Below are 83,811 nucleotides of genomic sequence, written 5' to 3'. Positions count from 1 at the left end.
TACAATTGAAATGCAAAAAGTAAGTGAAAAAATAATTGAAAAAATTTTAAGTGAAAATAATTTCAATTATTTTTTCACTTACTTTTTGCATTTCAATTGTATTTTGATACAAATATAGTAAATAATTTATATCAAAATACAATTGAAATGCAAAAAGTAAGTGAAAAAATAATTGAAAAAATTTTAAGTGAAAATAATTTCAGTATTGAATTGGCTAAAAGACTTGATATTCAGCAACAATCAGTCTTGGGTTTAGCGAAAAGAAATAGCAATAAACTAACATTATTCATCGCTGTTAAATTTTATATAGAAAAAGGATTTACTGAAGAAGAAATTTTTTACCATAACCAACTCAAAACGTTTTAGAATGGAAGACTTTAATAAACCAATATGGCAATTGACAATAGGGGAATTGGTAGATATATTAGATTCCAGAGCACCTAAAGTTGAGCGGGAGACCATTGAGCTCACTGATAATAAAGCAAAATATGTTTACGGCTTATCTGGACTAGCTACTATTTTAGGTTGTTCTAAAAATCATGCTGGTAAACTTAAAAGTACCGGAATGTTCGACGAAGCCATTATACAAAATGGTCGGAAAATAATAATTGATTCTGAAAAAGCATTGGAACTTTTTAAAAATAGGACTTGATGAAAAATATCGATTTAAAAACACCTATTTGGCAATTAACTGTAGAAGAATTTCTGGAAGTTTCAAAAAAAATTAATGCTGAAAAAAAATATGAATACGGACTAAAAGGACTGGCAAAAATTTTTGGCTGTTCACTTTCCAAAGCATCGGAAATCAAATCCTCTGGAGTTTTAAAGGATGCGATAATTCAGAATGGACAAATTATCATCATTGACATAGAAAAAGCACTTCAACTATTCGGAAAAGATGCAGGAAAATTATCATAATCTTATTGAAAAATTTTGGGATTACAATGAAGAACACCAATTGGGTTCTTCTGCTTTGTTAATTTATTTCTATTTATTAAAAGAGGGTTTTAACAAAAATAATTTACGGTTTAGTGTTTCAGATGTACAAATTTCGAAAGATTTAAGTTTGACAAGAAAGACTGTGAAAGTAAATAAAAATGTACTTTTAAATAAAGGACTTATTCATTTTGAAACAAAAAATGGCGTTCCATGTCAATATCGGATAATTACTGATTATTCAATTGAAATACATGAATTAGAACAAAATTTAGAAAAGAAAATATTTAAAAAACCAGATGACATAAATCAAAATGTTATTGCAAAGCAAAGTAAAAATACTGAGGAAAACTCTGAAGCTGGTGCAGAGAAACTACCCAATGATTCACAGAAAACTAGATTACAAAATGTGATAAAAAGAGGTATTCCAACATTTGAAGAGTTTCTGGAATTTGCCCAAACTTTAATTTCCTATGAAGATTCGTTAGATGAAAATCTAAAATTAAAATATGATGAATGGTCAGAAAAAGGATGGAAAAATAATTTTGATCGACCAATTACCGACTGGAAATCTACCATAAAAAATACGATGCCCTATTTAAAAAATAGACCAAGTGAGAACATAAATTCTATCCAATCTATTCCAAATATTAGAAGATTTGATATTGAAAAATTATAATGTTGAATCATCTGAAAACAATAAAATAAACTGAAAGCAATATGAAAATAAGTGATTTGAAAATAGGACAAAAAGTTACCATTAAAGGATTACTCGCAGAATACCAGGGGATTCAAAAAGTAAAAGTTTGCGGTTTCGGTAAAGTGGAAAAACAGGTTTTCAAAGGTGTAGGAATCGAAATTTACAAGTATTTTAGTTTACAAGATGGAACTAAAACTTTGCAACAAGAAGGAATTACGCTGTCCTAATATTATGAATTTTATCCGCTTATAGCACTTACGAGCAACAGTGTTTATTTTAAAGTATGTCACATCTCAATAAAGATCTACGGATAATCCGGAAGGAATTTGAAAATGCTAGCGAAAAACTGCCTGATAAAATTCGATTAGGAAATAATTTCGTGGACGATTTTATTTTTGAAAATAGCGAAGCAGCTGACATTCCAATCAACGCCCTTCGGGTGATCTTTAATATCATTTCTATCATTGGGAATAGTCAATTTCGTCCAAATGATCGTCCGCACCAACTTTCCTTATTTGAAGAAGAATTTGAAACAGACAATAATACATTTGCTTCCATAAAAATTAGAAACAGTAAAATTTCTCCAAGCGGCTCTACCCAACAAGTAGTTGCTGCTTATGAATTTCTCACAAAATTTAAAATGGGTTGGTATAAATCTGAAAACTCCAAAGGCAAGGAAATTAAAACTTTTGGTGGACTTATTTCAATACCGAGTTATGATGTTAGAGGATATACCACATTTTTAATAAGCAGTTTTTGGCTGAAGAAACTGATGGTAATTCCCGAATATAATTACGTTTTGTACAATTTGGTTTATAATATTCGAAATAATAAACACGTCATCTTTGCAATATGGCTCTCTAAAATACCTGAAATGGGAACGTCAGTAAAACTTTCTACACTCAATAAAAAATTTGGACTGAATTATAAAACAGCCAATGATTTTTGTTTTAAATTTCTAAAACCCGTAAGAGTAAATTTAAATAAATACAACAATTTGACTTTCAATTTTAAATGCGACAAAGATTTAATTACAATTTATCCATACGACATCAGCAAGTTAGTTATTAGGGAAACTTCAAAGGTTTCAAAAGAGCATTTAAAAATTAATAGAAGGTTGAATTATTTTAAAGAGAGATATGGTTTAGAGGAAGGTGAAATGGTTCAGTTTTTTTACCACTACAGAAATATTGCACAAACGAGAGATTTAATTGAAAAAGCCATTGTTGAATTTGTGAAAGCAAACAGAATACTGAAAAAAAAATCAACCGATTATCAAGGTTTTGCATTTTTAAATGAAATTCAAAACATCATCAAAATGAATTATGCAGATACAAAAATGGGTGAATTGTTTCCAAAAGGTTATCCAGTCATTATTTGAATTCGGATTTGGACTCATTCATTTTCGGAATTGGACTCATTCGCGTTTCGGAATTGGACTCACTGAAGTTAATGAAGTGTTAAATTTTAAAATTTTGAGTGTTGTTTTTCGGATTTGGACTCATTCATTGTAATTGAAAAATGAAAATGTGGATAAGTATATAGACAATTATCTATGCTTTCGGAATTGTACTCATTTGAGGTAGGGCTTCTTTTCGGAATCGGACTCATTTCTTATTCGGAATTGGACTCTTTCCGCTTTCGGAATTGGACTCATTCAGTAAATGGCGTAAACTCTTTTCTATAAGGTTATACATGGTTTTAGTAAAAGAGATTTAAAAGTAAAGAAAAGTTTTTTTTATCTAAAAAGGGTTTCGATCATAAAAATTTGCTTTAAAAAAGAAAAAAAATGAATTGCGAACAAATAAAAGAAAAAGTAAGCATTAGGAGTGTCTTAGAATCATTTAATCTATTTCCTGAGAGACAAAATTCTAAGACTGCTTTCTATTTCGCGATTGATCGGGAAGAGAAAACGCCAAGTCTTTGTGTAGATTTTGCAAAAAACAAAGCCTTTGATTTCGGAACCGGAAAAAATTTTGACGTAATTTCAATCGTTCAGCAGATGAATCAATGTTCTATTTCCAATGCTTTGCAGTATCTACAACAATTTGACACTTCTGTGCAGTTGCTAAAAATGGATAATTGCGCCAAAAATAAAAAATATGAAATTTTAAAAGTAAAAGAAATTGAACATTTGGCATTGATTGAATATTTAAAGTCGAGAAAAGTATATGATCAACGACATTTGGTTAAAGAAGTTCATTATCAAATGAGCGGAAAGAATTACTTTGGTATCGGCTTTTACAATAATTCCGGAGGAATTGAAATCCGAAATAAATATTCTAAAATATGTTTGGGCAAAAAGGATGTTACTCTTATCAAAAATCCCCAAAACGAGAAAAAGGAAATTTGCATTTTCGAAGGTTTTTTTGATTTTCTTACCTATCTCAATTTACCCAACGTTCAAAATTCAAATTCAAATTATTTAATTTTAAATTCGACTGCAATGTTTTTTAAAGTTGAAAAACAATTGAAGGAATATGAAAAAATTGTGCTTTTTCTAGATAATGATCTTAATGGAAGAAATTTGACTGAAAACATAATCGGTAAATATGAAAATGTGGAAGATTGTTCGCTTTTATATTATAAATTTAAGGATCTGAATGAGTGGTTTTGTAATCGAAGTGTTTTGAAGATATAAACTTCTTTATTTCTTAAAAATTTGCACGATTGTCATAAAAAAAATCTAAAACTTTTAATTAACTTTTACTAATAAAAATATTCAAAAAAGCATATATTTGGAATGAATAAAGTGGCAATTTTTTGGACTAATTTTCAAACGAATTTTTTTGATTGCTATAGTTAAATTATTTTTAACCATTATTTTATTAAAATGACTTCCACAACAAAAAAAATTACTACGAATACTAGAGTAATTAAAGATTTATTAACCAAGTATAGAGATACCTTTCAGGCTTTTAGGGAGTTAATAAATAATTCTTTACAAGCAGAAAGTAAAAATATTTTAATAGATATTGAATACGTAAATGAAATCAGCACGAAATCACCAATAAAAAAAATAACAATTGAAGATGATGGAATGGGTGTTCCCTACGAAGAATTTGATAAAAGAATATTGGAAATAGGAACCACAGCAAAGGTTAGAGGGCAAGGTATTGGAAGATTTAGTTCTTTGCAAATAGGCGAGATAATGAGTATTGAAACAGTAGGTTTTGATGATCAGAAAAACTTATATTCCCGAACAAAATTTGTGGTTAATACGACTGATTTGGATGATGCGCAACTAGAACAAACTGCATTTAATGTAGATTACGAATATCTTAATAAAAAATGCAATCCTTATTATAAGGTGGTTATTGAGCAATTGTACCACAATAAACAAATAAAGCCAGCAAAACGAAATAGAATTCACGAGAATTTTCTATCGCAAAATATTTATCAAGCAATTTTTGAACATTATCCGTTCGAGATTTTTCATAGTACCACAAATTTCATTGTTAATAGGAAACAATTAAAAAGAGAGGACTTTGTATTAGATAAACCTTCAAAAAAAAATGTTGAATACATTGATAAAAAGGGTAAAACCAACAATCTTCACTTCTATTTTTACAATATTAATTCTCAATTAAATAAAGTTAAAGTTTTTTTCCAGACTGATAATGCAGGATTGAAAACTGTTGCGCATGAATACACTTATTCTTCTGATTGGTATACGCCTGATCTCGGAACGTGGTTTATTTACATTGAATCTTCAATGCTTAATACCGATTTATTCCGAAATTTAGATTTAGAAAGTTTGGGAGAAGCCGAAATTACAAATCTTAAAAATAAAATAAAAGAAACAATAAATGATTTCTTCAAAGCCAAGAACAAAAGATTTGAAAAATTTTTAAATAGTTTAGAAAAAGATCGCTATTATCCTTATCAAAACAATGAACATCCAGCATCAGCAACTCAAGAAATATTATTTAAAAAAGTCGCTTATTTACTTGAAGATGAGCATAGGTTAATACAAAAAGACGATAAAATAAGGAATTTTTTATACCCATTATTAGACAAAGCAATTGAAAATGGAGATATAGAATATGTTTTTAAAAAAGTGTTAAAACTTTCTGATGAAAGCCTAGAGAAGTTTCATAATCTACTAGAAAAGACTGATTTGGAAGATGTTGTTCATTTTGCCTCTGTTGTAGCAGATAAAACAGAATTCTTGGAATTTCTGTCCGAATTAACTTATGGTGAGATTTCAAAAAATCTAAAAGAAAGAAGTCAACTTCACAAAATAATTGAAAACGAATTATGGATATTTGGTGAAAATTATAACGGAACGCCAAAATTATGGTCCGACAAAAAAATTGGAAACATTTTAAATGAATTGCGAAAGAAATATCATATTTACGAGCCAACGAAAGAAGATGATAATTTAATAGAGTTAGATGGAGATGGTTTAAACGATATTACAGATTTATTTTTTTACAATGAGAAAATTACTGATTCTGATTCGAAGGAAATAATGGTTGTGGAACTGAAATCACCTAAATGTGCAATAAGTAAGAAGGAATTGAGTCAAATTGATGAATATGCTTTTACAATCGAACAGTATTCTGCTTTACCGAACGATAAAGTAAAATATAAACTAGTTTTAATTTCATCAAAACTAACTAAATACGCAAAATCGCAGGTAAAAACTAGAAGGTTGCTTTATCCTGACAATCCTTTTTTATATGATAAGAAAGTGGATAAAAACATTGAGGTATACGTTATGGAATGGGCAGAACTTATAGAGCAAAATAAAAGGAAATTAAGTTATTTAGCAAATAAATTAAATATTAAGGATAAATCTGTAAAATCAAAGTTCGAAGAAGAATATGCGGAATTAGTTGATGAAAAAATTTCAGCGCAATTGAGACTTGTGAAATGATACTGATTCTTAAAAGGTATGTTTAATATTATGATTAAAATAAATCACTTTAACAAATCGCTTCAATAAAAAGAATTAAACCCGTGTTATGCTTTAGATTAAAAAATAATTCTTCCTGTGACAATTATTGGAATTATAGAGATAGACAATATTTCTTTATCCAAAACCCTTTTTCTAATAACTGAATTTACTAAATTAGCCTTAAAGAATATTTTTGTTTTAACCTAGTTCTTTCATAAACCATTTGAAGGGTAAACTTTATCCTGTCTTTTTAAATTGCCATTTTTATCTAACGTAATTTCCCCCATACTTTAAATACTATTCTAAAATAATCAACTTTTTCTGGACTTAAATTCGTTGAAAATTCTTTTTTTTGATTAAACAATAACATATAATATGGTACAAATTAATTTAAGCGTGGCACTTTATAAAAGCAAAATGACAAAAAAATTATTAGATAATTTTTTTGTATTAATTCCAAAATTCTTTTCTCACCTTCACTACCTGTATCAATATAGGTGTGCGGAATCATTTTAGCCATCTATTATTTATTATTTTTGGGTAATGTGGTCAAAAATAGAGAATTATGAAAACAATAGCAATTCTTTATATTCTATTTACATTTCACTATTGTAATCTCAAAATTAAATGATAAAAAGAATTTTTATAATTGAAAGTTTACCAGATAATGAAAGATTTACTGGAAAGGAACTTTATGATGATATAATCGTAAGATATAGTAAGTTTTACAATAGTGACATTCTTTCGGAATACTATTTTGTTAAAACAAAAGGAGAATTTTTAAAAATCTTGAAAAAATTTGAGGAAAGTATTTCTAATGAATATGAAACTATTTTACATATTGAAGCCCATGGAGGAAACGGAGAATTACACTTTGCTAATTCCGGAATTTTAAAATGGACCGAATTTGAAAATTATTTGATTGAAATCAATAAATTAAGTAAAAATAATTTACATCTTAATTTAGCGACCTGCTTCGGGATGCATGTTGCCGAAAAAATTTCACTTCGGAATACAGCGCCTTACAAAACTTTTAGTTCTGCATTGAAAGAATTATCGCCATCAGAAATAATAGATGATAACTCAATTTTTTACGAAGAAATAATTAAAACTCAACACATCTTTAAAGGCTATTTCAGTTTATTTTTAAATAATAATTCCACGCAATTAAGAATAAAAGACACTAAAACTGCTTTGGAATATATACTAACATCACAATTAAATCTTTTTTTAAATACTGTGCCTAATTTTGATTTAAAATCTTTTTTTGATAATTATTTGAAAATAAATATAGATGACAAAGTATTGTTGAAAATAGCAGAACCAGACAAAAAAATAGAATACATATTTAAATTATTTTTTGACAGATATTTTCCTGTGTAATTGTATTATTTTTGTCAAATATGTAGAATTATGAAAACATTAGCAATTGTGATCGGAAACAATAATTATCACGAAAACAGTAAATTGGATAATGCAGAAAACGATGCCAATGCAATCGCTGATGCATTGTTAAAATTGGGATATCATGTGAAAAAAAAGCTAAATACCAATACGCAAGATATTCAGGAGATTTTAGATTACTATTCCAAAGAAATTAAAAATTATGACGCTTCAATATTTTATTTTGCTGGTCATGGTTTTGAATTGGATGGAGAAAATTTTTTAACAGGCATAGATTGTCAAATACCACCTTCAGATCAGTATAGTGCCGGACGTAATAGTATTAGGTTGAATGAAATATTTGAGATTTACAAAAAAAATCCTACAAAATTAAATATAGTAATACTTGATGCTTGTAGAAGAAGTTTCGGAAGAGGTGATATTTTAGGATTTTCGCCAATTAAAGCACCAAAAGGAAATTTAATAGCATTTTCTACTTCCCCGGATAGTGGTTCAGATGACGTTGCTTATGGTGATCATAGTATTTACACCGGTTCATTATTAAAATATATCGGTGAAGAAAGAATTTCCGTTGAAGAACTTTTTAAAAATGTCCGGAAAACTGTTTTTGCTCAAACTAAAGGCAAACAGACAACATGGGAGCATACCTCTTTAATTGATGATTTTTATTTTTATAAAAGCCCAGATTTTGATATTCTTTCGCTAAATTATGATGATGATACAATTAAAGATATCAATTATTTCGAAGATTCTAACTTTGGGAAACTTATTTTAGGAATGAAAAGCAGAACCTGGGATACACAAAACAGTGCGATCAATAGTATTGTATTAATTGACGCAAACAGCCTTTCTAATAGTCAAAAATTTATACTGGGTAGAAATATGCTGCAGTGTGCAGTTGGTGGTTCAAGATCAGCGGAAAATTTCTTTCAAAACTTAAAATTTAGCATTCAAAAATATCAAGATGGAAAGGAAAACCACGTATTGAATGGGATTTTATTTGAAATGTATTTTGATTCCAAAGCGGAATTTAGATTTGCTAAAACTAAAAGTATTTACAAAGAAAATTTATTTTCTCTAATAGACAATGCCGCTTTCAAACTTTCATTTGATTTTATTAGCAAATTGTTGCAACTTCAAGAATATGAATTAATTTTTATTCCGAATTCAAGTCCTAAAGTTTTCAATGTTGAAGTCATTGCCGTTAATAAAGTTAATACAGATGCCACTTTTGGAAATTCTACATTTCAAAAAATTGAAAAAATAATTTATAACAATACCGATATAACAAAGGAAATTCAGGCATTTCACATATATGGAAAAAATGAAAACGCACTCAAAAAGGAGTTAGCGAATTTCTTCTGTGCAACAGTTGATCAAATTAAAGTTAATTCTACAGTGGAATTAGAAAAGATTTCATTCGATTACGAATGGAATTGATTTCTTTACCAAGACCAATTTAATTTTTATTCCCACTTGAAAATGATAAATTTGTAAACAATGATTTACAAATTATGGAATTAAGCGATTTATGAAGACCGAAAAAATAAAACTATCCCAGTTAGAAAGTTTTCTAATGAAAGCAGCAGACATTCTACGTGGGAAAATGGATGCGTCAGAATACAAAGAATTTATTTTCGGAATGCTTTTCCTAAAAAGAATGTCCGATGTATTTGATCAGAAAAAAAGCGATTTACAGAAAAAAGATTACAAACATTTAGATCCGGAAACTTTAGCAGATGTTTTAGAGGATAAAATGACTTACGGCGACACTTTTTTTGTGCCAAATAGAGCCAGATGGAATGAAGGTTTCACTGATGAAAATGGTGTAGAGCAACCACCGATAAAACATTTACAAGCCAATATTGCACAGATGCTAAATAAAGCATTAGATGCAATAGAAGATGCAAATCCGGATACATTAGCAGGTATTTTCAAGGGCAGAATAAACTTTAATAAAGAGGTCGATGGAAAGCAGATTGTAAAAAATACAGATCTGAAAAAGATGATCGATCATTTTAATGAATTTCCAAAACTCGTAAATGAAAACTTTGAGTTTCCTGATCTATTAGGTGCTGCTTATGAATATCTTCTGAAACATTTTGCGGACGAAAGTGGAAAAAAAGGAGGTCAGTTTTATACACCAAACCAAGTTGTTCGGCTTTTAGTGCAGTTGATGAAACCTGAAGCAGGAATGTCTGTTTATGATCCTACTGCAGGTTCAGGTGGAATGTTGATACAATCTCATCAATATATTGAAGAGCAAGGTCAAAATGCTAATGATTTACAATTATTTGGACAAGAAAATGATCCAACGGTTGTGGCAATCTGCAAGATGAATATCATCCTTCATAATATTACAAAATACAATATCGAATATGGCGATACTTTAGATGAACCTTTGAACGAAAAAAATGGGCAGATCGTTCAGTTTGACAGGGTGATTGCAAATCCTCCCTTTTCTCAAAATTACACTAAAGCAACAATGCAATACCAAAGTAGATTTAGTTATGGTTTTGCGCCGGAAAATGGAAAGAAAGGGGATCTTATGTTTGTGCAGCACATGCTTGCAAGTTGTAAAAGAACCGGTAAAGTAGTAGTTGTAATGCCTCACGGAGTTCTATTTCGAGGTGGCCAAGAAAAAGAAATTAGAAGAAAAATGCTCGATGCAGATGTGCTGGAAGGAATTATAAGTTTGCCGCCACAATTATTTTATGGGACAGGGATTCCTGCCTGCATCATGATTTTTAATAAAAGCAAAGAAGACAATCTAAAAAATAAAGTTTTCATCATCAATGCAGATAAAGATTATGCGGAAGGCAAAAATCAGAACTCATTAAGACCAGAAGATGTAGAAAAAATAGATTACGTTTTTACCAATAAAATTGAAGATGATGGCTATTCCAAGAGTATAGATTTAGCAACTATAATAGAAAATGATTATACACTAAATATCCGAAGATATGTAGATAATACACCACCACCTGAAGAGGAAGATGTGAAAGCACATTTAATTGGTGGCGTTCCTGTAAATGAAATAAATGCTGTTCAAGAAAGTTTAGCACCAAAATTTGATTTTGATGGTTTTCAATTTTTTGTAGATAAAAATGATATTTATAAAGATTTTAGAATTTCTACGAAATCAGAAATTAAAGAAATTGTTGAAGAGGATAATAATGTAAATAAAACTCTCACAGAATTAGGACTTCATTTAGCCGATTGGTGGCAACTCGCAAAAGAAGATTTCTCAAGTCTTGCTTTGAAGATTGAAGAACCGGAAAGTATGGCAGTAAAAGAATCTGCTGGAATTTATCTTTCAATGGGCGGAAGCGTTTTTCCGAAAGTGCGCCGGGAACTTTTAGATTCTATGAAAGAGAAATTTGTACCGGTTGGCGTTTTAGATAAATTTCAGGTTGCGGGTGTGTTTGTAAATTGGTGGGATAATATTAAATATGATCTTAAAACCATTATGCAAAATGGTTGGGATGCAGGCCTTATTGCTGATGATTATTTAATTCAGGAATTTTTTCAATCTGAAAATGATGCGATTGACAAACTGGAAGTGAAGAAATCTGACTTGGAAACGCAGTTGGAAGAGTTGGTAGAAGAAACTTTAAATCTGGTAGAATTTGAACAGGATGAAGAAGAAGGTGAAGTAAAACAAACACCAAAATTAGCAAAAGACGAACTTTCTAAATGGATCACTTTCTACACCCTTGAAAATGATACGCCAGAATCTGCAAAAGAACTCATTGAGCAGGAAGCGAAATTACTTGCAATTGAAAATTTCATCAAAGAGTCAAAAGCAGTTCTTAAAGAAAAAAGAGCAGAATTGGATTTGAAGATAGAACTAAAGCGGTACGGAAGTGAAGATGTAAAGAAATACGGCAAATATCTTTTGCAAACTACAAACAGCGAAATTGAAACTTTTAATACTACAATTGAAAATTTAATAAAACCATTCAGTTCTGATTTAAAAGACATTTCTACTTTTGATAAAATAAAATCATCTATCACAAGTTTTGAAAAATTATTAAAGGGTAAATACGAAGAATCTCAAAGGCTAAAATTAGCAGCAGTTTTAGAAGCAAAAAAACAATTTAAAGAAATTACCAAACCTTATAATGCCCGGCTTAAAGATCAAATTATTTTGGAAAATAATTTAAATAAGTATGATAAACTTTTAACAGACATAGGTGGAGTTATCACTTTAGAGGAAAGCCAAAAATTAATTTTAAAAAAGCATTTTGATATTATTAATGATCAATTGCAACGTTATTTAAATGCAGAAAAAAGAGGTTTAATAAATGCCTTCGAAAATATTTTTAGCAAATATTATGCTTCCGCACAAAGCATTGAACTAAAGCGTGAAAAAACATTGCAGGAATTAAATGGTTTTCTAACACAATTAAAATACTTAAATTGATGGTTAAAGAAAATTTAATATTGCCTGATGGTTGGGTAAGTAAAGAAATTGGTAACTTATATAATGAAAAAAGAAAATCAAAACTTAAGGTGTCTGATGCAGCCAAATTTGGCGGAATACCATTCTACACAAGTGGTGAATCGATTCTAGAACACAATGAGATTTTAACTCAAGGAGAAAATATATTTTTGACTACAGGAGGGGCAGCAAATGTAAAATATTTTAGAGGTAATGTTGCGTATTCTACTGATACTTATGTTATAAATGCAAATGAAAACGTAAATGCTGAATTTTTATATTATAAAATTCTTGATCAAATTTATTTCATAAATGCAAATTTATTTCAAGGTAGTGGTTTGAAACACTTGCAAAAAAAGAATTTTAGAAAGCAACAGTTATTTTATCCTAAATCCGTAGAAGAACAAAGCAAGATTGCCGAAGTATTATCTAGAATTGATAAACTTATTGAAATTAATGAAAATCTAATATCCAAGTTTAAAAGAATAAAAGTTGGTTTGATGCAAGATTTAATATCAAATGGTATTGATAAGAAAGGTAATATTCGGACTGAAATATCACATAAATTTAAAGACAGTCAACTAGGTAGAATTCCAGAAGAATGGGAATGCACAAATATTGGAAGTTATAAAAACCTTTTAACAAGCGGATCTCGTGGCTGGGCTAAATATTATAATGTAGAAGGATCTAAATTTATTAGAATCACTAATTTAAAAAGAAATCAAATCGAAATTGATGTTTCAGATATGGAATATGTTAATTTGCCATTGAACGTGGAAGGATCAAGATCAAAACTGAAATTGGGGGATATCCTAATTTCAATTACTGCTGATTTAGGAATTATAGGTATAGTTTCCCAAAATTTAGTTGATGCTTACGTTAATCAGCATATTGCTTTAGTAAGATTAGATACTTCAGAAATTAATACCAGATTTTTAGCATATTATTTAACCTCTACAATAGGACAAAAAATGTTTACCATTTATAATGACGGTGGAGCAAAATCCGGTTTAAATTTAACTACTATCAATAATTTAATGTTTACCAAGCCATCTTTAGAGGAGCAAAAAAAAATAGTTGAAAAGTTAGATTTGATTGATAGAAATATTGATAAGTATAAATCTTCTCAAGACAAGTATAAAAATATAAAAACTGGTCTAATGCAAGATCTGCTAACAGGGAAAGTGAGAGTTATTGATCTAAAAATAGAAGAAACAGATGCAGCGTAAAGAGATGAAAAAGAGAAACGCTTCCCGAAGGAAGCGTCAGACCAAGGATGCTATCCTTGGTGCTGTTCTTGACTGCAAATGTAATTATTAAAAACGAATGATGCAAGAAAATAATCAAAAAAAAGAAAGAGTAACTGTTTACATAGATGGTTTTAACTTGTACTTTGGTATGAGAGAATCCAAACTTGATAATTGCAGATGGCTGGATATAAAAAAACTGGTAAACAATCTACTGAAACCCCATCAGGTTTTAGGAGATATTAAATACTATACAAGCAGAGTCAGCAATAATCCTGATAAACAAAAACGCCAATCTACTTATTTAGATGCTTTGGAAAGTACCGGGGTTAAACTTTTTTATGGTAATTATCAGGATGGTTCTATAGAATGCAAAAGATGCCACCACAAATGGAGAACGGCTAAAGAAAAAATGACCGATGTAAATATTGCAACGGCCATGATCGTAGATGCTTTCAAAGATGAGTACGATATGGCAATGCTCATTTCCGGCGATAGTGATCTCACACCACCAATTCGGGAAGTTCACAAAAATTTTAAAGATAAAAGAGTATTCATCGCATTTCCGCCCAAAAGAAGCAATAGTTCTATGTCTTTGGAAGCAAAAGGTTCGCAAATAATTGGTAGAAAAAAACTGGTAGATTCCCAATTTGATGATGAAGTCATCAGCAAAACAGGTTACAAACTAAAAATCCCGACAGAGTGGAAATAAATTTTACTACATGATTTTAAATAACGACAATAAAAACAGCCGAAATCTGACGGACAGTTTAAAACTGGATGAATACAGCCATGTAGAAAAACCACTTTTAGAACAATTGGCGGCTTTGGAATGGGAGGTTTTAGAATTGCAAATGCAGCAGGTTCCGTCGCAAAGTTTTAGAACATCTTTCGCAGAAGTTATTTTAAAACCAAAATTTCGGGAAGCACTTTTAAACATCAATCCTTTTCTTAATGATTCACAATTAGATGAATTGGAAAGAAAAATAATTACTTTTTCCAAAAATAGTTTGCTGGAAAATAATCAGCAAATCTTACAATATTTATTAGAAAATACTACGGTTTCAAAAAATGAAGAAACTGGCGAATTAAGTCCAACAGTTCGTTTCATAGATTTTGAAAATTTGGAGAAAAATAATTTTGTTGCTATTTCTCAATTTAAAGTAAATATTCCGGGGACGGATCACCACATTATTCCAGATATTGTACTTTTTGTAAATGGTTTGCCATTGGTAGTTATTGAAGCAAAATCTTCAAAAGTAAAAGAACCAATTCCCGAAGCGATAGATCAATTAATGAGATATTCTGAACAGCGCGGCGATACAGGTGAAGGCAATAAAGAATTATTTTTTTATAATCAATTTTTAATTACGACTTGCAGAACCGAAGCCAAGTTTGGAACCATCACTACTAAAATTGAAAAGCATTTCTACCGATGGACAGATCCTTATCCAAGAACGCTGAATGATTTGGTGCATGGACAATCATCCCCAAATGATCAGCAAAGGTTAGTTGCAGGAATGTTGGATCAAAGAAATTTATTAGATATAATAAGAGTTTTTACAGTTTTTAAAACGGATGATAAAGGAAAAAAAATAAAAGTTGTAGGTAGATATCAGCAATTCCGTGCCGTAAAAATTGCGACCAAAAGATTGATAGAAGGCAAAAGTCCTATCGAAAGAGGTGGTATAATTTGGCACACACAAGGTTCAGGGAAATCGTTAACGATGATGTTTTTGGTGCGAGAGATGAAATTGAAGCCAGAATTAATGTCGTGGAAAATTATTTTCGTAACCGATAGAACGCAGTTGGAAGAGCAATTGGCAGAAACAGGTCAAAATATTGGGTTCACGATCAAACCTGCAAATTTCATTAATCCTAGAAGCACACCCAATGGAAAAAGTCTAAAAGAATTATTGAGCAATGATAATTCTGATCTTGTAATGGCGATGATCCATAAATTTCAGGAAAGCGATGATCTTTCAAACGTTGAGATTTTTCCAGAATTAAATGCAAGCAGCAATATCCTGGTGATGACGGATGAAGCGCATAGATCTCAATATTCTTTATTAGCCGCAAATTTAGATCGAGCCTTACCAAATGCCACTTCCATAGGATTTACAGGAACGCCTACTTCAAAAACTGAAAAGAAATACAAAGATTATATTGATAAATACTCAATGCGACAGGCAATTGATGATGGTGTGACATTAGAAATCGTTTATGAAGGATTTACCCACAACGCAGAAATAGAAGATCAGCAAGGAATGGATGATAAATTTGCAGATGTTTTTAGCGATTATCAACTTACCGAGCGTCTTCAAATTTTAGGTTTTGGTTCTAAAGATGCCTATCTCGATAGTATGGGGACAATAATGGATAAAGCCAAAAGTATGGTAGATCATTATGTAGAACACATATTCTCTGGAGGATTTAAGGCTCAAATTGTCGCCAATAGTAGAGAAGCCGCAGTGAGATATAAGGCAGCAATAGATGAAGCATTGGAAAATAAAGTGATCGAATTGGAAAGTAATAATGTCATGATGTTAAAACCAGAACAGATCGTTCAATTGAAAATTTTAGAAACTGCAGTTGTAATTTCTGGTACTCATAATGATAAACTGCATATAAAAGCCTTCACAAATACGGAATATCACAAGAAAAGTATAAAGCGTTTTAAAATTCCATTTGGTAAAACAGACGAAGAAAATAAAGATCTCAATGGAAATTTAGGAATTATCATTGTTACTAATATGCTACTTACTGGTTTTGATGCACCAATAGAACAGGTTTTGTATCTGGATAGAGTGATAGTTGCACACAATCTTTTACAAACTATTGCGAGAGTAAACAGAGTTGGTCCAGAAGGAAAAGACAAAGGTTTCGTGGTAGATTATGTAGGAGTAGGTCATCATTTAAAAAGAGCATTAGATACTTACGCTGAAAAGGAATTGCAGGAAATTGTGGATTGTCTATCAGATGATGATGCAGAATTGAATGAATTGATCAAATGTCATAAAGATATTTGGAATTTTCTAAAAGTTTATGGTTTAGAAGATCTCACAGATTCTGATGCCTTTTTCGATGTTTTTTATGATGAAGATATTCGATTTGAATATATTAAATTATACAAACTACTAACGACTGCCTTCAACACAGTTTTGCCACGGAAAGAAGCCTTGGAATTTTTTCAGGATTGGAAGTCTTTTACAGAAATAAATGCATTGGCCAACAAGCATTTTAGGGATGAAAGATTTAGCATGAAAGGCATACCGCCAAAATTAAGAAATATTGCAGATGAATTTTTAATCTCAAAAGGTATTGAACAATCTATCGCGCCAATATCTATAATCGCAGACGATTTTTTTGATAAAGTTGTAAATAATAAGAAGAGAGAAAAGACCAAAGCAGCAGAAGTAGAACATGCAATACGCCATTTTATAGATTTAAACATAGATGAAGATCCGGAATTATTTGCCTCATTTGCCAAAGCATTGGAAGAAATATTAAAAGATTTTAAAGGGAATTGGAAAGCAATTTATGAAGAATTAGAAAAACTTCGTAATAAAATTAAATCTCGTGAAAAAGAAGAAACCTATGGTTTAGACCGTAAAAAACAAATGCCCTTCTTCCGGATTTTTGTTGCAGAAATATTTGAAAACCGTAAACTTACAGAAAATGAAATTTCAAGTAATGTAAGTCTTACACAACATATTTATAATTTGGTTTCAAATGAAATTAAATTGTCCGGATTTTGGGATAGTCCGCCTGCACAATTAAAATTAAAGTCAGAATTGCAAAAAATATTACTGTCGCCAGAATTTAAAGATCTGCCAAACATAATTTTAAAAAGAGCCGAAATTGTATCAAGAATAATGGAATTATCAAAAACCAATCACTTTAAAATATTTAATTAATACGCTTGTGATTATTGATTATCAAATAAAATATTCGAAACGTAAAACGTTAAATATCTCGGTAGAAAGAGATAGAAGCATTATTGTACGAGCACCAGATTTTCTTTCTGCCGAAAGAATTGAAGCGATTGTACAATCTAAAAAACAATGGATTAAAGAGAAATTAAATCATGCACAAAAATATCCTCTGGAATCAGAAAACAAAGAATTTGTTTCTGGTGAAACTTTGATGTATTTAGGTAGAAATTACGAATTAATGGTTGTTGATGAAGATATAAAAGGGATTCAATTTAATCAAAAATTTATCATAGGTAAAAATAATCAGGCAAAAGCAAATAAACTTTTCAAAGAGTGGTATTTAGCGCAAGCCTTAAAGAAGATAGAACCATTAGCGATTAAATATGCTAAAAATTTAGGTGTTAAATACAACGCATTCAAAACTTCAGAAATGAAATATAGATGGGGTTCTTGTACGCCTGCAAATAACATAATTTTCAATTGGAGGATTATAAAAGCACCAATGTATGTCTTGGAGTATTTAGTAGCGCACGAATTAGTTCATCTCATGGAAGGAAATCACACACCAAGATTTTGGAATATTTTATCAATTCAAGTTCCAAATTATGAGCGTGCAAAAACTTGGTTAAAGAAAAATGGACAATTGCTTGAGGTGGATTTTTAATTTTTGAATCAATGCAATTTTCACAACTTTTCTTCTGCATTTCTTCAAATTACCGACTTAAAGAATGAAATGGAAAATCGATTAAACCTTAATATTACCTATTTATATTATATATTAATTACACTTTAAAGTTTAAAAAATAAATTTTATACGATATAAGGCTACTTTATAGTTTAATTTATATATCTTTGCATAAATAAAATGGTTTGGCAACGAAAGATGAAGTTTCCCAATTTTTGCGACAATTAAAATCTGTACGAAGTGTTGGGCAATTGTTTTTCGCTGACAGATCCGTCAACAAGCAGACGATATTAGATTTAGAAATCACAGCAAAACAGAGAGAAATCTGTATTAATGAACTGGTTTTTGAGGATTATTCCGAAGGTCCTTTAGATAACGACCAGTATGGTACAAATCCCATGTGGGTTTTTGGTAAAACCATCAAAAAAAAGGAAATATACATCAAAATTACTATTTCAGATTTGAATGTAATTTGTATCTCTTTCCATACCTCACAGTATCCTATGAATTATCCCTTTAAGTGAGAACATTATGAAAAGCCCTTACACAGGAAAAGACATGAAACTGAAAAAAGAAAATCGGACAGTTAGTTTCAGAAAACAAGAGATTGAATATACAAACCTCAATTATTACTGCGAAGATAGCAAGGAGAGTTTTGTAACAACAGAATTGGATGAATTAAATTTAAAAATAATTCAAAATAAATACCGGGAGATAAACAATGTTCCTTTCCCGGAAGAGATTATAAAACTTCGTAAGAAATATGGATTGTCTGCAGCCAAGATGGGAGAACTTTTTGGTTTTGGACCTAATCAATATGCGTTGTATGAAAGTGGGGAAATTCCGAGTCTTTCTAATTCAAAGTCTATCAGTTTAGCATTAAATCCAACAATTTTCAAAACGATGATAATTGATAGTCAAGAACTATTAAAAGACAAAGATTACAAGGCAATTTTGTCTAAAATAAATAATGAAATTTTAGACGGATTTGATTCTTCAGTTCAAAATTATTTATTAGGAGATCATGATCCAGATTCATTTACAGGGTATAAAACTCCTGATTATGATAAATTGGCAAATATGGTGGTTTACTTTGCACAACATCTTAAACCACAAAAAACAGTATTAAATAAATTATTATTTTATTCAGACTTTGGCTATTATAAAAACCATGCATCATCAATCACAGGTTGTAGATATGCAGCAATTGCAAGAGGTCCTGTTCCAGATAAATTTAGAAGTTTATTTGAGAAAATGGAAAATGATTCTTATATTGATATAAAATATGTAGAATATCCCAATGGAATGGTAGGAGAAAAATTTTCACCAAATGAAAATTGTACGTTTAAAAGTTATTTATTCAATGCAACGGAAATGAATATGATGGAAAAGGTGAAAGACTGTTTTAAAGGAAAAACTACGAAAGATGTTGTTGAAGTAAGTCACGAAGAATCTGCTTGGTTAGATAATCAAGAGAATAAATCTTTGATTGACTACAATTATGCTTTTGATTTAAAGATGTTTTAATAAGAATATTTTGTAACCTATATTTTAAAAACTGTTATTGTCATATTTATGAAAAGTTTTATTGGTAAAAATGATTATTATCCCGAAAATTTAGGCAGTATTTCATATTCAGATAATTCCAATGAAGATTGGCAAAATTACAGAAAATCTATAATAGAATCTCGGACAAAAAGCCAAGATGATTTTGAAAAATATTTAAATATTTTTAGTAGTGGTGGTCTTTTGATTGGATTAACTATTTTGGGCAAATTGGTTGAAACTGCAAACGATTATGAATTTGAATATTTTGTAACTACAGGTAGTTTACTCTTTGTAGTAAGTATTTTGTCAAATGTGTTTTCGCACTACAAAGCAATTGCAAATGATGATAAAACAATTAGTGAAATAGATATCAAAGATGTTGGAATCTTAAACAAAATTGATAAGAGGAACATAACAATAAACCGATTGAATATTGTTTCATTAACAGCGATACTTTTAGGGACTTCACTATTGATCTTTTTTTTAATTTTAAATATTTAATAATGAGCAAGAAAATAATAATTCCGCAGGCAAAGCCAACTAATACGCCAGATAAACCTAAACCAATTAATGAAGAAAAAGGTAGAACTTCTCAAAAACCTTCCTTTTTAATAAAACCGAAAAAGTAGTTATAAGCAAAAAAGAAACACCAAAACCTGCAATTGTTAAGACTATAGTTCCAAGCGTGAAAATAGGATTAGGAAGAGCATCCTTGCCAACAACCAACTTGAAGCCGCCGAAAAAGGGTTAATTGATTTTGTTGTTAGAGTACATCTTGATCACGGAATTTAGAGAAAACTATTCTGTAATTTGAGGAGCAGTTATTAATTTTTTATGAAAAGAGAAATTTATTTAAAGGAGATAATTGAGGAGTTAAGTATTTTGAAAAGTAAAATTGAACTTTCGTCTAAAGTGAATCTTTTAGATATTAATTTAATTTCCGAATATCATATACAGGAAATTTTAAATGTTGTTTTTGATTTGAAATTAATAAATTCAAATCTGCAAAATAAAAATGCAAAAGCGATTGATCTTCAAGATGAAATAAATTGTTTAGCAGTTCAGGTTACTTCAAATTATAGAAAGATTAAAGTTCAAGATACTTTGAATAAATTTTTTGAGGAAACACTTGAAAATAAATTTTCTACATTACTTATATTTATTTTAGGCAAAAAACAATTAAAATATCAAAACCTTGTTATCAAAGAAGGTTTTAATTTTAACCCAGATGAACATATTTTTGATTTTTCAAAACTAATTTCGAAGTTGAAAACACTTCCAATTAATAAAATAGAAAAGATTAGGAATATATTGAAGAGGGATAGAATTCACGTACAGTCAAGAATAGGCACTAAATCAATTTTTAAATCCAAACAGATTATAAGGAAAAAGATCATTACGAATTTGATAAATGTTCAAGATGTCAATATTGCAACCATCAGTTATTATGATCCGTCGTACAAGTTTATTTACGAAGATTTGATTATAAGATCCATTGTTGACAAATCCTACCCAAATTTTGATGATGAAAAAACCGGTGAAAGAGGTGATTGGTATAAAGTTTTTTCGCATGATTTGAACGAACATTATTTGGAAGTTGAAACTTTTTATAATGTTGAAATTGTATATGACAATAAAGGTATTTGGAATTATTTGAACGAAAGAAATAAAGAGAATTTGCCTAAAGACCTTAATATTGGTAATTTCAGAGTTTTGCAGCGCATTGCGTTGGAAGATATTGTTGAGATAGATATGAATTATGAAGATCCGATGATATTCGTGCAGTTCAAAAATCACCAAGCATATTTTGAAGAAATACCTTTTATAAGAGGATATTTCAATAATACAAAAGATTGTAGAACGGTTGCATATTTTGAATTAAAAAATCAAAATATCAATTTGTAATCAGATTTACATGGCTTTTCAACGGAACCCTCGAATAAATTTCTGCCACAATTTATAGCAACTAAAACTTAATATTTGCTATAATTCCTATCTATATTTGCAGCATGAAACTTCATGCTAAAATTATCGAATCTGCATTACCTAAAAAGGCGAAACTACACTTTCAATCATTATCCAATTTGTTGATGGCAAAGAAGGTCAAAACTTTGAAGTGCTCTATCAAGATTTCGATCCATATTATACAAAAATTAGAAAGTGGGGCATCTGGGAACTATCAATTAAATGGAAAAGTGAAATCTTCACTGATCCGAAAACGGAAGTGAAATCCTATTTTACACATTTGATCTGCACAAAGGCATCTCCAGTTTTTCAGATGGACAAGTCGTAAATTATTACAAATGTCTTTCGCACTTTATAAGTGTAAACCTGCGTAAAATAAACGCAGGATCAGAAAAAGTATTGAGCCAATAATTATATTTTTCATTGGCTTTTTCTTCGGATGCGAAATGTTCGTCTGCAATTTTCGCTTTTTTAAATTTCACACCTGCGTAAAATAGAGGCAGGTTAATTCTTTGACCTGCGTAAACAGATTACAGGTTTATAACAACACCTGCGTAAAAAAGATGCAGCAACCTGCGTAAAATGAATGCACGTTATTTTCTGTACCTGCGTATAATAAATACACCACCTGCGTAAATTAAATACAGGTTTAAGTATCACCTGCGTAAATAAATACCAAGTACAATTCTTTTCTTTTTCAAAAGCAATATCATCGTATTCAACTACAATTCAGTCTTTTACTTATTCTAAAACTTTCTTTTCAGACTTCCCTTAAATTATGTCGCTTGTGGATAGCAAGATGTGTCTTTGTACCCACAACTTTTCAAGTTGGGACACAAAGACGAATCTTGTCTTTTTGCAAAAGGGGAAAAAACTTCGGAACTCGTTTTTTTATTTTTAATGAAATCTGTAGAAATCATCCAGATGAAACCAGATCATTCTTTTTCACACTTTTTTTATTCATTTACCATCCAGACGCATAGTTTATAGCCCAAACCCTTTGCTAGCTATTGTTTTGAAGCATTTGTATTCTCAATTTTGTCCCGAAATATTTATTCAATTTTATGGCAAGATTACTTTACATACTTTTTCTTTTTGCAACACTAACGCTAAAAGCACAGGTTGGAATAAATACAGAAACTCCTGAAACAACACTTGATGTTGTTGGAAAACCAAATGATACAAATCACTATGATGGCATCATTCCACCGAGAATTACTGGTAATCAATTAGCAGCAAAATTTTATACTTCCCAAAAAAAAGGGGCAATTGTATTTGTAATTGCACCAGCAAGTAATCTGGTTGGTCAGGTAATCAATGTTCTGGAAGCAGGTCTTTATTATTTTGATGGAAATTTATGGCAAACATTTTCAAAAGTGTTAGAACCGATCGAATATAGAATTACTCTCGCATTTAATTCTGAAAGTTCTGATCCTTTAACCGTAACTTCAACTTGGGGCGCGCCGGTAGATTACTACGGGAATGATAACAGAGAATATTTGGTGTCTCAAAAATCATACAGCATTGGAACAAAGAACTATGCCGGTCTTAAGGGTAATGTTGTATTTAGTAAAATGAATGGTTTCACCAACGTAAATTTTCAAATTTACAGATCAAATGATTCTACTCCAATATCGGAAAAAGTTTTTATCGACATCACGAAAATATTTAATGATTTCGGCTATGTTCCAAATCAAATTATTTTACTGCACACTGAAAATTCAACTGATTTTTTTCCTGCATTATTAGAAAATAATACAATTCAAATTCCTCAAACTTCTTTAAGTAAAATGTCCACGGACTATTACACTCGCGGAGAAGCGCAGGGAATTTCGCGCATTAAAAAGCCAAGTTTTCCATAGAATTTTAAAATTTAGATTCATTTATATTTTAGTTAAAAATCAGAATTTAAAACTTTGGAAAAGGAGGCCATCATTAAGTTAAGAATTGAAAAATCTAAAAAGGAGGAATGGAAACGATACTGTACAACGAGAAATATCTCTATAACAAGCCTTATTATAAATTCGGTTGAAGGACGATTATTAGATAATGAGAGAAGTATAGTATTAAAGTTCATTGAAAAGCAAGACAACCTATTTGTGAAAATAGAAACCAATATCAACCAAGTGGCAAGAATTGCAAACGGTCAAAAATTAATCAACGCAAATGAATTGGAAAAGTTTTCAGAAAAAGTATCAGAAATAGTTCAATTGAAAAAGGAACAAAATAAAATTTTTTCAAAAATATATTCAATGCTTGCGAAATGATTGTCAAAATTATGAAACCCGCAGGAAACAGTTTTCCGGTAGTCAATTATAACGATAAGAAAATTAAAAAAGAGGAGGGCGAATTAACATTAATGAAAAACTTTCCCTCTTTCATTGATAAAGAAAGTAACAAGCATCAAGTAAGAAATTATTTTCGTGCAATATCGATCGGCAATAAAAAAGTTTTGAAACCACAATTTCATGCGATGATTTCAACAAAGTTTCGGGAACACAGCAAAAAAGAATTGACAAAGATTGCAGAAAATTTTATGGATGAAATGGGCTACGGGAACCAACCATTTACGGTCGTTTTTCACGCAGATTCCCACAATAACCATGTCCATATTGTCAGCACAAGGGTTGATAAAACAACAGGAAGAAAGATAAATGACAGTTTTGAAAAACTCAAATCGCAGGAAGCATTAAATAAAGCATTAGCGAAAATTAACAATCTGAAACCAGATGAAGAACTTGAAAAACTATTGAATTATAAAATGAGCAATTTTTCTCAACTGGAAATTTTATTGGAAAGAAGCGGTTTTGTGATGATTGAAAATAAGAAGAGCGAAAATGATTTTGACATTTTAAAAAACGGAGTTAGGCAAAAAACGATCAATGGCAATAACCTAAAATTTGAAAAAATAAAGAATGATATTAGGAAAAACCAGATCAAAGCAATTTTAATAAAATACAAAGAACTGCATTCCAACAAAGTTTTTAAAGTAGAAGATGTAAGAAAATTAAAATCAGTATTTGGGGATGAAAGAGCAAATAATCTTCAAGATTTAAAAAAGAAAATTGAATTTGAATGCGAGCTGCAAAACACTATGAGAAAGCAATTTGGGATTGATATAGTTTTTCATCACAATGATCCTCATCAACCATTTGAATATACTTTGATAGACCATAAAAGTGGGAAGGTTTATAAAGGCAGTGAAATTTTAGCAATGCATCATTTATTTGAATTTACTACTGAAACGATTGATAAAAAACTTTTTGGAGTTTTGAAAGATTATAACATCAATAATCAGGAAGCAAAAACAAGTTTGCTCAATTTTTTCAATTCAAAGACAACAAAAGTAAAACTTTCTGACTTTATGCTTTTTGAAAACAGAAATAGAAAAGATTTAGAAACATATAGAATTATTCAAAATGAGGTCAGAGATTTTATAAAAAATACAAAAGATGCAGAGGAACGAAAAGAGAGCATTTCGATCATAAAAAATGAGGGTGGGAAATTTTATGCAGTACATGAGAAGCAACATTTTATTGGTGAATTATCAACATTAATCGGTGAAAAAGAAACTCAAATATATGCTGATTTGCAGAAAAAAGGAAATAAAAATAGTGAGATTTTGGAAGCAGTAGATGAATTGATATTTGAATTAATGAAATCTTCTGGAACTGCAAAAAATCCAGCTGAAAACGAACTGAAACGAAGAAAGAAAAAACGGAAATAAAATTAAAAATGATCATCACGTTTGCAACTCAAAAAGGCGGAACAGGCAAAACAACACTTGCTATTGCCTTCGCCAATTACATTTCGAGTATTTCAGATAGAAAAATCAACGTGTTCGATTTTGATTATCAAAGATCATTTTTTCAAAAATGGAAAGAAGATGAATTATTGGATCTGCCAAAATTGTATGCTGTAGAAATCATTGGACAAGAGGAAGAACAACCGTTTTCAGATTTTGAAACTATTCTTGAGTTGAAAAAAAGTGAAGAAATTTATTTGTTTGATCTAGCCGGAACTCTTGATGTAAAATACAGCGATCTATTGATTTACAGCGACTTCATCATCATTCCATTTGAGTATTCAGATGTTTCTGCAAAATCAACTTTAGTGTTTGTGAACTTCTTGGGATTGCTGGAAAGTCAGGCTAATAGGATTTTTATCCGTTCAAAATATGAAATGAATTATAAATATTTAAATCAGGAAGGAATGGATGAAGAATTAAGCAAGTATGGAAATTTATTAGAAAGTCCAGTTTACAAAAGAAACTGTTTGCAAATAATTCATACCAGAGGACTGACTTACTGGCAAAAATATGCAGTGAAAAATCCTTTTAATGAACTTATAACTTACATCAATGAAACTTTGGCAATTACTCTATAACCCGATTATTTATCCAATTCTATCAATAGAAAAAACAATTTTTATGGCAAAATTCTCAATCATTCTTCTTGTATTGTATGTGATTTATTACGCAGGAAATATCATTTATGATCTTTTTATCAAGAAAGGTAATTCTATAATCACAGAAGAAAGTGATGTCTTTTCAATTACGGAGTTTGAAGAACAAAATCGAGGCGATGTAACGACGGTTGGAATTGAAGATGTTGAAAATTTAAACACCCCAAGATCATTCAACAAAAAAGAGTTTTCCATAAACATAGAACCTTCAAAAGAAAGACAGAATATTGATGTTTTGCGAGAAAGATTTGAGTCAGAGCAAAATATTGATTCATATGATCTTACAGCATTAAATCAAAATAATGCAGAAGAGGATAATCATTCTGAAACTCCCAACAAAGAAGAAAATGAAAGTCCAAAAGAAGATAAAAATAGGGTAGAAAAAGCAAACAGAGAAAGATTTTATGATTTTCTCAATCTTGCTGCAACGACCGTTCAATTAGTTTCAAATAATAACGGGCACAAAGTTTACAACGCGTCATAAAAATAATTTAATTCTTAAAATAACTTAAACACAATGAATCAAAATTCAAAAAAACACAAAATGATGAAAAAATCTTTAACAGCATTTGCAGTACTTTTTTCTATAAGTATGGCATTTGCACAATCCGGAGGTAGTGCCGCATTAGGTGCAGCAGCAACTACAATTTCAGGATATATCACTGATTTGGGATTGCTCATTTATGCAATCGGAGCAATTGTGGGAACAGTCGGCGGCATCCGGATTTACAACAAATGGACAAACGGTGACCAAGACATCAACAAAGAAATCGTTGGTTGGGGTGGTGCCTGTATTTTTCTATTGTTGGTTCCAACATTTATTGCTGCCATATTCTAATGGGATATTTTTTATATAAGGGGCTCAAAAAACCCCTTATATTTTTCGGACTTAAGGATAAATACATTTATTATGCAATGGGATCCGCAGTTGGTGGTCTTGTGCTGGTCGCAATTCTTTCTTCAATAATAGGATTTTTCGGGACAATTATCGGAGGTGCAATTGGTGGAGCAGGAGTGCTTTTCAGTTATAAAACTCAAGACTCCAAAGGTTTGTATAACAAAACAAAAAATGAAGACGAGTTGCACATTATCCCAACAAAATTCAGGAACCTTAAAGTCTAACATCTCACGTCTAATATCTAAAATCTATACATGAAACTAAAGAAAAAAACATTCGAAATTCCTTTTATCGGTTATGATTACGGAAAAGACAACAAATGGAATTTTGATGTTTTAATTGGTCAGTTTGGTAATCCAATCATCGGAATTCAGATAAAAAATAATGTCGAACAATATTCCGCTGATCCAGATGCTTATTTGCATTTTCATACTATTTTAAACCAAGTTGTAGCGATTATTGGAGAAAATCACATCGTACAAAAGATTGATATTTTCAGTAAACAAAAGTATGTGGCAGAAAAATCCACCGAATTTTTACAGGAAAAATACTCTGAACATTTTGACGGTCGATTATTTAAAACGATTGATACCCTTTTACTTTTCACTGATATTGTAGATCAAAATAGTAAGAAAAACACTTACAAATATTCAGCAAAAAGCTATAAAGTTTTACGAGATAAATGTTTGAAAATTTTTATGCTTTTATCGCAGAATGAGTGTGAGCCAAGATTTTTAAAAGAAAAAGATTTAGACTATTACATTGGCGGAGTTGTTTCAATGAATTTTGGTCAAACACCTTCATTTACGAATATCAAAGCGACCAACGAACATTTGGTCATCGGAAATAAGTTTGTAAAAACCATCAGTTTTGTGGATGTTGAAAGGATAGAATTGCCGTCTGAGATCGAAACCTATTCTTTTTTAGGTGGAAATGGTTCGGCTTCGGAAACTGCCGTGGACAATTTTTCTTTCATCAATGAATTAGAAGATTATAAAACCATTATTTACAATCAAATCATTTCAATTCCGCAACAAGCACCCAAACAACGGGAATTAGAAAAGAAGAAAAAGAAACATGAAGGCGTTGCTAAAAACTCACCTTCCAACGCCATTGTTGCGGAAGAAATAGATGAACTGCTGCACAATATTGCAATGGATGGGCAACTCATTGTAGATGCGCATTTTTCAATTTCCTATTCCGCAAGTTCATTGGAAAAAATGGAGGAAACCCAGTCTTTAATAGAAAACAAACTCTTTATGAAAGGCATTATCGTTTCCCAAAATTCTTACAACCAACTGGAACTTTTCCGCTGTTGTCTTCCCGGAAATGCGGTGGAACTAAAGACCTATGATTTATTTACAACGACAAGCGAAGCGGCCTTGTGTTTTTTTTTTAAAGAAAGTTACCCCGTGAACGAAGAATCCAATTTTTTCCTGCGATTTACCGACCGACAAGGCGTTCCATTAAAAATAGACCCTTCTGATTTACCCATGAAAACAGGTAGAATAAATAATCGAAACAAGTTCGTTCTCGGTCCGTCCGGATCGGGAAAATCCTTTCTGATGAATAATATTGTGGAGCAATACCTGACCTACAATTATGATGTCATCATTGTAGATACAGGAGATTCCTATTCTGGTTTGTGTGCGTATAAAGGTGGAAGATACATTCAATATACCGAAGAAAAGCCGATTACGATGAATCCTTTTTTAATGGATAAGGAAGAATTTAATATTGAAAAAATTGAATTTCTTACCAATCTTATTTTTTTGATTTGGCAAGGAGCAGATGCAACGATGAGTTCAACTCAAAAATCCATTTTAGATAATGTTTTGATGTCTTATTATCATCAATTTTTTAATGGAGGAAGTGATTGGTACCAAGATAAAAATTCTGAAGAACTATTTCAATATTTAAGAAAATACAATATTCATGAAGAAGATATTCAGGCGGAATATGAAAATGATATTAAGGAAAATCAAACTTATTACGACATTCTGGAAATAACCTTTGATGCAAGTTCTAAAGAAGTTAGAGAGAAAGGAAGAAAATTGATCCAATTGTATCATCCAGACAAAAATTCTAATAACCCTGATTATGATGCTACAAAATTCTACAAAGTTTTTGAAGCTTATGAAACTTTAAATGATGAAGAGCGAAGAAAAGTTTACGATGAAACACAACTGATTGTTACGAAAGCAAAATCTATCATCAAAAGACCAGTTGGTTCAGAAGAATATGAAGAAGCAATAAAAGGAGCATTAATAAAAAGAATTGTAGAACTGGAAGAAAAATTGAGTGTTCCAGAATTATCATTCAATAGTTTCTATGATTATTGCGATCAGTTTTTACCAATTTATCTTAATAATAAAAAGCATAAGATTGATGAAAGTGAATTTAAACTTCGCACATTTCTTTTTGTTCTAAAAGATTTTTATAAAGGCGGAAGATATGGGACAACGCTTAATAATAAAGCAGACGAAAGTCTGTTTGATGAGCCATTTATTGTTTTTGAGATTGATAATGTAAAAGACAATCCGAAGTTGTTTCCCATCGTCACGCTTATCATAATGGACACCTTCATCCAAAAAATGCGTTTGCGAAAAGACCGCAGAAAAGCCTTAATCATTGAAGAAGCGTGGAAAGCAATTGCTTCTAAATTAATGGGTGGATACATTTTGTACATGTACAAAACGGTGAGAAAATTTTGGGGAGAAGCCGTTGTAGTGACGCAAGAGTTGGATGATATTATCGGAAATACGGTGGTGAAAGATTCTATTATCAATAATTCCGACACTTTTATACTTCTGGATCAAACAAAATTCAAAGATAATTTCGACAAAATTGCCTCACTATTATCACTGAATAAAGTAGAACAAAATAAAATTTTCACCATTAATAATTTGAATAACAAATTCGGGAGAAGTCGTTTTAAAGAATTTTATTTAAAAAGAGGTTCAAAAGGCGAAGTGTATGGGAATGAAGTTTCACTGGAACAATACCTAACCTACACCACAGAAAAACCAGAAAAAATTGCCATAGAATATTACGTAAATCATCGTGATAATTACGACGAAGCACTGCAATTATTCGTAAAAGATTTCCAAAACCTGGATGATAAAATGGAAAATATGGTTGGTTTAGTCAACCTGTACAAACAACCTTTAGACGAAGATGTTATCAATTATTATCAAAAAATGCGAAACAAAAATACAGACCAGAACGTCTTAAAAATTATAGGTCAGGAGATTTTGAATCGTGGATTAACATTGAGAGAATTAATTAATTCTAAAAATTTTGAATATGAAAAAGTTTAGCATAACAATTTTGGTTTTTGTGGGAAGTTTTGCTTTAGCACAAAATACCTACATCGATGTAACCACAACATTGGCTTTGAAATTATACTCCGACAATCTGGAAAATCAACAGGAGAAAACCATTGAGCAACAGACAAAACTTCAACAAGCCCAAACCTGGGTTGCAACGCAAATGACGGTTGCCAATGACATTCAGAATAAAGTCTTGAAAGGATTAAATGAAGTTTCTGGCACTTTAAAAAATGGCGTACAGGTCGTAAATATTTATAATGAATTGGATCGTTGCCTTAAGTATTCAAGTGAGATTTTAACCTTGACAAGTAACAAACCACAATATTCTGTTTTTGGCGTTAAAGCAACTCAAAAGGCTTATGAGCAAGTCATAAAATTGACAACTGATGTAACAGATTTATTAAAACCAGGCGAATTAAATCTTGCGACAGCAGGAGATCGCTACAAACTACTTTTTTCGGTTTCGCAGAATGTGACGATGCTAAAAATCTGGTTACTCGCTACAAAATTAAATATTGAACGTGCAATTAGACTGGGTTGGTTTCAATCTATCAATCCATTTCAAGGTTACATCAATACGGATATGAGCATTGTGGAAAATATAATGTGGACTTATAAAAATAGATTTTAGATTAAAATAATCAAAATGAAAAAACTGTTTTTATCAATTTTTCTTCTTTCAGTTTATTTTGTGATTACATCTTCAGGTGGAAGTCCAACGCCGCCTTGGGAAAAAGAGAACGTGTCTTTTCCAATGATGAATCAGGAAATCCGTCATACAATGGAAGAAAATGAAAGGCAGAAAAGTATGAAGAATTGGCAAGATCAAAATTTAGCAACAGAAGTGGTAAATAAAAAGCAATGGGAAAAATTTAAAGAAACCACTATCAAAATTCAGGATAGATTAAGAATTGTAGATTTTGCAATGCAGGCTATTCCTACTGGCTATGCTATTTTTCTGGAAAGTCAAAAAATTCAAGATATCCAAACGAAGATTATTAATGAAATTCAAACCGCGCCTTATTCATTAGTTGTTTTACTTCCCTCGCAAATCAGATTTGTAGATGATATGCAAATGGTGGTGAGATTGTTATCCGGCATTGTCATCTCTTACGGAGCGATTAATCAAATGGAAAAAGCCGAACGTAAAATACTTTTAGAATATGCTTTAGGAGAAGTAACCAATTTAAGGAGAGATTCCCTTTTTATGTTGATGAAAGTACGTGATATAAAGAGAAAAGTAGAGTGGACAAAGTTTGTAGTTCTCAATTATATCAATAAAGATAAGCAGATTGTAAATCAGATTTTAAATCAATTTTAAATTTTAAAAATGAGAAAAATTTTTCTTCTATCATCTATTTTTTATGGTGGGTTACTTTCGATTTCAGCGCAAACTGTGGTGTTTAATGATAAACTATTAATACAGATTTCAAAAAATCAGGCGGTAAGATTGGCAAGCAATGAATCCTTTTTAAACTCATACGAAAAACAGAAAAAATTATATGATGATGTAAATCAAAAAATCACACAAGTTGTGGCTATTCAACAGTTCATCTATGATAAATTGACCAATGTAAATGCAGCCATCAAACAAGGAAAACAATTGTATTACCTCTCTCACACTTTTGTTCAAATTGGGCAAAATGCCAATGAAGTACTTTCTCTTACAACGCAAAATCCTCAATATGCAATTCTTTTGAACAGGTATTACATCGCAGCAACGCAAGAACTCATCAAAATGCAAACTGAATTGGTGAATGATATTTTACGTGAAGATGCGGATTTTTTAATGGATCCTTTTGACAGACAAGCAGTAATTCAAAAACTTTCTACCAGAGCCAATATGATCAATGGTTATTTGGTTTGCATCCGAATTAGACTGAAAAACGCTAGGAAAATACCATACATCTATCAAATTCCTACCATAAGTACTTATGTCAATTTAGATAGAGCAATAGTAAAAAATATTATGCAGAATTACAATTTCATTTTTAATTAATACGCTCATGAGAAAACATTTTTTCAAAATAATATTTCTATTGCCTGTAATCTTTTGTACAGGATTCAGTTTCGGACAGGTAAAAAAATTGAATGATCCTTCAATCGTTGCGCACAACAAAAGAATGGTATTTGAATCTTGGGGAGATTTTCGTCCTTACCCAAAATATACGTTCGGAATACAAACCAATTTCGCTTACGCTACTGTTTGGGGTTGGTTGTCGCCCAGCAAAAATAGAGATTATAAAGACGGTGCCGATATTCGTCCATTAAAACCAACAGGATTAGAAGTGCAAAGATTGGTAGAACTAGAATTTCAACGAGCAGAAGCAGAAAAAATTAAAGTACAAGTAGATATGCTTTACACCAGAAATGTTCAGGATTTAGCACATTGGACTTCAGCAACAGTCGCAGCAGATCCACTTTGGTTGCTTTATTATAAAAAAATGCTGAAACCTTTAAATGAATTTGCAGAAAATCCTCAAAATTATTTAGAGTGGCAATTGAAGGATGATAAAACCTATCAAAACATGCTTACCAACGGAGGAATCGCACATTTAAAAAAGGAATTAGACTTATTAAAAGATAAATACAAAAACTCACGAACATTGGATATGCCACGTGGAAAAAGATTTTTGATGTACCACGAAACTTTGATTGGTTGGAGAAAGTTTAATCAACAAATTAGAGCATTTGACCAAAAAAATACCCTTTTTCTGGATTACAAAAAACTACTCTCAAAATCAAAAATTAATATAGGGCCTTATTGGGAACCAAATGATGTTACCATCGTTCAGGAAGTAATGATTGCTTATAAAAATAAATTTTAAAAGATGAATAAATATCTAAAGCTCACAATTTGTCTATTGTTGATTTTTCTGCCCACAATTGTTTTTGGACAAACCAATGATACAGCAAGTTATAATAAACTTTTGCAGTTTCTGAAAGGAGACGGCGCATTTGAAAAATGGTTCATGGAAGCATTTACAAAATTAGACACAACAATGGCAGCACAATCTGTGGGAGCAGTAATGTTGGGACAAGCAATTGGAGGTTTTGGTGCTTTGTGCTATATGGGATATTTAGGTTGGCAAATGCAGGAAGGAGCAAGACCTTGGGAAGTTACCCCAATGATTCGACCAACAATTATTGCATTTATTTTAATGTATTGGGGCGCATTTACCTCTATGATTCAATATCCATTGCAATCTCTGGCGGAACCTGGAATTGCACTTTTTCAGGCAATCGAGCAAGACGCAAATGATTTGAGAGTTGAACGCTTTAAAAAACAAAACCAGATTTTAGAAATTCTTATAAAACAGCAAGCGGAAGAAGAAGCGAAACAGGAAACTTTGGATAAGTTGGAAGGCAAAGCGGATGATAGTTGGTATGATATCGATGTAGATAAATTATTAGCGCCCGCCAAAGAATGGTACATGAAAATGGAATTTAAAATTCAAAAAACATTATCAGAAATCATCGAGGGAGTTTCTTTAACCATTCTGCGAGTTTGCACCTATCTCATATTTTTTATTCAGAAAATTTGGAGTTACATACTGATCATTTTGGGACCGATAGCCATTGGAATTTCATTAATACCCGGTTTTGAAAATTCATTTAGCAATTGGGTTTCGAAATTCATCAATATTAATCTATACACTTTTATAACCTATACCATCATCAATATCGGACAGCAATTAATTATGTCTGGTTATCAAATGGAATTGGATAGATATGCTCTAATAATAGATTCAGGAGGTGTTGCAGATATGGAAACACTTCGGGTGTATGTTCAAAATAGTGGCATGATGTACACCGCTTTATTTCCGGCAGTTGCTTACATAGTTACAGGAATTGGAATTTTAATGGTTCCCTCTATTGCAGATTCCATTGTTTCTGCAGGTGGAGCAGGAATTATGAGTAAAGGAAAAGCAGCAGGTGGGAAAGTGGCAAGTGCGGGTAAAGCGGCAGTGAAAATAATAACCAAAATTTAAGAAATAACCTTAACATTAACTTTAAAATGCTTGTTAAAAACATAGAACAAAAAATAAAAATCAATAAAACGATTTCTTTAGCATCCATTCTTTTTGCAGTAATTATTGTAATTGTAGGATTTATGTTTGCCTACAAATTAATAGAAGATTCTCGAAAATCTTTATATGTAATTGATAATGGCGTGCCGATTTTGGTAAAACAAACAGATGAACTTTTGAACAGACCAGTAGAATACAAATCTCAAGTAGAATTATTCCATCGCCTATTTTTTACGCTTGCTCCAGATGATCGATACATCAAAGAAAATGTGGAAAAATCACTGTATTTGATTGATGATAGTGGAAAAAAGGAGTACACCAATTTAAGAGAAAAAGGTTTTTACAATCAAATAATTTCTGGAAACTCTTTGGTGACGGTGCGTAATGATTCAATCAAATTGGATTTGCCCAATAAAAAATTCATCTATTACGGAACGCAAATGATCAATAGAAAAAACTCTCTCATCATCAGAAAATTAATAACTGAAGGAGATTTTGAGGATATGATTAGAAGTCCAAATAACCCTCACGGTGTACTTCTTCGGAACTGGAGAATTTTAGATAATAGCGAAATTTCTAACAAAGCAAAATCGAATTACTAATGTTAATCAACAAATACAACTTTCTCAAAGAGCAGTTTTATTCATCAAAACAATGGATGATAAAGCACCCGAAAAAGGTTTATGGCTATGTGATGTTACTATTAACCCTATCATTTGGATTAATTTTTATTCAATATTTCTATTTCACACCAAAAATTTCTACCAAAAACAATATTCCAAATATATACTCGGAAAGTGATCAGGTAAAAGCGAAAATGGATGAAACTGAAAAGAAAATGGAAAGTGTGGTAAAAGAACTTCAACTACTAAAAACAAAAAGAGAGAAAGGTCCACTTACAAAAAACGACAGTCTGCGAATAGAATATTTGTTCAACCAATACCAAACATTTAAAAATGGACATTAAAAAAATAAAATTTAAACAGCCCAAGTATATTTTTCCATTAATTCTTTTGCCAATTATTCTTTTTTTAGGATTTCAGGCTACAAAATTTTTGGATAAAGAAAATAAAATGGAAGAAAAATCGCAGGATTTATCACTCAATTTAGGAGAAACGCAAGATTCTATTCTTTCAAAAAATGCAGCATACGATGATTTATTTGAAAGAGGAGACGGTAGATCCATGTTGGATGGTATTGAAAGCGACGAAGATAGTTTGCAAAATTATTCCGACAATTTGGATGATAAACAAAAACGCTACATCGATTCATTGAAAGTAATGAGAGGTTTGAATAATGGTTTAGGCAAAAATCCTGCAAATGATTCTTACTACAAACAAGGTCCTCAAAGAAATTCTGATGAAAAAGATTTTCAACGTTCATCCGAAATGATAAGAATGCTCAATAATCAAGGCGGTGGAAATCCTAGTAGCAATACTTCTATGTCAGAAAATCAATTTGCATCAAATAAAAAGCATGAAGAAACTGATCCAGTGAAAATGTTGAAAAAGCAATTTTTGATGATGGATTCTTTGGAAAAAGCGAAAGATCCGGAATATCAGGCAGCACTGGCTTCTGAAAATAAATTGAAAAAGAATAAAGAAAAGTTAGAAGCATTTTTGAACACGACCTTAAAAGTTGATAAATCATCTCTCAATCCAAGTTTCAATTCAATAGCAAAAACAAACAATGACAATTTTATAAAAGCAGTAATTGATGAAAATAACAAAGGGAATTTGGGAAGCAGAATCCGCTTTCGATTATTGGAAGACATCAATGTTGGTAAGCATAAAATCAATAAAGGAACTATTTTGTATGGTCAGATTTCAGGATTTGCAATGCAAAGAGTCAATCTCAAGGTAATTTCAATTTTAAAAGACGGCAATATTTTACCAGTAAATCTATCGGTTTTCGATATGGACGGAATGCAAGGATTGTATGTGCCACAAAGCGATTTTCGGGAAATGTTGCGCGAGATGGGAAGCAATTCTGTACAAGGAACTCAAATGGATAGCAGTGGAGAAAGTTTTTTCACGAGTTTATTTTCCAGTTTGTTTAGTTCCACTTCCAAAACGATTTCCAATATGATTCGGCAGAATAAAGCGAAATTAAAATACAATTCCTACATCTATTTAATCAACGATAAAGAACTAAATAAAACTAAAAATGACAAATAAATCAATAAAAAATATTTTGAGTGGACTATCACTTTTCTGCTCCATTTTCATTTTTTCACAAACTGAAACTACCGAAAAGAGAGTAGAAGATTTAAAAACATTAGAAATTTCCAAAGGCGTAAGTCTGCATATTATTTCTCCAGAACCTATTCAATTTGTGGATTTGTCCACCAATAATTTAACCGGAGATTTACCAGCAGAAAACATTGCAAGAATTAAAATTACTGATGATTCAACATCTGATTCCACCAAAATTGGCATAATGACAAATAGGAATGATCTGGGAGTAATCACTATTGTCTGTCAGTCTTTTATGGCTCAATATAAAGTAAGTTATCTGAATTATAAAAGAGAATCGGTTACAAACATTCAGATTCAGCCAGAAGATATGCAACCTTTGGAATATCCAAAAATGTCTTTCTCAAACACAGAATTACAAAAATTCTCTCTCGATATTTTGCGTAAAAAGGAATTAAAAAATCCAATACGAGAAGTGAAAAGTTTAAAACTCACGATGCAGATTAACAATGTGTATGTCGTGAACGATTATATTTTTTTGGATATGACTTTTCTAAACACTTCCAATTTAGGTTATGATATAGACGCACTAAAATTTTCCGTAGAAGATAAAAAGATTTACAAAGCAACCAATAATCAAAGCATTGCATTAAATCCAGTTTATCAGTTGTACAATCAGAAGCAGTTTAAGAAAAGTTACCGGAATATTTATGTTTTCAAAAAATTTACTTACCCAAACAGTAAGGTTATGAAAATTAGATTGATAGAAGAACAATTGTCTGGAAGAGCAATAGAAATGAAAGTCAAATATTCAGATATTTTAAACGCAGATACATTTTAAATACTAATAAAATGGAAAATTTATCACCCACAGTGTACATAGTAATCTTGCTATTAATAATTACCTACTATTCTGTTTCTATATTCATTTTTGATAGAAAGCGAAAAGGACTTATAAATGACTATGAAAAATTATTAAACCTTAAAGATTGGTATGAGAAAATATCTGATGAGGCAAGTCGCTCATACATTGTCGAGAGCGTCGAAAAAAGAGGACAAGAATTAATTAATCAATTCAAAGTGTTGAATGCCGATCTTGTTGAAATACAAGAACAGCATAAAAATTTGCAGGAACAGCAAAAAAAACTACACCACAGTTTACTAGAAGAACATAAATTACTGAATGAATATTTCGAAAATTATTCTTAATGCAAGAGCAACAAAACCAAATAAAGATTTACAGTTTTTTCCAAAAGATGGTCTATTTTATCGTCTTATTGGATTGTTCGTCTTTGTTTTTCATCACTGCGAAAATTCCTTTCGTAACGGAATTATTGACCAAATTTTCAAAGATGGGATTGTTTTACCCACCTTTGAATGCGAAAATTTGCACTATAATTTTAATCACATTAGTTGCAATAGGAACCAGAGCAAAAAAGAAAATTGATCTCAACATCGGTAAACAAATCATTACACCAATTTTGATTGGTTTGGGATTGATGTTAGGTTCACTCGTTTTCACTTCGCAAGCAGGAAACAACACACTTCCGAAACTGATTCCACCTTTAAACTTTTATCAAATCATCTATACTTTCTTATCTTTTTTAGGAGCGTTAATCGCACAAGTTGGTGCAGATAATATTTCAAAACTGATGCAACAAAAAATGGGAAAAGACCGATGGAATATAGAAGAAGAGAGTTTTGCGCAAAATCAAAAATTGGTAAGAACAGATACTTCCGTAAACATTCCCTATTTATTTCGCTTCAACAAACGAACAAATAAAGGTTGGATTAATATTAATCCATTTCGGGGAACAATGGTTATTGGAACGCCAGGATCTGGGAAATCTTTTGGGGTAATCAATCCTGCAATACGACAGATGATAAACAATGGTTTTTCATTATGTATTTATGATTTCAAATTTCCCGATTTGTCAAAAATCGCTTACTACCATTATTTATTGAAGAAAAATAAAGATGAAAATTATCAGCATCAGTTTCACGTGATTAATTTGAATGAGGTTGAAAAGTCTAAAAGAGTAAATCCTTTCAAAAAAGAATACATCCAAACTTTAGCAGAAGCACAAGAAATGGCAGAATCTATGGTTTCCTCTCTGCAAAAGGGAGGGTCAAGTTCTGGCGGTGGATCTGAAGCGTTTTTCACGCAATCTGCTATAAATTTTCTCTCTTCGTGTATTTACTTTTTTGCAAAATTTGAAAACGGAAAATATTCCGATTTGCCACATATTCTTTCATTTATGAACCGTAGTTATCAGGATATTTTTGACACACTATTTACAAACGAAGAAATTTATTCTTTGCTCTCACCATTTAAAACAGCATACGACAATAGAGCATTTGATCAGTTGGAAGGGCAAGTAGGAACTTTAAAAATATTCTTGTCGAGATTGGCAACCAAAGAAAGTTTTTGGGTTTTTTCTGGTGATGAAGTAGAGTTAAAAATAACAGATAAAGAAAATCCCTCAATCATCATTTTAGCATCTGATCCAAGTACTCAAGATATTAATTCGGCATTGTATTCTTCAGTTTTGAATAGAACTTTGAGATTAATCAATTCAAAAAATAATTTACCAGGAGGAATTATCGCCGATGAATTTCCCACCATTTACATTCATAAAATTGATAATGTAGTGGCAACTGCAAGAAGCAATAAAATCGCCGTTTTGCTTGGACTTCAAGAGATTCCACAATTACGACAATTCTATAAAAAAGAAGTAGCAGATACCATTTCAGCAATTGTCGGAAATATCATTTCTGGTTCTGCAAGAGATAAAAACACTTTGGATTGGATGGAAAAAATGTTCGGTAAAATCAAACAAAAAAGTTATTCCCAATCTATTTCGCAACAAGGAACTTCCACCAGTATCAACGAGAAAATGGATTTTATGATACCTGCAGGAAAAATTGCAGCGTTGAAAACGGGGGAAATGGTTGGAATGATTGCACAAGGCGAAGAAAATAATACCGAAGAATATAAAACATCGGCAATTAGCGGAAAAATAAATCTAGATATGAAAGCACTGAAAATTGAGGAAGAAAACTATGTTCCAATGCCAAATTATTACTCATTTATCGACAAACGAGGTGTTGATATAAAAGAAGAAGTTCTAATGACCAATTTTAGAAAAATAAACAAGGAAGTAGAACTGATTGTAAATGATACCGTCAAAAATCAGGATGATGAATATTAAAGTAAAATTTACACTGATTCTCACAGTTGTTTTTTCATATTCAATTGCAAAAGGACAGTTCAATACACTATCAAGAACCATTAGCCAAAAAGAAACTAATACAGTTTTTCACAGTGATAAGGAAAACATAAAAAGTGATTTTAAAAGTAAGAAAAATAAGAATACTTCCTTCAAAAAACTATTCAATATTACCACCAAAGGAGATTTAAAAAAGGAAATTGATTCTTTAAAGTCAGTTTTAAATGAAAGTAAAAATCCCAAAAATAAAGAGGTGAAATTCAATTTTAAAAAAGTTGAAGATTCTTTGATTCAACTACTTAAAAGTAAAATTGAATTTCAGAGCAAAATTTTGTCGTCTAAAAATATAAAAACATTTGAATACCTGGAAGACAAACCTACAAACGCAATATCTAAAATATTTATGCCTTTGAAAAGCGGTATTTCGGTTACATCACCTTTTGGCAATCGCAAACATCCCATTTTTGGTGTACAAAAACTTCATAATGGTGCTGATTTAAAAGCAAATTATGAAAAAGTGTATGCTGTTCTGGATGGAAAAGTAGTTGATGCAGGTTATGATTCGAAAGGCGGAGGAAATTACATCAAAATAAAACATTCTAATTCCTTCATCACTTCCTATCTCCACTTATCCGAAATCTACTATAAAGTTGGCGAATGGGTAAATGCTGGATTTGTAATTGCAAAAAGTGGCAATTCTGGAAATTCTACTGGTCCACATTTACATTTTTCTGTGAGTGAAAACGGTAATTATATCAATCCAATACGATTTCTAAACGACTTAATAAAAGCAAATAATTTAATAGCAATACATTATGCAAACTAACAATTTACCAACCGACGATTTAAAAAAATACGGAATTGTAGAACCAGATAATTCCTTCTCAAAAAAACTTTCTGCGGAAGATATTCAGAAATTTCTTCAAGGATATACAATCGTTGCAGACAATGAGAAGAATAGAGCAACCTTTCAATTGGTGGAAAACAATAGCCGATTGAATGTGGTTTTTCTTGAACGAGATAAAAATATTTCAGCAATAATTGAAGCAAGTAAAAACAGAATTGAGTTTTCTGAAATTAAAGATATTTCCAAATCTGAAAATCAAATCAATGTTGAAAAGAAGGCGTTTGTCTTTGACACGGAAACCAATAAAATCGTTGAATTTGATTTGATTAAAAATTCAACTGCATTGACCGCGATTATTGCAGACAAAAAAGATGCAGTAGAAACAAACCGATATAAAACAGAACTTCTAAAATTGAAAGGATTTTTGCAAGACAAAATAGACCAATTTCCTGAAATAGGTAAAGATATTTTGAATGATTTAAATATTGTTTCGAAAGAATTGAGCATTGTAAATACCATTTCCTCAACACAAAATCAAAAGCAAGAAAGTTCAAAAATAGAACTCAATGTCAATGATCCCGATATGTTTCAGGATGCAAATAGACAACGTGAAGAAGATTTTGAACAAGAAGAGGAAAAGAAAAAATCAAGAGGTTTTAGAAGATAAAATATTTTAAGATGAGTATCACACTGGAAATTAGTAAATACAATGAAAATCAGGAATCCGCAGGTCTCCAAAAGATGGATTTTTCTACAATTGTAGAAGCAATCGCTACTCTTGAATTCATGAAAATGGGATATGATCATTTCAAAACTGGAGATTCTTTATTGGTAAGATTAAAAGAAGGTGAAAAAGTTCATCTCATAGATTACCATTCCGTAGTACCAATTGATGAAATCAGGAAAGAACTTGAAATTAAATTTCCGCAAATTTTAACAGATTATGAAAAATCAGATAATAAATCTCAAGAAAAGAAAACGAAACTATCTGCAAACTCGAATTTTGCGTTTGAGGAAGATGAAAGCACAAGGTATGCTTCAACATCGGCAGGTGAAAAATTACCCTTTAAATTGTTTAAGCCTGGCGATTTTGCTTCCGGATCCAATATTTTACGGGAACCGCAAGATTCTCTTCAATCCACAGATTTTGCATTAATTGAAAGGAGATTTGCAGAAAATAATACTTTGCAATTATTTGGAAATGAAAAAATTACGAGTGTTGATGATGTCGCTTGGCTTTTTAAATCTTTGGAAGATGAAGCTGTAGAACACGCTTTTTTAGTGTACGATTTTAAAGATAAAGGTTATTTCGTGCAGCATATTTCAACAGGAACTTTTGATGCAGCATTTGTAGATAACCGATTAATGATCGGAAATGTGCTAGAAGTAAATCCTTCCTCAATTACGTTAGTTCACAATCATCCGAGTGGAAATTTAAAAGTTTCTAATGCAGATATTGACTGTATCAGAAAATTAAGAGCAGCATTAGATGATTCAGATATTATCGTAAACGATGGTGTTATAATCAATTTGAGAAGCGGACAGTATGTAGTTTTCAATGAAATTTTTGAAGATAAAATGGCAATGAAATCCAATCCAAATGCTTTTCAGGAAATTCAGCCCTATTCATTTAGTAAGCAAGTATTAGTTGAAAATTATCAGCCAGAAAAAATCACAAGTTCGGCAGATATTGCAAAATTTATCACGTCTCAAAAATTTGGAATTTCTGATAAAACCGAAATGCTGATCATCAATAATCAATTAAATATTGTTGGGAAATTTATAATGCCACCAGAAAATCAAGTTGGTTTTATAATAGGTAAAGTGGCAAAGTTTGGTGGAAACAAATGCATTCTTTATGGTAATAATATCACTCCCGAACAAATCAATTCCTACAACCAAAAGTTGAATCATTCTGGAATTGAAATTATTGATGCACTGCTTTTTAAAAGCGCAAATGGAAGAAAAATATATGATTCATTTGCTGACCAAGGTTTGCTAAAAGATATGTCAAAGGGAAGCAATATCAGTAATGAAGCAATCTCACAATATGGCAACAAATTAAATAATTCAAAATCCTATTCTCAGGTAAAACCCAATCAACAATACAAAGAACTTAACAATTTAAACCCAAAAATTATGGAAAAGAAAGAATTCAATCAAGAAGAGTATCTACAAAATCAACTAAAATATCTTGGTTTTGGTGAAAGTGAAAAACTTCACAAAAATTTAGAAACAAGAATAAATTCTGTGGAACAACAATTTGAAATCAAAACGAAATCGGATAAAGCGATGCCTGGAAATGAAGTGGATTTTACTTTAAAATTTAATAAAACAGAAAGTGGTGGTGTATTTTTTAATTCTTATCAAGCAGTTTTGAAGGAAGAAAAAGGAGATGAAATATCACATAATTTCCCTGTCAATAGAGATAATACATTTACCGCGAAAGAAGCAGTTAATCTTTTGGAAGGTCGCACTGTGAAAATTGAATTCCACAATCCAAAGTCAGATCAGTTAGAACCTGCCTTTTTAAAACTAAACTTTGACGAACCAAAAACAGAGAAGGGTAATTATATCTTCCAGAATTTCTACAAGAATTATGGAGTAGATACCGACCAAATTGTAGAAAAATCTAATCTGATTTTTGACAAACCGGAATATCGAGAAAATGCCATAAAATCTTTAGAAAAAGGAAACATAGTAAAGGTAAAATACGAAATGGATGATCAAATTTTAGAAGGAAAAGCCGTGCTAAATCCGCAATACAAAAACTTGAATATTTATGATCAGGATATGAACAGAATCAATACCAACAAACCACTTGAAGGTTTGGAGAATGACAATAAGCACGACAAAAGCAATGTGAAGGAACAAAGTATAAAACGATAGAAATTTATCAATAACAAAAAGAACAGCGGTAAATTTTTTGAAAGATTTACCGCTTTTTATTTAATCCAGAAAATTATGTTTAAAAATTTCCAAAATAAATTGCAGTCACAGATTAGATTCAAGTCGGTTTTTACCATTATAGCGCTATCTTTTTTTCTTTTGGCAGCAAACTCTTGTAATAAAGAATTTAAACCAGAAAAAGGTGGGATAGATCTCATCTCCAATGTTTATGTAGATGCTTCAAAAGGTTTGAATAAAGTGCAAAATTTTCATATTTCTCGATTGAATTATCTGCACGATGATTTAATTGAAGTTATACCCGATCTAACTTTTCCAGAAATAACTGACCAAATTTTTTATATAAAAGATTCGCTTTGCTTCAAAATTAATTCAGAACAAAGTAAAAGCACGATTCTTTCTGAAATATATAAAACGGAGAAGCCAATTTTAACTTTGAAAAAACAAGCAGGCGCAATTTTTTCTGATGAATGGATTCCAAACTACTTACATCGAAAAAACATCAGCGATACGGTTTTATTCAAGAAGAATTATAAAAGGTTTGAGATCAATTCCAAAGAAAGTTTCTCTAGATTTTACATTTATCCTACCGATACCATTTTGCCTTATTCAATCTATCGCCACGCTGAAAAAGACTATGGTGGAAGATTGGAACGCATAGATTCTTACAACAAAAAGAAAGATGTTTTTGTTACGCTCCAATTGATAACAAGAAAGAATTGGGACAATGAGGCCAAGGAGATTTTTGATTTTAATGCTTTTGTAAAGAAGAAAAAGTAATGGCTGTAGATTCTCGATATTACTCTGAAGATGAAGTTCAACAGATTTCCAACAGTGTTTCTTTAGTGGGTTATTTTCAGCATTTACAAGATCAGAATGTTGTGAAATTTGACCGCAAAATTGGGGACGAATATTATTTTTTGACAGATGATAATAAATATTCTGTATCTACAAATGGCTATTATGATTTCAAGTCAGATGAAGGCGGACAGATATTAAAAGCAGTAATGAATTTTGAAAAATTAGACTGGAAAGATTCTCTGGAATTCGTAAAAAAATTTAATCAAAACTTTATGCAATACGACAATAGCGGGGGGAATGTGCAATCAAATTTATTGAAAGATGAAAGTAAATCTGTAGAAATACGCGTTACAAATTTATTCGCTCCAAATAATGAGAGGTTAATCGCCTACTTTGAAGGTAGGGGAATTTCAAAGCAGACTTTGGTAGATCATACAATTCAAGTTCACTACGAAGTCGGAGACAAAAATTATTTTGGAATTGGAATTGAAAATATTTCCGGTGGTTTTGAAATTCGTAATGCTCTGATGAAATCCAAAATTGGGAAAAACGATATTTCAGAAATAAAAGGCACAAAAGATGAAGTGGTAGTTTTTGAAGGAATGACGGATATGCTATCCTTTGCGCAACTTTTGAAAGCCAATAATCAAAAAAATAACAGAACGCTCGTAAGTCTTAATTCCATAACAAATCTTGACAAGTTTTTAGAAAGATACAAGAATTACAAGGGCAAGATATTTCTTTGTTTGGATGGTGATAAAGCCGGAAACGACGCCACAGAAAAGATTTTAAATTTTTTTACTGATAAAGATGTTAAAGACATTCGAACATTATACAATATAATAGAAAATGGAAATAATGATCTAAATGAGTATTTGCAAAATAAACTTAAGATTCAGAATAAAAATATTAATTTAGTAGAACAAAATACCGGAGAAAATGAAAACCTCAAAATCCAATCAAGAACAATTAATAGAAAATCTGGCGAAAATCTCAAATCCGAACAAGAAGCAGATAAAACAAGCGGACAAAGATTGGGCATCGAAGATGTTGGAAATGGATATGCAGAATCAAAGCGGATCGATTTACAAGGAAGAAGAGTTGGAAAATCCATTAGAAATTCACAACAAGAAAATGCTTCAAAAAATGAAAGCGGAGAAATTAGGCTGGACGGAAAATTAGAAGAAAATATAAATAATTCGTCAGAATTAGAAATCCTAATTCAAAAATATAGAGGTCAAAAACTGACCAATGAGCAAGTCGCAGAAGTAGTTTCTGTGGCTTGTTTTGTTTCTGAAAATGGTAAGATTTTAATCAATGAAAATATTATAATTTCAGATGACCTGAAAGATATTTGCAATCAATATAAACCTGGTGGAATTGTAAAAAATGGACGTGGTATTTTAGATGAATATTACACCGATACCAGAATTGTAGATGCTGTTCAAAATTTAATTAAATTTCATTTTAAAAATAAGGATGAAATTTCAGTTTTAGAACCGAGTGTTGGTACTGGACAATTCATAAATGCAGCCGAAGGATTAGCCATAAAAACGAATGTTACTGCATTTGAAATTAATAAAATTACAGCCAAAATCGCAAAGATATTTCATCCGGAAGTAGAAATTAATCTTCGGTCTTTCGAAACAGAATTCATTGATGAAAAGGGGATTAAAAAAGATGTAACTAAATTTTCTGAAAAGTATGATCTGGTAATTGGTAATCCACCATATGGCGAACATAGAGGTCTTTACAAAGGTTTAGGAGAAGAAAGTAAAATATTAAAGTACGAAGATTACTTTATAAAGCGTGGTGTAGATTCTTTAAAAGAAGGTGGCATCTTGGCAATGGTTGTTCCCTCTGGCTGGATAAACCGACAAAAAAACATGAATAACGCTGAAGTATTGAATGCTTATCGTCTGCCAAGTGGTGCTTTTGCGGGAACACAAATCGGGACAGACATTATAATTCTTAAAAAGGATAATAAATCTATCAATCAAAATCTTTCTGATTATTTTCAAAGCAATCCTCAAAATATTCTAGGTGAAATTAGAGAAAAAACAAATAGGTTCGGTCGTTTGGAATTCTATATTCATGGAAATTTAGAAGAAGCACTAGGACTTTTAAATAATCTTGGGAATAAAAAAGAGACTGTCCGCATTGGAAATCTTTTTGAGGATTTAGATATAAATGAAAATATTACTGAAAAGAAGAAGAAAGCAGAAGATGTTGTTCCAGAAATACCGATGATTATTGTAAATAAAACATTGAATGAAAATGAAAAACTCAAACAAGAAGTTTTAGAAAAATTAGAGATAGTACTGTTAAATCTGAATGCTTTAAAATTCAAGTCACCTTCTGTACTTTCGCAAATAAATCAATTTTCAAAATTAAAAGTTCAAATTTCCGGCGACGTAGATAATTTATCAGTCACAAATTTAACGGATACAATTGACAAAGCAGATAAAATAATTCAATTCCAAAAAAGTAAAAATCCTGAATATGAAATTCAGTCTCAACCACTAATAAAGAAAGGAATTCTGAAATATCACTTTGTAAAAAGTGATAAAATTGTTGATGCGTCTTTACAAAACAGTTCAGATATTACAGATGCTCAAATTGCAGCATTCAAGGCTACTTCTTATGATGGAACAATTGAAAATCACACCCGACATTTGGCGTATGCTAACTTTCAAGATGGAAAGTATGTTCATGACTTCTATTACGCTGAAGGAAATATTTATGCGAAATTAGATCAACTGGAAAAGGATTTTAAAGAAGATTGGGGAATTGCAGGTCTGGAAAAGAAATATTATGAAAAGCAAAAGGCACTTTTATTAAATGTATTACCTAAACTAAAAACATTAGTCGAAATTTCAATTAATCCAAATCATGAGTTTGTCCATAAATTTAATTTAGGTCAAATTGAGAAAGAACAATACAACCATGAAAAAAGAGAAACTGAAATGGTTATTGTCGATTATAATTTGTCAGAAAAATTTAAGGACTTCGTAGGTAATTTACCAAATGATGCTTTTGCAGGCTCATCATCTTGGGAAGTGAAAAGTTTTGTAGACAACGAAACTGTAACGGGCAGTGATAAAGAGCGAAATGCATTGATTAGAGACCGTAGAAAAATTGCAGCAAAAGATCTGTTTTCAAAATTCATTTCAGAGGAATTATCAGATGATTTGAGAGAGCGATTTGTAAAGGAATTCAACAAAAACTATAATCATATTCACGTTCCGGACTATTCTAAATTCCCTTTATTTTCAAAAATCTATCAAAATTTTAAAGGAACAGAATTAAGATTGACAGAGGTTCAGAAATCTGGAATAGGAAGGCAAACTACTAAAGGCGTTGGACTTTTAGCGCATGAAGTTGGTTTCGGAAAGACATTATCTGGCATACTTTCTTTACATGAAGCGATGCAACGCGGAAATTCTAAAAAACCACTGATTGTTGTTCCTAATGATAGTATTTTAAAACAGTGGGTAGAAACTATTTTTGAAACAATTCCAGATGCTAAAGTTAATGTATTGGGCAATTTGGGGAATGATTATGATCTTTCTAAATTTGATAATAAAGACGGAGAAATAACCATAGTAACTTATGCTGGGTTTAATAATATTGGATTTTCAAATGAAATTACCGAAGAACTGTCCTCAAAATTCAAATATATTTCCGCAAGCGAACTGAAGGGTGTTACAAATACCGAACGAGAGGAACAGATTGAATTGCAGAAAGAAAAAGAGATTGAAGGGAAAATGAAACGTGGTAAGATATATGATTGGGAAGATTTTGGTTTTGATCATTTAACCTACGATGAAATTCATAATGCAAATCACATTGTGGAGAAAGTGAAAATTGAAGACCGACGGTTTTCTTCAGATTTTAGAAATCAAAATCAACAAACTTCTAAATTGGGAATCAATACTTGGATGGCTTGTCAATACATTCAGGACAGACAAAATGGAAGAAATGTAACGCTACTTTCTGCAACTCCGTTCACGAATAAGCCACTAGAGTACTATTCCATTCTTTCTTTGATCGCCAATAAAAGATTGGAAGAATCCGGATATTTTAATGTGAATACATTCTTCGAAACTTTTATGGAGGCAGACAATGATATGGAAATTGACGCAAAAGGAGATATTAAATTTAAAGCAAATGTTAGGAGGTTTAAAAATAATCAGTTATTTCAGCAATTACTTTCAGAATTTATAGATATTAAAGGCGAGGAGGATAATCTGGAATTAATTCGTCCTAATAAAATCAATAAAGAATATAAAATTGAACAGAATGACTTGACGAAAGAGCAATACGATTTACTGAATGATAATCTTGATTCAGAACTGGCTGGAGCAATCTTAACCCACATTTTGAATGCTCGCTTAATAGCTTTCTCGCCTTATCTATCAATTTATTATAATGGTGAGGAACCAACTTTAAGTGAATTTATAGAAAATTCGCCAAAATTATTTGAGATGATGAATCTGATCAGACAAAATAAAAAAGATATTCCTAATTCTGGGCAGATCATATATTCTGAATTGGCTGTGGCAGAATTTCCGAAATTGAAAGAATATCTAATACAAGATCTAGGATATAAATCCCAAGAAGTAGGTGTTATTACTGGTGGGACGAGTAAAAAACAACGAGTATCAATTCAAGATGATTTTAATGCTGGCAAAATTAAAATTGTAATTGGGAGTGAAGCCATTCAAGAAGGTATGAATCTTCAAGAAAACACAACAGATGTTTACATGCTCACTTTACCATATAATTTTACATCTCTTCGACAGGTTGAAGGTCGAGCGTGGCGACAAGGCAACAAAAATGAAAATGTGCGAATTAACTTTATGCTGACCAACGACAGTATCGATGTATTCATGTTGCAAAAATTGCAGGCAAAACAGGCGCGATATATAGAAGCAATGAAAAAAGGCGCAAATGTTTTAGATATTTCGGACATCAGCACTCAAGAATTGAAAACTTCAATCATTACAAATCCTGAAACCAGAGCAAAAATTGAAATAGAATTACTGAAGAAAAAGTTAGAAAGTGAGAAGAATAAATATCTTGCCGATATTGCATTTGTTTTAAGAAAATATGAAGATTATACAAAAGTTCAATCCGAAGTTTACAAAGCGGAAAATGCTTATAACAGAATTTTAGAATATTCAAAAAATAGCGAAGACGTGAATGCGAATTATTGGGAAACGCAATTAGTATCTTATCAAAAAAATAAAGATTTAGCCAAAGCCGAAGTGCATAATACCATTTTGAAATTATCTGAAAAAGGCGTGAATGTGACGGAGATAGAAATGCAATCTCAAACAACTGCAGATAATATTGCTAAAATTGATGAACAACTTGATGAGTTGCCTTTTATTGAAATGGATTTAATTAAACAATATGATGATGAGAAAAAAACGAGACTGGAATTAAGCGGGAATACAGATTTTGTAAAGGAAAGAGAACGTGAAAATGAACGCCTATTTAAAAGTGAGATTTCTGCACTGAAAATTGATCAAGTATTAAAAAGAAATGAAAGTGTGCAAAACCCACTTCTAATTCCAAATGAAAATTATTCTCGACAATCAGCAAGATAGTTCAAAATTAAAATGAAACTATGTAAAAACAAAAATCAGGAACATTAGTCCCTGATTTAGTCCCTAAAACCTATAAGTTATTGATTTACAGACTTGTTTGTGGAGTTGGAGGGATTCGAACCCTCGTCCAAACAAGCAATACATAAGATTTCTACATGCTTATTCTGCAGTTAATTTTCGATTGCAAACAGAGCACAGACACCCAATTTACAACTTATCTTCTTTGTTTTTCGATTCTGAACCGAAGTCTTTCAGAACTTATTTCCGCATTGCTATGCCTCAAAATCAAACGCCGCAGAACGAAGCATTTGGGAGACATCTTGCTTCCTTACTATACTTCGGGAAAGCGCAAAATCCTACTATAATTCAGATTATGCTGCAAGAGCAAACTCTTGGTCGCCAGTTAAAGTTTTGTGACAAGGGATTAAAGAGATCGCGTCACGGTTCTCTGCATGCTTACTTACACATCGATCTTGCTGTCGAAACCAGTCAACCCCAGTTTGTAAGACCACAAAGTTAAGCAAATTTTTATTATTGCTTTCGTCAAATGTTATTAAAGGAAATTCTAAAATGTAAATTTCAATTGTGTTTTGATAGGATAGACTTGTTGAAAAGATAAAAAAACTCAAAATGTTCTGTAAAAGATTTCACTTCTGAATCGATTATTTTTAAATATTAAGTTTAATTTAAAGAAATATAACAGATTCTTCACTTCACTTTGTTCCACTCTGAAGGACAGAAAATAGAACAGTTTCTTCGCTTCACTTTGGTCCTCTCTGGATGTTAGGAAAAATACACATTCTTTTCGCTTCAATTTGAATGACGAATAAAAAAGGCGAACAAAAGTCCGCCTAATTATATTTAAATAAGAAATTTAAGATTTACCTTCCTTCGCTTTTAAAGCTTCTTTATCTTTATCCGAAGGATTCCAAACTTTTATTTCATCGTTTTTATCAATTCCAGAAAGTATTTGAACATTAATTCCATCAGAAGCGCCCAATTTTACATACACTTTTTTGAAGCTTCCATCTTTTTGTTTTACTTCCACATAAGGTTTGTCTTCACCTTTTACTTTTTCATATTGAATTAAAGCTTCATCTAAAAGCAAAGCATTTTTTACAGAACTTAAAATAATTTCACCATTTGCGGAATATCCTGCTCGAATATAATCTCCGGAATCATTATAAACATCACCTTCAATGTTGAATTTTATAGTTCCATTAGAATCTGTTCCTTTCGGTGCAATCATCGTTACTTTTCCTTTAAAAGTTTTATTTTGAAGCGCGCCAATTACGATATTCATTTCCATTCCTTCTTTCAATTTTCCGGCTTGTGCCTCATCAATTGTTCCTTTAAATTGTAACGAATTTAAATCTGCAACAGAACAAATTGTAGTTCCCGCGTTGAACGAATTGGCTTCAATTACTTGACTCCCTACTTTTACAGGAACTTCTAAAACCGTTCCTGAAACTTTAGAACGAACTTGTGTACTTGCCAAACTTTGTAATTCTGGAGTTGCGCCAGTTCTTACAATTTGCAATTGCTTTTGAGCTGTATTTAATTGTTGTACTGCGTTTTTATATGCTTGTTGTGTAGAAACCAATTGTTGTTGCGCTGTAATAAATTCTTGTTTAGAAATCACACCCTGCGAATATAATTTTTGTTGCATTGCAAATTGTTTTTGTTGGTTATCAACATTCATTTTTGCGTTACTAATTTGCAATTGTGAATTTCTAATTTGTTGTTGCGCATCATTCACTTGGGAAAGATTTGGTATGATTTTAATGGTTGCAATCAATTGTCCTTGAGAAACTTTATCTCCTTCTTTTACCAATATTTTATCAATAATTCCGGCAACGTTTGGTTTAATTTCTATTTCTTCACGGGGAACAATATCACCTGTTGCCAAAACTTTATCATCCATATTTTGAACGACGGCTTTTTTGGTGAGAAATTGCTCACTTTTTTTAGAATTAGAATTTACGAGATATCTAATTCCCATTATTAAAAGCAGTAAAAAGAACACACCTAAAATAGTGTAAATGACTTTTTTTGCAGTGAATTTTTTCTTTTTCATATGTTTAGTTCTATAGTTTTATTTAAAATTTATTCTGTTCTTAAAGCTTCTATTGGTCTTATTTTTACGGCTCTTTGCGCAGGAATCATTCCGATGATTAATCCGAGAAAAACCATCACAGCCATTGCAGCGAAAACTTCACCGTAATTTACAGTTGGATTATAAAATGGAAATTTATCTTGACCTGCTGTTAAATTATTTAAAAGCATCAAAAGAAAAATCCCAAAAATAAATCCTAAAAGTCCGGAAGTAATTGTAATAACGACACTTTCTAATAAAATTTGATTTCGAACTTCAGCTGGTTTTGCACCAAGAGCGCGCCGAATTCCAATTTCTTTGGTTCTCTCTTTTACTGTAATTAATAAAATATTTGAAATTGCAATGACGCCTGCTAAAATTGTGAGTGTTCCAACTACGATTGTTAATAATTGCATTCCTGTCAGAAAACCTGTTAATTTTCCAAACATTGTTCCAAAATTAAAACTTCCAAATGCATTAGAATCGTCTGGTGAAACATTGTATTTGGCTTTCAATTCGTCTTTTACATTATCTTCCAAAACTTTAAGATCTGTATTTCCTTTTCCTACAATGGCGAAATAACCTACTTTATCGCCGTCATTATACATTTTTGTAAAGGTTGTAAAAGGAATATAAGCAGAATTATCATTTCCAATTGCTCCGCCCTGTCTTTTAACTCGAAAAACTCCAATAACATTGAAAAATAATCCTTTTACAGTAATGGTTTTGCCAATTGGATCTTCATTTTTTTTGGCATCAAAAAAGTTTTTATAAATTTCTTCGCCAATTACAATTACTCTTTTATTTCCGGCGATATCTGCATCGTTAATGTAACGCCCAAAAGTTAAAGTTTTTTCTGAAATTTTATTTCCTATAGGATAATCTCCATTTAAAGTATAAGTGGCGTTTTTGCCATTTTTTGAAAATAGTTCTCCTGCACTTCCAAAATTTCCACGTGAAGTTTGTGGTGAAATATAATCAATTGTTGGGATTTTTTTCTCTAAAACAGCGATGTCTGGTAAATGCAAATCCATTTTTCTGCCTTTCGGGAAACCATCATAAGGAATGGTTGTGTTTTGTGCCCAAAGAAAAATTGAATTTGTTGCAAAACCTGCGAATGCTTTATCAAAACCATTTTCCATTCCTTTTGCTGCACCCAAAAGTGAAACAAATAAAAACATACCCCATCCAACTCCAATCATGGTGAGAAAAGTACGGAGTTTATTATTCCGTAAAGAATGATAAATTTCCTGCCACGTATCAATTTTGAAAATAATGTTCATATTTTAGTTTTCAGTTGATGGTTTTCTTTTGATAGTTATTTTTTGAAATCTTTAATTTTAATCTTTAAATCTTTATCTAAAATTATTATTCAGTTCGCAAAGCTTCAATTGGTTTTATTCTACTTGCTCTAAAAGCGGGAACGAAACCAGAAATTAATCCTGCAATAACCAAACAAACGAAGGCAACCATTATTAAACCCCATCCAACAGAAGGATCTTTTATAAAATATTTTTCTAAACTATCGCCGACTAAAGCCAAAGTTAAAACACCTAAAGCTACACCTACAATTCCGGAAATAACAGTAATTACAACACTTTCTTGAATAATTAATCCTACAATTGAACTTGGTTTTGCACCGATTGCTTTCCGAACACCAATTTCTTTGGTTCTTTCTTTTACGATATAAACCATTATGTTACTAATGCCAATAATTCCAGCTAATAAAGTTCCCAAACCAATAAAACCAACAATTAAAGTAATAATTAATAAAAACTGAAAGGTGTTTTTCATATTACTTGCATTATTTCTAACAATAACTGCATTTTCATCGTCTGGTGAAACTTTCAATCTTTTCTTTAAATCTTTCTGTAGTTTATCGCTATAGTTTATGGCTTCTTCTGGTGAAAGTTTTGGATTATAAGTTAAAGAAATTTGATTTATGGTATCTGATCCTTTTTTTAATTGTTGAAGTGTAGAAATAGGAATGGTAATTTTTCGTTCTGCAAAATCTCCTGCGTCGTCTGAAAAAACGCCAATCACTTTAAAAAATGTTCCATTTAAATTTAAATCTTTACCAATTGGACTTCCATTTTTTATCAAATCACGCTGCACCATTCTACCAATTACAGCTACTTTTTGTTGATTATCAACATCTCCATTACTTATAAAACGACCATCTAAAACTTTTTGGTCTTTTACAAATTTATCTTCTGGACCTGCGCCGTTAATTTGGTAAGAACCACTTTCTTTACCATATTTTACAAGCATATTTGCATTGTAATTTGGTGTGGAATATTCCACATTTTCAGGAGTGTCATTAATAACACTTTCATAATCTTTGTTCTGTAAAACCACTTCTCGGTCCGATTGTAAACCGTCAAAAGCAATACTTGTTTTCCCTGTAAAAACAGAAATTAAATTGGTTGCGCCACGTGTAAATCCTTCGGAAAAAGCATTTTTTAAACCATTTCCAATTCCAAATAAAACAATAAAAATAAATAATCCCAAAGCTACTGTAAAGCCAGAAAGTACCGTCCGCAAAACATTACTGCGGATAGATTCAAAAATTTCTCTCCATCTATCAATATCAAACATATTTACAAAATTCTTTGGGTAATATATTCATCACTTTCTATAACGCCATCTTTTAAAATGACATTTCTTTTAGTTTCTGCAGCTACGTCTGGTTCGTGAGTTACCACAATGATTGTTTTTCCGCCATTATTAATTTCCTGCAACAATTTCATAATATCAAAAGTAGTTTGAGAATCCAATGCTCCGGTGGGTTCATCTGCTAAAATTACTTTTGGATCGGTTATTAAAGCGCGCGCAATGGCAACTCTTTGTTTTTGTCCACCAGACATTTCATTCGGTAAATGACTTGCCCAATCCGCTAAACCTACTTTTTCTAAATATTCTAAAGCACGTTGGTTGCGTTCTTTTCGTGGTACATTTTGATAATAGAGTGGAAGTGCTACATTTTCTAAAGCGGTTTTGTAGCCAATTAAATTAAAAGATTGGAAAATAAATCCCAAAAATTTACTTCTATATTCTGCCGCTTTTACTTCTGATAAATCTTCAATGGGAAATCCATCAAGTTCATAAGTTCCAGAATCTTTTTCATCTAAAATCCCAATAATATTTAAAAGTGTAGATTTTCCGCTACCGGAAGAGCCCATGATTGAAACAAATTCACCTTCATTAATGGTTAAATCAATCCCTTTTAAAACAAGCAATTTGTTTTTACCGATGTCATAAGATTTGCGAAGGTCTTTAATTACTAACATTAAGTGAAGTTTTTGTTTTTGTAATTGGTAGTTAGATTTTAAAATTTGTTACAGTATTATCCGCTAAAAAATATTTAAGAAGTGTTTAATCTCTAAACGTTATTTATATTATATTTTAAATATTTTGTTTAATTAAAATTGAGCTACAAGCCACTTTTTCAATGACAATTTTTTGTAATCATTTGATACCAACTATTCTATGTCATTGTGGAAAACTTTTAGACTTAAAAACCACAATTTTATCCAAATATGGCAGTTTTCATTTTTAATTTCGCCTTGCAATTTCTACATTTGTAAGCACGGCTATTTAGAGTTTATTTTATCACTTTTGAGATTTTTTATTTTCTAAAAATCTCATTTACAGTTTTTTAAAATTTATTCTGCTGTAAAATATTTAATTATTTCAATTTCTAAATCATTTTAATTATGGGCATTTTCGACAAACGAGTTAGTTATAAACCTTTTGAATATCCAGAAGTTCTGCAATTTGTAGAAGCGATTAATAAATCATTTTGGGTACATTCTGAAGTAGATTTTACCGCAGATATTCAAGATTTTCATTCTCAGTTAGAACCGCACGAAAAAAACGCCATCAAAAATTCACTTTTAGCGATTGCACAAATTGAAGTTTCTGTAAAAACGTTTTGGGGAAATCTTTACAGCCATCTTCCAAAACCAGAATTAAACGGTTTGGGTTCTACTTTTGCAGAATGTGAATTTCGTCACAGTGAAGCTTATTCCAGACTTTTAGAAGTTTTAGGTTATAATGATGATTTCACTTCTTTAGTAGAAGTTCCTGCGATAAAAGAAAGAATTAATTTCCTCGGAAATGTGCTAAAACATTCCAATTCTACTACGCCAAAAGAATATGTTTCTTCACTTTTGCTATTCAGTATTTTGATAGAAAATGTGTCGCTTTTCAGTCAGTTTGCGATTATTTTATCATTCACAAGATTTAAAGGTTATCTTAAAAATGTGTCAAATATTATTGGTTGGACTTCCGTAGATGAGCAAATTCATGCCAATGCAGGGATTTATTTAATTAATAAAATCCGTGAAGAACAACCTGATTTATTAACCGATTCTGACATTGAAGATATTTACACTTTGGTAGATCAGTCTGTAGATTTAGAAGCAAAAATTCTGGATTGGATTTTTGAAATGGGAGAAATTGATAATATTTCAAAAGAAGATCTTTATAATTTTATGAAATATAGAGTGGATGACAGTTTGAAAAAAATTGGAATGGCAACTCGTTACAACATCACGCCGGAACAATACCGTCCGATGATGTGGTTTGAAGAAGAAGTTTTCGCCAATTCTATGGATGATTTCTTTGCCAAAAGACCGACAGATTATACAAAACACGATAAAAGTATTACAGCGAACGATTTGTTTTAAATAAGAGTCAAGATAAATAAGCAAAATCAATTTGCTTCAAAACTAAAAATATTGTACTTGGTACATTTATGAAATAAAATATGGAAGAACAAACTGAAATCTGGTGGCTGAACGAAGAATCTGAGCAAATGCTAAATCGCGGTTATTTGCTGAAAGGCGAAACCGTGGACGGCGCGATCGACAGAATTACCGGCGCAGCTGCGAAACGACTTTATAAACCAGAATTGCAACCTGCTTTCAAGGAAATGATCACAAAAGGCTGGATTAGTTTTTCTTCTCCAGTTTGGGCAAATATGGGAACGCAACGCGGTTTGCCGATTTCTTGTTTTAATGTTCATATTCCGGATAATATTGAAGGAATTACGCACAAATTGGGAGAAGTCATTATGCAAACCAAAATTGGTGGCGGAACTTCGGGTTATTTTGGAGAACTTAGAAATCGCGGAACTGCAGTGACAGACAACGGAAAATCTTCCGGCGCGGTTTCTTTTATGAAATTATACGACACGGCGATGGACGTGGTTTCGCAAGGCGGCGTTCGTAGAGGCGCTTTTGCTGCATATTTGGATATTGATCACGGTGATATTGAAGAATTTTTATCGATTAAAGATATTGGAAGTCCGATTCAGAATTTATTTACAGGAATTTGCGTTCCAGATTATTGGATGCAAGATATGATAGACGGCGATTTGGAAAAAAGAAAAACTTGGGCAAGAGTTTTGGAAAGTCGTCAACAAAAAGGTTTGCCGTATATTTTATTTTCAGATAATGTTAACAGAAATAAACCTCAAGTTTATAAAGATTTAGGTTTGATGGTAAATGCAAGTAATCTTTGCTCGGAAATTATGTTGCCTTCTACAGCAGATGAATCTTTTATTTGCTGTTTGTCTTCAATGAATTTGGAATTGTTTGATGAATGGAAAGATACAAATGCGGTGAAATTAGCAATTTATTTCTTGGATGCAGTTTTATCTGAATTTATAGAAAAAACTGAAGGAAATTATTATTTAACTGGCGCAAGAAATTTTGCGTTGCGACACAGAGCGCTTGGTTTAGGCGTTTTAGGATATCATTCTTATTTACAAAAAAATAATATTCCGTTTGAGAGTTTTGAAGCAACGCAATTTAACGCAAGAGCTTTTAAACACATTCGTTCCGAAGCCGATATTGCGAGTAAAGAATTGGCAAATATTTATGGCGAACCTGAGTTATTAAAAGGTTACGGAATGCGAAATACAACTGTAATGGCGATTGCGCCGACAACTTCCAGTTCCGCAATTCTGGGACAAACTTCTCCAGGAATTGAACCTTTTGCGTCTAATTATTACAAAGCCGGTTTGGCGAAAGGTAATTTTATGCGGAAGAATAAATATTTGGCTAAATTATTACAAGAAAAAGGTTTGGATAATGAAGAAACTTGGCGTACAATTATGTTGAATCACGGTTCTGTTCAACATTTAAAAGAACTAACCGACGAAGAAAAGTTGGTTTTTAAAACTTTTAAAGAAATTTCTCCAATGGAAGTGATTTCACAAGCGGCGCAAAGACAGCAATATATTGATCAAGCGCAAAGTTTGAATTTAAATATTCCTTCTACAATGCCAATAAAAGATGTGAATTATCTTTACATTGAAGCTTGGAAAAAAGGTGTGAAAACTTTGTATTACCAAAGAAGTTCTTCGGTTTCTAAAGAAATGATGGTAAATTTTGTGAGTTGTAGTTCTTGTGAGGCGTAAAAGTTGCATAGAGATTTAAAGGCGAAAAGCAAAGGCTGCAGAAAATTTTCTGTGGCTTTTTTTTATTTATTGTATAATAATTTTGGATTTTAAATCTTTGCAGATTTTAGAGGTTGCACAGTTTTTTTATAAATTTCAATCAGGATTATTAAAGAAACATGGATGAAAAATCTTCGTTTTTTTTATCTTTGTTAAAACTAAAATCTTATTTCTACCAAATAAAACCTCAAAAAAAATGAAATTCGGACAAGTCCCAGATCCTTCAGAAATTGATTTTACATTGCCGAAAGATCATCCAACAACCAAAGAAATTTTAAAGAAAAATAAATCCAAAAAATTTCAGGCTTTTGTGGGTTGTGCTAAATGGAATAAAACCGATCTGAAAGGATTTTATCCAAAAGGGACGAAAGATGAATTAACATATTATTCCACACAATTTAATTCTATAGAGTTAAATGCCACTTTTTATAAACTTCCGACACCAGATCAGATTTTAACTTGGAAAGATAAAACCCCGAAAGATTTTAAATTTTTCCCCAAAGTTTCCAATACAATTTCCCATTTTAAAAGATTAAAAGATGTGACGGATGTTGTAACGCTTTATGCCACTGCAGTTTTAAATTTCGGGGAAAAATTGGGAATGGTTTTTCTGCAACTTCATGATAATTTTAAACCAAAAGATTACGACAGACTTGAGAAATTTATTAAAGATTGGCCGAAAGAAATTTCTTTGGCAATAGAATTAAGAAATGAAGAGTGGTTTGCAGATGGAGAAATTTTTAACAAAATAATGTCACTTTTTGAAAAGAATAATGTTACCAATATTATTGTAGATACGGCGGGACGAAGAGATATGCTTCACATGAGATTAACTACGGATTCTGCATTTATAAGATATGTAGGTGCAAATCATGAAAGTGATTATGAACGTTTCGACGACTGGATTGAAAGAATTAAAATTTGGAAAAAGGAAGGTTTAGAAAATCTTTATTTTTTTGTGCATCAGAACATCGAAAAAGCATCACCTTTACTTTCCGCTTATTTTATTGAGAAACTAAATAAAGAAGTTGGAACTAATCTTCACATTCCGAAATTGGAGGATAAGAATCCACCACTTTTTTAAGTATTTTTAAATTAATAAAAGCTTAAAAAATTTTTAAAATCATCTACTGTTTTTTATTTTTAAAAAATAATAGAAGACCTTATTGTCTTTTATTGAAAAATTTTATAATTTAGCAGAAATAAAACTCAAACCATAATAAATGTTTTCAAAGTCTTGTGAGTACGCCATTCGAGCCGCAATTTACGTGACGAAGCAATCAATCAAAAAGCGGAAAGTGAGTCAAAAAGAAGTGGCAGAAAAAACACATTCTCCACAAGCTTTTACCGCAAAGATTTTGCATAAATTAGTAAAAGCCAATGTGTTAAATTCTACAAAAGGACCAAATGGCGGATTGTTTGTTGAGTTTGAAAATTTAGAAAAAATAAATTTGTCACATATTGTAAAAGCAATTGATGGCAATAGTTTATTTGAAGATTGTAGTTTGGGATTAAGTAAATGTAACCCCAGGAAACCTTGCGTTTTGCATGAACAATTTACACATATCCGAGAAGAAATAAAAAAATCATTAGAAAGTACCACTTTAGCGGCTCTCGCGCATCAAGTTTTAAGTGGAGAATCTTTCCTTGTAAGAATGAAATAATAATTTTAAAAGAGTTAAAATTTTACTTTATGAATAACAGTCTATTTGGAGAATCTGGCATACAAATTACAATGTTGCTAATTCTTTTGCCCATAATTTTAGCACTCATTATTGGTGTTGTAAAATTATATTCATCATATCTTAATCTTAAAAAGAGGAAAGAACTTTCAGATTTTAATAAATCTTTAGGAAATTTATCACCCGAAGAATTGAAAGCTTATGAAAAGAGGCAACAAGAGTTGGATTACAATTTGCCCAAAAATATTTTGTCGGGTACTCTTGAGCCAGCTGACAGCAAAGGAATTATTACAGGAATAAATACTATTGAAAGTTTACGTGTTATTCCAGCAAAACAAAGCACAGAAGCACAGAAATATGTATCTATACTTTTAACAAAACTTATACTTTATTTCTTAGGAACAGCTATTTTATGGTTGGTTATTGGTACTTCTGTAGGTGAATATTTAGGAATAAAATTCGTAGCGCCCGATGTAGATCACCAAAGTTGGTTAAGTTTTGGAAGATTACGACCAGTTCATACTAATATGGTTTTTTGGGGGTGGGCGTCGCTTGCAATGGTTGGTTTAACTTATTACGTAATTCCTAGAGTAAGTAATGTTAAAATTTTTAGTTTAAAACTTGGGTATTATTCTTTAATTTTAATAAATGCCTCAGTTTTAATTGGAAGTATTTCATTAATGGCAGGTATTAATAATTCTGGTGGGGAATACAGAGAATACATTTGGCCAATTATGGCGCTTTTTGCAATTGGAGTTGCCATTTCTTTATATAATTTTTTAAAAACGATTGCAAGAAGAGTAGTTGCAGAAATGTATGTTTCAAATTGGTATATTATTTCTGCGATGATGTATGTTTTGGTAATTGTACTTACAGGTTATCTTCCTTTTTGGGGAAATGGTTTAGGAAATACTATTACACAAGGATATTATATGCACCAAGGAGTGGGAATGTGGTTTATGTTTTTAACATTAGGTTTGATGTATTATTTTCTTCCACAGCAACTTAATAAGCCAATTTATTCCTATAGTTTAGGGATTTTGGCATTTTGGACACAGATTTTATTTTATACTGCACTCGGAAGTCATCATTTTATTTTCAGTCCAATTCCGTGGTGGTTACAAACGGTTGCAATTGTTTGTAGCGTTGGAATGATAATTCCTGTAGTTGCAGGAACAACTAATTTTCTACTCACATTTAATGGTTCTTGGTATAAATTGAAAACCAGTTATACTTTGCCATTTTATTTAGTAGGTATAATTTATTATTTTTCAGGTTCATTGCAAGGAACAGCAGAAGCATTTCGTTATACGAATTTAATGTGGCACTTTACAGATTTTACTGTAGCACACTCTCATATGACGATGTATGGAATTATCACATTTATGCTTTGGGGATTTATTTACACACTTGTTCCACGCTTAACAGGTAAAGAACCACATAAAACTTGGGTAGGAATTCATTTTTGGTTGGCTTTCATAGGACTTTTATTTTATATTATTTCATTAATGATTGGTTCTACAGAAAAAGGATTGCTTTGGATGGCAGGAAAACCTTTTGTGGATGGTTTAACTCTGATGGCGCCATATTGGTTATGGCGTGCAATTGGAGGAACAATGATGTGGATTTCTCATTTAATTTTCGCTTATAATTTTTATCAAATGGTTAATAAAAAAGAAGAAATTTTTATTCCAAAAACACCTTCTGAGATTTTGGAAGCTAAAAGAATATTAACGAATCAAGAATTTAACACAACAAAAAATTAAGAATATGAAAATTTATAGTAATCACAAGTTGCTTTTCTGGACCGCACTTTTATTTTTTGTATTTCTTACTTTAAATGTTTGTATTCTTCCAGCTCTTACGTCTCAAGAGATTTATCAACCGTTACCAGACTCCAAACCATTAACTCAAGAAGAAATGGCAGGTAAAAAGATTTATGTTGAAAATGGTTGCATTGCTTGTCATACTCAACAAGTTCGTGAAGTAGAAATGGATAAATCTTTTGGATCTAGACCAAGTATTGCTGCAGATTATGCGCGAGATAAAAGATTAAGTTTTTGGCAAAATACCGCCACTTTATTAGGATCAGAAAGAACTGGTCCAGATTTAACAAATATTGGTGCAAGACAATCCAGTAAAGATTGGCAGTATTTACATCTTTATCAACCGCGATCTTTAGTAAAACAATCTGTAATGCCTTCTTACAGATGGCTATTTGAAGAAAAAGATTTTTTACAAAAAGGAGATGTGGAAGTAAAAGTTCCAGACGAATATAAAGATCACAAATTTAAAGTAATTGTTGCTACTAAAAAAGCACAAGAATTAGTTGCTTATCTTTTGTCGCTAAAACAAACACCGTTACCAAAAGGAACTGCACCCGTAGAATTTATTTATAAAAAAGAAGCAAAAGCTACCGAAGGTAAAGCAGCCGCAGGCGGACTTCCAGATGGTGGTGAATTATTTACTGCAAATTGTTCCGCGTGTCACCAAACAACAGGTCTTGGTTTACCAGGCGCATTTCCTCCTTTAAAAGGTAGTCCTGTAGTTTTGGGTGATAATATCGAAATGTATGTTACAATTATTATGAAAGGTTATACAGGTAGACCTGGTTATGGACCAATGCCTTCAGTTGGTACAACGGCAAATTTTACTCCAGAAATGGTAACTGCAATTATGAACCACGAACGTTCTTCATGGGGAAATAATGCGAAACCAGTAAAATTAGAAGATGTAAAAGCCATAATGGAAAAAATAAAATAAGAAAAAATGAAAAATTTAAAACAAAAATTAACATTAATATTTTTATTGATTATAAATTTTACATGGGCTTGTGAAGCATGTAAATTAGCTCAACCAAAACTTACCCAGAGTTTTACTCACGGCGAAGGTCCACGCGGAAATATTGATTGGGTAATTGTTGCAGTTGTGGCAATAATCGTAGTTTACACCTTAATTTTTTCCATAAAATATTTGGCAAAACCAGGAGAGAATAAGCATACTCACATTAAATATTCTATTTTACAAGATTAAAATTTTAAAAAATGACTAAAGATCACAGTAAAGTTTTTCTCTTCATAGATGATGAAAAGCAACCAATAGCAGAATTGGAAACGCCCATTGTTTTTAATTTTGACACTACTAAATTAACCGATGGTGAACATATTTTAAAAATTGTGAGCAAAGCTATGTCGGGAAGAGAAGGGATACGAAATATTAATTTTACCGTGAGGAATGGACCTTCAATAAGCGTGGAAGGATTGAGCGAAAATGATATTGTAGACGGAAGTTTGCCTTTAATGATTAATGCACATGACAAAGGAATGTCAAAAAGTTTTGTGATTGAAGGTAGTGAAACACCCCAAACAATTCCCGTTTGGGTTTGGGTCTTAATTATGATTATTGCGGCTTGGTCGGCGTATTATTTTATTACAGAATATTCTAACGGAATTTTTTAGTTTTAATAAATCTTATAAAAAAAGCAGATTTCCCTTGAAAAATCTGCTTTTTTTATTAAAGTTAAACTATTAAAATTTAAACAGCTTTCACAATAAAATAATTTTTTTTCCCTTTTTGAAGTAATAAAAATTTTCCATCAATGAAATCTTTTGTGGTAATTTGAAAATTTTCACCGATTTTTTCCTTATTTAAAGAAATAGCATTTCCTGCAAATTCGCGTCTTGCTTCACCTTTAGATTTTAAAAACCCAGATTGTTCCGACAATAAATCAACAATATTTCCATTTAAAATTTCTGCTTTTGAAATTTCTTTTTGCGGAACGCCGTTAAAAATTTCCAAGAAAGTTGCTTCATCTAAAGCTACTAAGTCTTCTGCAGTAGATTTTCCAAACAATATTTGTGATGCTTTTACGGCTTTTTCACATTCTTCTTTTCCATGAACCCAAACCGTCACTTCTTCTGCTAATTTCTTCTGCAATTGTCTTTCGTGTGGCGCTTCTTCGTGTGATTTTATTAAATTATTAATTGTTTCTTCAGATAGAAAAGTATAATATTTAATGAATCTTTTTGCGTCTTCATCTGTGCAATTAAGCCAAAATTGGTAAAATTTATAAGGTGAAGTTTTCTTCGGATCTAGCCAATAATTTTCTCCTGCTTCACTTTTCCCAAACTTAGAACCATCTGCTTTTGTAATCAATTGAACGGTCAAAGCAAACGCTTCTCCTTGCACTTTTCTTCTAATTAATTCCGTTCCTGTCGTGATATTTCCCCATTGATCGGTTCCACCCATTTGGAGTTTCACGTTTTTATTTTCATAAAGATGCAGAAAATCAAATCCTTGAATTAACTGATAAGTAAACTCCGTGAAACTCATTCCTTCCGCACCATTTTCACCGGTCAATCTTTTTTTTACAGAATCTTTCGCCATCATATAATTAACCGTCAGATTCTTACCAATATTTTTCACGAAATCTAAAAAAGAAATTTCTTTCATCCAGTCAAAATTATTTACCAATTCTGCTTTGTTCGCTTCATTTCCTTCAAAATTTAAAAAATGTGATAGTTGCTCTTTTAAGCAAGAAACATAGTGATTTAAAGTTTCCTCATCCAGCAAATTTCTTTCGCTAGATTTTCCACTTGGATCGCCAATCATTCCCGTTGCACCGCCGACTAAAGCAATTGGTTTATGACCGTGCTGCTGAAAATGTGCTAAAATTTTTATTTGAATCAAACTTCCAATATGAAGAGAATCCGCAGTGGGATCAAAACCGATGTAGCCCGAAGTCATTTCCTTTTCCAATTGTTTTTCAGTTCCAGGCATAGAATCAGCGTAAAGTCCGCGCCATTTCAGTTCTTCAATAAAAGCGTTCATTTTTTTAAATTTAAGTTGCAAAAATAAATATAAAAATTGTCTTTAATGTAATTTGCGTCAAACTTAGTAAACTTATTTCCTTTATAATTCATAATTTTAAAATCAATATTTTTATTTGGGCAGCTTTTTCCGCCCTCCGTTCCCGCTTTTTTGTTCGTCGTTCCTCCTCACAAAAAGAGCTCCACTCAGGTCGGGCTGCAAGAAATCGCCATTTTCAACAATTTTCATCAAAACAACGTTATCATTTTTAGGCGGAATTGAAATTTTAAATATTTATATAGACTAAGATTTTACATAATAAAAATATTTGCGCTCTTTACAAAAATCTCTGCGGTCTTTCCGTGAAACTTCGTCTGAAAGCATTCTAATTAAATCTAAAAAAATCGTAATTTTAAAGAAAATTTTTCTCTCATGAATTATGGAATAGATCAGTTCACTTTTGAAGATGTTTTAAAAATTATAGAAAGCCCAAAAATTGCAAAATTAAACGCAAAAGCAAAAAAACAAATTACAGAATCTCAACAAAATGTAAAGAAAATAATTGCTTCAGACCGAACAGTTTATGGCATAAATACAGGTTTCGGACCTTTGTGCGACACTAAAATTTCAGAGGAAGAAACCGCACATTTGCAACATAATCTCATTATTTCTCATGCTGTGGGAGTCGGAAAACCAATTTCTAAAAAACTTTCAAAAATAATGATGGTTTCCAAAATTCACGCGCTTTCAAAAGGTTTTTCGGGAGTTTCTTTAGAATTGGTAGAACGTTTAATTTTAATGCTCGAAAAAGACATAATTCCTGTAATTCCAGAGCAAGGTTCTGTAGGTGCTTCCGGAGATTTAGCGCCTTTAGCTCACATGGTTTTACCGCTTTTAGGTTTAGGAAAAGTCTGGGAAAATGAAATTCCTGTTCCAACATTAGAAATTTTAGAAAAATTCAATATTGATCCTTTAATTTTAGGTCCAAAAGAAGGTTTAGGTTTGATAAATGGAACACAATTTATTTTAGCACATTCCATTTTAGGATTAGACAAATTCGAGTATTTATTAGATCTCGCCGATTTAACTGCAGCGATGAGTTTGGAAGCGTACCGTGGTTCTGCAAGTCCTTACAAAAAAGAATTACATGAAATCCGCCCATTTGAAGGAAGCAAAAAAGTGGCTTCAAGAATGAGAAAATTCTTAAAGAATTCTGAAAATCTTTACGCCCACGAATTTTGTGATCGAGTGCAAGATCCTTATTCAATGCGTTGCGTGCCGCAAGTTCACGGCGCAAGTAGAAACGCTTATGAACATTTAAAAAAATTAACGGAGATTGAGCTTGATTCTGTCACAGATAATCCAATTATTTTATCAGATGAAGAATCCATTTCGGGTGGAAATTTCCATGGGCAACTTTTAGCACTTCCTTTAGATTACGCCACTTTAGCTGCTGCAGAATTAGGGAATATTTCGGATAGAAGAAGTTATTTGCTTTTGGAAGGAAAATATGGTTTGCCAAAATTATTAATAGAAAGTAGCGGATTAAATTCTGGCTTTATGATTCCGCAATATACTTCTGCAGCGCTAGTTTCAGAAAACAAATCGCTTTGTTTTCCGGCTTCCGCAGATTCTATTCCTACAAGTTTGGGGCAAGAAGATCATGTTTCAATGGGAAGTATTTCGGGAAGAAAATTTAACCAAGTTCTCGGAAATTTAGAAAATATTTTAGCAGTAGAATTAATGTTTGGCGCGCAAGGTTTAGAATTTAGAAGACCTGCAAAATGTTCAAAATTTGTAGAAAATGCATTTGATTTAATTAGAACTAAAGTTCCGAAATTGGAGAATGACCGTTTAATTGGCGAAGATATTTTAGCAATTGCAGATTTAATTAAAAGTAAAACTTTTGTGGTTAATTAATTTTGTAAAAATATATTTTCAGACCAAATCTTTTTAGTTTCAAACTTTTAGCTTTTTACTTTTGCCTTTTTACTTGAAACACTATCTTTACACCAAAATTTTTCTAAAATGATAGATTGGAAAACGGTAAAAGAATATGAGGATATCACTTACAAAAAATGCAATGGTGTAGCGAGAATCGCAATAAACCGACCAGAAGTACGGAACGCATTTCGCCCAAAAACAACTTCAGAATTATACGATGCATTTTATCACGTTTCAGAAGATTCTTCCGTAGGCGTAGTTTTGCTTTCTGGAGAAGGTCCAAGTAAAAAAGATGGAATTTGGGCTTTTTGCAGTGGAGGCGATCAGAAATCTCGTGGAGAAAAAGGTTATGTTGGAGAAGATGGGCGTCACAGATTAAATATTTTAGAAGTTCAAAGATTGATACGTTTTATGCCAAAAGTTGTGATTGCGGTTGTTCCAGGATGGGCAGTTGGAGGAGGTCATTCTTTGCACGTCGTTTGTGATTTAACTTTGGCGAGTAAAGAACACGCTATTTTTAAACAAACCGATGCAGATGTTACAAGTTTTGACGGCGGTTATGGTTCAGCTTATTTAGCAAAAATGGTTGGACAAAAAAAAGCCAGAGAAATTTTCTTTTTAGGAAGAAATTATTCAGCGCAAGAAGCTGCAGATATGGGAATGGTAAATGCCGTAATTCCCCACGCAGAACTTGAAAATACAGCTTATGATTGGGCGCAAGAAATTTTAGGAAAATCGCCAATGTCCATCAGAATGCTGAAATTTGCAATGAATTTAACGGACGACGGAATGGTTGGTCAACAAGTTTTTGCAGGTGAAGCAACTAGATTAGCTTACATGACGGACGAAGCAAAAGAAGGCAGAAATGCGTTTTTAGAAAAAAGAAAACCAGATTTTGGTAAGGATAATTGGATTTCTTAACATAAGTAATTAGCAATGGGAAATGAGTAATAATTACCCATTGCTAATTACTAATTACTTATAATTTATGAAATATTGGATTAAAGCCGCACGTTTGCGCACACTACCGCTTTCGATGAGCGGCATTATTCTCGGCTCTTTTATCGCAAAATGGCGACTAAATTTAGACGGAAATACCTGGGACTGGAAAATTTTCGCACTCGCAATATTGGTGACACTTTTATATCAAATTTTATCAAACTTCGCCAATGATTACGGCGACGGAATTCGTGGAACAGATGAAAAAAGAGTAGGAGAATTGCGCGCAGTTGCAGCTGGACATATTTCTGCATCGCAAATGAAAATAGGGGTAATTGTTTTGTCAATTTTATCTTTGCTTGCAACAATTGCACTTTTATATGTGGCTTTTTTACCGGAACATTTACATTCTTTTTATGTTTTTGTTGGATTGGGAATTGCGTGTATTTTAGCCGCAATTGGCTACACAATTGGAAAAAAACCTTATGGATATTTCGGTTTAGGCGACATTTTCGTTTTCGTTTTCTTTGGTTTGGTTTCCGTTTGTGGTAGTTATTTTCTCTTTACTAAAAGTTTTTCTTGGGATATTTTATTACCTGCAACTGCAGTTGGATTGTTTAGTACCGCCGTTTTAAATCTAAATAATATGCGCGATATTGAAAGCGATGCAGAAAGTGGAAAACACACTTTTGCTTTACGTTTGGGTTTTAAAAAAGCGATGGTTTATGAAATTATTTTGCTTCAATTGCCTTTAATTATTATGCTTGCGTTTATGCTGATTAATAAATTGCATGAAACAAATCATTATTACGCTTTTCTTTTTATTGTATTATTTTTACCCTTAATGGCAATTAGGCGAAGAATTATGGATGTGAAAAAGCCGCACGAACTCGATCAATTTTTAAAACAAGTAGGAATTATTTGTTTTACAATGAGCGTTTTGGTGGCGATTGGTTTAAATTACTTTAATTAAAAAAAACAAAAAAATGAAAATTAAATTTCTCGGTCAAAACTGTTTCCTCTTCACTTACGATGGAAAAACAATTTTATCAGACCCATTTTACAACATCCAAAAAGAAAAATCTGGTTTTGATATTTCTGTCCAAAAGATTGATTATATTTTAATTACACATGCACACGGCGATCATATTGCAGATGTGGAAGAAGTTTTAAAGTTTCATCCAGAAGCTACAGTTATCGGACAACCAGAAATTTGCGGTTATTTTAAAGCAAAAAATAATATTGATATTAATTTTGGAGGTTCTGCAAAATTTTCAGATCTGAAAATCTCAATGGTTCCCGCGTCTCACACGAGTTCTTTCCCAGATGGAAGTTATGGTGGTGAACCTTGCGGTTATATTTTTAGATTTCCAGGTATGAATATTTATTTCGCCGGAGATACAGGTGTAATGGCAGATATGGCGTATTTCCCCCAATTATTTGGTGAGATTTCTTTGTCCATTTTACCGATCGGTTCGCATTATACAATGTGTGCGAGAAAAGCGAGTTTTGCTGCAGCAGAATTATTAAAATGTCCGAAAGTAATCGGTTGTCATTTTGATACTTTTGATGCGATTAAAATTGACCACAATGTGGCGAAAAATTTATTTATCGACAGAAATGTAGAATTAATTTTGCCCGAATTAGGCGAAGAATTTTCAGTTTAAAGCAAAAAAAAGAGAATAAAAATTCTCAAAATTTAAAATAAAAAAATGGCAAGCGATCTACATCACACCGCTACAACCGATTACCTTTGCTGCGTTCCCACCCTGGAGGATTCTCAGGAGCTGGTTGTGTAGGACTTGCCGGTGCAAATATACAAATTTTAATAAAATTTGAAAACAAAATCTAACTATGAAACAAAATTCAGTTGTAAAAGGGCTTATCTTATTCATTCTCACGATGATAATTTTCTTCGTGGTTTATTATTTTTATAACGGTCTTCATTATTTTGAAACAACGATGATGATGAATTCCTTTGCTTTGCCAGTTCTTTATGCACTTGTTGCTTTTTTTTCTGTTCGACAAATTTGGAAGAAAGAACATACTATAAGTTTTAAAGTTGCATTTAAAAATTCTTTTTTACCCATGTTTATTGGAAGTATTTTATCGCTTTTCGCTATTTTTTCTTTTCTAAATTTCGTAGATCCAGCTGCAAAAGATATTTTAAATTATCAATTTACTCAGACTAATAAAAATGAATTGCAACAAGTTTACAATAAAGAAAAAGCACGTTTAAAAACCCAGAAGGAAATTGATGATTTAAATAAAGATTTTAATGAAAGTATGCAAAGTTTTAGCAAAGAGCAATTGAAAGGAAAAGATGTTTTTACTTTGAAATATTTTTCTTATTATTTTGGTGCGATTTTCTTATTTGATGCTGTTTTCTCTTTCTTTATGGCTTCTTTTTTTAGAAGTAGAAGTCCAAAATAATTTGCTAAAATATAATTTTACCCGTATCTTTCTCTTTTTAAAATTTTAAAAATTATTACTTTTTTCAATGAATTTGTCCATTGTTATTCCACTTTTAAACGAAGCAGAATCTCTTGAAGAACTTTTTTCAAGAATAGATTTAGTATGTAAAAACCATCAACTTTCTTATGAAATTTGGTTTATAGACGACGGAAGTACAGATTTGTCTTGGAATATTATTGAGAATTTATCCGTGCAGAATTCAAATATTCATGGGATTAAATTTTCCCGAAACTATGGAAAATCTCAAGCTTTACACGCCGCTTTTGAAAAAGTAAAAGGAGATGTAATTATCACAATGGATGCGGACTTACAAGATTTTCCAGAAGAAATTCCAGAACTTTATCATAAATTAATTTCAGAAAATCTGGATATTGTTTCAGGTTGGAAAAAGAAACGTTTTGATAATGTTGTGACCAAAAATCTACCGTCCAAATTATTTAATTCTGCTGCAAGAAAATTATCTGGTGTAGAATTGCATGATTTTAATTGCGGTTTAAAAGCTTACAAAAAACAAGTCGTAAAATCAATCGATGTTTACGGCGATATGCACCGTTATATTCCAGTTTTAGCGGCAAATGCAGGATTCAGAAAAATTACTGAAAAAGAAGTACAACATCAAGCAAGACCTTATGGAACTTCAAAATTTGGTAGTGAAAGATTTGTTCGTGGTTTTTTAGATTTGGTAACACTTTGGTTTGTAAGCCGTTTTGGCGGAAGACCAATGCACTTTTTTGGAGCAGCAGGGACTTTAATGTTTTTGTTTGGATTTCTCTCGGCTTTCTGGCTCGGAATTTCAAAATTAATTGATGTTTCTCGCGGAATTTATGGACATCTTTTAGCCAATAATCCTTGGTTTTTTATTGCTTTAACAATGATGATTTTGGGAACTTTGCTGTTCATTGCAGGCTTTTTAGGAGAAATGATTATTAGAAATAATCGGGAGCATAAGAATTATCATATCGATGAATCCATTTAATATAATTTTTTAAATTTTAATTAAACTAAATGAAACATTTACTCCTAATTTTATCATTTTTCACAATCATTTCCTGCTCCAAAGTAAAACCAGAAGGCGCAATTGAAACCCATGAAGTAAAAATTGCAGATTTTAATCAATTAAATTTGAAAGGAAAATTCCGTGTTTTTTATATTCATTCGCAAAAAAACTTTGTGTCTGTAGAAACCAATCCAAATTTTTACAAGAATCTAGATATCAATGTAGAAGATAATATTTTGAATATTCATGAGAAAAGAGAAACGCAAGGTTTGGATTTTTATAATATTAGTATTTATTCTAAAGACAATTTAAACCAAGTAAAATTGTCGGATTCTGTGGAGTTTAATATTTCCGGCGAAATAAATTCACCCGATTTTAAACTAAATTTAAAAAATGATGCTAAATTTATTGGTGCTGTAAATTCTAAAAATTTAAATTTAGAAATGGTAGATAAAAGTCGCGCCAATCTTTTAGGAAAAACAGATAATGCTTTTATTAAAATTTCTGATACTGCAAGTTTAATTGCGCCTTATTGGTATATAAAAGATTTAAATATTAATTCTGATAAAGGAAATTATTCTGAATTAAATGTAGATGGAAAAATTAGTGGTGAAGTAAAAAATACAGCTACTTTTAATTATTACGGTTCGCCGATAAGTGCCTTTAAAATTGAAAAAACAGCAACTGTAGAAAATAAAAAATTAAACTAAAAGATTTTAATTAATCTAAAAAATATTAAACATTATGACTTCAACCGAACAAGCTAAACTTTGGCTAAACGAACCTTTCGACGCGGAAACGCAAAAAGCAGTAGAATTACTTATTAATTCTAATTCCCCAGATTTAGATGATAGTTTTTATAAAAGTTTAGAATTCGGAACGGGCGGAATGCGTGGAATTATGGGCGTTGGAACAAACCGTTTAAATAAATACACACTCGGACAAGCCACTCAAGGTTTAGCAAATTATATTTTGCAACAATTTCCTAACCAAGAAGTTAAAGTCGCAATTGCGTACGACGTTCGTCATAATTCTAAAGAATTTGGTAAAATTTGCGCCGATGTTTTAACGGCAAATGGAATTAAAGTTTTATTATTTAAAAACCATCGTCCAACTCCAGAATTATCTTTTACGGTTCGTGATAAACATTGTAACGCGGGAATTGTTTTAACGGCTTCTCACAATCCACCAGAATATAATGGTTATAAAGTGTATTGGAATGACGGCGCACAAATAGTTCCGCCACAAGATACAGCGATTATTAATGAAGTTCAAAACACAAAATTTGATGAAATTAAATTTAATGGAAATGATGATTTAATAGAATGGATTGGTGAAGAACAAGACCAAGTTTATATTGATGCTTGTATTAAAAATTCAACTTACCAAAATATTGGAAAAGATAATTTAAATATTGTTTTCACTTCAATTCACGGGACAACTTATGCAACGGTTCCAAAAGCTTTAAGACAAGCTGGTTTCAAAAAAATAGATTTGGTTCAAGAACAAATGGTTCCAAGTGGAAATTTCCCAACTGTGGAAAGTCCAAATCCGGAAGAACCTGCCGCCCTTCAAATGGCTTTAGATTTGGCTAAAATTACAAACGCAGATATCGTAATCGGAACAGATCCAGACGGCGATAGATTGGGAATTGCAGTAAGAAATTTAGAAAATGAAATACAATTGCTCAATGGAAATCAATGTAATACGATTTTAACTTATTATATTTTAGACCAATGGAAACGTCGTGATAAATTAAATGGAAATGAATTTATCGGTTCTACAATTGTAACTTCAGATATTTTCTTTGACATTGCCCAACGTTTTGGCGTAGAATGTAAATCTGGTTTAACCGGTTTTAAATGGATCGGAAAAATGATCCGCGAAAATGAAGGTGAACAAAAATTTGTTTGCGGTGGTGAAGAAAGTTTTGGTTTTATGACAGGTGATTTTGTTCGCGATAAAGATTCTTGTGGAAGTATTTTATTGGCGTGTGAAATTGCGGCCTTTTGCAAGGCGCACGGCAAAACGATGTACCAATATTTAATTGAAATCTACCGCGATCTAGGAATGTACTTTGAAAGTTTAACTTCAATTACGAAGAAAGGAAGAGATGGCGCCGAAGAAATTAAACAAATGATGGTTGATTTTAGAGAAAATCCGCCGAAAGAATTGGCCGGTTCAAAAGTAACTGAAGTAAAAGATTACCAAGAACAAACTTGTCTTTATTTACAAGAAAATAGAAGAGAAGTGATGGACGAAATTCCAAAATCTAATGTGCTAATTTATTACACAGAAGATGGTTCTAAAATTTGCATCAGACCTTCTGGAACGGAACCAAAAATTAAATTTTACTTTTCTGTAAAAGCAAAAATCATTTCCGAAGCAGATTTTAAAGAAAAATTGATTATCTTAAACGACAAGATTGAAAGAATTAAAAAAGATTTAAAACTCTAATAAAAGTTATGAGTTTTGAATTATGAGTTATTTTATAACTTAATAAAACATATATTTTCATATTCTAATGAGCGAAGTATTATAAAAAATAAGACATTTCAATTCGCAGTAGATATTGTAAAATTATATAAAATAATATCTGTTGAAAAGAGAGAATTTGTTTTGTCGAAACAGTTGTTACGTTCTGGAACTTCAATTGGTGCAAATGTTCGAGAAGCTTTAAATGCGGAAAGTAAAAGGATTTTATTCATAAACTTTCTATAGCTCAAAAAGAATGCGATGAAACAAAATATTGGTTGGAACTTTTAAAGGAAACTGATTATCTTAATGAAGACGAATTTAACGCTATTTATAATCAATCATCGGAAATTTTTAAAATAATTAAAAGTATAATTATTACTTCAAAAAATAATTTAAATAAAATGTTATAAATTATCACTCATAATTCATAACTTAAAACTTATAACTCGTGAAAGTATCAAAACTCGCAGAAAATTTAATTGGTTCAGAAATTATAAAAATAGGCAACCAAGTCAATGAATTGAAATCTCAAGGAAAGCAAATTGCAAATCTTACGATTGGTGATTTAAACTCCAATATTTATCCAATTCCCACTTTATTGAAAGAAGAAATTACAAAAGCCTACGAAAATAATTTCACCAATTATCCGCCTGCAAATGGTTTACTTTCGTTAAGAAAATCAGTTTCTAATGATATTAAAAACCGCTGGAATTTAGATTATAATGAAAATCAAATTTTAATTGCAGCTGGTTCTCGGCCTTTAATTTATGCGTGTTTTAAAACCATCGTAGATGAAGAAGAAAAAGTGGTTTATCCGCTTCCTTCTTGGAATAATAATCATTATGCTTACTTAACTTCAGCAAATAAAATAGAAGTTGAAACAACACCCGAAAATAATTTTTTGCCAACCGCAGAAGATTTGAAAATGCATTTAAAAGGTGCGGTTTTATTGGCGCTTTGTTCACCGTTAAATCCGACGGGAACAATGTTTACGAAAAAACAATTATCAGAAATTTGCGAATTGGTTTTATCGGAAAATAAATCACGTGGCGAAAATGAAAAACCACTTTATGTGATGTATGACCAGATTTATTCTAATCTTACATTTGGCGAAGAACATTTTAATCCAGTTTCACTTTTTCCAGAAATGGCAGAATTTACCATTTTTATCGATGGAATTTCTAAATGTTTGGCGGCAACTGGAGTTCGTGTTGGTTGGTCTTTCGGTCCGGAATTAATTATTAAAAAAATGACAGCTTTGCTAACTCACGTCGGAGCTTGGGCGCCAAAACCTGAACAAAAAGCAGTAGGAAATTTTTATGAAAACAAGCAAAATGTTGATAATTTCGTGGATAATTTTAAAGCAAAAATTGAAGAAAGTTTAAAAGTTTTGCATGCAGGAATTCAAAATTTGAAAAATCAAAATTTTGAAGTTGACAGTATTGTTCCAATGGGCGCATTGTATTTGACTATAAAATTAGATTATATCGGAAAATATTTACCAGACGGAACCGAAATTAAAAACTCTACAGATTTGGTTTTTTATTTAATTAATGAAGCAGGAATTGCTTTAGTTCCTTTTTCAGCTTTTGGTAATTCAGTTGAAAAACCTTGGTTTAGAGCTTCTGTGGGAGGATTAAGTTTAGAAGAAATTAAAAATATGATTCCGAGATTAGAAAAAGCATTGAATATTTTGGTTTAATTATAGATTTTGAATAAAGCATTAACCATTTTAATACTATTAATACAGATTGTTTCAACCTTCATAGCAATCTTTATTATTTATATGATTTTTGCATTGCAGGATAATGATTTTGGTTTTGATGGATTATTTGGTTTCTTTGTAATTCAGCCATTTTTTGCAATTATTATTTCAGCTTTATCTATTTTTATTTGTTTTATTTTAGGACTTCCAATTCGGCTAAATAAAAAAATAAATTCTTGGTGGATAAGTCATTTTTACATCACAATTATTGGTATTTTTATTGGAGTTTTATTACTTATAATTTCATTTTTTCCGTTGTTTAGAGAAAGTGTTTTTGTAAATATTAATGATAGTGAAGTATTAAAAGTAACTCCAAATTTAACTTTTGTTTGTATAGGTTGGTTTTTAGTTACATTTTCAGTTTTGCATACATTTCCACCAAAACAATTGACAAATTTAATTGTTTCTTTTTCTCAAAATATTTTGAAAAAATTTATGAATTCATAAATCTAGAATTAAAATGAAAATTATAGCCGTAATTCCTGCAAGATTTGAAGCCACAAGATTCCCCGGAAAATTGATGGAAATGTTAGGAAATAAAACCGTTATTTCTACTACTTATGAAAATGTGGTTGCAACAAAATTATTTGATGAGGTTTTTGTAGCAACAGATTCCCAAATTATTTTAAAAGAAATTGAAAAAAACGGTGGCAAAGCAGTTTTTACTAAAAAACATGAAACAGGAAGTGACAGAATTGCAGAAGCAGTAAAAAATATTGATTGTGATATTGTTGTAAATGTTCAGGGCGACGAACCTTTTTTAAATAAAAAACCTTTGCAAGAACTCATTTCTGTTTTTAAATCTGATAAAAATAAAGAGATTTCTTTGGCTTCACTTAAAACTAAAATGTTTGATGTAAAAGAAATTTCTAATTCAAATAACGTAAAAGTAATTACAGATAAAGATGGTTTTGCTCTTTATTTTAGCCGTTCTGTAATTCCTTATCCGCGTGAAATGTCAAAAAAAACGGAATATTTTAAACATATTGGTGTTTATGCTTTTCGAAAAGATGCACTCTTGAAGTTTACAAAACTTGCTATGAAACCTTTAGAGATTTCTGAAAAAATTGAATGCATTCGCTATTTAGAATACGGCATGAAAATCAAAATGGTAGAAACAGATTTTGTTGGAGTAGGAATTGACGTTCCAGAAGATTTAGAAAAAGCCAGAGCTTTATTATTAAAAAAATCTTAAAACTGATTTTTGGCAACCATCGTACTTTATTAAATACTTATCTTTGACAATTCAGAATTTTTAGAAAAATTATTTTCACAATTATTATTGATTTAATGAAGAAGTTAGCAATTTTATTTAGTCTTATTTTTAGCACATTAATTTTTGCACAAACAGCAAAAGAAATTATTGATCAAAATTTAGAAAAATCAGGTGGTTTAACAAATTGGAAGTTATTGAATTCTATTATGTTGCAAGGAAAAGTGTCTTTGGGAATTAATGATATTTATCCAATTAAAATTTATCAGCAGCGTCCAAATCTCACAAAAACCGTGATTACTATTCATAAAAAAGATACCGCAATTGAAGGTTTTGATGGAGAAAAAGGATACGCAATGAATTATGCAACCAATAAACTACAGGTTTATGACAATTATAAAGCAGAAAGTTTTGATAATGATTTTATAGATTATGAAAGTAAAGGGTTTACAGCCGAACTTCAAGGTCAAGAAAAAATTGGAGAAAATCTTTGTTATAAAGTAGAATTAACAAAAAATGTAAATAAAACCCTTTATTATTTTGATGTCAAAACTTATATGCTTCTAAAGGAAATTAAAAAAGATGAAACTTTAAGTTATTCCGATTATAGAAAAGTGGGTTCTCTTTTGATGCCTTTTAGAATTGAATCTTCTTCACCCAAAAAAGATGGAGATTATGTAATGCTCATCACTAAAATAGAGACTAATAAAGAGTTTCCTCCAAATACGTTTAAAATGAAATAATAAAATTATTATGAAAAAAATATTCATTCTTGTTTTGAGTGCAGTTGCATTTTTGCAAAGTTGCACCGGACAAAAAAAGGAAAAAAGTAACGCTAAATCTGAAAGTATGGCAAAAGCAGAATCAATTTACGACTTCAAAGTTCCGGGATTGGAAGAAGGCAAAACAATCAATTTTGCTGATTTTAAAGGCAAGAAAATTTTAATTGTAAACACCGCTTCAGAATGTGGATTTACGCCGCAATACGCAGATTTAGAAAAAGTAGCAGAGCAGTATAAAGACAAAGTTGTGGTGATTGGTTTTCCTGCTAATAATTTTGGCGGACAAGAACCTGGAAGTAATAAAGAAATCAGTACGTTTTGCACCAGAAATTATGGTGTAACTTTTCCCATGGCTTCGAAAGTTTCAGTAAAAGGTGACGACATTGCACCAATTTTTAAATATTTGACTGACAAAAATTTAAATGGCGTAAAAAACACAACAATTTTGTGGAATTTCACCAAATTCTTAGTTGATGAAAATGGACATTTAATTGACAGTTTTATCAGTACTACGAAACCGACAAGTGAAAGTATTATAAAATATTTTCAGTAAACACTTCCCATTATCAAAATAAAAAGCCAGTATAATTACTGGTTTTTTTGATTAATTTTTTAAATTTGATAACATTACTTATTACAAATTATTCATTACTTATTCAAAAAGTGCAACCCGAAGAAATTCAAGAATATTGTTTAAAAAAGAAAGGCGTGACGGAATCTTTTCCATTTGACAACGAAACTTTAGTTTTTAAAGTGAGCGGAAAAATATTTCTGTTAATGTCTTTGGAATCCCAACCTTTAAAATTTTCATTAAAAAATATGCCCGAGAAAAATATTGAACTTCGCGCAAAATATCACCAAATAGAAGGCGCTTTTCACATGAATAAAACCCATTGGAATTCGGTTGTTTGTGAAGGTTTAAAAGCAGATTTAATAAAAGAATTAATCGATGAATCTTACGATTTGGTATTTAAATATTTAACCAAGAAAATGAAAGATGAGGTTTTGAAGTAATTATTCTAAAAAAATTGAAATCGCACTTAACGTTTAAAATCTTTAAATAATTTTAAATTTCCTTATAAAATACTTATAAATTTTTAGAAAAAATAGAGTTTCTTATTTTTATATCTGTTTTTTTTTTTTTTCTTTACAAGGTTGAAAGTAAGTGTACAATTATTAGCAACAAAATTTTATTTTTTAACCTTAAATTTTATTAAAATGAAAAGAATTATTTTAGGACTGATTTTATCAGTTGGAGTTTCAGGATTCGCTTTTGCAAAGAATGATGGAAATGCAGAACATCTTTTGAAAAAGGATGTATTGAAAGTTGTAAATTGTACTATTAGCACAAATGTTAAAACTTACGATGAAGCAGGAACATTAATTGATAATCGTACTTATACAACATCTGGATCGGGTTCTCAATGTGACAACGCACTTGATGGTGTAGTATATGTTATGAAAAGAATGGTAATTAAAGGTCTAACTCCCCCATAAATGCTAATATGGGGCTAAATTTTAAGCCCCATTTTAACTTAGTTAAAAATAATGAACAATAAATATATTTTCTTTTTTCTTTTTTCTTTTTTTTTATGTTCCTCGCAGGATATAAAGAATTTTACAGTTGAATACACTATGATTCAAGACGAGAAAGTAGGAAATGACAGTTTTAATGAGTTTTTAATTTTATCAGAAAATCAAAATTTATATTTTCAATATGGTAAAAGTAACGAACCTCTTGGTATAGATGAAGTTTTCAATAATTTTGATCTTCAAAAATTAAATTATGTAATTCAATATAAGAATACAACAGATGTCTTAGAATCCGGATGGCGTGTATTGCCTAAACTAGAATTTTTTAAAGATGATATTCCGCCAATAAATTGGAAATTATTAGATGGCGAAAAAAAAATTTTAAACTACAACTGCAATAGAGCACAAGGTGCTTTTAGAGGCAGAACCTATATCGTTTGGTATACGACAGAAATCCCATCCAAACTTGGTCCGTGGAAACTTTCTGGGTTACCAGGTTTAATTTTGGAAGCAATTGATAGCAAAAACATGTATAATTATTACGCAAGAAAAATCCTGCAAAATTATAATTTAGAAATACCAGAGAAATTAGTTTCATTTACAAGTAAAATGCGTATAGAACCAATTGCATTAAAAACTTACATTAAAATACAGAATGATTTCCTTAGAGGTATTAACAGACGAAACTTGGCAAATATGCCAGCAGGAACGGTAAATGAGCCGAACCAAATTTTAAGAGGTGATCTGAAAGAAATAGTGTTTGAATGGGAAATTTTTCCAGAAAAATTGTAGATGAAGAAAATGTTATTACTTTTTCTATTCATTTGTCTTAAGATTTGCGGACAGACTAAAATAAGCGGTACTCTATTTTCAGATACTCAAAAACCTATATCAAGTGCGAACGTTATTTTAATGGATACGCAAAATAATATTATCACTTTCGTTTTTAGCAATAAAGACGGAAGTTTTGTTATAAATAGCCTAAAGACGGGTAATTTTAAATTAAAAATTACCGCACAAAATTTTCATCCTAACATTTTAGATGTTTCAACCATCAAAATAAATATACCTATTGATTTAGGTAAAATTATGCTTGTTCAATTAAAAGAAACAGAGATCAAAGAAGTCGTCATCACACGAAAAATTCCAATTCGTGTAAAGAAAGATACCATAGAATATTCTGTAAAAAGTTTCTCAAACGGCACAGAGCAAAATGTAGAAGAATTATTAAAAAAATTGCCAGGTATAAAGATAGATGCAGACGGAAAAATAAAATATGGGGACAAAGAAGTCGATAACGTTCTGGTAGAAAATGATGATCTTTTTGAGCGCGGCTACCAAACCTTGACCCAAAATATGCCGTCGCAACCTTTAAAATCGATTCAGGTTTTAAAGCATTATTCTAAAAATAAATTACTAAAAGGCGTAGAAAATTCAGAAAGCATTGCGTTAAATCTCACCTTGAAAGATGATGCCAAAGACCAATGGTTTGGGAGTGTCTTGCTGGCTTCCACAAGTTATAAGGAAGACCGCAGGCAAGGAAAATTTAACCTGATGAATTTTTCTAAAAAAAAGAAAATTTATCTTCTACTAAATGCCAATAATTTAGGTTTAGATGAGATGAAAGGTGTAGATTATCTTATTAATCCGTCTTCCGACAAAGATGTAGAAAATATTGGAAGTGACATAAATACGCTCTCAATTTTAAACCTACACCAAAAAAATGGTCAATTTCAGGATAACAGAACCAATTTTAATAATGATAAACTGGCTTCGCTTAATTACATCAACAATTTCAAAAATAATTGGAAACTGAAATTCGTCACCATTTTCAACCAAACCGAAAATAAAAATTTTGTAAACAGCACTTATAAATACGATTACAATAACATTGCTTTTACGAATATTGAAGACAAAATTTGGCAACAAAAAAAGCAAAATATTGTAGCGAAAATAGAAGTGCTAAAAGACATAAAAAAAGACGCCAGTTTGCAGTTTTACAATAAATTATCCTGGTTGCAGGAAGATAATATCAATCAATTTATTTTTAACGGGACGCCAAATAACCAACTTGGAAACAACCATCTTTTTGCTAATGAAAACAAAGTAGTTTATACCAAAAAAATAGATTCTTCGCAAGCATTTGTGGCAGTTGGAAAATTTATTTCGCAAAACAGACCTTATCATTTTACGGAGCAAAATAATGTTTTTCAGTCTATTTTAAATGATCCAAATGCGCAAAGTATTTTGGAAAATGTCAATTCTAATATGAATTTTGGTGGTGCAAAATTGTCTTATTTAAAAAAATATAGTGAAGATCACAATTTAGAAATTCAGTTTGGCGATGAGTTTAGAACTAATAAACTGATCTCTGATATTTCTGTTTTTGATTCCTCCGGATCAGAAATTTTGTTCGATAAAAGTGATTATGAAAATAATATTAATTTTAAGCAAAATAAATTATTTGCACAGGCAAAATACACACAGAAAATTAAAAAATGGACCATTGGCGGAACGCTTTTAAACCAAATGATTTCCACGGATTTTAATAAACAAAAAAAGCAACAGTTTGTGGTAACACCAAATTTTAATTTAAGTTATGAAAATTTAAAAACGGGAACATTTTCTTTTTCTGCCGGTCGAAGTTATTCACAAACGGAAATCAATGATTTGAATATCAATTACATTTATCAGGGAAGCAGAAGTTTTCAAAAAAGCGATGTTGGTTTTCATTTGTTACCAAGTTATAATTTTAATTTCGTTTATACTGTTGGTAACGAATTGTCCAATCAACTAACTTTTAGTGCAATTTATTATAGAAACCAAGATTATCTTTCCAGTAATGTAATTATAAACCCAAATTACAGTTTCTTCCAAAAAATATTAGTTAAAAATAGCACGAACATTTCAACGAATTTAGAAGCGAAACAATATATAAAATTGATCAGTTCGAGGTTTAGTTTGCTCAGTTCCTATATGCTTTCAGACTACCAAAACAGCATTAATAACCAAGTATTAATTAACACAAAATTTTCAAATATTAAGGTAGGTTTTGAAATGAAATCTGGCTGGACGAAATTTTTTAATTATGAATTAGGTTATAATTTTACCTTCAATAATATAAAATCCGACATTAACTCTAATAAATATACAGATCAAAAAGGTTTTGTAAATCTTTACTTTCGGTTAAAAGATAATTTAAATTTACAGTCAAATTATGAAATTTATAAGTACGGAAGTACCGCGCAAAAATCCATTCAATTTTTAGATCTAAATTTAGATTATAAGGTAAAGAAATACAAAATGAACGTGTTTATTAAAGGAAATAACTTGCTAAATGTTAGTTCTATACAAAGATATTCGATTGATAATGTAAGTGAAAGTCTTTATACTCAAAGATTAATTTCACGAAATATAGTTTTAGGAATTAATAAAAATTTTTAAAACTCAAACTTTTCCGTCAAAATCTTGTCTTCATCTAATCTTTCAATTAATTTTTCTAGATTTTCAAATTTTATTTCTTCGTGTAAAAAATCTCTGAAATTTAGGGTTAAAGTTTCACCGTAAATATCTTTGTCAAAATCTAAAATATAGACTTCTACTGTTTTGGTTTTTCCCTCAACTGTTGGGTTTGTACCGATGCTCATCATGCCTTTGTAGAATTTATTCTTATGAAAAACTTCCACAATATAAGCGCCGTTTTTGGGTAATAATTTTAGAGAATCAACTTCTAAATTTGCGGTAGGATAACCTATTGTTCTACCGATTTTTTTACCGTCAATCACTTTTCCTGAAAGTGAATAATTGTAACCTAACATTTCATTGGCTTTCAGAATATTTCCGTTAGAAAGAGCATTTCTAATTTGTGTGGAACTGATGTGTTTGTCATGAAAATCTACCGCGGGAAGTTGCGCAACTGTAAAATCTAATTCTGCTGATAATTTTTGTAATAAATTAAAATCTCCGGATTTATCTTTGCCAAAAGTGTGATCGTAACCAATAATCAAATATTTCACATTTAATTTTTCAATTAAGATCTGACGTACAAATTCTTCGCCTGTCAAATTTCTAAAATCATCATCAAATTTTTGTAGAAACAAATTCTGAATACCATTTTTTTCAAGAAGACTGATTTTCTCTTCTAAAGTATTTAGCAATTTTAATTCGCAATCTGGATCAAAAAAAGTTCTTGGATGTGGCCAAAAAGTTAAGAGTGCAGATTCTAAACTTTCCTCTTTTGCAATTTTATTTAAATGAGAAATTATAAATTGATGACCTTTATGAACGCCATCAAACATACCCAAAGATAGAGCAAGAGGTTTTTTAGCGGTATAAAAGTCAATATTTTTAAAGGTTTCCAAGTAGGTTTTTTTCGGTATGCAAAGATGATAAAAATCTTCTTTCAAACCAATTGCAGATTTGGAACAATTCCTTATATTTGCACCAAGAAAAAAATTAGCAATGGCAAACCAAATAGTAGGTAAAATTTCGCAAATTATCGGTCCAGTTCTGGATGTTGTTTTTGCAGACGCGCAAGAACTTCCAA

The 83,811-nt window shown here is 31.1% G+C and carries 76 protein-coding genes, 2 other RNA genes and 1 pseudogene (1 of these 79 cut by a window edge); 71 read left to right on the top strand and 8 right to left on the bottom strand.

All coding sequences use genetic code 11. From position 1 onward, the window contains the following. Positions 1–147 precede the first annotated feature (147 nt). The 44 genes from ACN0WB_RS06660 (at position 148) to ACN0WB_RS06445 (ending at position 50,087) form a co-directional block, all read left to right on the top strand. Entirely contained in the window at positions 148–366 is a 219-nt protein-coding gene (locus ACN0WB_RS06660) for a hypothetical protein (RefSeq protein ID WP_417430098.1), read from the top strand. 1 nt (position 367) lies between these two features. After that, positions 368–652, top strand: a complete 285-nt coding sequence (locus tag ACN0WB_RS06655; protein WP_417430096.1) for a DUF3853 family protein — start codon at positions 368–370, stop codon at positions 650–652. Then, entirely contained in the window at positions 652–918 is a 267-nt protein-coding gene (locus tag ACN0WB_RS06650) for a DUF3853 family protein (protein ID WP_417430094.1), read from the top strand. The genes ACN0WB_RS06655 and ACN0WB_RS06650 overlap by 1 nt, the downstream gene beginning before the upstream one ends. Beyond that, a complete protein-coding gene (locus tag ACN0WB_RS06645; protein ID WP_417430092.1) occupies positions 899–1,615 on the top strand; it encodes a hypothetical protein in 717 nt (238 codons plus the stop codon). Before ACN0WB_RS06650 ends, ACN0WB_RS06645 begins: the two co-directional genes overlap by 20 nt. A 41-nt stretch (positions 1,616–1,656) precedes the next feature. Next, positions 1,657–1,863 (top strand): hypothetical protein, encoded by a 207-nt coding sequence (locus ACN0WB_RS06640; protein ID WP_417430090.1) that lies wholly within the window; start codon positions 1,657–1,659, stop codon positions 1,861–1,863. A gap of 56 nt (positions 1,864–1,919) precedes the next feature. Beyond that, a complete protein-coding gene (locus ACN0WB_RS06635) occupies positions 1,920–3,017 on the top strand; it encodes a hypothetical protein (RefSeq protein WP_417430088.1) in 1,098 nt (365 codons plus the stop codon). 408 nt (positions 3,018–3,425) lie between these two features. Beyond that, positions 3,426–4,277, top strand: coding sequence for a toprim domain-containing protein (locus tag ACN0WB_RS06630; protein WP_417430087.1), 852 nt, complete (start codon positions 3,426–3,428; stop codon positions 4,275–4,277). A gap of 192 nt (positions 4,278–4,469) precedes the next feature. Next, on the top strand, positions 4,470–6,518 hold the full coding sequence (locus ACN0WB_RS06625; RefSeq protein ID WP_417430085.1) for an ATP-binding protein: 2,049 nt from the start codon (positions 4,470–4,472) through the stop codon (positions 6,516–6,518). Between the two features lie 648 nt (positions 6,519–7,166). Next, positions 7,167–7,922: a hypothetical protein gene (locus ACN0WB_RS06620; protein ID WP_417430083.1), complete on the top strand. Its 756-nt coding sequence runs from the start codon at positions 7,167–7,169 to the stop codon at positions 7,920–7,922. Between the two features lie 30 nt (positions 7,923–7,952). Next, entirely contained in the window at positions 7,953–9,383 is a 1,431-nt protein-coding gene (locus tag ACN0WB_RS06615) for a caspase family protein (RefSeq protein WP_417430081.1), read from the top strand. Between the two features lie 91 nt (positions 9,384–9,474). Next, positions 9,475–12,369, top strand: coding sequence for an N-6 DNA methylase (locus ACN0WB_RS06610; RefSeq protein ID WP_417430079.1), 2,895 nt, complete (start codon positions 9,475–9,477; stop codon positions 12,367–12,369). Beyond that, positions 12,369–13,616, top strand: coding sequence for a restriction endonuclease subunit S (locus tag ACN0WB_RS06605; protein ID WP_417430106.1), 1,248 nt, complete (start codon positions 12,369–12,371; stop codon positions 13,614–13,616). Before ACN0WB_RS06610 ends, ACN0WB_RS06605 begins: the two co-directional genes overlap by 1 nt. 97 nt (positions 13,617–13,713) lie before the next feature. Next, entirely contained in the window at positions 13,714–14,346 is a 633-nt protein-coding gene (locus ACN0WB_RS06600; protein ID WP_417430077.1) for an NYN domain-containing protein, read from the top strand. Positions 14,347–14,356: 10 nt separating this feature from the next. Beyond that, positions 14,357–17,551, top strand: coding sequence for a type I restriction endonuclease subunit R (locus ACN0WB_RS06595; RefSeq protein WP_417430074.1), 3,195 nt, complete (start codon positions 14,357–14,359; stop codon positions 17,549–17,551). Positions 17,552–17,558: 7 nt separating this feature from the next. Next, positions 17,559–18,233 carry a M48 family metallopeptidase gene (locus ACN0WB_RS06590; RefSeq protein WP_417430072.1) on the top strand — a complete coding sequence of 225 codons (675 nt, stop codon included), beginning with the start codon at positions 17,559–17,561 and terminating at the stop codon, positions 18,231–18,233. 206 nt (positions 18,234–18,439) lie between these two features. Beyond that, positions 18,440–18,778, top strand: a complete 339-nt coding sequence (locus ACN0WB_RS06585; RefSeq protein WP_417430070.1) for a hypothetical protein — start codon at positions 18,440–18,442, stop codon at positions 18,776–18,778. A gap of 7 nt (positions 18,779–18,785) precedes the next feature. Continuing rightward, complete coding sequence (locus tag ACN0WB_RS06580; RefSeq protein ID WP_417430068.1) at positions 18,786–19,781, top strand: type II toxin-antitoxin system antitoxin SocA domain-containing protein; 996 nt, start codon at positions 18,786–18,788, stop codon at positions 19,779–19,781. Between the two features lie 48 nt (positions 19,782–19,829). Further along, a complete protein-coding gene (locus ACN0WB_RS06575; RefSeq protein WP_417430066.1) occupies positions 19,830–20,303 on the top strand; it encodes a hypothetical protein in 474 nt (157 codons plus the stop codon). Positions 20,304–20,305: 2 nt separating this feature from the next. Further along, a complete protein-coding gene (locus tag ACN0WB_RS06570; protein WP_417430064.1) occupies positions 20,306–20,431 on the top strand; it encodes a hypothetical protein in 126 nt (41 codons plus the stop codon). 205 nt (positions 20,432–20,636) lie between these two features. Further along, on the top strand, positions 20,637–21,707 hold the full coding sequence (locus tag ACN0WB_RS06565; protein WP_417430062.1) for an SMEK domain-containing protein: 1,071 nt from the start codon (positions 20,637–20,639) through the stop codon (positions 21,705–21,707). A gap of 1,124 nt (positions 21,708–22,831) precedes the next feature. After that, positions 22,832–23,629: a hypothetical protein gene (locus ACN0WB_RS06560; RefSeq protein ID WP_417430060.1), complete on the top strand. Its 798-nt coding sequence runs from the start codon at positions 22,832–22,834 to the stop codon at positions 23,627–23,629. 54 nt (positions 23,630–23,683) lie between these two features. After that, positions 23,684–24,034: a hypothetical protein gene (locus ACN0WB_RS06555; protein WP_417430058.1), complete on the top strand. Its 351-nt coding sequence runs from the start codon at positions 23,684–23,686 to the stop codon at positions 24,032–24,034. Next, on the top strand, positions 24,031–25,494 hold the full coding sequence (locus ACN0WB_RS06550) for a relaxase/mobilization nuclease domain-containing protein (RefSeq protein ID WP_417430056.1): 1,464 nt from the start codon (positions 24,031–24,033) through the stop codon (positions 25,492–25,494). Before ACN0WB_RS06555 ends, ACN0WB_RS06550 begins: the two co-directional genes overlap by 4 nt. Before the next feature lie 8 nt (positions 25,495–25,502). Further along, on the top strand, positions 25,503–26,153 hold the full coding sequence (locus ACN0WB_RS06545; RefSeq protein ID WP_417430054.1) for a ParA family protein: 651 nt from the start codon (positions 25,503–25,505) through the stop codon (positions 26,151–26,153). A gap of 43 nt (positions 26,154–26,196) precedes the next feature. After that, complete coding sequence (locus ACN0WB_RS06540) at positions 26,197–26,715, top strand: hypothetical protein (RefSeq protein WP_417430052.1); 519 nt, start codon at positions 26,197–26,199, stop codon at positions 26,713–26,715. 33 nt (positions 26,716–26,748) lie between these two features. Next, the gene (locus ACN0WB_RS06535; RefSeq protein ID WP_417430050.1) at positions 26,749–27,069 is read left to right on the top strand and encodes a DUF4134 family protein; all 321 of its coding nucleotides are present in this window, start codon (positions 26,749–26,751) and stop codon (positions 27,067–27,069) included. 77 nt (positions 27,070–27,146) lie between these two features. Continuing rightward, complete coding sequence (locus ACN0WB_RS06530; protein WP_417430048.1) at positions 27,147–27,353, top strand: hypothetical protein; 207 nt, start codon at positions 27,147–27,149, stop codon at positions 27,351–27,353. A gap of 30 nt (positions 27,354–27,383) precedes the next feature. Continuing rightward, positions 27,384–30,449 (top strand): TraG family conjugative transposon ATPase, encoded by a 3,066-nt coding sequence (locus ACN0WB_RS06525; RefSeq protein ID WP_417430046.1) that lies wholly within the window; start codon positions 27,384–27,386, stop codon positions 30,447–30,449. Further along, positions 30,436–31,092, top strand: coding sequence for a hypothetical protein (locus tag ACN0WB_RS06520; RefSeq protein WP_417430045.1), 657 nt, complete (start codon positions 30,436–30,438; stop codon positions 31,090–31,092). The genes ACN0WB_RS06525 and ACN0WB_RS06520 overlap by 14 nt, the downstream gene beginning before the upstream one ends. A gap of 15 nt (positions 31,093–31,107) precedes the next feature. Beyond that, a complete protein-coding gene (locus tag ACN0WB_RS06515; protein WP_417430043.1) occupies positions 31,108–31,782 on the top strand; it encodes a hypothetical protein in 675 nt (224 codons plus the stop codon). A 9-nt stretch (positions 31,783–31,791) separates the two neighbouring features. Then, a complete protein-coding gene (locus tag ACN0WB_RS06510; RefSeq protein ID WP_417430041.1) occupies positions 31,792–32,460 on the top strand; it encodes a hypothetical protein in 669 nt (222 codons plus the stop codon). Between the two features lie 7 nt (positions 32,461–32,467). Then, positions 32,468–33,289, top strand: coding sequence for a hypothetical protein (locus ACN0WB_RS06505; protein WP_417430039.1), 822 nt, complete (start codon positions 32,468–32,470; stop codon positions 33,287–33,289). A 3-nt stretch (positions 33,290–33,292) separates the two neighbouring features. Continuing rightward, entirely contained in the window at positions 33,293–34,453 is a 1,161-nt protein-coding gene (locus ACN0WB_RS06500) for a hypothetical protein (RefSeq protein WP_417430037.1), read from the top strand. 26 nt (positions 34,454–34,479) lie between these two features. Next, the gene (gene traK, locus ACN0WB_RS06495) at positions 34,480–35,094 is read left to right on the top strand and encodes a conjugative transposon protein TraK (protein WP_417430035.1); all 615 of its coding nucleotides are present in this window, start codon (positions 34,480–34,482) and stop codon (positions 35,092–35,094) included. 56 nt (positions 35,095–35,150) lie between these two features. After that, the gene (locus tag ACN0WB_RS06490; RefSeq protein WP_417430033.1) at positions 35,151–35,459 is read left to right on the top strand and encodes a hypothetical protein; all 309 of its coding nucleotides are present in this window, start codon (positions 35,151–35,153) and stop codon (positions 35,457–35,459) included. Next, entirely contained in the window at positions 35,449–36,669 is a 1,221-nt protein-coding gene (gene traM / locus ACN0WB_RS06485; RefSeq protein WP_417430031.1) for a conjugative transposon protein TraM, read from the top strand. Before ACN0WB_RS06490 ends, traM begins: the two co-directional genes overlap by 11 nt. Continuing rightward, entirely contained in the window at positions 36,659–37,528 is an 870-nt protein-coding gene (gene traN / locus ACN0WB_RS06480; RefSeq protein ID WP_417430029.1) for a conjugative transposon protein TraN, read from the top strand. The genes traM and traN overlap by 11 nt, the downstream gene beginning before the upstream one ends. A gap of 11 nt (positions 37,529–37,539) precedes the next feature. Next, positions 37,540–37,896 (top strand): hypothetical protein, encoded by a 357-nt coding sequence (locus ACN0WB_RS06475; RefSeq protein WP_417430027.1) that lies wholly within the window; start codon positions 37,540–37,542, stop codon positions 37,894–37,896. Then, positions 37,896–39,899: a type IV secretion system DNA-binding domain-containing protein gene (locus ACN0WB_RS06470; protein WP_417430025.1), complete on the top strand. Its 2,004-nt coding sequence runs from the start codon at positions 37,896–37,898 to the stop codon at positions 39,897–39,899. The genes ACN0WB_RS06475 and ACN0WB_RS06470 overlap by 1 nt, the downstream gene beginning before the upstream one ends. Further along, the gene (locus ACN0WB_RS06465; RefSeq protein WP_417430023.1) at positions 39,886–40,743 is read left to right on the top strand and encodes a M23 family metallopeptidase; all 858 of its coding nucleotides are present in this window, start codon (positions 39,886–39,888) and stop codon (positions 40,741–40,743) included. Before ACN0WB_RS06470 ends, ACN0WB_RS06465 begins: the two co-directional genes overlap by 14 nt. After that, entirely contained in the window at positions 40,733–41,431 is a 699-nt protein-coding gene (locus ACN0WB_RS06460; RefSeq protein WP_417430021.1) for a hypothetical protein, read from the top strand. The genes ACN0WB_RS06465 and ACN0WB_RS06460 overlap by 11 nt, the downstream gene beginning before the upstream one ends. Positions 41,432–41,442: 11 nt before the next feature. Further along, positions 41,443–43,653, top strand: a complete 2,211-nt coding sequence (locus ACN0WB_RS06455; protein WP_417430019.1) for a JAB domain-containing protein — start codon at positions 41,443–41,445, stop codon at positions 43,651–43,653. A gap of 75 nt (positions 43,654–43,728) precedes the next feature. After that, a complete protein-coding gene (locus ACN0WB_RS06450) occupies positions 43,729–44,451 on the top strand; it encodes a hypothetical protein (RefSeq protein ID WP_417430017.1) in 723 nt (240 codons plus the stop codon). Then, positions 44,451–50,087 carry a helicase-related protein gene (locus ACN0WB_RS06445; RefSeq protein WP_417430015.1) on the top strand — a complete coding sequence of 1,879 codons (5,637 nt, stop codon included), beginning with the start codon at positions 44,451–44,453 and terminating at the stop codon, positions 50,085–50,087. Before ACN0WB_RS06450 ends, ACN0WB_RS06445 begins: the two co-directional genes overlap by 1 nt. Before the next feature lie 97 nt (positions 50,088–50,184). On the opposite strand, the gene ssrA is transcribed toward ACN0WB_RS06445, so the two are convergent. The 5 genes from ssrA to ACN0WB_RS06420 all read right to left on the bottom strand — a co-directional run bounded on the left by ssrA (position 50,185) and on the right by ACN0WB_RS06420 (position 55,472). Next, positions 50,185–50,584: a transfer-messenger RNA gene (gene ssrA / locus ACN0WB_RS06440) on the bottom strand. Positions 50,585–50,961: 377 nt separating this feature from the next. Continuing rightward, positions 50,962–52,164, bottom strand: a complete 1,203-nt coding sequence (locus ACN0WB_RS06435) for an efflux RND transporter periplasmic adaptor subunit (protein WP_417430013.1) — start codon at positions 52,162–52,164, stop codon at positions 50,962–50,964. A gap of 29 nt (positions 52,165–52,193) precedes the next feature. After that, positions 52,194–53,465 carry an ABC transporter permease gene (locus ACN0WB_RS06430; protein ID WP_417430011.1) on the bottom strand — a complete coding sequence of 424 codons (1,272 nt, stop codon included), beginning with the start codon at positions 53,463–53,465 and terminating at the stop codon, positions 52,194–52,196. Between the two features lie 85 nt (positions 53,466–53,550). Next, positions 53,551–54,780 (bottom strand): ABC transporter permease, encoded by a 1,230-nt coding sequence (locus tag ACN0WB_RS06425; RefSeq protein WP_417430009.1) that lies wholly within the window; start codon positions 54,778–54,780, stop codon positions 53,551–53,553. Between the two features lie 2 nt (positions 54,781–54,782). Further along, positions 54,783–55,472 (bottom strand): ABC transporter ATP-binding protein, encoded by a 690-nt coding sequence (locus tag ACN0WB_RS06420; RefSeq protein ID WP_417430007.1) that lies wholly within the window; start codon positions 55,470–55,472, stop codon positions 54,783–54,785. Between the two features lie 426 nt (positions 55,473–55,898). Between ACN0WB_RS06420 and ACN0WB_RS06415 the strand changes: the two genes are divergently transcribed. The 8 genes from ACN0WB_RS06415 to ACN0WB_RS06380 all read left to right on the top strand — a co-directional run bounded on the left by ACN0WB_RS06415 (position 55,899) and on the right by ACN0WB_RS06380 (position 63,788). Beyond that, entirely contained in the window at positions 55,899–56,873 is a 975-nt protein-coding gene (locus ACN0WB_RS06415) for a ribonucleotide-diphosphate reductase subunit beta (RefSeq protein WP_417430005.1), read from the top strand. Between the two features lie 80 nt (positions 56,874–56,953). Further along, positions 56,954–58,609, top strand: a complete 1,656-nt coding sequence (locus ACN0WB_RS06410; RefSeq protein ID WP_417430003.1) for a ribonucleoside-diphosphate reductase subunit alpha — start codon at positions 56,954–56,956, stop codon at positions 58,607–58,609. 235 nt (positions 58,610–58,844) lie between these two features. Next, positions 58,845–59,732 (top strand): DUF72 domain-containing protein, encoded by an 888-nt coding sequence (locus tag ACN0WB_RS06405; protein ID WP_417430001.1) that lies wholly within the window; start codon positions 58,845–58,847, stop codon positions 59,730–59,732. A 139-nt stretch (positions 59,733–59,871) separates the two neighbouring features. After that, entirely contained in the window at positions 59,872–60,312 is a 441-nt protein-coding gene (locus ACN0WB_RS06400) for an RrF2 family transcriptional regulator (RefSeq protein WP_417429999.1), read from the top strand. Positions 60,313–60,341: 29 nt separating this feature from the next. Further along, complete coding sequence (locus ACN0WB_RS06395; RefSeq protein ID WP_417429997.1) at positions 60,342–62,096, top strand: cbb3-type cytochrome c oxidase subunit I; 1,755 nt, start codon at positions 60,342–60,344, stop codon at positions 62,094–62,096. Between the two features lie 4 nt (positions 62,097–62,100). After that, positions 62,101–63,093, top strand: a complete 993-nt coding sequence (locus ACN0WB_RS06390; protein ID WP_417429995.1) for a cytochrome c — start codon at positions 62,101–62,103, stop codon at positions 63,091–63,093. A gap of 6 nt (positions 63,094–63,099) precedes the next feature. Next, positions 63,100–63,363, top strand: a complete 264-nt coding sequence (locus ACN0WB_RS06385; protein WP_417429993.1) for a hypothetical protein — start codon at positions 63,100–63,102, stop codon at positions 63,361–63,363. Positions 63,364–63,374: 11 nt separating this feature from the next. Further along, positions 63,375–63,788: a cytochrome C gene (locus tag ACN0WB_RS06380; protein WP_417429991.1), complete on the top strand. Its 414-nt coding sequence runs from the start codon at positions 63,375–63,377 to the stop codon at positions 63,786–63,788. A gap of 76 nt (positions 63,789–63,864) precedes the next feature. Here the strand turns inward: ACN0WB_RS06380 and tyrS are convergent, their stop codons facing one another. After that, positions 63,865–65,160 carry a tyrosine--tRNA ligase gene (tyrS, locus tag ACN0WB_RS06375; RefSeq protein ID WP_417429990.1) on the bottom strand — a complete coding sequence of 432 codons (1,296 nt, stop codon included), beginning with the start codon at positions 65,158–65,160 and terminating at the stop codon, positions 63,865–63,867. A gap of 411 nt (positions 65,161–65,571) precedes the next feature. Here tyrS and hutH point away from each other — a divergent pair, with 411 nt between their 5' ends. The 4 genes from hutH (at position 65,572) to ACN0WB_RS06355 (ending at position 69,689) form a co-directional block, all read left to right on the top strand. Beyond that, on the top strand, positions 65,572–67,059 hold the full coding sequence (hutH, locus tag ACN0WB_RS06370) for a histidine ammonia-lyase (RefSeq protein ID WP_417429988.1): 1,488 nt from the start codon (positions 65,572–65,574) through the stop codon (positions 67,057–67,059). A 108-nt stretch (positions 67,060–67,167) separates the two neighbouring features. After that, positions 67,168–68,004, top strand: a complete 837-nt coding sequence (locus tag ACN0WB_RS06365; protein WP_417429986.1) for a 1,4-dihydroxy-2-naphthoyl-CoA synthase — start codon at positions 67,168–67,170, stop codon at positions 68,002–68,004. Positions 68,005–68,071: 67 nt separating this feature from the next. Continuing rightward, positions 68,072–68,995 carry a 1,4-dihydroxy-2-naphthoate octaprenyltransferase gene (gene menA / locus ACN0WB_RS06360; protein ID WP_417429984.1) on the top strand — a complete coding sequence of 308 codons (924 nt, stop codon included), beginning with the start codon at positions 68,072–68,074 and terminating at the stop codon, positions 68,993–68,995. Positions 68,996–69,008: 13 nt separating this feature from the next. Beyond that, positions 69,009–69,689, top strand: a complete 681-nt coding sequence (locus ACN0WB_RS06355; RefSeq protein ID WP_417429983.1) for a metal-dependent hydrolase — start codon at positions 69,009–69,011, stop codon at positions 69,687–69,689. A 43-nt stretch (positions 69,690–69,732) separates the two neighbouring features. Here the strand turns inward: ACN0WB_RS06355 and ffs are convergent. Further along, an RNA gene (ffs, locus tag ACN0WB_RS06350) (signal recognition particle sRNA small type) lies at positions 69,733–69,830 on the bottom strand. 46 nt (positions 69,831–69,876) lie between these two features. Here ffs and ACN0WB_RS06345 point away from each other — a divergent pair. The 14 genes and pseudogenes from ACN0WB_RS06345 (at position 69,877) to ACN0WB_RS06280 (ending at position 82,709) form a co-directional block, all read left to right on the top strand. Beyond that, positions 69,877–70,455 carry a DUF4199 domain-containing protein gene (locus ACN0WB_RS06345; protein WP_417429981.1) on the top strand — a complete coding sequence of 193 codons (579 nt, stop codon included), beginning with the start codon at positions 69,877–69,879 and terminating at the stop codon, positions 70,453–70,455. Positions 70,456–70,522: 67 nt separating this feature from the next. Further along, on the top strand, positions 70,523–71,473 hold the full coding sequence (locus ACN0WB_RS06340) for a glycosyltransferase family 2 protein (protein WP_417429979.1): 951 nt from the start codon (positions 70,523–70,525) through the stop codon (positions 71,471–71,473). 29 nt (positions 71,474–71,502) lie between these two features. Next, positions 71,503–72,204 carry a GIN domain-containing protein gene (locus ACN0WB_RS06335; RefSeq protein WP_417429978.1) on the top strand — a complete coding sequence of 234 codons (702 nt, stop codon included), beginning with the start codon at positions 71,503–71,505 and terminating at the stop codon, positions 72,202–72,204. Positions 72,205–72,238: 34 nt separating this feature from the next. Next, the gene (locus ACN0WB_RS06330; protein ID WP_417429976.1) at positions 72,239–73,951 is read left to right on the top strand and encodes a phospho-sugar mutase; all 1,713 of its coding nucleotides are present in this window, start codon (positions 72,239–72,241) and stop codon (positions 73,949–73,951) included. A gap of 15 nt (positions 73,952–73,966) precedes the next feature. Then, a pseudogene (locus ACN0WB_RS06325) lies at positions 73,967–74,382 on the top strand (four helix bundle protein). A 38-nt stretch (positions 74,383–74,420) separates the two neighbouring features. Further along, on the top strand, positions 74,421–75,674 hold the full coding sequence (locus ACN0WB_RS06320) for a pyridoxal phosphate-dependent aminotransferase (RefSeq protein ID WP_417429974.1): 1,254 nt from the start codon (positions 74,421–74,423) through the stop codon (positions 75,672–75,674). A gap of 84 nt (positions 75,675–75,758) precedes the next feature. Further along, on the top strand, positions 75,759–76,184 hold the full coding sequence (locus tag ACN0WB_RS06315) for a hypothetical protein (protein ID WP_417429972.1): 426 nt from the start codon (positions 75,759–75,761) through the stop codon (positions 76,182–76,184). A gap of 13 nt (positions 76,185–76,197) precedes the next feature. Then, positions 76,198–76,932 carry a 3-deoxy-manno-octulosonate cytidylyltransferase gene (gene kdsB, locus ACN0WB_RS06310; RefSeq protein WP_417429970.1) on the top strand — a complete coding sequence of 245 codons (735 nt, stop codon included), beginning with the start codon at positions 76,198–76,200 and terminating at the stop codon, positions 76,930–76,932. 95 nt (positions 76,933–77,027) lie between these two features. Continuing rightward, positions 77,028–77,693: a histidine kinase gene (locus tag ACN0WB_RS06305; RefSeq protein ID WP_417429968.1), complete on the top strand. Its 666-nt coding sequence runs from the start codon at positions 77,028–77,030 to the stop codon at positions 77,691–77,693. Positions 77,694–77,703: 10 nt separating this feature from the next. Beyond that, positions 77,704–78,285, top strand: a complete 582-nt coding sequence (locus ACN0WB_RS06300; protein ID WP_417429966.1) for a glutathione peroxidase — start codon at positions 77,704–77,706, stop codon at positions 78,283–78,285. 110 nt (positions 78,286–78,395) lie between these two features. Next, the gene (locus ACN0WB_RS06295) at positions 78,396–78,746 is read left to right on the top strand and encodes an MmcQ/YjbR family DNA-binding protein (protein WP_417430105.1); all 351 of its coding nucleotides are present in this window, start codon (positions 78,396–78,398) and stop codon (positions 78,744–78,746) included. A gap of 204 nt (positions 78,747–78,950) precedes the next feature. Beyond that, positions 78,951–79,229: a hypothetical protein gene (locus ACN0WB_RS06290; protein WP_417429964.1), complete on the top strand. Its 279-nt coding sequence runs from the start codon at positions 78,951–78,953 to the stop codon at positions 79,227–79,229. A gap of 51 nt (positions 79,230–79,280) precedes the next feature. Next, positions 79,281–80,057, top strand: coding sequence for a GLPGLI family protein (locus ACN0WB_RS06285; RefSeq protein ID WP_417429962.1), 777 nt, complete (start codon positions 79,281–79,283; stop codon positions 80,055–80,057). Beyond that, the gene (locus ACN0WB_RS06280; RefSeq protein ID WP_417429960.1) at positions 80,058–82,709 is read left to right on the top strand and encodes a carboxypeptidase regulatory-like domain-containing protein; all 2,652 of its coding nucleotides are present in this window, start codon (positions 80,058–80,060) and stop codon (positions 82,707–82,709) included. It abuts the gene before it with no gap. Here ACN0WB_RS06280 and ACN0WB_RS06275 read toward each other — a convergent pair. Next, the gene (locus ACN0WB_RS06275) at positions 82,706–83,626 is read right to left on the bottom strand and encodes a bifunctional riboflavin kinase/FAD synthetase (protein WP_417430103.1); all 921 of its coding nucleotides are present in this window, start codon (positions 83,624–83,626) and stop codon (positions 82,706–82,708) included. The two genes, ACN0WB_RS06280 and ACN0WB_RS06275, sit on opposite strands and share 4 nt — an antisense overlap. Before the next feature lie 100 nt (positions 83,627–83,726). Here ACN0WB_RS06275 and atpD point away from each other — a divergent pair, with 100 nt between their 5' ends. Then, positions 83,727–83,811 carry the start of a F0F1 ATP synthase subunit beta gene (atpD, locus tag ACN0WB_RS06270; protein ID WP_417429958.1) on the top strand. The gene runs 1,424 nt beyond the window's last position, so the window shows 85 of its 1,509 coding nt (coding positions 1–85); it begins with the start codon at positions 83,727–83,729; its stop codon lies off the right edge, out of view.

This window comes from Halpernia sp. (genome assembly GCF_048269545.1).
GTDB lineage: Bacteria > Bacteroidota > Bacteroidia > Flavobacteriales > Weeksellaceae > Halpernia.
Note: the sequence above shows the minus strand (reverse complement) of the source record. Positions and strands in the feature narration are given on the sequence as shown.

Excerpts from the sequence above, each read along its gene's own strand:
- ACN0WB_RS06660 (WP_417430098.1), top strand. The coding sequence starts at position 148 with ATGCAAAAAGTAAGTGAAAAAATAATTGAAAAAATTTTAAGTGAAAAT.
- ACN0WB_RS06655 (WP_417430096.1), top strand. The coding sequence starts at position 368 with ATGGAAGACTTTAATAAACCAATATGGCAATTGACAATAGGGGAATTG.
- ACN0WB_RS06650 (WP_417430094.1), top strand. The coding sequence starts at position 652 with ATGAAAAATATCGATTTAAAAACACCTATTTGGCAATTAACTGTAGAA.
- ACN0WB_RS06645 (WP_417430092.1), top strand. The coding sequence starts at position 899 with ATGCAGGAAAATTATCATAATCTTATTGAAAAATTTTGGGATTACAAT.
- ACN0WB_RS06640 (WP_417430090.1), top strand. The coding sequence starts at position 1,657 with ATGAAAATAAGTGATTTGAAAATAGGACAAAAAGTTACCATTAAAGGA.
- ACN0WB_RS06635 (WP_417430088.1), top strand. The coding sequence starts at position 1,920 with ATGTCACATCTCAATAAAGATCTACGGATAATCCGGAAGGAATTTGAA.
- ACN0WB_RS06630 (WP_417430087.1), top strand. The coding sequence starts at position 3,426 with ATGAATTGCGAACAAATAAAAGAAAAAGTAAGCATTAGGAGTGTCTTA.
- ACN0WB_RS06625 (WP_417430085.1), top strand. The coding sequence starts at position 4,470 with ATGACTTCCACAACAAAAAAAATTACTACGAATACTAGAGTAATTAAA.
- ACN0WB_RS06620 (WP_417430083.1), top strand. The coding sequence starts at position 7,167 with ATGATAAAAAGAATTTTTATAATTGAAAGTTTACCAGATAATGAAAGA.
- ACN0WB_RS06615 (WP_417430081.1), top strand. The coding sequence starts at position 7,953 with ATGAAAACATTAGCAATTGTGATCGGAAACAATAATTATCACGAAAAC.
- ACN0WB_RS06610 (WP_417430079.1), top strand. The coding sequence starts at position 9,475 with ATGAAGACCGAAAAAATAAAACTATCCCAGTTAGAAAGTTTTCTAATG.
- ACN0WB_RS06605 (WP_417430106.1), top strand. The coding sequence starts at position 12,369 with ATGGTTAAAGAAAATTTAATATTGCCTGATGGTTGGGTAAGTAAAGAA.
- ACN0WB_RS06600 (WP_417430077.1), top strand. The coding sequence starts at position 13,714 with ATGATGCAAGAAAATAATCAAAAAAAAGAAAGAGTAACTGTTTACATA.
- ACN0WB_RS06595 (WP_417430074.1), top strand. The coding sequence starts at position 14,357 with ATGATTTTAAATAACGACAATAAAAACAGCCGAAATCTGACGGACAGT.
- ACN0WB_RS06580 (WP_417430068.1), top strand. The coding sequence starts at position 18,786 with ATGAAAAGCCCTTACACAGGAAAAGACATGAAACTGAAAAAAGAAAAT.
- ACN0WB_RS06575 (WP_417430066.1), top strand. The coding sequence starts at position 19,830 with ATGAAAAGTTTTATTGGTAAAAATGATTATTATCCCGAAAATTTAGGC.
- ACN0WB_RS06570 (WP_417430064.1), top strand. The coding sequence starts at position 20,306 with ATGAGCAAGAAAATAATAATTCCGCAGGCAAAGCCAACTAATACGCCA.
- ACN0WB_RS06565 (WP_417430062.1), top strand. The coding sequence starts at position 20,637 with ATGAAAAGAGAAATTTATTTAAAGGAGATAATTGAGGAGTTAAGTATT.
- ACN0WB_RS06560 (WP_417430060.1), top strand. The coding sequence starts at position 22,832 with ATGGCAAGATTACTTTACATACTTTTTCTTTTTGCAACACTAACGCTA.
- ACN0WB_RS06550 (WP_417430056.1), top strand. The coding sequence starts at position 24,031 with ATGATTGTCAAAATTATGAAACCCGCAGGAAACAGTTTTCCGGTAGTC.
- ACN0WB_RS06545 (WP_417430054.1), top strand. The coding sequence starts at position 25,503 with ATGATCATCACGTTTGCAACTCAAAAAGGCGGAACAGGCAAAACAACA.
- ACN0WB_RS06540 (WP_417430052.1), top strand. The coding sequence starts at position 26,197 with ATGGCAAAATTCTCAATCATTCTTCTTGTATTGTATGTGATTTATTAC.
- ACN0WB_RS06535 (WP_417430050.1), top strand. The coding sequence starts at position 26,749 with ATGAATCAAAATTCAAAAAAACACAAAATGATGAAAAAATCTTTAACA.
- ACN0WB_RS06530 (WP_417430048.1), top strand. The coding sequence starts at position 27,147 with ATGGGATCCGCAGTTGGTGGTCTTGTGCTGGTCGCAATTCTTTCTTCA.
- ACN0WB_RS06525 (WP_417430046.1), top strand. The coding sequence starts at position 27,384 with ATGAAACTAAAGAAAAAAACATTCGAAATTCCTTTTATCGGTTATGAT.
- ACN0WB_RS06520 (WP_417430045.1), top strand. The coding sequence starts at position 30,436 with ATGAAAAAGTTTAGCATAACAATTTTGGTTTTTGTGGGAAGTTTTGCT.
- ACN0WB_RS06515 (WP_417430043.1), top strand. The coding sequence starts at position 31,108 with ATGAAAAAACTGTTTTTATCAATTTTTCTTCTTTCAGTTTATTTTGTG.
- ACN0WB_RS06510 (WP_417430041.1), top strand. The coding sequence starts at position 31,792 with ATGAGAAAAATTTTTCTTCTATCATCTATTTTTTATGGTGGGTTACTT.
- ACN0WB_RS06505 (WP_417430039.1), top strand. The coding sequence starts at position 32,468 with ATGAGAAAACATTTTTTCAAAATAATATTTCTATTGCCTGTAATCTTT.
- ACN0WB_RS06500 (WP_417430037.1), top strand. The coding sequence starts at position 33,293 with ATGAATAAATATCTAAAGCTCACAATTTGTCTATTGTTGATTTTTCTG.
- traK (WP_417430035.1), top strand. The coding sequence starts at position 34,480 with ATGCTTGTTAAAAACATAGAACAAAAAATAAAAATCAATAAAACGATT.
- ACN0WB_RS06490 (WP_417430033.1), top strand. The coding sequence starts at position 35,151 with ATGATAAAGCACCCGAAAAAGGTTTATGGCTATGTGATGTTACTATTA.
- traM (WP_417430031.1), top strand. The coding sequence starts at position 35,449 with ATGGACATTAAAAAAATAAAATTTAAACAGCCCAAGTATATTTTTCCA.
- traN (WP_417430029.1), top strand. The coding sequence starts at position 36,659 with ATGACAAATAAATCAATAAAAAATATTTTGAGTGGACTATCACTTTTC.
- ACN0WB_RS06475 (WP_417430027.1), top strand. The coding sequence starts at position 37,540 with ATGGAAAATTTATCACCCACAGTGTACATAGTAATCTTGCTATTAATA.
- ACN0WB_RS06470 (WP_417430025.1), top strand. The coding sequence starts at position 37,896 with ATGCAAGAGCAACAAAACCAAATAAAGATTTACAGTTTTTTCCAAAAG.
- ACN0WB_RS06465 (WP_417430023.1), top strand. The coding sequence starts at position 39,886 with ATGATGAATATTAAAGTAAAATTTACACTGATTCTCACAGTTGTTTTT.
- ACN0WB_RS06460 (WP_417430021.1), top strand. The coding sequence starts at position 40,733 with ATGCAAACTAACAATTTACCAACCGACGATTTAAAAAAATACGGAATT.
- ACN0WB_RS06455 (WP_417430019.1), top strand. The coding sequence starts at position 41,443 with ATGAGTATCACACTGGAAATTAGTAAATACAATGAAAATCAGGAATCC.
- ACN0WB_RS06450 (WP_417430017.1), top strand. The coding sequence starts at position 43,729 with ATGTTTAAAAATTTCCAAAATAAATTGCAGTCACAGATTAGATTCAAG.
- ACN0WB_RS06445 (WP_417430015.1), top strand. The coding sequence starts at position 44,451 with ATGGCTGTAGATTCTCGATATTACTCTGAAGATGAAGTTCAACAGATT.
- ACN0WB_RS06435 (WP_417430013.1), bottom strand. The coding sequence starts at position 52,164 with ATGAAAAAGAAAAAATTCACTGCAAAAAAAGTCATTTACACTATTTTA.
- ACN0WB_RS06430 (WP_417430011.1), bottom strand. The coding sequence starts at position 53,465 with ATGAACATTATTTTCAAAATTGATACGTGGCAGGAAATTTATCATTCT.
- ACN0WB_RS06425 (WP_417430009.1), bottom strand. The coding sequence starts at position 54,780 with ATGTTTGATATTGATAGATGGAGAGAAATTTTTGAATCTATCCGCAGT.
- ACN0WB_RS06420 (WP_417430007.1), bottom strand. The coding sequence starts at position 55,472 with ATGTTAGTAATTAAAGACCTTCGCAAATCTTATGACATCGGTAAAAAC.
- ACN0WB_RS06415 (WP_417430005.1), top strand. The coding sequence starts at position 55,899 with ATGGGCATTTTCGACAAACGAGTTAGTTATAAACCTTTTGAATATCCA.
- ACN0WB_RS06410 (WP_417430003.1), top strand. The coding sequence starts at position 56,954 with ATGGAAGAACAAACTGAAATCTGGTGGCTGAACGAAGAATCTGAGCAA.
- ACN0WB_RS06405 (WP_417430001.1), top strand. The coding sequence starts at position 58,845 with ATGAAATTCGGACAAGTCCCAGATCCTTCAGAAATTGATTTTACATTG.
- ACN0WB_RS06400 (WP_417429999.1), top strand. The coding sequence starts at position 59,872 with ATGTTTTCAAAGTCTTGTGAGTACGCCATTCGAGCCGCAATTTACGTG.
- ACN0WB_RS06395 (WP_417429997.1), top strand. The coding sequence starts at position 60,342 with ATGAATAACAGTCTATTTGGAGAATCTGGCATACAAATTACAATGTTG.
- ACN0WB_RS06390 (WP_417429995.1), top strand. The coding sequence starts at position 62,101 with ATGAAAATTTATAGTAATCACAAGTTGCTTTTCTGGACCGCACTTTTA.
- ACN0WB_RS06385 (WP_417429993.1), top strand. The coding sequence starts at position 63,100 with ATGAAAAATTTAAAACAAAAATTAACATTAATATTTTTATTGATTATA.
- ACN0WB_RS06380 (WP_417429991.1), top strand. The coding sequence starts at position 63,375 with ATGACTAAAGATCACAGTAAAGTTTTTCTCTTCATAGATGATGAAAAG.
- tyrS (WP_417429990.1), bottom strand. The coding sequence starts at position 65,160 with ATGAACGCTTTTATTGAAGAACTGAAATGGCGCGGACTTTACGCTGAT.
- hutH (WP_417429988.1), top strand. The coding sequence starts at position 65,572 with ATGAATTATGGAATAGATCAGTTCACTTTTGAAGATGTTTTAAAAATT.
- ACN0WB_RS06365 (WP_417429986.1), top strand. The coding sequence starts at position 67,168 with ATGATAGATTGGAAAACGGTAAAAGAATATGAGGATATCACTTACAAA.
- menA (WP_417429984.1), top strand. The coding sequence starts at position 68,072 with ATGAAATATTGGATTAAAGCCGCACGTTTGCGCACACTACCGCTTTCG.
- ACN0WB_RS06355 (WP_417429983.1), top strand. The coding sequence starts at position 69,009 with ATGAAAATTAAATTTCTCGGTCAAAACTGTTTCCTCTTCACTTACGAT.
- ACN0WB_RS06345 (WP_417429981.1), top strand. The coding sequence starts at position 69,877 with ATGAAACAAAATTCAGTTGTAAAAGGGCTTATCTTATTCATTCTCACG.
- ACN0WB_RS06340 (WP_417429979.1), top strand. The coding sequence starts at position 70,523 with ATGAATTTGTCCATTGTTATTCCACTTTTAAACGAAGCAGAATCTCTT.
- ACN0WB_RS06335 (WP_417429978.1), top strand. The coding sequence starts at position 71,503 with ATGAAACATTTACTCCTAATTTTATCATTTTTCACAATCATTTCCTGC.
- ACN0WB_RS06330 (WP_417429976.1), top strand. The coding sequence starts at position 72,239 with ATGACTTCAACCGAACAAGCTAAACTTTGGCTAAACGAACCTTTCGAC.
- ACN0WB_RS06315 (WP_417429972.1), top strand. The coding sequence starts at position 75,759 with ATGATTTTTGCATTGCAGGATAATGATTTTGGTTTTGATGGATTATTT.
- kdsB (WP_417429970.1), top strand. The coding sequence starts at position 76,198 with ATGAAAATTATAGCCGTAATTCCTGCAAGATTTGAAGCCACAAGATTC.
- ACN0WB_RS06305 (WP_417429968.1), top strand. The coding sequence starts at position 77,028 with ATGAAGAAGTTAGCAATTTTATTTAGTCTTATTTTTAGCACATTAATT.
- ACN0WB_RS06300 (WP_417429966.1), top strand. The coding sequence starts at position 77,704 with ATGAAAAAAATATTCATTCTTGTTTTGAGTGCAGTTGCATTTTTGCAA.
- ACN0WB_RS06290 (WP_417429964.1), top strand. The coding sequence starts at position 78,951 with ATGAAAAGAATTATTTTAGGACTGATTTTATCAGTTGGAGTTTCAGGA.
- ACN0WB_RS06285 (WP_417429962.1), top strand. The coding sequence starts at position 79,281 with ATGAACAATAAATATATTTTCTTTTTTCTTTTTTCTTTTTTTTTATGT.
- ACN0WB_RS06280 (WP_417429960.1), top strand. The coding sequence starts at position 80,058 with ATGAAGAAAATGTTATTACTTTTTCTATTCATTTGTCTTAAGATTTGC.